This is a genomic window from Streptomyces sp. NPDC015127 (assembly GCF_043080095.1).
Taxonomy (GTDB): domain Bacteria; phylum Actinomycetota; class Actinomycetes; order Streptomycetales; family Streptomycetaceae; genus Streptomyces.
This window is the reverse complement of the sequence record NZ_JBIBVE010000003.1, coordinates 282,381-394,116: the sequence shown is the minus strand read 5'-3', so window position 1 is coordinate 394,116 and position 111,736 is coordinate 282,381. Positions and strand designations below refer to the sequence as shown.

The following is a 111,736-nucleotide window of genomic DNA, read 5'->3' as shown; positions in this document are numbered from 1 at the left end:
GCTACACCTACAGTGACACGGCCGCCGGAATGACCCAGGACGACCGCGACGCCTTCGCCGCCGTCGGCCGGAAGATGGCGGCGAGCAACGGCTACACGGCTGAGCAGTCGAGCGACCTCTACATCACCGACGGCTCGATCGACGACTGGCTGTGGGGCAACCAGAAGATCTTCGGCTACACCTTCGAGATGTACCCGCGCTCCTCGTCCGGCGGCGGGTTCTACCCGCCCGACGAGGTGATCGAGCGCGAAACCGGCCGCAACCGCGACGCCGTGCTCCAGCTGCTGGAGAACTCCGACTGCATGTACCGGTCGATCGGCAAGGAGTCCCAGTACTGCACCGGGTGACCGGCCCCGCGCAGGGGCGCCCGGGACCGCGGGTCCCGGGCGCCCGTCACGCGAAGGGGACCCTCGACCACGGCCGGTCCGGGTCCCACTCCGGTGCGACGCGCGCCATCGCCCGGCGGAACTCCTCCTCCGTGCGGGCCTCGTACAGTGGCGCGAACATCGGTTGGGAGCCGAAATCCCAGATCGCGCCGTCGCGCTTGACGACGAGCACCGGCCCGCCGCCGTAGGTCATCGCGGAGGCGTCGCCGTCGAGGTACGCCTCCGGCTGCGTGTCGACGAGGTACGCGAAGCCCACGTCCCTGATCCGCCGCTCGGGCCGTGGCGTGGCGTACGTCGTACGGACCCACGCGCACAGCTGCGGATACGGCAGCCCCGCCGGCCGGACCGGGTGGGCGGCGGGGGGCATGCGGCCGCCGGTGTAGTGGCCGAGCACCGGATCGAGTCGGGCGCACCACTCACGCAGGCGGGACTTGCGCCGGACGCCGACCCGGCACTCGAGGCGCATGCCGTTGCTGTGCACGACGGTGACGACGAGGCACAGGCCGACCACCGCGTGGTGGACGCCGGCGACCTCGTGCCAGGCGAACTCCGCGTGGTGAGGGCCCTGGTCGAAGGAGATCCCGTGCGCGTCCACGAGCACGGCGTTGTGCGCGTCGGTCGCGATGAACTCGGGGCCGGCGGGCAGGGTTTCGAACGGTGTCACCACAGGGCGACCTTAGCCGAGGAGAGGGGCGGGGCATGCGCCCCGCCCCTGACCACCGACGCCCGCCCGCTAGGGCCTCTCGTTTGGATCATGCCGGGCTCGCGGGCCCTGGCACGCACGCTCGCCGCGTTGTCGTCGGTCGCCATGGCTCCGCCATTGTCTCCCTCCTCCGCCTTGCGATCGCACGCACCAGACCCTCCCCCTACGCCCTGCGGGCGTGGGGGGACCCCCACTCACTGATCCGGCCTGATCCAAACGAAAGACCCTAGACGACGAGGCTGAGCGCCGCCGCGACCGCGAAGCCCGCGACCGACAGGACCGACTCGAGGACCGTCCAGGACTTGAGGGTGTCCCGCTCCGAGATGCCGAAGTACTTGGCGACGATCCAGAATCCGCCGTCGTTGACGTGCGAGGCGAAGATCGAGCCCGCCGAGATCGCCATGATGACCAGCGCCAGGAACGGCTGCGAGTGGTCGCCGTTCTCGACGAGCGGCACGACGATGCCGGCGGTGGTGACGATGGCGACGGTCGCCGACCCCTGCGCCACGCGCAGCACCAGCGATATCAGGTACGCGAGGACGATGACCGGCAGGCCGACGTCGTTGAAGGTGTCGGACAGCGCCTGCGCGACACCACTGGCCTTGAGCACGGCGCCGAAGACGCCGCCCGCACCGACGACGAGCAGGATGTTGCCGACCGGCTTGAGGGACTGGGTGGACACCGACTCGAGGGACTTGCGGGTCCAGCCGCGCCGGATGCCCAGCAGCCAGTACGCCATGACCAGCGCGATCGTCAGGGCGACGAAGGGGCTGCCGAAGAACTCGATGACCGAGCGCAGGGTGGACGGTTCGAGCGTGATGGACGAGAACGTCGCGGCGAGGATGAGGATCAGCGGCGTGCCGATGATGGTGAGCACGGTCCCCAGCGACACCGGTGCCTCCCGCGGCGCCCGGCCCGCGGCGGCCTGCTCGGCGAGGACGGCGGCCTTCGCGTCCTCTGCGGCCTCCACCATGTCCTGCGGGACCTCGACGAACAGCCGCTTGCCGATCCAGGCGGCGTACCCCCAGGCCGCGATCACGGCGGGGATGCCGACCACGATGCCCATGACGATGACCCAGCCGAGGGAGACGTGGAACAGGCCCGCGGCGGCGACGGGGCCGGGGTGGGGCGGCAGGAAGGCGTGCGTCATCGACAGGCCGGCGAGCAGCGGCATCGCGTAGAGGATGATCGACCTGCCGGACCGCTTGGCGGCCGCGTAGACGATCGGCGCGAGCACGAAGATGCCGACGTCGAAGAAGACCGGGATGCCGAAGATGAGGCCGGTCAGTCCCATGGCGAGCGGGGCGCGCTTCTCGCCGAACAGGCCGAGCAGGCGCGAGCTGAGCACCTCGGCGCCGCCGGACACCTCGAGTATCGCGCCGAGCATGGTGCCGAGGCCGATGATGATGGCGACATGGCCGAGGATGCCGCCCATGCCAGTCTCGATCACGGAGACGGCGGCGGACCGCTGGACGGTGCCGAAGAGTTCGGTGACGGACAGGCCCGCGGCGAGCCCGACCGCGATGGACACCGCGAGCAGCGCGACGAACGGCTGCAGCCGCACCTTGATGATCAGCAGGAGCAGCAGGGCGATACCGAGGGCGGCGACGGTGAGAAGACCGGCGGTGCCCTCGATGAGGGTGAGCAGACCACCCGTGTGCGGGGTGGGTGGTGGCGGGGGTGCGGCAGCGGCGATGAACATGGGGGAGCGTCCGTTCCGGGCGGTTTTCGGCAAGGGGGGATCGCGGCACGGCGCTCGCGGAAGGCGCGCCGTGCCGTACTGCTGCGGGTTCAGAAGGATCAGTCCAGGACTGCCAGTGCGTCGATCTCGATGAGCAGGCCGGCGGGGAGACCGACGTAGACCGTCGTACGGGCGGCGGGGGCCGCCGTCAGGTCCTTGAAGTACTCGTTGTAGATCTCGTTCATCTCGGCGAAGTGGGCCGTGTCCGTGAGGTAGACGCGGATCATCATCACGTCGTCCCAGGAGGCGCCGCCCTCTTCGAGGATCGCCTGCACGTTGGCGAACGTCTGGAGCGTCTGCTCGCGCAGGGTGGGCCCGGCGGGGGTGGGGGCCTTGCCCTCCTCGGCCGGCAGGAAGCCGACCTGTCCGGCGACCTGGAGGATGTTGCCCTTCCTGACGCCGTGCGAGAACTTCGCGGGCGGGGCCGTGTGGGTGCTCGGGGTGATCGCGGTCTTCTCGCTCATGCGCGTGCTTCCTTCTGCGGGGTGTGGCCTGAGTACTCCCGCGTGATGGCGTCGGCGGTGCGCCGCACCAGCGGGAGGAGGGTGAGGAGTTCGTCGGCGGTGACGACGACGTTCGGCGCGGACACCGACATGGCAGCGACTGCCCGGCCGTCCGCACCGCGGATGGGGGCCGCGATGCAGTTGATGGACTCCTCGTGGCCGCCGAGGTCGGTGGCCCAGCCCTGTTCGCGTACGGTGGCCAGCTCCTTGAGGAAGGCGCCGGCGTTCGGGATCGAACGGGACGTGTACATGGGGTAGTCGAGCTTCTCGGCGACGGCACGCCGCTCGGGCTCGGGGAGGTCGGCCAGCAGCAGCTTGGCCACGGCCGCGACGGTGATGGCGACGGGCTTGCCGATCCGGGAGTACATCCGGACCGGGTACCGGCTCTCGACCTTGTCGATGTAGATGACTTCGCTCTCCTCGTGCACCGCGAGGTGGACGGTGTGCCCGATCTGCTCGTTGAGCGCGACGAGATGGGGGTGCGCGATCTCGCGCACGTCGAGGTTCTCGACGGCCTCCTGCGCGAGCGCGATCAGCCGGGCGCCGAGGCGGTAGCGCTGGTCCTGCTGGCGGTAGACGAGGCCGTGCTCGTGCAGCGTGCGCAGCAGGCGCAGCGCGGTGGACTTGTGGACGCCGAGCCGGTCGGCGACCTGTCCGAGGTCGGCGGGCCCCTGCGCGAGCAGCGGCAGGATGCTCAGCGCGCGGTCGACTGTCTGGCTCATGGTGTGCGTACCTCCTGGTCTGCCCCTGTCCACCCGGGGCCGAGGTGCAGTCTCCCCCAGCCCTCGTCGTCGAGGGCGACGAGCCGGTCGGCGTGCGCGGCGGCGGGAGGGGCACCCAGGTCACCGGCGACGGTGAGCGTGGCGGCGGCGTACAGGTGCCCGTGCCGGAGCCGGTCCTTCACGGACAGCCCGCGGAGGCTGCCGCCGAGGAACCCGGCGGCGAAGGCGTCCCCGGCGCCGGTGGCGGCGACGACGCGCACGGCCGGGGCGGGCACGTGCGTGACGGTGTCGGGGGCTCCGCCCCCGCGCACCCGCGCCTCAATCGCCGGCGGGGCTGGATTTCGCGGAGCGAAATCAGCCCCGCCGGCGATTGAGGACACCGCGCGAAGCGCGGTACGGGGTCCGGGGCTTGCCCCGGTTACGGGAAGGGGCGGGGTGGGGAAAGCCTCCCGCGCGAACGCCACCGCTCCCGCCGCCCCCCGCTTCACCACCAGCACCGACGGCTCCGGCAGCGCCTCGCGGATCGCGTCGGCGCCCCGCAGGCCCCACGCCTCCTCCGCCTCGTCCTCGCCCACGAACACGATGTCCGCGCCCCGGGCGAGCTCCAGCAGCATCCGTGCGCCGGACGACGGGTCGCGCCACAGGCCCGGCCGGTGGTTCACGTCGAAGGAGACCGGCGGCCGGCCGTCCCGTCGTGCGGTCAGCTCCCGCATCAGCGCGCGGCAGTTGGGGGACAGGGCGGCGGTGATGCCCGAGAGGTGGAGCACACGCCCGGACCACACGTCCTCGCCCCGCACGTTCGCCGGCGACATCGCCGACGCCGCCGAGCCCGTCCGGTAGTACACGACCTCGTGCTCGTCCGTCGCCCGGTCGCCCGCCGTACGGAAGTACACGCCCGTGGGGCGCTCGGCGTCGCGCATGACGGCCGAGGTGTCCACCCCGTACGCCGCGATCGCCGCCACCAGGTGGTCGCCGAAACCGTCCGCGCCCACGCGCCCGACCCAGCGCGTGCGGTGGCCCGCCGCCGCGAGCGCGCACGCCACGTTGGACTCTGCGCCGCCGATGCCGCGCACGAACGACGGCACATCGGCGAGGCGGCCCTCGCGGGTGGGCAGGAACGTGACCATGGACTCGCCGAGGCAGACGACGTCCACGGGGGCCTGCACGCTCGCGGTCATGATCGCGGGGGCTCCTTGCTGGTCGGTCGCCGGACACCATTGACCCGGCGTTGGCTCGGATGTTAGACAGCGATAAGCGAAATACGCAATGGTCGTTGCAAATCATGCAACGCCACAGAGGAGGGCCCCATGGCTGCCGACAACGCCGTCGCACGACTCGCCGACGAACCGGTCGACCACCGATTCAAGGCGCTGCCGCCCGACGCCGAGGGCCGGACCGTCGGCGAACTGGCGGCCGCCCGGCTCAACCTCTTCACCGGCGGCTTCACCACCCCGGTCCTGGCCCTGTCCGCCGAGTCGGTGGAGCACAACCTCGCGCTTCTCGAGACATACGCCGAGCGCCACGGCCTCGCCTTCGCCCCGCACGGCAAGACCTCCATGTCGCCGCAGCTCTTCGCGCGCCAGCTGGAGTACGGCGCCTGGGGCATCACGGCCGCCGTGCCGCACCAGGTCCGCGTCTACCGGGCGTACGGCATCGAGCGGATCTTCCTGGCCAACGAGGTGGTCGACGCGGCCGCGCTGCGCTGGATCGGGCAGGAGCTCGACGCCGACCCCGGCTTCCGGCTCATCTGCTACGTCGACTCCGTGCGCGGCGTCGAACTCATGGACCAGGCGCTGCGCGGCACCTCGCGCCCGCTGGACGTCGTCGTCGAGCTGGGCGCGGGCGAGGACGCGCGCACCGGTGCCCGTACGGAGGCCGACTGCGCGGCCGTCGCCGACGCGGTGGCCGCCGCCGGGACGCTGCGCCTGGTCGGCGTCGCCGGCTACGAGGGCGAGGTCCCACGCGCCGATGCCGATCGGGTGCGCGCCTGGCTGCGCAGGCTGGTGGCGCTGGCGGCGGACTTCGACAAGGCGGGCCGGTTCGAGGGCACCGACGAGATCGTCGTCAGCGCGGGCGGCAGCGCGTGGTTCGACGCGGTGGCCGAGGTGTTCGCCGAGATCCCCGACCTGTCCGCGCCGGTCCTCAAGCTGCTGCGCTCCGGCGCGTACGTCTCGCACGACGACGGCCACTACCGGCACCTGACCCCCTTCAACCGGGTCCCCGAGGAGGGTGCGCTCCAGCCGGCGTTCCGCCTCTGGGCCCAGGTCGTCTCGCGCCCCACCCCGGAACAGGCGTTCGTGAACGCGGGCAAGCGGGACGCGGCGTACGACCTCGACCTGCCCGAGGCCCAGGTCGTCCGCGACGCCCGCACCGGCGAGATCCGCCCGGCCACCGGCCTGACGGTCACGGCCCTGTCCGACCAGCACGGCTGGCTGCGGACGGCCCCTGAGGCGCGGCTGGAGGTCGGCGACTGGGTGGGGCTGGGGCTGTCGCACCCGTGCACGAGCTTCGACAAGTGGCAGCTGATTCCGCTGGTGGAGGCGGACGGCACGGTCACGGACTACATCCGCACGTTCTTCTGACCGGGAGCGCGTTTCCCCACCCCGCCCCTTCCCGTAACTGGGCCTTCGCCCCATTTGGAGCCCCGCCGGCGATTGAGGCGCTGGGGCCCGGGGGCAGCGCCCCCGGTCCGGAAAGGGGCGGGGCGGGGGAACGCCCCGCGCAGCGGACTCCCCACCGCAGCGGCCCCCACCCCCCTCCCGAAAGGCACCGCACCCCATGGACCTCGTCATCCGCGACGCGCGCGTCATCGACGGCACCGGCGGTGCCTCCTACCGCGCCGACGTCGGCCTCACCCGCGGCCGCATCGCCGCGATACGCCGCGAGGGCGACCCCGCCCTCTCCGGCACCCGCACGCTCGACGCCCACGGCCTCGCGCTCTCCCCCGGCTTCATCGACATGCACGCCCACAGCGACCTCGCCCTGCTGCGCGATCCCGACCACAGCGCCAAGGCGGCCCAGGGCGTGACCCTCGAAGTGCTCGGGCAGGACGGCCTGTCGTACGCGCCGGTCGACGACGCCACCCTCGCCGAGGTCCGCACGGCCATCACCGGCTGGAACGGCGGTGCGCCCGGCGACACGACCGTCGACTTCGACTGGCGCACGGTCGGCGAGTACCTCGACCGGCTCGACCGCGGCATCGCCGTCAACGCCGCGTACCTCGTCCCGCAGGGCACCGTCCGGATGTACGCCGTGGGCTGGGAGGACCGTCCCGCCACGGACGCCGAGCTGACCCGCATGAAGCAGCTCGTCGCCGAGGGCCTGGAGCAGGGCGCCGTCGGCCTGTCGTCGGGGCTGACGTACACGCCGGGGATGTACGCGAGCGACTCCGAACTCGCCGAGCTGTGCCGCGTCGTGGCCGCGTACGGCGGCTACTACTGCCCCCACCACCGCTCCTACGGCGCGGGCGCGCTCGAGGCGTACGAGGAGATGGTGGCGCTCACGCGCGAGGCGGGCTGCGCGCTCCATCTCGCGCACGCCACCATGAACTTCGGCGTGAACAAGGGCAGGGCCCCGGAGCTGCTGGCCCTGCTCGACAAGGCGCTGGACGAAGGCGCCGACATCACCCTCGACACCTACCCGTACACCCCCGGCTGCACGACCCTCGTCGCCGTGCTGCCGAGCTGGGCGGGCGAGGGCGGCCCCGACGCGGTGCTCGCCCGGCTCCGGGACGACGCGACGGCGGAGCGCATCCGCCACCATCTGGAGGAGGTCGGCTCGGACGGCTGCCACGGTGTGCCGGTCGAGTGGGACACGATCGAGATCTCCGGCGTGAGCGACCCCGCCCTGACGGACCACGTCGGCCGGACGGTCCTGCAGTCCGCGCAGGCTCGCGGCGAGGCACCGTGGGTCACCGCCCGGCGCCTGCTGATCGAGGACCGCCTCGGCTCGACGATCCTCCAGCACGTCGGCCACGAGGAGAACGTCCGCGCGATCATGCGCCACCGCGTCCACACCGGCGGCAGCGACGGCATCCTCCAGGGCCTCAAGCCGCATCCGCGGGCGTACGGCACCTTCCCGCACTACCTCGGCCGGTACGCCCGCGACCTGGGCATCCTCACCCTGGAGGAGATGGTCGCCCATCTGACGTCCCGCCCGGCGGCCCGCCTGCGGCTGCCCGACCGCGGCCTGGTGCGCGAGGGCTACCGCGCCGACCTGGTCCTCTTCGACCCGGACACGGTGGCCGCGGGCTCCACGTTCGAGGCGCCGCGCACGCTGCCGGTGGGCATCCCGTACGTGCTGATCGACGGCCGGTTCGTCATCGAGGACGGCGCCCGCACGAATGTGCTGGCCGGCCGCTCGGTACGCCGCACCGGATCGCCGGACCCCGCGGCCGGCCGGTCCTAGGGCCTCCCGTTTGGATCATGCCGGGCTCGCGGGCCCTGGCACGCACGCTCGCCGCGTTGTCGTCGGTCGCCATGGCTCCGCCATTGTCTCCCTCCTCCGCCTTGCGATCGCACGCACCAGACCCCGCTCACTGATCCGGCCTGATCCAAACGAAAGACCCTAGTTCACGCCGCTCGGGCGGAACTGGATGCTGATGCGCGGCCCCACCGGGCGTGCCGTCTTCGGCACGGCGTGTTCCCAGGTCCGCTGGCAGGACCCGCCCATCACGATCAGGTCGCCGTGGCCGAGCGCCCGGCGCACCTGTGTCCCGCCGCCGCCCGCGGGGCGCAGCACGAGATCGCGCGGGGCGCCCACGGAGAGGATCGCGACCATGGTGTCCTCCCGCGCACCCCGGCCGATACGGTCCCCGTGCCAGGCCACGCTGTCGTGTCCGTCCCGGTAGTAGCAGAGCCCGGCGGTGACGAACGGCTCGCCCAGCTCGTCCTCGTAGTGCCGGGACAGCGCGTCGCGTGCATGGTCCAGCACGGGATGGGGCAGCGGCTCGCCCTCCTTGTAGTAGGCGAGCAGCCGGGGCACGTCCACCTCCCGCTCGTACATCTGGCGGCGCTCCGCCCGCCAGGGCACATCGCGGACGAGTACGTCGAAGAGCTCGTCCGCGCCGGTCAGCCAGCCGGGCAGCACGTCGAGCCACGCCCCGTTCCCGAGGATGGTGCGCCCCATACCGTCCAGCGAGCCGAGGCGGATCTCGTCGGCCTGGTCGAAGAGCGAGCCCTGGAGATGTACGGCCATGTCTCTCACCGTACCCCCAGAACCGAACACACGAGCGAGCGAACGTTTTGTCGTCTCCCGGACGTTCCCGGAAGGGTCCGTTGGAGTCCGAGTTTGCCGTGATCCGTTACCGGTGCCCCATTGCGGCGTTGAAGGGGGAGTGAAGGCCGCAACACCTGCGGTCGCCTCTCGACACTGCAAGGAGAAGTTGATGTCGCGTATCGCGAAGGCCGCCGCCGTTGTCGCCGGCACGGGTGCCATCCTCGCCGGCGGCGCCGGCATTGCTGCCGCCAACGCTGACGGGTACGGTGCGGCCGTCGGTTCCCCGGGTGTCATCTCGGGCAACCTGGTCCAGGTCCCGGTCCACGTGCCCGTCAACGTCTGCGGCAACACGGTGAACGTCATCGCGCTGCTCAACCCGGCGTTCGGCAACGCCTGCGAGAACGTCGACGAGGAGAACAACAACGGCGGCGGCGGCTCCTGACCACCGGCTCGCCTCTGCGGCCTCCCCCGCCTCACGCGGGGGAGGCCGCAGTCGTATGCGGCGGCGCACGGCGCACGGCATGCAGGGGCCCTGGGGCCGGCCGGGAGATCCCGGCCGGCCCCAGGGCCCCTGCGTCGGGCGTGGCCTCTCGCCACCACGCCGACCGCGAGAAGGGCACGCAGCACGAGGCGGCGGGCAAGGGGCCCGCCGCGGTCGCCGTAGCGCTCAGTCCAGCCCCAGCGCGGCGGTGGGGGAGCCCTGGACCACAGGAGCGATCAGCCCGACCGCCGGGAGCGTGGGCTCGGGCAGGCCGGACTCGGCGCGCGGCTGCGTGAGCGGCGCTCCGAGCGTGGCACCCGGGCTCGCCAGCTTGAGGTCCGAGGCCGTGGACGTCGCCTTGCCGACACCGAGATTGCCCTCGCCGAGCGGGTTCTCGACGGGGAGTTCCAACAGGGTGGGCGCCAGTTCGCCGGTCAGCGGCACGGAGGGCACGGTGTTCTCCGGCAGCAGGTTCCCGGTGACGAAGCGCGGCCCCTCGGGCGCGCCGGGCGTCAGCAGCGGCACTCCGGTGCTCAACTGCGGGGCCTGGAGGGGCAACGCCTTCAGGCCCTGCAGAGGTACGTTCACCGGGACCGATCCGTCCGCGACGGCGGGAGCGGCGGCCACGCCCGACGCCATGCAGGCCACGACTGCCGCCAAGGACCCTCGAATGATCGACTTCATGTGTGTGTTCGTCCCCTCTGGACACGTGAGCCGGCTCACGTGAGTGACGTGATCGCTGCCGGGTCGCTTCCGAATCGCCCGGCCTTCGTTGCACTGCAACAACGAGCAGGAAGGCCGGACCCGTGCAAATTTCGCCTGTCCGCAGCAATACGCGGACGCAAGGTGACGCATGGGCCGGCGACGACCGCCCGGGGGGTGGTGGACTCCGGGTTCGACGACCGGGTCCGCACGCCGCCGTTCCCGGTCGACGGCGTGAACGGCGTCGACCGGGACGCGGGCGCGCCGTCAGCCCCGCGGCTGCGAAACGGGCAGCAGCACGTGGGCGGTGGCCATGAGCATGGCCTCGTCGCCCAGGAACGCCTGGAGGACCTCCTCGGTGACGGGCTCGCCGGGCTTCGCCTCCGGCCACGCCCGGCCCGCGATCATGAAGTACACCTGGCCGCGCTTCTCGGCGGCGGCCAGCCACTCGGCCGGGGCGGGGTACTGCGCGTTCATGTAGGGCATGGTGACGGCCGCCTGACCGGCCTGGACCAGCAACTGGATCGGGGAGACACTCTCGCCGGTGAAGTCGTTCAGGATGTCGCCGGTGGTGAGTCCGAGCTCCTCGATCATCGCCTGGGCTGCCCGGCCCGCGGCCTCGGCGCCGCCCGGGCCGTCGCCGAGGGAGTAGGCGACGAGGTACGGGGTGTCCTGGCCCCGGTCCGGGGCGCCGGTCCAGGCGAGCAGGGCGAGGGTGCCCAAATCGCCGCGGCCGACAGTGGTTTTGGGGGTGTTTGCAGTGGTCATGGCTCGGCACCCTAGTGCCCGGCCGCCCCTCGTCAGCTCCCCCGTTCACCTGCGTGGGTGAACCGCCCGCGCGACCGTTCCCGTACGGCGACGGCAGTGTGGCGCGCTCCGCGTCATGCGGGTGGTGGGTCTCACCGCGTTGGGCGACGGCTTCGAAAGGCCGTTCCTCATGTACCCCACGGTCCGGGCGCGGCAGTGACCTCGGCAGCCGGGCGCGCGTTGGCCGCGGTATGGCAAGGACTACCGCGCCGGCTCGTTGGCAGCGCGTGCAGACGAGAACCGATTCGGCACCGGCGGCGCCGCCCGGCAGCAGCCCGATCTACGAACAGCTGGCGCGCGAGTGGGCGGCCGCCGGCCGGACCCTGCCGGGCCGGCCGGACGGTGAATGGACGCGGCTCACCCTCTTCCCCGCACCGCCGCCGGAGGACCAGCCGCTGCGCCCGTCTCCCCCGCCGCCCCGCCGCGGCTGGCTCCACGACCGCACGGCCTGACTCTGCCCCGGCCGGCCACGGACCTGGTCGCCCCACACCCGCCCCACGAAAACCACCCACCGCCAGCAACCACCAACGACCCCTGCCCCGGCCCGCCACGGACCTGGTCGCCCCACACCCGCCCCACGACAACCACCCACCGCCAGCAACCACCTACGGCCCCTGCCCCGGCCCGCCACGGACCTGGTCGCACGGGGTCAACGATCAAGAGCGGGGCGCGTCACTCCCGTCGTCGAGGCGGGCGCGCCGGGTGGGGGAGCCAGGGGTGCGCAGGCGTCGGCGCACGCCCGCGACGAGCCGCCGCGCGGCGCGTCGTCGAGCAGTCTCAGCCGCCCCAGGTCGGGGGCGTATCCGGTCGCAGCGACGACATGGCCCGTGTCGAGCGAGCGCCTGGTGCCGTCGGGGGCGCGCAGTTCGAGCCTCACCCGGCCGTCCGGGCGGACCCGGGCGCCCCGCGGGTCGTGGCCGAGGAGTTCGGGGACCCGCCCCTCGTAGCGTTCGCGCAGCCACCACGCGCCCGCCGGACGGAGCGCGGGACCCGCTGCCCGTCGACGAGGCGCCGATCGACGTGCCGATCGACGAGGTGCCGATGCCGGACGAGTGGTGTCTGTCCGATGATCTCGCCGCCCTGGTCAGACAGTGGGTGCCCGACGAGGAGGTCTGCTTCAGCCTCTCCCCGACGTCGGACTGGCGGATCTGACGAAGTCCCCTCCGCACGCCGGCCGTTGAGCCGGCCACGCCACTCCCGCGCGGTCGGCACACGGCGGCGTACTTTGCGCGCACCGGCACACCCCCTTCACCTGGGGAAGCAATCCAACGTGTGATACGGCAGAACCTTTCTCCTGTTTGCTCGTTGACCCATATCCGCCTGGCCGATCAGGCGCAGGTGCGCGACATAAACGTGAGTGCGGAACGGTTTCCCGTACGGGCACGGCTCGTTACGCCTGTCGACGGCGGAGAACACCGCCGGGAAAGGGATTGAAGACATGAAGCACTCGAGGGCTGCTGCCATCCTTGCCGGTTCCTTCGCGGCGATGGGCGCGGCCACGCCGGCGTTCGCCGCCGAACAGGCGGCCATGCCTCCCATGAGCCTGAACAACGGTGTGGCCGAAGTGGTCTCCGCCGGCGTCTCGCAGTTGGAGGAGACCGCCAAGCCGGGAGCCGCACTCGGCAAGGTCACCGATACCGTCACCGATCTGAACAGCGTCAAGGGCAACGCCCCCGAGCAGGTGCTGAAGACGGCGGCGGCGACCACCCCGATGCTCGGCGGCATCTCGCTCGGCGGCTGATCTCGCGGCGTCGGCGGCACCCGGCGTCCGCCCGGAACAGCCCTTGCGGCACAGCACCGGCAACAACTGACGTACCACGTGCGAGAGCCCCGGCGCCATGAAGCGGCCGGGGCTCTCGCACGGGTGCGGCTGGGCGGCACCGGGCGTCAGCCGGTCCAGAAGTCCCACCAGCGGGTCAGGATCAGCATTCCGATGATCCCGATGTGCAGCACCGGCAGCACCCACGTGAACTCGCCGAGGAAACCGCGCACCGCGGCCGGCGCGGGCAGCAGACCGTGCCGCACATTGTGCGAGGTCACGTACCAGAACATGACGATCGTGGCGACCCACGCCAGCGAACACCACAGGCACAGCGCGTTGATCTCGTACAGCGACTGCTGCATCAGCCACATGCAGAACCCGACACCGAACAGCGTCCCCGCGTTCAGCCCCAGCCAGTACCACCGCCGAAAACGCGCCCCCGCCAGCAGCGCCAGCCCGATCCCGATCACCACGCCGTAGGCGACCAGACCCAGCATCGGGTTCGGGAACCCGAACACCGCCGCCTGCTCGCTCTTCATGATGTTCCCGCAGGACACCACGGGATTCAGGCTGCAGCCCGGCGTGAAACCCGGATCCTCCAGCAGCCTGAACTTGTCGATCGTGATCACCCACGCCGCCAGCAAACCGGCCGCGCCCGTGACCACCAGCATCCTGGCGAAGGCCCGGCTCGCGCCGACCACGGACCGGGCATCGTCCTTGACGGCCCGCCGCCTCCCCTTCTGTTCGACGGACAAAGACCCGGTCGTCGTTATTGTCATAGAGAATTCACCGCTCGCTCGGCCCGATGGATTCGCCTATTGTGCCGTACCCGCATGGGGGTGCGCGGGCGAAGAATCCAGCGGGCCGGCGTGCGTCGGAATCAAACAACCGAAAAGACATGTGAATTCAGCCGCGCATTTCGCTCGCCGGTTCGGACATGAACGCGTGAGGCATATGAGTGACTTTTCGCACCGGCCGTCGCGCATCGGTTCGCGAGCGGGAACCGATGCGTTACTAGTTCTGCGGAGGCATGCCCGCATGGATGAATGCGGCTGCGCGGCACGAAGGCCGTACCGCGCACGGCGCCCTCGCTGAAAGGATCGAAATGAAGCACATGAAGGCTGCAGCGGTCGTCGCCGGTCTCGTCATGGCCCTGGGCAGCGCGGCGCCGGCCATGGCCGACGTACACGCCGAGGGCTGGGCGGTCGGCAGCCCGGGCGTGCTGTCGGGCAACCTCGTCCAGATCCCGATCCACGCCCAGGTCAACGCCTGCGGCAACACCGTCAGCGTCATCGGCTTGCTGAACCCGGCCGCGGGCAACGCCTGCGTCAACGACTGACGTTCCGGACGGCGCCCGCGGGTGCCCTGACGGAAACGGCCCCGAGGAGCGACCTCCTCGGGGCCGCTCCGTGCCCGGGCCCGTGGCCGTCTTCCGGCGATCCGCGCCGCTAGGCGGTCCTGGTGCCGATCACCACCGTCGCGTCCAGCTCCTCGCACACCTCGACGCGCGGGGCGAGGCCGTGCTCGGCGAAGGCGGCGGCGGTCCTCGGGGCCTGGCGCTCACTCGTCTCGATGAGCAGCACCCCGCCCGGCGTCAGCCATCGCGCCGCTTCCGCGGTCACCCGCCGCTGGATGGCGAGCCCGTCGTCGCCGCCGTCGAGCGCGACGAGCGGCTCGTGGTCCCGCGCCTCGGGAGGCAGGAAGCCGATCTCGCCGGTCGGCACATAGGGGGCGTTGGCGACGAGGACGTCGATGCGGCCGACGAGCTCCGGGGGCAGGGCCTGGTAGAGGTCGCCCTCGTGCACGCGCCCGCCCACGGCGGCGACATTGCGCCGTGCGCAGCGGACGGCGGCCGGCTCGATGTCCGCCGCGTGCAGTTCGCCCCCGCCGAGCGCGTGCACCACGGCCGCGCCGAGGGCGCCCGAGCCGCAGCACAGGTCGACGACGACTGCGTCCGGCGGGGCGAGGCCGACCGCGCACTCGACGAGGAATTCGCTGCGCCGCCGGGGCACGAACACCCCGGAGTCGACGGCGACACGCAGGCCGTGGAACTCGGCCCAGCCGAGAACGTGTTCGAGGGGCAGACCCGTGACGCGGCGTTCGATCATCGCGTCGAGCTCGGCGGCGTCGCGGGCGGTGGAGATCAGCAGGTGCGCCTCGTCCTCGGCGAAGACACATCCGGCGGCGCGGAGGGTCGTGACGACCGGGGCGAGGGAGCGGGGAGGAACCGGCATGGAAAGCCTTTCGGGAACCGAAGGGCACTCCCGCGGTCACCCGAGCGTGTTCACGCCCGGCCGACCGTACGGCCTCGGAAGGGGAGCACCCTGACTGCGCTGGCGGAAATGGGGCTCACCTCCCGGGTCGGTCCGTGCACTGCAGGAGGGCTCACCCTACCGGTTCCGCGCCCGGGCCCCGGTCCCCGGCGTGACGAGCGCAACATCCCTGTGTGCGGCTCCCCGAATCAGAGGCGGTCCGGCCGTTCACGGAGGGCAATCGAAGGGGTCCGGCCGCCACCACCCCCGGAAGCAACAAACCAGGACATTCACGCCATGCTTCCGTGGCCCGAAACACGGAGCGATCACTCGCGGGCGCCCGTAAGCTCTCGGCATGCAGGTGATCCAGTCCACGAAGCTCGCAAACGTCTGTTACGAAATCCGGGGCCCGGTCCTCGAGGAGGCGATGCGGCTCGAGGCGGCAGGTCACCGCATCCTCAAGCTCAACACGGGAAACCCCGCGGCCTTCGGATTCGACTGCCCGCCGGAGATCCTCGAGGACGTCCTGCGCAACGTCGGCAGCGCGCACGGATACGGCGACGCCAAGGGGCTGCTGTCCGCCCGCCGCGCCGTGATGCAGCACTACCAGACCAAGGGCATCGACCTCGACGTCGAGGACGTCTACCTCGGCAACGGCGTCTCCGAGCTGATCCAGATGTCGATGCAGGCGCTGCTGGACGACGGTGACGAGGTGCTCGTACCGGCACCCGACTACCCGCTGTGGACGGCGTCCGTGTCGCTGTCCGGCGGCACCGCCGTGCATTACCGCTGCGACGAGCAGTCCGGCTGGATGCCCGATCTCGCGGACATCGAGCGCAAGATCACCGACCGCACCAAGGCGATCGTGATCATCAACCCGAACAATCCGACGGGCGCCGTCTACGACGACGCGATGCTGCGGAGCCTCACCGAGATCGCCCGGCGTCACAACCTTGTCGTCTGCTCCGACGAGATCTACGACAAGATCCTCTACGACGGCGCGACGCACACGCCGACCGCGGCGATCGCCCCCGACCTGCTGGTGCTCACCTTCAACGGGCTCTCGAAGAACTACCGCGTCGCCGGCTACCGCTCCGGATGGCTGGCGGTGTGCGGCCCGAAGGCGCACGCGGCCTCGTACATCGAGGGCCTGACGATCCTCGCCAACATGCGGCTGTGCGCCAACATGCCCGCGCAGCACGCGGTGGCCACCGCGCTCGGCGGCCGGCAGTCGATCGAACAGCTGGTCCTGCCGGGCGGGCGCCTGCTGGAGCAGCGCGACACCGCGTACGAGCAGCTGACGCGGATCCCGGGGATCACCTGCGTGAAGCCCAAGGGCGCCCTGTACCTCTTCCCGCGGCTCGACCCCTCGGTCTACAAGATCAAGGACGACCGGCAGATGGTGCTCGACCTGCTGCGGGCCGAGAAGATCATGGTCGTGCACGGCACGGGCTTCAACTGGCCGGAGCCGGACCACTTCCGCATCGTGACCCTGCCGTCGGCGAAGGATCTGGCGGACGCGGTGACCCGGATCGGCACCTTCCTGGACGGCTACAGCCAGCACTGAGCCGCACACCACATGACAAAGTCCCGAACCGTATCAACTTTAGACTGAATCCAATGTAGGATGGTCTCCTGACCGTGAGCAGGAGGCCATCCCCATGTACGAGCCGATCCGCACCAAGTCGGTCCACTCGATGGCCGACCAGGCGCAGTACCCGCACCGAAGCCGCGAGGAGGAGCTGGACATCCAGCTCGCCGGGCACCTCGCCGCCCTCCTCGCCGTCACCGACGAGCTCGGGCTCGAAGCGCCCGCCGAGGCCATCGCGGCCCAGGTGTCACGGCTCCGCGGCGCACCGCCCGCCCGCCATGCCGCACTGACCCACGCCGACACCACCGCCCTCCACCAGCGCGCCCTGGCCCTCGCGGGCCGCGCCCTGGTCGTCGCCGCGTCCCGCGCCGACACGGCCGCCGCGATCCTGTCCGCCGAGCGGATGGACGCCCACACGGCCGCCCTGAAGAGCCGCGATCTCGTCGGCGCCCCCTGAACGGCCCCGGTCCACGGCCGGGGAGGCGCGTGGACCGGGTGCCACCCACATCGGCTCAGCGCGTGACGTACACCGTCGCCGACGCGCTGCTGCCCGTGTGCAGATCGTCGCCCTCGTACGACACGGTGTAGGTCACATCGCGCCGTGAGCGGGGCATGTCGTCGATCGTGAACGTGCCGTCGGCCGCGACCGGGACCGAGGAGAGCGACCCCGTGCCCAGCCGGTCGGTGCGCTGGACGGCGAGCGTGACGCCGGCGGGGAGGGCGCGCCCCTGGGCGGTCAGCTTGCCGGTGATCCGCACGCCGCCGCTCATGGTGGCCTCCTGGGGAGCCGTGAGCGCGATCGACGTCGGCGCCTTGGCCACGTCGACGGTGATCGAGACGTCCTCGGCCGGGCGGTGCGTGATGTCGCCGAGGAAGGAGAGGGTGTACGTGGCGCTGCCGACGGCGTCGGGTACGTCCAGGACCGTGAAGGTCCCGTCGGCGGCCACCTCGGCGGCGGCGAGCCTGCGGGTGCCGTCGGCCGTGGTGCGTACGGCGGTGACCTCGACCGGCTCGGCCGGTGCGGGGCCGTCCAGTTCGAGGCGGCCGCGGATGCCGACCGGTTCGCCGACGACGGCCTGGGCCGGGGTGTGCGTCAGTGCGCCGCTGAAGCGGGTGTCGTACTGGGCGGCCGGCGGCTGGATGACGTGCAGCCAGAAGGCGTTGCCGAACGCGTTGGTGGTGACGGCGAACAGCCGGGAGCCGTCCCTGGACCACTCGAGGCCGCGGTTCACGACGCGGGAGCCGTCGAGGTCGCCCTCGAACGCGAACTCCATCGCCGTGGAGCCGTTCGCCGGGTCCGCGGGCTGGATCAGCAGATCGGGCGTGCTGCCGGCGGCCGACGCGCCGCGCGCCACGTACGTCCCGTCACCGCTGAACGCGACGGCCGACGAGGTGGCGCCCTCGGGCAGCGGCTGGTAGACGCCCGCGTCCGAGAGGTCACCCGAGTCGAGCAGGCGGGTGCCGTAGGCGGCGTCGGCGACCGCGAGGCGCTTGCCGTCCGCGCTGACGGCGATGTCCTTCAGGTCCAGCGCGCCCTTGCCCTCGGCGTCCGCGAAGCGGCGGGCGTCGCCGCGCACGGGGTTGTCGCCGGTCGTGTCGAAGGACGTGAGGAACGGGTTGGTGGCGCCCGCGTTCTTCGCCTCTCCCATGAACAGCCGGTCCGGGGCGCCGGCGCCGGTGGCCAGCAGCTGCTTGCCGGCCGTGTTCCAGTTGGTGCGGGAGTTGGCGCCGTTCACGACGGAGTCCAGATCGGTCCGGGCGGCGCCACAGTCGCTCTCGTACCACGTGTACGTGGTGGTGTGCCAGCGCTTGGTGCCGGTCACGGCCAGTTCGCGGCCGCAGCTGTCGCTGTACACGGAGGTGCGGGCGGTCTCCGCCAGGGTCAGGGTGTTGTACGCGCCGATCGAGGTGCCTTGCCCCACGTAGAGCGTGGAGCCGTCCTCGCTCAGGGCGAGTCCGGAGGCGCGGGTCGTCGTGGTGAACGAACCCACCTTCTGGCCCTGGAAGTTGTACGCGATGACGGTGCCGCCGTACTGCGCGGAGTACGACCGGTCGGAGACGAAGACGCGCTGGTGGACCGAGTCGACCACGATGTCGGAGAACGACGAGAACGGCAGCTTGGCGACCACGTCGGACGCCTCTGCCGCATGCGCGGCGGGAGCCGCGAGGACGAGGCCGCTGCCGCTGATCGCGACGGCGGCCACCATCGCGGCCAGTCGCCGCCGGGTGTACTGAAACGTGCTCAACTATGCCCCCCACAGGCTCAGTTCGCTTCATTGTCGAACATGAAGATCCCATGGAACCTGTGAGCACACTGTGGACACAAGACGCCGCGCCAGGATTTCGCGAAGAGTGCGGCCCCCGGAGTCTGAGGGGACTCCGGGGGCCGTCTTCACGTGGCGGATCGTTCGTGACCCCACAGGTCAGGGCGGATGTCGGGCGTACCCGCCACGCGGCTCAGGGGGGCCGGCGCGTCAGCCCAGGCGGGCGACCAGCGCGCGGTACTCGTCCCACAGCTCCTTGGGCGTGTGGTCGCCGAAGGTGTTGAGGTGCTCGGGGACCAGGGCGGCCTCCTCGCGCCACACGTCGGCGTCGACCTTGAGCAGGAAGTCGAGGTCCTCCTCGGGCAGGTCCAGGCCCTCGGTGTCGAGCGCGTCCCGCGTCGGCAGGATGCCGATGGGGGTCTCGACGCCCTCGGCCTTGCCCTCCAGGCGCTCCACGATCCACTTCAGGACGCGGCTGTTCTCGCCGAAGCCGGGCCACACGAACTTGCCCGCGTCGTTCTTGCGGAACCAGTTCACGTAGTAGATCTTCGGCAACTTGGACTGATCGGCGCTCTTGCCGACCTTGATCCAGTGGGCCATGTAGTCACCCATGTTGTAGCCGCAGAACGGCAGCATCGCGAACGGGTCGCGGCGCAGCTCGCCGACCTTGCCCTCGGCGGCGGCGGTCTTCTCGGAGGCGACGTTCGCGCCGAGGAAGACGCCGTGCTGCCAGTCGAAGGACTCGGTCACCAGCGGGACGGCGGAGGCGCGGCGGCCGCCGAAGAGGATCGCCGAGATCGGCACGCCCTTGGGGTCCTCCCACTCGGGCGCGATGATCGGGCACTGCGAAGCGGGGACGGTGAAGCGGGCGTTGGGGTGGGCGGCCGGGGTGTCGGAGTCCGGCGTCCAGTCGTTGCCCTTCCAGTCCGTGAGGTGCTTGGGCGACTCCTCGGTCATGCCCTCCCACCAGATGTCGTTGTCGTCGGTGAGCGCGACGTTGGTGAAGACCGCGTTGCCCCACAGGGTCTTCATGGCGTTGGCGTTGGTGTGCTCGCCGGTGCCGGGCGCGACGCCGAAGAAGCCGGCCTCGGGGTTGATCGCGTAGAGGCGGCCGTCCTCGCCGAACCGCATCCAGGCGATGTCGTCACCGATGGTCTCCACCGTCCAGCCGGAGATCGTGGGCTCCAGCATGGCGAGGTTGGTCTTGCCGCAGGCGGACGGGAACGCGGCGGCGACGTACTTGGCCTCGCCCTGCGGCGGGGTCAGCTTCAGGATGAGCATGTGCTCGGCGAGCCAGCCCTCGTCGCGCGCCATGACGGAGGCGATGCGCAGGGCGTAGCACTTCTTGCCGAGCAGGGCGTTGCCGCCGTAGCCCGAGCCGAAGGACCAGATCTCACGGGTCTCGGGGAAGTGCGAGATGTACTTGGTGGAGTTGCACGGCCACGGAACGTCCTCCTGCCCCTCCTCGAGCGGCGCGCCCAGCGTGTGGACGGCCTTGACGAAGAAGCCGTCGGTGCCGAGCTCGTCGAGGACCGGCTGTCCCATGCGGGTCATGGTGCGCATGGAGACGGCAACGTAGGCGGAGTCGGTGATCTCGACGCCGATCGCGGACAGCGGCGAGCCGAGCGGACCCATGCAGAACGGGACGACGTACATCGTCCGGCCCTTCATCGAGCCGCGGAAGATGCCCTTCTCACCCGCGAAGAGCTCTTTCATCTCCGCCGGGGCCTTCCAGTGGTTCGTGGGGCCGGCGTCCTCCTCCTTCTCGGAGCAGATGAAGGTGCGGTCCTCGACGCGGGCGACGTCGGTGGGGTCGGAGGCGGCGTAGTACGAGTTGGGGCGCTTGATCGGGTCCAGTTTCCTGAAGGTCCCCTTGGCCACCAGCTCCTCGCACAGCCGCTCGTACTCGGCTTCGGAGCCGTCGCACCAGACGATCTCGTCCGGCTGCGTGATCGCCGCGATCTCGTCGACCCAGGCGATCAGCTTCTGGTGGTGGGTGGGCAGGGGAGCCGCGATGTCGCGCGCCACGATCGCTCCTAAATGAGGGGTTATGGGTTGTTGCCCCGTGGGGGCTGCGACCCGGATGCTTCGGCCGTTTTGTGGCTGGCGCTCATCCGGTGCCGACCGCACTCATCTGATCATCGATGCCGAATGCGCATATGTCCAGAGGACCTCTCACGTGAGCATCACCACTCGCGCGTGAGCATGGCCACTCCGGCCCGTGACCTACGGGCACGTAGGTAACATGCCGGGCATGACTGCAGCCGTGCCCGACGTGACGGAGATGGACCCTCCCCCTGGGCCCGGCGGGCCCGGGAGGTGCCCCCAACCGGTGAAGCCGAGGCTGCGGGGCTGGCTGCATGCCGGAATGTTCCCCGCCGTCCTGATAGCCGGAGTGGTCCTCACCGCGCTCGCGGACTCGCCCCGCGGGCGGATCGCCTGTGCCGTCTATGTCCTGACCGCCTGCCTGCTGTTCGGCGTCAGCGCGCTCTACCACCGGGGCACATGGGGCCCGCGGGCCACCGCCGTGCTGCGCCGGCTCGACCACGCGAACATCTTCCTGATCATCGCGGGCACCTACACCCCGCTGACCCTGCTCCTGCTCCCGATCTCCACGGGCCGGATCCTGCTCTGGGCGGTGTGGGCGGCGGCGCTGGCGGGCATCGCCTTCCGGGTGTTCTGGGTCGGCGCCCCGCGCTGGCTGTACACGCCCTGCTACATCGCGATGGGCTGGGCCGCCGTGTTCTTCCTGCCCGACTTCCTGCGCGAGGGCGGCATCGCCGTCCTCGTACTGGTCGTCGTCGGCGGCCTGCTCTACAGCGCGGGCGGCGTGATCTACGGGATCAAGCGGCCGAACCCGTCACCGCGCTGGTTCGGGTTCCACGAGGTCTTCCACTCCCTCACCCTCGCGGCGTTCATCGTCCACTACGTCGGGATCTCGCTGGTCGCGTACCAGCACTCCTGACCGCGCCCGCACGCCGCGGTCAGTACACCGTGTCCTGCTGGTCGGGAACGACCGAGGCGTCGTCGCGGCGCACCGGGCCGCTCGTGCCGTCCTCGTTCACATAGCCCGTGGTGGCGCAGGGATACGGGTCGGCCTTGCGCTGCTTCGGCTCGATGAACATCGGATTGATCAGCCAGCGGCCGTCGGCGTTGTCGTAGGCCTGGCACATCACCTCGTTCTTGTTGCGGTTGAGCACCAGCCGCAGGCCGGTCGCGTCGCGCAGGAAGGTGACGTCGGTGTCGGAGTCGCCGGCGGCGAACACCTGGCGCCGGGCGACGGGCAGCGGCTGCTCGGCGGCGGCGCCCTCGACGCCGTGGACCACCTTGTTGATCCAGCAGCGCTTGCCGTCGATGTACGTGATCACGGAGTCGTCGCCGTCCTCGGCCGTGCCGCAGCCCTGCAGGTGCGCGGTGATACGGCCGCGTTCGACGACGCTGCGGATGCCGATCGCGTGCGAGGGGTCGACTCCGGCACCGCGCGCCCAGACGTCGACGACGGGCTCGGGCGATGCGGAGGTGATCCACACGTCGAAGCCGGACCGCTGGAGGGTACGGATCAGATCGCGCTGCTGGTCGTAGTAGCGGATCCAGCCGGTGACCCGGGAGCTGCCGACCTGCTGCAGGGCGCCGACCGGGGCCTTCAGGTTCTCGCTGCGGGCGGCGGCGGCGAACTCGCGCACCTGGCCGGGCGTCCAGCCGTTCATGAGCTGGGCGAGCCAGGCGTACTGGGGCTCCATCCGGCGGTGGTCGAAGCCCGCGAAGGCCGCCTCGCCGCCGGTGGTCTCGCCCTCGCCGTAGACGGAGCCCAGCTCGTCGGCGCAGCGGGTGCCCGCGGGAGTGGAGGTGGGCAGGGGACGGCCCGCCGGGGTGGCGGCGCCGCAGGCGGCGGAGAGTGCGTCGGCGGCGGGACGGGTGAGGTAGCGGCTGGTGGTGCGCCAGTCCTTGCCCGCGGGCTGGCGGACCTTGTCATGGCGCAGCAGCCAGAAGAAGGTGGCGTCGCCGACGTCGTTCTTGATGACGGTGTTGTCCCAGTCGAAGACGGCAACCGGCGCGCCGGCCGTACGGTCGCGCGGGCCGTCCTGCTCGCCGCCGCACCGCCCGTAACGGTCGATGAGCTGCTGGAGCCTCGCGCGGTTGTCGTCGTACCAGCCCTCGGAGTCGGCCAGTACGGGGCACGCGCGGGCGGCCGTGTCCGGCGAGGCCCCCGCGACGGCAGGACCGCCGGACGCGAGGCCTCCGCCCACCACGGCGAGGGCCGCTGCGGCCACCAGCACACGACGACGCCTGGTACGCCTGGTCAACATGAAAACGCACTCCTGTCGAATGGTCGATCGCGGCGGACGGTACGGACGGCAGCCGGGCTTTGTGCGAAGCCCGGCTGCCGTCGGGGGTGCGGAGGCGGTGCGGGGGGACTCCCTACAGCGGGGTGACGTAGGCGCCCGCGATGCCGCCGTCGACCAGGAAGTCGGCGGCGTTGACGAAGGACGAGTCGTCACTGGCGAGGAAGGCGACAGCGGCGGCCATCTCCTCCGGCTCGGCGAAACGGCCGACCGGCACGTGCACGAGACGGCGGGCGGCCCGCTCCGGGTCCTTGGCGAACAGCTCCTTCAGGAGGGGCGTGTTGACCGGTCCCGGGCACAGGGCGTTCACGCGGATGCCCTCGCGGGCGAACTGCACGCCGAGCTCGCGCGACATCGCGAGCACGCCGCCCTTGGACGTGGTGTACGAGATCTGCGAGGTCGCGGCCCCCATCCGGGCCACGAAGGACGCGGTGTTGATGATCGAGCCCCGGCCCTGGCGCTGCATGTAGGGGATGGCGGCCTTGCAGCACAGGTAGACCGAGGTCAGGTTGACCTCCTGGACGCGCTTCCATGCCTCCAGGCCGGTCACGAGGATCGAGTCGTCGTCGGGCGGCGAGATGCCCGCGTTGTTGAACGCGATGTCGACGCTGCCGTAGGTGTCGTACGCCGTCTTGAACAGCGCCTCGACCTGCTCCGCGTCGGTGACGTCCACCTGGACGAACGTCCCGCCGACCTCGTCGGCCGCCGCCTTGCCCGCGGCCACGTCGATGTCGGCGCAGACGACGTTCGCGCCCTCGGAGGCGAGGCGGCGGGCGGTGGCGAGGCCGATGCCGCTGCCGGCTCCGGTGACGACGGCGGTACGGCCGACCAGGCGGCGGCAGACTGGGGTCTCGGTCATGCTCAGTTCTCCTCGGTGCTGATGAAGACGTTCTTGGTCTCGGTGAAAGCGGCGAGGGCGTCGGGGCCCAGTTCCCGGCCGAGACCGGACTGCTTGTAGCCCCCGAACGGGGTCCAGTACCGGACGCTGCTGTGCGAGTTGACGGACAGGTTGCCCGCCGCGACCCCGGCGGAGACGCGCAGCGCGCGGCCCACGTCGCGGGTCCAGATGGAGCCGGACAGGCCGTACTCGGTGGCGTTGGCGAGCCGTACGGCGTCGGCCTCGTCCTCGAAGGGGAGGACGACGGCGACCGGGCCGAAGATCTCCTCCACCGCCGCGCGGTCGTCGGGGCGGCCTTCGAGGACCGTCGCCGGGTACCAGAAGCCCTTGCCGGCCGGCGCCTCGCCGCGGATGGCGACGGGCGCGTCGTCGGGGACGTAGGACCGTACGGTCTCCAGCTGGGCGGCGGAGATCAGCGGGCCCATCCGGGTCGCGGGGTCCGCCGGGTCGCCGGCCGTCCACGCCGTCACCGCGGGCTCCAGCAGCTCCATGAAGCGGTCGTAGACACCGCGCTGGACGAGGATGCGGCTGCGGGCGCAGCAGTCCTGGCCGGTGTTGTCGAGGAACGAGCCGGGCGCGGCGGCCGCGGCCTGCTCGATGTCGGCGTCGGCGAAGACGATGTTGGGGCTCTTGCCGCCGAGTTCGAGGGTCACGCGCTTCACGCTGTCGGCGCACTTGGCCATGATCTGCTTGCCCACCGAGGTGGAGCCCGTGAAGACGACCTTGGCGATGTCCGGGTGCTCGACGAGCGCGTTGCCGGCGACCCGGCCGGTGCCCGGCAGGACCTGGAACAGGCCTTCGGGCAGCCCTGCTTCGAGGCCCAGTTCGGCGAGGCGGATCGCCGTCAGGGGCGTCAGCTCGGCGGGCTTGAGGAGGACGGCGTTGCCCGCGGCGAGTGCCGGGGCGACGCCCCAGGAGGCGATCGGCATCGGGAAGTTCCACGGCGCGATCACGGCGACGACGCCGAGCGGCTCGTGGAGGGTGATGTTCAGGCCGCCCGCCACCGGGATCTGGCGGCCGTTCAGCCGCTCGATGCCGCCCGCCGCGTACGCGAAGAGGTCGCGGGCGTTGCCCGCCTCCCAGCGGGCGTTGCCGATCGGGTGGCCCGCCTCGGCGACCTCCAGTCGGGCCAGCTCGTCGACATGGTCGTCGATGACGGCGGCGAAGCGGTGCAGCATCCGGGCCCGGTCGCCGGGGGCGACGGCCGCCCAGCCCTGCTGGGCCTTCACCGCGCGGGCGACGGCGGCGTCGACGTCCGCCGGGGTCGACGCGGTGACGGTGGCGACGACTTCCTCGGTCGCCGGGTTCAGTACGTGGTGCTCAGACACAGCGGGTGAGTCCTTTACATGCGCTCGAAGGACCGGAACCGCTCCCAGTCCGTGACGGCGGAGTCGTAGGCGTCCAGCTCGACGCGGGCCATGTGGAGGTAGTGCTCGACCACGTCGTCGCCGAAGGCGGCGCGGGCGATCGGCGACTGCTCCCACAGGTCGGCGGCGTCGCGCAGGGTGGTGGGGACGTGCTGCGCGTCGCCCGTGTAGGCGTTGCCGGTGCACGCCTCGGGCAGTTCCAGCTCGTGCTCCACGCCGTGGAGCCCGGCGGCGACCATGCCGGCGACCGCGAGATACGGGTTCACATCACCTCCGGGGAGGCGGTTCTCGAAGCGGTGGGAGGGGCCGTGGCCGATGACACGCAGCGCACAGGTGCGGTTGTCGGGACCCCAGGCGACGGCGGTGGGGGCGAAGGACCCGGTCCTGAAGCGCTTGTAGGAGTTGATGTTCGGCGCGTACAGCAGCGTGAAGTCGCGCATGGCGGCGATCTGTCCGGCGAGGAAGTGCCGCATGAGCTTGGACATGCCGAACGGGCCGTCGGCGTCGGCGAGCACGGGGTACCCGGCCTCGTCGCGCAGCGACAGGTGGATGTGGCAGGAGTTGCCCTCGCGCTCGTCGTACTTCGCCATGAAGGTGAGCGACATGCCCTGCTGCGCGGCGATCTCCTTGGCACCGGTCTTGTAGACGGAGTGCTGGTCGCAGGTGGTGAGCGCCTCGTCGTAGCGGAAGGCGATCTCGTGCTGGCCGAGGTTGCACTCCCCCTTCGCCGACTCGACGGTCATGCCCGCCGCGCCCATCTCGTTGCGGATGCGGCGCAGCAGCGGCTCGACACGCCCCGTGCCGAGGACCGAGTAGTCCACGTTGTACTTGTTCGCGGGGTTCATGTCGCGGTAGCCGCGGGTCCAGGCGTCCTCGTAGGTGTCCTTGAAGACCATGAACTCCAGCTCGGTGCCGGCGTACGCCGTCCAGCCGTGCTCGCCGAGCCGGTCGAGCTGGCGGCGCAGGATCTGGCGCGGGGAGGCGACGACCGGCGATCCGTCGTGCCAGGCCAGGTCGGCGATCACCAGCGCGGTGCCGGCGTCCCACGGGGTGCGGCGCAGGGTCGCGTTGTCGCCGTGCATCGCGAAGTCGCCGTATCCGCGCTCCCACGACGACATCGCGTAGCCGTCGACGGTGTTGAGGTCGACGTCCACCGCGAGGAGGTAGTTGCAGCCCTCGGTGCCGCGCTCCAGGACGTCGTCGAGGAAGAAGTGGGCGGCGAAGCGCTTGCCCTGGAGCCGGCCCTGCATATCGGTGAAGGCGAGGACGACTGTGTCGATTTCCCCGGTGTCGACGAGCCTTCTCAGCTCGTCCACGGAGAGCGGGGGTGTGCGGTCGGACACGGGTTTGCCTCCTGGCGTCGGTCGGGAGATCTGGGAGTTCCGCTGGGGCGGGCCGTCTCCCAGGGGGCGCTGCACCGGCTGCCATAAGGTATGCACAGGAACCATTGAATGGGAAGAGGATCCGGCGAACGACCTCCGGGAAGCTGTCGCGACGGAACGACCGAGACTGGTTCCGCCCCCACGAGCCGTGACCAATCGTTGACCGAACAGGTCTTGCGCTCCCGCCCTGCCGCAGCAAAGGTGTGGCGTCAAACCTTTGACTCGAGGCAGGGAGCGGCTCATGGCCGATGGAACCGACTCGCGTATCGCAGCACCGTCCCCGGCGCCGCCCGGTGGCACGACGTCCCCGCCGCCCGGTGGCACGGCCTCCCCGGCATCCCCGGCGTCTTCGGCGTCTTCGGCGTCTTCGGCGTCTTCGGCGGATGCTTATCTCGAGCGGCGGACGCTGCGCCGCGGCAGCGCGGGCTGGCTGCTGCTGACCGGCCTCGGCGTCGCCTATGTCGTCTCCGGCGACTTCGCGGGCTGGAACTTCGGACTGGCGGAGGCCGGCTTCGGCGGTCTCGCCATCGCCGCCGTCCTGATGGGCCTGATGTACACCTGTCTCGTCTTCGCACAGGCCGAGATGGCCTCGGTGCTCCCGACGGCGGGCGGCGGCTACGGCTTCGCCCGGCGCGCGCTGGGCACCTGGGGCGGATTCCTCACCGGCACCGCCATCCTCATCGAATACGTCCTGGCCCCCGCCGCCATCGCCATCTTCATCGGTGACTACGTCGAGTCGCTGCACCTCTTCGGCCTGGAGTCGGGCTGGCCGGTCTACCTCGCCTGTTTCGTCCTCTTCATCGGCATCCACCTGTGGGGCGTGGGCGAGGCCCTGCGGTTCAGCTTCGTCGTCACCGGCATCGCGGTCGCCGCGCTGATCGTCTTCGCTCTCGGCGCCGTCACCGAGTTCGACGCTGGCCGGCTCAACGACATCCCGGTGGACCACAGCGCCTTCGGCGCGAACACGTGGCTGCCGTTCGGCCTGTTGGGCATCTGGGCGGCGTTCCCGTTCGGCATGTGGTTCTTCCTCGGCGTCGAGGGCGTGCCGCTGGCCGCCGAGGAGACCCGGGACCCGGCGCGTTCCCTGCCCAAGGCGATGGCCCTGTCCATCGGCATCCTGCTCGTGCTCGCGGTGGTGACCTTCCTCGTCACCACCGGCGCACGCGGCTCCGCCGCGGTGCAGGACGCCGGGAACCCGCTGGTGGCCGCACTCGAGGGCGACGGCGGCCCGACCGCTCTGAGCCGGTTCGTGAACTACGCGGGCCTGGCCGGTCTCGTCGCCTCCTTCTTCTCCCTCATCTACGCCGGCTCGCGCCAGCTGTTCGCGCTCTCCCGCGCCGGATACCTGCCGCGCTTCCTGTCTCTGACCAGCCGCCGCAAGGCCCCCTACCTCGGCCTGCTGGTGCCGGGCGCGCTCGGCTTCGCGCTGGCCGCGGGCACCGGCGACGGCGCGCGGATGCTCAACGTCGCCGTCTTCGGCGCGACGATCTCGTACGCGCTGATGGCCCTCTCCCACATCGTGTTGCGGCGCCGCGAGCCCGATCTGCCCCGGCCCTACCGCACGCCGGGCGGCATCGTGACGTCCTCGGTGGCGCTGCTGCTCGCGTGCGCGGCCCTGGTGGCGACCTTCCTGGTGGACAAGGAGGCGGCGTTCATCGCGTTGGGCGTCTACGTCGTCGCCGTCGCCTACTTCGCCCTCTACAGCCGGCACCGCCTGGTCGCGTCCGCTCCCGAGGAGGAGTTCGCCGCGCTGGCGGCGGCCGAGGCCGAGCTCGAACGGACGTGAACGACGTGCACGTGTCCAAGCCGCTCATCGGCGTCAGCACCTACCTGGAGACGTCCGTGCGGTGGGGCGTGTGGGACCAGCCCGCCGCCGTCCTGCCGGCGGCCTACCACCGCCTCGTACAGAACTCGGGCGGGCTCGCGGCACTCCTGCCGCCCGACGACCCGGCCGCCGCCGAGGCGGCGGTGGCCCGGCTCGATGCCGTGGTCGTCGCGGGCGGGCCGGACGTCGAGCCCGTACGGTACGCCGCCGAGCCGCACCCGATGACCGGGCCGCCGGCGGTGGCGAGGGACGCCTGGGAGCTGGCCCTGATCGAAGCGGCGCTGGCCGCCGGGAAGCCGCTGCTGGGCATCTGCCGGGGCATGCAGCTGCTGAATGTCGCGCTGGGCGGCACACTCGTCCAGCACCTGCCGGACCGGGTGGGCAACGACGGGCACTGCGGTGTGCCCGGGGTGTTCGCCGAGCACCTGGTGAAGCCCGTGGCCGGCACCCGGCTGGCCGCGGCCCTGCCGGAGGCGGTGGCCGTGCCCACGTACCACCACCAGGCCGTGGACCGGCTCGGCCACGGGCTCGTGCCGTGCGCCCACGCCGAGGACGGCACGGTCGAGGCGATCGAGCGGGGCGTGCCGGGGACGGCGGCGGGCGGATTCGCGCTGGGCGTCCAGTGGCACCCGGAGACCGGTGACGACCTCCGGGTGATGCGGGCGCTGATCGCCGCGGCCCGGTCCCGGTAGCCCGTACCGGCGGCGCGGCCGATGGCCGAGAATCGTTCCCATGGCCGCCACCGCACGCACCCCGCTCGCGCAGCAGCCCCCGATGGGCCTGCGGGAGCGCAAGAAGCTCAAGACCCGCATCGCGATCCGCAAGGCCACGTACCGGCTGATCGCCGAGCAGGGCTACGAGGCGACCACCGTCGAGCAGATCGCCGCGGCCGCGGAGGTCTCCCCGTCCACCGTCTTCCGCTACTTCCCGGCCAAGGAGGACATCGTCCTCACCGACGAGTACGACCCGGCGATGGTGGCCGCGCTGCGCGCCAGGCCCGCGGGCGAGGCGCCGATCGCCTCCCTGCGGGCCGTCCTCACCGAGGCGGTCTCCTCGGTCGCCGAGCACGAGCCGGAGGAACTGCGCCTGCGGACTCGGCTCATGACGGAGGTCCCGGCGCTGCGGGCCCGGATGACCGAGACGCTGGCCGAGACCTCGCAGATGCTCGCGGCACCGATCGCCGACCGGGCCGGGCGTGAGTCCGACGACCTGGAGGTCCGGGTCTTCACGGCGGCGGTGATGGGGGCGCTGCGCGAGACGATGCTGTACTGGGCGGAGGGGGGCCAGCGGGAGGACCTGGTGGGGCTGGTGGACCGCACGCTGGATGCGCTGGAGCGCGGACTGAGGTTGTGAGGCGGGGGCGGGCTCGCTGCGTTTTCCCCACCCCGCCCCTTTCCCGAAACTGGGGCTTCGCCCCAGACCCCGTACCGCGCTCCGCGCGGTGTTCGGGGGCTCCGCCCCCGCGCCCCCGCGCCTCAAACGCCGGCGGGGCTGGATTTCGCGGAGCGCGGTACGGGTCCGGGCGGAGCCCGCCACGCGGCGGAGCCGCAAATCGATACTGCGGGAAAGGGCGGGGTGGGGAGAGCCGCCCGTATGCCTTACCGCACGTCACCCCTGCCGCACGCCACGCCGTCGCGGTTCGGGTCCAGGCGCAGCGGGTCGTCGCCGCCGTTCACCTTCAGCCGGCCGTAGTCGTGCGCCTTCAGCCACGCGCACCGCGCCGCCGTCGTCCGGTTCACCGTCTTCGGGAAGACGGTCGGCACGCACACCCCCGCGTTCCCGTAGTGCCGGTCGCAGCCGGCGATCTGCGGGCTCACCGGCGCCGAACTCCGCTTCTTCAGCGGCTTCCTCGGCTCCTTCACCGGCGCGTCGGCGAAGGAGTGAACATGCGCCGACGGCGCGTCCGCGGCCATCGCCGCCGGGCCCCCGAGGCGCACCCACTTCGCCACCGACGGCACCCCGTTCGCGTCGACCGCGAACAGCATGTACCAGCCCGGCGGCGCCAGGTTCGGGTTGCTGGTGACGTTCAGGTCGACGTTGTTGCCGTCGACCGTCATCGGCAGGTCCACGAAGCGCTGGTTCGGGTCCGACGAGTGCGTCACCGCCGCCGGCCGGATCAGCTCCGCCTTCGCGATCGGGCGGTCCACCGTGATCCGCTGCGTGTCGCCGTACGTCCACTCCCCGTCGATCACCGACGTGATCTGGGGACGCGCGCCCTTGAGCAGGTACGGCGGCGTGTAGATCGACACGTTGTGGTTGTACGTGCCGTTGCCCGGGTTGTCGCCGACCGACATGACCCGGCCGTCCGGCAGCAGGAACGACGACGAGTGGTAGCCGCGCGGGATCGGGTCCGTCGCGAGCCCCGCCTGGTAGGTGTTCGTCACCGGGTCGAAGAACGACGCCTCGTACACCGGGTCGGCCCGGTCGTGCAGTGCGCCGCCCGTCTCGAAGACCTTGCCGTCCGGCAGCAGTACCGCGGAGAGGTACATCTTGCCCTCCGCGCCGGTCTGCGGACGCCGTCCCTGGCCCTGGTCGACCTCGCCCTGCGGCAGCAACGGGCCGTGCACATAGGCGGGGTTGGGCTGCTTGAGGTCGATGATGTCGGTGTAGCGGTTGGCGGCCGGGTTCGTGTTGATGTTGCCGCCGCCCATGGTCAGCACCCGCTGGTCCTGTGCGGGCGGCAGCAGCACGCTGACGGACTGGTCGCGCTCGTCCTTGGCCTGCAGGCCGGGGACGTCGGTGATGGTGTTGGCCGTGTAGTCGTAGATGGAGGCCCCGGTGCCGGGCGTGCCGTTGCCGAAGGTGTGGCTGCCGGAGTAGAAGAGCCGGCCGTCCTGCATCAGGATCATCGACGGGTACAGGCCCCAGTACGACCAGGTCTGCTTGACCTCGTTGATCGGCAGCCACTTGTTCTGCGCGGCGGAGAACTTCTCGGCGGTCACGTTGCCGGTGGAGTCCTGCTTCAGACCGCCGAAGGAGATGACGTCACCGTTGCCGAGGATCGTCGCCGACGGGTACCAGTGGCCGTCGTGCATGTCGTTGGTCCGGGTGTAGGTCTCGGTCGCGGGGTCGAAGACGTACGAGTCCTTCAGGCCCTGGTAGCCGATCGTGCCGTCGGCGGACGGATAGCCCTTGTTGCCGGACATGATCAGGATCTTGCCGTCCTGGAGCTGCACATGGCCCGCGCAGAACATGTCGACGGGTGTGGGGATCGTACGGAACGTGCCCTTCGCCGGGTCGTACACCGCCGACGTGAAGCTGCCCGCCGCGAACAGTGCCGGGTCGTTGCCCGAGCCCGCGATGACCAGGACCTTGCCGTTGTGCATGACCACCGAGTGCATCGAGCGCACCGGGTTCTTCACGGGCAGGACGTCCCAGCGGCCCTTGGCGCACTCCTCGGGGGTGCCGGTGCACTGCGGTTCGGGCGCGGGGACGGACACCTCCTCCATCACGTAGTCGTCGGTCGTGACGGAGCCGGTCCCGTACACCGACACACCCCAGGCGATCTTGTCGGTGCCGGGCGGGACGGCCGGGGTGCGGACCTCGGCGCGCGTGTAACCGGGGCTCGTCTCCAGGGTCTTGAGGTCGGTCCAGTACTGCCAGCCCGCCGTGGTGTCGTGCCGGAAGAGCGTGACGGAGGTGTCGGGCGTCGTGGACTTGTACCAGAGGGACAGGTCGTACTGCCGCTCCGGCGTCACCGCCGGGGCGCAGGTCGTGTTCTCGGTGATCAGCGCCTTGCGGTCGCCGTCGACGCGGCGGGTGAGCGAGACCTTCATCGCCTTCGTGCCGGAGTGGGCGTCGGCCACGGTCTCGAAGGTGAAGTCGTTGTCGCCCCAGCCGGACTTGGACCAGCAGGCGGGCATGTCGCCGCCGCCGGCCGTCTCGAAGCCGGGGTTGGAGATCAGGTTGGGCGGCCCCGCCTGCGCCGCCTGCGGCGCGGAGACGAGCAGGGCGGTGGTCATGGCGCCGACCGCCAGCAGCGCGGTGCGGCGCCTGCGGAGGGGTGCGATCCGAAATGGTGGTGGCATGAGGTCCGTTCCCTTCGTGCGGCTCTCTGTCAGGGGCTTACGCGCGCGCCCGCCCGGGCGGCCTGCGGTGCGTTCCTCCGGCGCGGCAGGTAGACCAGCGCCTCGGTCGCCGCGAACCGCAGCACGAACGTGGTCAGCAGCGCGAGCGCGGTCGCGGGGAGCACCGCCAGCTCCAGCCGGCCGACGAACAGGGCGATGAGCGGGATGCGCAGCAGCAGATCGGCGTTGGCGAGCAGCGCGAACCGGCCGACCCGGTCCGCCCAGTGCCGGTGGCGGCGCCGGTCGCGGAAGAGCAGTACCTCGATGAGGAGAAAGTTCCAGACGACACCGAACTGGTTGGCCACGATCTCGGCCGGCAGGTAGTGCATGCCGGCGCCGGTCAGCAGGTGCAGCCCCAGCAGGTTCGGTACGAAGCCGGTGAGCCCGATCAGCCCGAACGCGATCATCCGCGCGACGGGCGAGGCGGTGCGCAGCCCCACGAGGTGCCCGAGGAACCGCATCCCTTCCCGGGCCGTCGACTTGGACTCGCCCGCGAACCGGTCCTGGAAGACGAACGGCACCTCCGCGACCGTCTCCGGACGGCAGCGGACGGCCAGCTCCAGCAGGATCTTGTAGCCGAGCGGCCGCAGGACGTCGGCGGTCACCACACTGCGGCGGATGGCGAAGAAGCCGCTCATCGGGTCGCTGATGCCGCGCAGCCGCCGCGGGAACAGCGCCTTGGTCAGCCAGGTCGCCCCGCGGGAGACGGCGATGCGGTAGCCGCCGGCGAGACCTGCCCGGCTCCCGCCCGCGATGTACCGGCTGGCGACGACGAGATCGGCCGAGACCCGCTCCCCCGCCGCCACCAGCTCCGGTACGAGCGCGGGAGGGTGCTGGAGGTCGGCGTCCATGACGACGATCCAGTCCGAGCCGGCCTGCTTCATGCCCTCCACGACGGCGCCGCCGAGCCCGCCGGCCGGCTCGTCACGGTGCAGTACGGAGACGGGGAAGGGGCAGTCCTGGGCGGCGGCGCGGATCACGTCGGGGGTGTCGTCGGTCGAGTCGTCGACGAAGACGACCTCGCAGGGCAGCCGGGAGGGTACGGAGTCGGTGAGCCGGCGCAGCAACTCGCGGATGTTTCCTGACTCGTTGAAGGTCGGGACCACGATCGTGACGGCGCCGGGCTCGGCGACCTGGGTAGCGCTCAGCTCCGGATCGCCGAGTTCTCCGGCGCCCGTTCGGGGGGTGGTCACAGGTCGCCTCCAGCGGTCCGGCCGACACGGCGGATCTCGATACGGTCCTCGCCCTCGCCGAACACGGCGACCGGCGTCGAATGCTCCAGAGCGGACTTCACGTTGGGCAGGTCGGCCGCGTCACGCCGCACGGTCGGGGACGAGACGACGTAGTCGATGTCGCGCCAGCCGTCGGGCAGGGTCCTGGTGACGGCCGGGTCGAGGTCGGCCTTGTAGAACCAGATGGCACCGGTGCCGGGCGTGAAGCCGTCGTGCACCAGGTCCAGCCACAGGGCGTCGTCGACGAGCACCCGCGTGCGGGCGGGGTCGTCCACCTCGTCCTGGAGCCAGGCGGCCGCGGCGCGGTAGGGGGCGTTGGCGTCGACGGTCAGGGCGGTGCGGTTGCCGTCGTACCAGCGGGGTGCGATGTACGCGGCTGCCGCCGCGGCGAGCAGGGCGGCCAGGCCGATGCGCGCTGCGCGCGCGACGCGGCTGCGCCCTGGCGCGTGCGCGCCCGCCGCGTGGGCGTCACCCGCCGCGTGGGCGTCACCCGCCGCGTGGGCGTCACCCGCCGCGTGGGCGTCACCCGCCCGGGGCTCTGCCCCCGAACCCCCGCGCCTCAAACGCCGGCGAGGCTGGATGTCGCCGGTGCTCCGGCGGGGCTTGGTGGTGCCGTCATGCCGGCGGCGCAGCAACGCGTGCGCCACGCTCGCCGCCCCGCCCGCCAGGACCAGGGCCAGGAACGGCAGCGCCTGGATGACGTACATCGCCGGGAGGTAGCCCGACGGGCGCATCGCGACCGCCGCGAGGATCGCGACGGCCAGCGCGGGGCCCGCGAGCGCCCGTGCCGTCACCGACCAGCGCAGCGTGAGCAGCAGCAGGGCGGCTCCGGCCAGTCCGCCCAGCGGCAGGACCGTGTCGTAGTAGAGCCAGGACGTGAGGACCCCGTGCGAGCCCGACCCCTCGTCGAGGATGAAACCGGAGCCGGGCCGGCTCATCTGGTAGGTGATCCCGCCGAGCAGCGACACGTGCCCCGGGCCCGGGAACAGCTCGCTGTTGAGGAGCGCGTACAGCGGGTACGACAGGCCGATCAGCGCGCACGCGGTGATCGCGCCGGTCACCGCGAACTTGCGGGTGTCGCGGTGGCTGTGCCGCCACATGGTCACCAGCAGCGCGGGCAGCACCAGCAGCATCGTCTCCTTGGTGAGCACCGAGGTCGCCGCCGCGAGCCCCGCGGCGAAGTGGTGCCACAGGTGGCGGCTCGGGGACGCGGCCAGGCAGAAGGCCAGCAGCATCCACATCACCGCGATGTTGTCGAGGAAGATCTCGCGCTGGAGGACCACCGACAGCGGCGAGAGCCCGAACAGCAGCATCGCGAGCCCGGCCGCCCAGCGCGGCAGGAAGAGCCTGCGCGCCAGGACGTACAGCAGCACCGCGCACACCGCGCTGACGACGAGCATCGCGCAGCGCATGGTGGCGACGGTCATGGACTCGGGTGCGACGAGCGAGGGGATCCAGGTCAGGAACGCGATCTGGATCCAGCCGAGCGGCGGATGGTCGTACCAGTACGTGTAGTGGGCGAGCCCGTCGCCCTGCTGGACCGCCCACGCCTGGGCGAGGTAGGTGCCCTCGTCGTCGCTGAGTGTGGGGAAGTGGGTGATGTTCCAGCCCTGGACGACCATGATCACGCACAGCAGTGCGGCGCAGAGCAGCAGATCGGGCCGTGAGCTGCGGAACCGGACGACCGGCCGGACGAATCCGGGGACGGCCGCTGCGGTGCGCGGGCCGGGGAGGGTGACGGCGGCGGCGCGGTGCGCCTCGGGCACGGGAGGCAGTGTGGTGGTCACCGGCGGGCCTCCGCACGGGTGTCGGTCAGGCCGGTGAGGTGCGCGCCGACGTGGCTGGTCAGTTCCCACTCGTTGCGGCCGCGCTGCTCCCGCCAGACCGCGCGCACCGCGGCGCCGGCCAGGAGCATCTGGTAGAAGGGGCCGCCGACGACGAGCTTGACGTAGTGGACGAGGCGGACGCGCAGTCCGTACTGCACCCCGAAGTCGTGCAGCCCGACGACTTCGAAGACGAACGTCACCATGGCCGTGATCAGCGGCAGGAAGGTGACGATGGCGATCCCGACGGGGACGTCGAGGAAGAGCGCGATGGCGACGTTCAGCGGAATGATCACGCCGGAGAACGCCTGGAAGAACGGCGTCATCAGCGTGTAGCGGGCGAGCATCCGCTGCCCCCGGCCGGGGAGCTGTTTCCAGTCCTTCTTTCGGTAGACCTGGAGGAAGCCCTGGTTCCAGCGGGTGCGCTGCTTGAGCAGGCTCATCAGCGTGCCGGGGGTCTCCTCTCGGGTGACCATGTCGCTGTCGTAGGCGACGACGACCTTCTTGCCGACGGACGACAGCCGCACGCCCAGGTCGCAGTCCTCGGCCAGGCACTCCGGGTCCCAGCCGCCGGCCTCGCGCAGCACGGTGGTGCGGACGAAGACGGTGTTGCCGCCGAGCGGGATGAAGCCCTTCTGGGCGTGCAGGTGGAGCCGGCTGCGGAACCAGAAGAAGTACTCCAGGCAGTTGCGCAGGCTGTACCAGCTGGAGTGGAAGTTGATCAGCTGCACCCCGCCCTGGACGACGTCCGCGCCCGTGGTGGTGAAGGCGTGGTCGACGTGCGCGAGGAGCTCCGGGTGCACCTGGTCCTCGGCGTCGAAGACGCCGACGATGTCGCCGCGGCAGTGCGGCAGCGCGGTGTTGAGCGCCTTTGGCTTGTTCTTCTTCTCGTGGGTGTCGGTGACGACCCGTACCCGGACCGGGTCGCGGGCCGCGGCCCGCTCGGCGACCGCGGCGGTCTCCGGGTCGTCGTGTCCGACGATGACGATGATCTCGAAGTTCGCGTGGCCGGACTCGAGCAGCCGCTCGATGGTGTGCTCCAGCACCGCCTGTTCGTGACGGGCGGGCAGGAGCAGCGAGAACGACAACGCGAGGCGGCCGTCGGGCCGGTTGAACCGGGTCGACGCCAGCGTCTCCGGCGTACGCCAGGCGTGCATCTGCCACCACAGCGTGAACGCCGCCATCCAGAAGAGCGCAACGGAAATGGCAACAACGAGCACCGATATGAGCACGAGCCCCCCTTGGCCCCGGCGTCGCGGGCGGCAAGGACCCCCTGGCCGACGACGCACGCAAAAAAAATTTCCCCCGCGCGCGTCACTCCCCAGTGCGCACGCCTTCAATGGTCTGACTGGTCGTATGGACCATAGAGGCGGTACGTTTCATTCCGCTGGCCGTCCGATAAATTTGGCCACCGATGTTCAGTTGGTGAGCTTTCGGACCAGTTCTGATACGTCTGTGGTGGGTGCTTCGCACACGAAAGCGCGACAGACGTACGCGGTCGAACTGCCGTTCACCAGGGGGCGGTCCCGCAGGAGCGGGAACTCCGCGCCGTCCGCCTCGCCCGCCGCCACGACCGCGCCGGGGGCCGTCGAGAGCAGCGCGGCCCGGTGCAGCTCGCGGCGCTGCGGGTCGCCCTGCGCGCCGACGACCGCCACCTCGCGCGGCCCGTCCAGCAGCGCCTCCGCCACCGCGAGCCCCCACCCGATGAAGCGCGGCGCCCGCGGCCCCAGCGCCTTGACCACGCCCAACGCGCCCTCGGCGGCGGTGCGGTGGGCGGCGGAGCCGGTGTGGGCGGCGTACGACAGCAGGGCGCCGGCCGCAGCCGACCAGCCCGAGGGGGCCGCGTTGTCGGTGGGGTCCTGGGGCCGGCGGATCAGCTGCTCGGCGTCGTGGGCGGTGTCGTAGAACGCCCCGCCCTCACCCCTGAACCGGTCGATGACCATGTCCAGCAGGAACCCGGCGAACTCCAGCCAGGTCCCCTCACCGCTGACCGCGGCGAGCGCGAGGAAGCCCTCGGCGACGTCGGCGTAGTCCTCCAGCACCCCCGCGTTCGCGCCGGCGCGGCCGTCCTTGGATGTGCGGTGCATGCGTACGCCGCCGGCCGAGAAGTCCATGTGCAGCCGTACGAGCAAGTCGGCGGCCTCCATGGCCCGCTCCACCAGGTCGGGGCGGTCGAAGTACGCGCCCGTCTCGGCGAGCGCGGCGATCGCGAGCCCGTTCCAGGCGGCCACCACCTTGTCGTCCCGGCCCGGCCGGGGCCGCTCCTCCCGCGCCGCGAGCAGCCGGCCCTTGAGGTCGGGGTCCGCCTCGCTGCCGGGCAGCTGCAGCACGGAGGCGCCCTCCTCGAAGGTGCCCTCCTCGGTCACCCCGAACAGCTCCGCCGCCCGCGCCCCGTCCTCTTCCCCCAGCACCTCGCGCAGCTGCGCGGGCGTCCAGACGTAGAAGGCGCCCTCGGCGTGCCCGCCGTCGGGCGTGTCGCTGTCCGCGTCGAGCGCGGAGGCGAAACCTCCCTCGGCGGTGCGCAGTTCGCGGACCATGAAGTCGGCGGTCTCCAGCGCGATCCTCTTGGCGAGGTCGCTCCCGGTGGCCCGCCACAGATGGGCGTAGACCCGGCAGAGCAGCGCATTGTCGTAGAGCATCTTCTCGAAGTGGGGCACCACCCACTCACGGTCCACCGAGTACCGCGCGAATCCGCCGCCGAGCTGGTCGTACATCCCGCCGCGCGCCATCGCCTCGCACGTGTGGACGGCCATCTCCAGGGCACCCTCGGCCCCCGCGCGGGCGTGGTGGCGCAGCAGGAACTCGATCACCATCGACGGCGGGAACTTCGGCGCGCCACCGAACCCGCCGTGCCGCTCGTCGTAGTCCCTGGTCAGCCCGAGCAGCGCCTGCGCGAGCTCCTCCTCGCCGGGCACGCCCTGGCCGCCGTGGGCGAGCGAACGTCCGGCGAGATCGCGGGTGATCTTCTCCGCGACCTCGTCCACCTCGGCCCTCCGGTCCCGCCAGGCCGCACTGACGCCCTGAAGCACCTGCTGGAAGGAGGGCATGCCCTGCCGGGGCTCGGGCGGGTAGTACGTACCGAAGTAGAACGGCTCCCCGTCCGGCGTCATGAACACGGTCATGGGCCAGCCGCCCTGCCCGGTCGCGGCCTGCACGGCCTCCATGTACACGGCGTCGACGTCGGGCCGCTCCTCGCGGTCGACCTTCACGGACACGAAGTGCTCGTTCATCACGGCCGCGATCGCCTCGTCCTCGAACGACTCGTGCGCCATGACGTGGCACCAGTGGCAGCTCGAATACCCGACACTCAGCACCACCGGCACCCCGCGCCTGCGCGCCTCCTCGAATGCCTCGTCCGACCAGGGCCACCAGTCGACGGGATTCTCGGCGTGCTGGAGTAGGTAGGGCGACGTCTCATGGGACAGGCGATTCGGCATACCTCAATCCTCGCGCACGCGGCGAAGCCCTGCCCATACGCCACGGGAAAAGCGGCCCCCTTCCTCGCATTCGACCTGCGAGGAAGGGGGCCGCTCTCACGGGTTCCGTCCGGTCCCGGCTGGTGGCCGGGCGGCAAGAGGAGCAGCCGGCGTCAGCCGTTGAGGGACAGGACGTTCTCCAGGACGTTCGCCAGTGCGTCGTCGCCCTTCTGCTGCGTGGAGGCCTGGGTGCAGGTCTGGTTCGACATGGGGTTGCCGAGGACGTCCTGAACAGCCACCGAAGCTCCGATCACGTTGACCGGGACCTGCCCCTGAATCTTCTGGATGTCGACGCAGTTGAGGACGCCACCGTTGATGACGGCCATGTTCGGGCTCCAGTTGCCAGTGGTGCTGCTGGTGCCGACCTGCTGGTGGGACGCATTGCCGGCGACCGTAGCGGTGGAGCCGGTGTCGCCGGCCATCGCCGGGGCCGCCGTCGTCGCCGAAATGCCGACGACGGAGGCCGCCACTGCCGCAGTAGCAAGAACCTTCTTGATCACGAGTCTTCCTTCTTGAGCTGGAGGGCCCTGGATTGCTCCGTAGTCGAAGCAAGCTGACCAACTGCCGGAGGGCGGTTGAGTTCCGAGGCTTCACTCCGATGCCGCAATCAGAAGATCAACGCCATCGAACGTTCGTCTCGCTCCGTGGCGCCGACGCGCGTCTCGCAGCACACGTCCCCGCACCCGAAGCGAATCGAATCGGCGGCCTCGGTGGCCCGCTCCCCCAGGTCGCCGGCGGTCGCATACGCGCCCGTCTCGGCGAGCGCGGCGATCGCGGGCCCGTTCCAGGCGGCCACCACCTTGTCGTCCCGGCCGGGCCCTGGGGCCGGGGTCCGCCTCGGCGCCGGGTAGCCGCGGCACGGAGGTGCCCTCCTCGGCCACCCGGAACAGCTCGGCGGCCCGCCACAGGGCGTGCACGCGGCAGAGCAGCGCGTTGTCGTAGAGCATCTTCTCGAAGTGGGGCACCACCCACTCACGGTCCACCGAGTACCGCGCGAATCCGCCGCCGAGCCGGTCGTACATCCCGCCCCGCGCCGTCGCCCACGGCCGCCATCTGCGGCGCCCCCTCGGCACCCGCGCGAGCGTGTGGCGCAACAGGAACTCGACCGCCGTCGACGGGACAAGTCGACGCGGCAGACCTGATCCTTGCGCACAGCGCGGGGCCGCGCCCATACGCCACGGGCAGGTATGCGAGCACGGGCCGTGGCGGGGTGCTCACGCCGAGGAAGGGGTGCGTCGCGGGAAGTGGACCTCACGCGGTCCACTCCCACCGGTCTCATGCGCGCGGCACACTTTCCGCATGACGACTCGGCGCGCGGACGACAGCCGCCCCCTCCCGTTACCCCCCTCACCCGACGCGGTCTCATGAACATCGAGACCGGCCTGGCCGTCGCCGCCATCGTCATCTCCCTCGTGGCGACGCGCGTGGCGATGATGCAGACCCGGATCGGCCACACGACCGCCGCCATCGCGGCGAACGAGGCCGCGCTCGCGGGACTGCGCGAGCTGGAGCTGCACCTGCTGGACCGCAAGCTGCTGCCGTACTTCTACAAGGGCGCCGAGTGCCCGCCCGGACACAAGGACCGGGACGCGGTGATCACCTTCGCCGGGTTGCTCGCGGATGTCATGTGCACCGGCTTGCGCATGCACAACCGGCACGCCGCGAGCGGCAGCTACGCACCGTGGCGGAGCTACTGCCTCCAGACGCTGAACACCAGCCCCGTCCTGCGGGAGCGGGTCGCGGCGCACGGCGCCACGTGGTGGCCGGACCTGTGGCGCCTGCTCCCGCCGGACGACTCGCTCAGAATTGCTCCAACCCGCCCCGGCTGAGCCGGTCCTCTGAACCTCCGGCACCCCGCATCCCGCTCGCCCCTCCCCATGTACCGTCCCGGGCAGCACACTTGACGCCGCGACGACTGGGTAGACGAACGGAATTGGCGCAGTTCTAGGGGGACGTGCATGCGGGAGACTCACCGGGCGGAAGCCGAGCGGCTGTTGGGCCGCGCCGTCGAGGAGGAGGTGCGCCGGACCGGCGGGCGGACGGACGGGCAGGTGTTGCTGGCCCGCGGGCGGGCCTCGCTCGACACCATGGCCGCGAGCGCCGCCGAGGAGTACGCCGCGTACGAGCAGGCGCTCGCGGAGGCCGAGGCGGGGCATCCGCCGCTGTCCGAGCGGCTCAGCAGGCGCAATCTGTCGACGCCCGCGCTGGTCACGGCGGTCGCCGCCGTCGCGGCGATCGGCGCGGACGTCGCGCTGGGCACCGCGGCCGGCACCGCGCTCGGCGCCGGTGCCGTCGTCGCGGTCGCGGGAGCCGCGACCACGGTCGCCAAGGTCACCGCGTCGCACTGGCCGGCGGCGCACCGCAGGGCGGGCGCGGCGGGGCAGCCGGGCGGTGTGGAGCAGCTGCGGCTGCAGTGGCTGACGGCGCTGGAGGTACGGGGCATCCGCCCGTTCCTGGACCAGCAGCGGATGCTGGCGTCGGCCGCGCGGCCCGCGAAGAAGGCCGCTGCCGCGCAGCCGCAGCTGCGCGGCGCCGACCGCAGTGCGGCGGCGCGCCGCAGGTCGGTGCTGGAGCAGTCGTTCGCCCATCTTCCGGCCTCCGAGGGCCCGTTCGCGGGGCGGCGCGACGAGCTGACGCAGATCGCCCAGTGGGTGCACGCGTCGCGCGCGTCGACGCAGACGCGGCCCACGGTCGTCGTGCTGTACGGCGAGGCCGGCTCGGGGCGTACGACGCTGGCGGTGCGGGCAGCGCACCATCTCAAGGACCAGTTCCGGGGGGCCTGCGTGGTGGATCTGCGCGGCGAGAGCGGGCATCCGCTGTCCACCCGGGACGCGCTGCTGCATCTGCTGAACCGCCTGGGGGCGCCGCGCGAGCAGCTGCTGTTCCGGGAGCGGTCGTCGCCGGAGCAGCAGGTGCGGCGGCTCGGCGAGCTCTACCACCAGCACCTGACGGGCCTGCCGGTGACGGTCGTGCTGGACGACGCGAGCGACGCCGAACAGGTGCGGACGCTGCTGCCGGAGCGCTCGGACAGCCTGGTGCTGGTGACGGCGCGCCGACCACTGGAGCTGCCGGACGACATCCCCGCCTGGGTCCATCAGCTGCCGGTGAGCGCCCTGGACGCGGCGGGCGCCGACGAGCTGCTGCGGGCGGCTGCCGGGGAGCCCGCCCAGGGCCCGTACGACGCCCAGGCCGCCGACGCGGTGCGGGAGCTGTGCGGCGGGCTGCCGCTGGCGCTGCGGATCGCGGGTTCGTCGCTCGGGGAGCGCAGCGCGGACCGGCTGGCGGCGGACCTCGGGGCCTACGGGCCGGTGGACCCGGTGGAGCGCGCGCTGTGGCTGCGCTACACCGACCAGTCCGAGCAGGCGCGGCGGCTGCTGCGCCGCCTGGCGCTGGCCGGGCGCGCCTCGCTCGGGGCGGCGGCCGCCGCGGCGCTGCTGGGCGCGGACGAGCAGGAGGCGCAGCGGCTGCTCGCGACGCTGGCGCGGGCGGGTCTCATCGACCACGTGCGGGCGAGCCGTTACCGCCTGCACGACGTCGTACGGGCCTTCGCCCGCGCCCGGCTCCTGGACGAGGAGGACGCGAAGGACCGCACGGCCGCGCAGGAGCGGCTGATCGGGAACTACGCGGACCTGGCCGGGGCCGTGATCCGCATGGTCGACGGGAAGATGTCGACCCGGGCCGGCCAGTTCGGCGCCCACGGCTTCCCGTCGCTGGACGCGGCGCTGCGCTGGCTGGACGACGAGTCCAGCTTCATCACCTCCGCGCTGCGGCACGCCGAGGGCGTCGATCAGCAGGCCGTGCTCGGGCTGCTCGGCGCGCTGTGCGACTACTGCCTGCTGCGCGGCGACCTGTACCGCCTGGGCGAGCTCACCGAGCTGTCGCAGGCGGTGGACCAGGGGCTGCTGGAGCGGTCGGTGCGCTGGCGTACCGGTATCGCGGCCCGCCAGCTCGGCGAGCTGGACAAGGCGCGGACGACCCTGTCGTCCGTCGTGGGCCTGTACCGGGAGGCCCAGCACGACGCGGGCGCGGCACTCGCCCTGTGCTCGCTCGGGATCACGCTGCACCACCAGGGCAACCTGACGGAGGCGGCGGCGAAACTGCACGAGGCGATCGAGCTCCAGTCCTCGCCCGAGCAGGCCGAGGACCGAGCGTGGTCGTTGCACGCGCTGGCCGCGGTGGAACGGGACCGGGGCGACCTGGCGGAGGCGCTGCGGCTGCTGGAGACCGCGCTGCGGCTGCACCGCGAGGGCGAGTCGCTGCACGGCGAGGCGTGGACGCAGTTCCAGCTGGGGCAGGTGTGCCTGCGGATGGGGGACGTGGCGGACGCCGAGTCGGCGCTGCGCACGGCCCTCGACCTGTACGGCCGCACCCGTGACGACCGCGGCGAGGCGTGGGCGCTGACCCAGCTGGCCCGGGCCCGCCTCGTGGACGGCGACCCGGCCACGGCGGCCGACGAACTGCGCCGGGCCCTTGCCCGCCACCGGGAGAACGAGGACGCCCGCGGCGAGGCGTGGACCCTGTACTACCTGGGCCAGGCCCTGGAGGAACGCGGCGACCGGGACGAGGCGGTCCGCGAGCTGGAGCGCTCGCGCACGATGTTCTCGCGGATGCGGGACGTGTACGGGCTGGCCTGCGCACGCCACCACTCGGGCCGCGTGACCCGCGACCAGCGCGCGGCCCAGACAGGCAATCTACGCAACTCGGGCTTCGCCCGGCAGCTGCTGATGGACGCCCGCGCGGACTTCGCCCGCATCAAGGTCGCGCACGGCGAGGCGTGGACGTGCCTGGAGCTTGCCCTGGTCGACGCGGGCAACAACCGGGCCCCGCAGGCGCTGGCGCTGTGCGACGAGGCGGCGGAGCTGTTCGCGTCGTACGAGGACCGCCGGGGGGCGGACTGGGCCGCGTTCCTGCGCTGCACGCTGCTGCCGTACGCGTCCCCGGGCGGGACGGAGGTCGGCACGGTGGTGGCCCAGGAGGAACTGGCCCAACTGATGGCCTCCTCGCACGCGTTCCGGGACCCGAAGCTGGAGGACTGCGCGGAGGCGCTGGCGGTGATGCTGGAGCGCGGCATCCGCCTGGAGGACGGCTGGCAGGCCTGGCACCTGGGCCTCGTCCCGAACAGGCACGCGCGAGAGGTGATGGGTGTGCCGGTGGATTCACGCAAGTGACACGGCCCGCCCCCGGTCCGGCGCTTGAGGACACGCCCGCAGGGCGTGCCGCACCCGGCTACCGGGACCCGTCGGCGGACGCGCCCCGGCTCCCGGGCCCGCCGCGAACCGGCAGCGGCACGGCGCACACACGCCCGGCCCACCCCGAGGCGGGCCGGGCGCGGGCGTCAGGCCGAGCCGCCCGCCGGCTTGCTCGTCGCGGACTTCGCCGCCGCAGACGGCTCCGGCTCCGGCTCTTCCTCGAAGTTCACACGGCCCATGTGCCGGTTCATCGACTTCATCAGGGCCCACACCCCCACCGCCAGCGCCGCGAACACGAGAAAGCCCAGGACACCCGGGGTGACCTTGTTCTCGTCGAGCTCTTTGGCGAGGGTGGCGACGTGCGTCATGGCGAGGTTTGCGCTAGCGCTCATGTCAGGCATTGTCCCGGATGCCCGCGAAGAGGTCGTCCTCGGGGAGGGACGTATCGACGAGCGACTTCGCCAGCTCGTACTCCTCCGTGGGCCAGACCTCCTTCTGGATCTCCATCGGCACGCGGAACCAGCCGCCGTCCGGGTCGATCTGCGTCGCGTGCGCGATCAGCGCCTTGTCGCGGGTCTCGAAGAAGTCGGCGCACGGCACGTGCGTGGTCAGCGTGCGCTCGGCGCGCTGGAACTCCTTCCAGCGCTCCAGCCACTCCCCGTACGGGGACTCCAGACCGCGCGCGAGCAGCGCCTCGTGCAGGGCGACCGTGCGCGGGCGGTTGAAGCCCTGGTTGTAGTAGAGCTTCTGCGGCTGGTACGCCGGTCCGTACTCGGACTCGGGGAACTTCTCGGTGTCCGCCGCGCCCTCGAAGGCCACCATCGAGATCTTGTGGGTCATGATGTGGTCGGGGTGCGGGTAACCGCCGTTCTCGTCGTACGTCGTGATGACCTGCGGACGGAAGGCGCGGATCTTGCGCACCAGCTCGCCCGCGGCCTTGTCGATGTCCTCCAGCGCGAAGCAGCCCTCGGGCAGCGGAGGCAGCGGGTCGCCCTCCGGCAGGCCGGAGTCGACGAAGCCGAGCCACTCCTGCTTGACGCCGAGGATCTCCCGGGCCTCGTCCATCTCTTTCTTGCGGACCTCGTGGATGTGCTCCTGGATGTAGGCGTCGCCCTGGAGCTTGGGGTTGAGGATGGAGCCGCGCTCGCCTCCCGTGCAGGTCACGACCAGCACGTCCACCCCCTCGGACACATACTTGGCCATCGTGGCCGCGCCCTTGCTCGACTCGTCGTCGGGGTGGGCGTGCACGGCCATCAGTCGAAGCTGCTCAGTCAAGACTCGATCCTCAATGATTTCGTCGCGTCGTGCGGCTTCTATAGTGACCGAATCGGCGGACGGAAAATTCCTGCCCTCCGGCACTCGAGAGGAAAGATCATGGCGGCTGTACGCGAGGAGCTACCGCAGGGGCGCTACGGCCGCTCCGCGGACGAGCGCGCGGACCGCAGGCTCAGGATCCTGGGTGCCGTGCTCGGCGCCGGGCTGCTCGCGATGGTCGGCTGGTTCGGTTACGACTACATCACCGGCCAGAGGATCAGCGCCGAGGTGATCAAGTTCGATGTCGTCGAGGGCGCGAACGAGGTCCAGGTGCACCTGGAGGTGCGCAAGGACGCGGACGCCACCGGCACCTGCACCCTGCGCTCCCTGTCGGAGGCGGGCGGCGAGGTGGGCCGTCTGGAGGTGCGGATCGACCGTACGGGCGAGAGCCGGATCGACCAGGTCGTGAAGATCCGTACGACCGAGCAGGCGACCAGCGCGCAGCTGGTGGGCTGCAGCGCCGCCTGACCGGGCGGTTTAGGCGGCGGTTCACCCCTGTGACCAGGGGCTTTTGCGCTCTGAACGTTTTTGTCCTCCCCCTTTCGCCCCGGAATTGTTAGGCTCGTGGTTTCGCCCGCTCAGGAAGGACAATCCTTCTGAGTAGGGCGATGCTTTGTCTTCCCAGTACCTACGAGGAGCACCTGTGACCCAGACCAGCGACAACGTCACCTGGCTCACCCAGGAGGCGTACAACCAGCTCAAGGCCGAGCTGGAGTACCTGTCTGGTCCCGCGCGCACGGAGATCGCCAAGAAGATCGAGGCGGCCCGTGAGGAGGGCGACCTGCGGGAGAACGGCGGGTACCACGCGGCCAAGGAGGAGCAGGGCAAGCAGGAGCTCCGTGTGCGCCAGCTGACCCAGCTCCTGGACAACGCGAAGGTCGGCGAGGCCCCCGCGGACGACGGCATCGTCGAGCCCGGCATGGTCGTGACGATCGCCTTCGACGGCGACGAGGACGACACCCTGACCTTCCTGATGGCGTCGCGGGAGTACGCGAGCTCGGACATCGAGACGTACTCGCCGCAGTCCCCGCTGGGGGTCGGTGTCAACGGCAAGAAGGTCGGCGAGGACGCCGAGTACGAACTGCCGAACGGCAAGAAGGCCATGGTGAAGATCCTCGACGCCAAGCCGTACACCGGCTGAGCCGTACGCCGAACGAAGAGCCGTACGCAGAGCCCCCGGCACGCGGTGCGTGCCGGGGGCTCTGCGCTTCGCTCAGGCGGTCGCCGAGCGGTACTTGCGCACCGCGAGGGTCCGGAAGACCGCGATGATGGCGAGCGACCAGAGGGCCGAGGCCAGCACCGGGTGCTCCATCGGCCAGGCGTCCGACAACGAGGCGCCCGGGTTGCCGAAGAGCTCGCGGCACGCCTGGACGGTGGCGCTGAAGGGGTTCCATTCGGCGATGGGCCGCAGCCACGACGTGAGCTTGCTGGAGTCCACGAAGGCGGTCGAGATGAACGTGACCGGGAAGAGCCAGATCAGGCCGCCGGAGGTGGCCGCCTCGGGCGTGCGCACCGACAGCCCGATCAGGGCGCCGATCCACGAGAACGCGTAGCCCAGCAGAAGCAGCAGGGCGAAGGCGCCCAGCGCCTTGGCGATGCCCTCGTGGGCACGCCAGCCGACGAGCAGCGCGACGACGACGAGGACGACCACGGTCAGCGCGGTCTGCACGAGGTCGGCGAGCGTACGGCCGGTGAGGACCGCGCCGCGGGCCATCGGCAGCGAGCGGAACCGGTCGATGAGGCCCTTGTGCATATCGTCGGCGATGCCCGCGCCGGCGCCCGCGGTGGCGAAGGTGACGGTCTGGGCGAAGATGCCGGCCATCAGGAACTCGCGGTAGACCTCCGGCGAGGTCGACTGGCCGATCTGCATGGAGCCGCCGAAGACGTAGCTGAACAGCACCACGAACATGACCGGCTGGATCATGCCGAAGATGATCATCTCGGGGATCCGGGTCATGCGGATCAGGTTCCGCTTGGCGACGACGAGCGAGTCGCTGACCGACTGCCCGATGCCGCCGCGCGGCCGGGGGGCCACGACCGTGGCCGCGTCCACTGAGGTGCTCACTTCGCGCTCTCCTTCCGGTTCTTGCGGCCCTGAGCCTGACGGGGCCGGGCGTCCTGTTCCTCGTCGCCGTTCTCGTCGGCGACCTCGGCCGCGTGGCCGGTCAGCGAGATGAACACGTCGTCGAGCGTGGGCCGGCGCAGGCCGATGTCGTCGATCTCCACGCCGCGGGCGTCGAGGTCGCGGATGACCTCGGCGAGCAGCTTCGCGCCTCCGGTGACCGGGACGGTGAGCTTGCGGGTGTGCTCGGCGACCGTGACGTCGCCCTTGCCGTAGGCGGCGAGGACCTCGCGTGCCGGGGTGATCTCGTCGCGCTCGTGGACGACGACCTCCACGCGTTCCCCGCCGGTGCGCGCCTTGAGCTGGTCGGCGGTGCCGCGGGCGATGACCTTGCCGTGGTCGACGACGCAGATGGTGTCGGCGAGGTGGTCGGCCTCCTCCAGGTACTGCGTCGTGAGCAGCAGGGTCGTACCGCCCCGGACGAGCTCCTGGATGACCTCCCACAACTGCTGGCGGTTGCGCGGGTCGAGGCCGGTGGTCGGCTCGTCCATGAACATCACGGGCGGGGAGACGACCAGTGCCGCGGCCAGGTCGAGCCGGCGGCGCATGCCGCCGGAGTAGGTCTTGGCGGGGCGGTCGGCGGCCTCGGCGAGGTTGAAGCGGTCGAGCAGCTCGCCCGCGCGGACCTTCGCGTCGCGTGCGTTCATCTGGTAGAGCCGGCCGACCATCTGGAGGTTCTCCCGGCCGGTCAGGTACTCGTCGACGGCGGCGAACTGGCCGGACAGCCCGATGGACCTGCGCACCTCGTTGGGGTGCTTGAGCACGTCGATCCCGGCGACGACGGCGGATCCGCTGTCGGGCCGCAGGAGGGTGGTCAGCACGCGCACGGTGGTGGTCTTGCCGGCGCCGTTCGGGCCGAGAAGTCCGAGGACCGTGCCTTCCGGGACGTCGAGATCGACGCCGTCGAGTGCCCTGACGTCGCCGAAGGTCTTCACCAGACCTTCGGCGTGAATGGCGCCTGGCATGGGGGTCTCCCAGGGAACAGGTGGATGGGTCACTTCTGGACGAAAGCATGCAAATGCCCGCGAACCCGCGCAGGGGGATGCGGTCACAGCCGAAACAGTATCGCGATACATCGCGTCTCTACAAGTGCATCGCGACATCCGTCTGCGTACGGATGCCGCGTGAACGCTCCCGGACGGGGCCGTCCCCCCGAGGCGGCAGGGCCTCAGTCGAGGATCGTGTAACCGTTGGCGCGCAGCGTCGCCGCGACCTCCTCGCAGTGTTCCGGCCCCTTCGTCTCCAGGTGCAGTTCGACCTCGACCTCCGTGAGCCCGAGGCGCGGATCGGTCCGCACATGACTCACGTCGAGGACGTTGGCGTCCGCCACCGACAGCGCCCCCAGCAGCCCGGCCAGCGCGCCCGGACGGTCCGTCAGACGCAGCCGCAGCGACAGGTACCGGCCCGCCGCCGCCATGCCGTGGCGCAGGATGCGCTGCATCAGCAGCGGATCCACGTTGCCGCCCGACAGGAGCGCGACCACCGGCCCCTCGAACGACGTGGGATCGCTCAGCAGCGCCGCCACCGTGCTGGCCCCGGCCGGTTCGACGACCATCTTGGCCCGCTCCAGACAGAGCAGCAGCGCGCTGGAGAGCTCCCCCTCGGAGACCGTACGGACGTCGTCCACCAGATCGCCAATGATTTTGAAGGGAACGTCACCGGGCCGCCCGACCTTGATCCCGTCCGCCATCGTCGTCGGCGCGTCGATCGACACCGGCCGCCCCGCCGCCAGCGAAGGCGGATACGCCGCCGCCCCCTCCGCCTGGACGCCGATCACCTTGACATCGGGCCGCAGCGCCTTCACCGCCACCGCGATACCCGCCACGAGACCGCCGCCGCCGACGCCGACGAGGATCGTCCGCACCTCCGGGCACTGCTCCAGGATCTCCAGCCCCACCGTCCCCTGCCCCGCCACGATGTCGGGGTGGTCGAAGGGGTGGATGAACACCGCACCCGTCTCCCGGGCGTACTCCTCGGCCGCCGCCAGCGTCTCGTCGACCACATGCCCCACGAGCCGCACGTCGGCGCCGTACTCCCGCGTCGCGGCCACCTTGGGCAGCGGGGCGCCGACCGGCATGAAGACGGTGGAGCGCACCCCGAGCAGCGACGAGGCCAGCGCGACACCCTGCGCGTGGTTGCCCGCGGACGCGGCGACCACCCCGGCCGCGCGCTCCTCCGGCCGCAGCCCGGCGATGCGCACATAGGCGCCGCGGAGCTTGAACGACCCGGTGCGCTGCAGGTTCTCGCACTTCAGGTGCACCGGCGCTCCCACGAGCCGCGTCAGGTGCCGGCTGCCCTCCATGGGGGTCATCCGCGCGACCCCGGACAGCATCTTCTGGGCCCCCCGGACATCGTCGAGGATGACGGAACGCAGGATCTCGGGCGTGCGGAAGCTCATGTCACAAGTCTCCCAGTTCGCCCGGTGCACGGGGCCGCCGTCCGAATCCCGGGCAGTCCCGCACGGGATTGTGCAGCGCCCGTACGCACCACGGCGGGGCCGCGTACTCTGTCCCCCACCAACCGACCACCGCACGAGAGAGCCCCCCACTGCCATGCCCACTTCCCAGGACATGACGACAGATCTCGCTCCCGGCCTCCTCGATGCCCTCCAGCACCAGGTGGCCGTCTTCGCCCGGCGCGCGGAACAGACCCGGCTCGGCGGCGTGGGCCAGGTCCGCAACTCCATGGACCGCGCCGCCTACCTGCTGCTCAACCGCCTCGACCAGGAAGGCCCCATGGGCGTCAAGGCGCTCGCCGCGGGCATGGGTATCGACTCGTCGACCGTGACCCGGCAGGTCGCGCCGCTCGTCGACACCGGTCTGGTCAAGCGCACCTCGCACCCCGAGGACGGCCGCGCGGTCGTCCTCCAGCTCTCCCCCCGCGGCCAGGCCCGTCTCGACGAGGTGCGCGCCTCGCGGCGCGAGCTGATGCGGCAGGTGACGGAAGGCTGGACGGAGAGCGAGCGCGAGTCGTTCTGCACCCTGCTCACCCGCTTCAACACCGCCCTGTCCGCCCGCCAGGCCGGCCTGCCGACGGCGGAAGCTGAGACTCCGCCGGCCTCCTGACCAGGGCGGGGCCGACCGCCCCGGCCGACCCCTTGACCAGGGATGCGGCTTGGGCCCTATATGAGGACGTGAGCGAGCGGAATCCGGCCAGGCACCGCCGCCGCGCCAAGGAGTTCGACGCCTTCGTGGCGGGCGCGGCCGGCCGGCTGCTGCACGCCGCCACCCTGCTCACCGCCGAGCCCACGGGCGCCAACCCGCAGGCCCAGCAGCTGCTGACCGCCGCGCTCGCCCGCACCTACGCCGACTGGGACCGGCTGCGCGGCGAGGACCCGTACGACCGCACCCGCCAGGAGCTCGCCACCCGCTTCGCCCGCGGGGCCTGGCGCCACCACCGCTCACACGGCGGGGTGCTCGGCCGGCTGACCCCGCAGGAGCGCCTGATCCTGGTGCTGCGGCTGTACGAAGGGGTCGCCGAGGAGCAGACAGCCGCGCTGCTCGGCATCCCGGCGGACCGGGTGCGCGCGATCTGCACCCGGGCCGTCGCCGTCATGCGCAGCACACCGCCGAAGCCTCCGACGGCCCGGCTGCGGGCGGCGTCATGAGCGGCAGCGACCGCAAGGAGAGCGAGGTCCGCCGGATGATGGAGGGCCCCCAGCCCGCCGTGCCGGCCGATCTCGGGGTCCGCGCCGCGGCCCGCGGCGGCCGGCTGCTGCGCCGCCGGCGCGTGCTGCGGCGGGTGGCCTGGCTGGTGCTCGTCGCGGCGGCCCTCGCCTTCGCGGTGTGGGCGACGGTGTACCAGCCGTGGGTGGTGCCGCCGTCGGAGACGACACCGCCGCTCGAAGGCTTCTGACCGGCCCGTCGTCCGGTCCGGCGGTCGTCCGTACCGTCACCGACAGGTCACATTCACCCGGTCCGTCCGGATCTATCCTGAAAACGAGCGGCGCCCAGAGCATGCCGAGGAGGCCCTCATGACCAGGAAAGTCGCCGACTGCCGCAAGAGCCCGAGCGTCTCGGGCTGCACCCTCACCATCGCCGGCGAGGAGGAAGAAGTCGTGCGGGCGGCCGCCGAGCACGCCGTGTCCGTCCACGGGCACACCGACAGCCCCGAGCTTCGTCAGATGGTCCGTGACTCGCTGGAGGACGAGAAGGTGAACGTCTGAAACAAGACACGCGTCGGGCCCCGGCCGGGGCCCGACGCGTGTGTCAGGGTCAACTCCCTCAGCCGAGCGCCTGCTTGAGGTCCGCCAGCAGGTCGTCGACCGCCTCGATGCCCACCGAAAGACGCACCAGGTCGCCCGGCACCTCCAGCGCCGAACCGACCACCGACGCGTGGGTCATCCGCCCCGGGTGCTCGATCAGCGACTCGACGCCGCCGAGCGACTCGCCCAGCGTGAACAGCTTCGCGCGGTTGCAGACCTCGACCGCCGCCGCCTCGCCGCCCTGCACCCGGAACGACACCATGCCGCCGAACGCCTTCATCTGCTTCGCCGCGACCTCGTGCCCCGGGTGCTCCGGCAGACCCGGGTAGAGCACCTGGGTCACCTTCGGGTGCGTGGTCAGCATCTCCGCGACACGCGTCGCGTTCTCGCTGTGGCGGTCCATGCGCACCGGCAGCGTCTTGATGCCCCGCAGCACCAGCCACGCGTCGAACGGGCCGGCCACCGCGCCCATCGCGTTCTGGTGGTAGGCCAGTTCCTCGCCCAGCTCCGCGTCGGCCGCGACCAGCGCACCGCCCACGACGTCCGAGTGACCGCCCATGTACTTGGTCAGCGAGTGCACGACGACGTCCGCGCCGAGGGAGATCGGCTGCTGGAGGTAGGGGCTCGCGAAGGTGTTGTCGACGACGAGCTTCGCGCCCGCCGTCCGCGCCACGTCCGCGACCGCCGCGATGTCCGTGATGCCGAGCAGCGGGTTCGACGGGGTCTCGACCCAGATCACCTTCGTCCGGTCGTTGACCGCGGCCCGCACCGCCGCCGGGTCCGAGGTGTCCGCCACGGAGAAGTCCACGCCCCACCGCTCGACCACCTTGGCGAACAGCCGGAACGTGCCGCCGTAGGCGTCGTTCGGGATCACCACGTGCGCACCGGGCTTCAGCAGCGTACGGAGCAGGCAGTCCTCCGCCGCGAGCCCGGACGCGAAGGCCAGACCGCGCCGGCCGCCCTCGATCGCCGCGAGGTTCTCCTCCAGCGCGGTACGGGTCGGGTTGGCGCTGCGGCTGTACTCGTAACCGCCCCGCAGCCCGCCCACGCCGTCCTGCTTGTAGGTGGAGACCTGGTAGATCGGCGGCACGACGGCGCCGGTCAGCGGGTCCGCGGTGTTGCCCGCATGGATGGCGCGGGTCTCGAAGCTGTGCATGGTGTGGTCGTCGCTCATGAGGCCCGAGCGTAGTCCCGCCACGGGCGGTTCGCGGCCCGGGGCATGCGGGTGCCCGCGCCGCGGAGCGGACGCGTCCCCGGCCGGTCCCCACGGCCGCACGTCCGGGACAATGGAGCCATGGAGATTCTCTGGTTCCTGATCGCGCTGTGCATGCTCGCCGCGGTCATCGGCCCCGTCCTCAGGCGCCGTCACGCGGGCATCCGGCTCGCCCACCCCGGCTCGCCCGATGCCGCGGACCCCGACACCTACGGCTTCCTGCGTCAGGAGGAGCTGGACGTGCGCCTGCCCGGACCGGACCAGGACCTCCTCGACGTACTCGACGTCGTCCAGCGCACCCAGGACTGGCGTGCCGCCGCCCAGCTGCTCGCCGGCACGCCCAAGGAGGGCGAGGTGCGCTGGCAGCGCGTCCAGGCGTTCGCCGGCGCCGCGTCGCTGGAGCTCCAGCAGCAGCCCGGCACCGGCGGGGCATGGCTGCGCGCCTGGCGCGCGGAGGCGCCGAAGGACGCGGGCGGCGCTCAGGTGCACGCGGAGTTCCTCGTCCAGCAGGCGTGGCGGTCGTCGGCCGCCGGCACGGACGACTTCCGGATCATCCTGGAGGAGGCCAGGTCCGTGTGCGCCCAGGCCGCGCTGCTGGCCCCCGGCGACCCGGTCCCGTACATCGTCGAACTGGCCGTCGCCCGCGGGCTCGGCGACTCTCAGGAGCAGTTCGACCAGCTGTGGGCGAAGGTCATCGACCGCGCGCCCAACCACATGGGCGCCCACCTCGCCGCCCTGCACTACCTGTGCGACAAGTGGCACGGCTCCCGCGAGGACGCCGACCACTTCGCGACCACCGCGGCCGCCCGCGCCCCGCAGGGCTCGCTGCTCGCCGCTCTGCCGCTGTTCGCGGTGTACGAGCACCTGCCGGAGATCAACCTGGTCACCGGGTTCTACCAGAGCGCGGTCGTCACCAAGGCGCTGGAAGGCGCCCTGTACGCGGTCCACTCGGCCCGCGCCGACGACCCGATGCTCGCGCACGTACGCCACCTGCTCGTGATGTTCCTGGTCCGCTCCGAGCGCTGGGCCGAGGCGATGAACCAGCTGGTCCACGTGGACGGCCACGTCGGTGCCCTTCCGTGGACGCACAGCAGCGACCCGGCGGCCGAGTACGCGGTCTACCGCGCGCTCGCGGTGGCCGGCTACGAGGCGAACGGCGGCAGCCCGGCGACGCTCCCGCACTGACCCGGCCCCGGCCGCTCCGGCCGGAATTCCCGGTGGTGCCGGGACGTTGTTCCGGTGCCGTCACCGTGAAGGAGATTCCGCCATGCTCTTCGGCCGTACGCCCGTGCTGCCCACCCCGGAGCAGGCCCTCAAGGGCCGCCCCGACCCGGCCTTCGAGGTCCCCGACCGCCACACGGTCCTCGGCAACCCGCTGCTGGGCCCCTACCCCGAGGGCCTGGAGGTCGCGGACTTCGCCCTGGGCTGTTTCTGGGGCGCGGAGCGGAAGTTCTGGCAGACCAAGGGCGTGTGGACGACCCTCGTCGGATACCAGGGCGGCCACACCCCGAACCCGACGTACGAAGAGGCCTGCTCGGGCCTGACCGGCCACACCGAGGCGGTCCGCGTCGTCTTCGACCCCTCGGTCGTCTCGTACGAGGAGCTCCTGAAGCTCTTCTGGGAGTCCCACAACCCGACCCAGGGCTTCCGCCAGGGCAACGACGTGGGCACGCAGTACCGCTCGGCGATCTACACCCACTCCCCGGCCCAGGAGTCTGCGGCGAAGGCGTCGCGCGAGGCGTACCAGCAGGTCCTGACGCGCTCGGGCCACGGCACGATCACCACGGAACTGCTCCCGGCGGAGGGCCGCCCCTTCTATCCGGCCGAGGCGTACCACCAGCAGTACCTCGACAAGAATCCCGGCGGCTACTGCGGCATCGGCGGGACGGGCGTGAGCTGCCCGATCGGCGTGGCGCGGGCGGACGGCGGGGCCTGAGCCGGCTCCTCCGACCCGACGGCCGCGGGCCTGCGTTCGGCCTCCCGCCCATAGGGTCGGCAAGAGACGTGTGATCCCCGTCGAGCGGCTCCGCGGCGCGCTCGTTCCTGCACATTAGGGTGTGCGCCGTGGGGATCACCGGGGAGCGCGTCGTCACGGCAGGGGCGGAAGCCGAGCAGCGGGACGCGGCCGCGTGGTGGCGGATTCCGCTCGTCGTGACGGGTGCCGTCGTGCCCCTGTACGTGCTGTGGGCGCTCGTACTCGCGACCGGCGGCGGCGACCTGGCCGCCCAGTACGCCTGGGCAGGGTTCTTCGAGCGGCACCCCGGCGCCGCGTACAACCTGTCCTGGTACGGCGGCATGCACACCGCGAACTACAGCCTGCTGACCCCGCCGCTGATGGCCCTCCTCGGTGTCCGCGCGGTGTCGGTCGCCGCCGGCCTCGCGGGGACGTGGCTGCTTTCCCTGCTGTGCGTGCGGCGCGGCGTGCGGTACCCGCTGTGGCCGGCGCTCGCCGGTGCGCTCGCGCTGTGGTGCAACGTCGCTTCGGGCCGTACGACGTTCGCCGTGGGGGTCGCCGTCGGGCTTGCGGCCGTGCTGTACGCGCAGAGGGCCTCGCTTGCGGCGGTGTGCGCGGCGCTGGCGACGGCGGCGAGCCCGGTGGCCGGGCTGTTCCTGCTGGTGGTGGGCGCGGCGTACGGGCCGGCCCGGCAGTGGCGCAGGGCGGCGGTGCTGGTGCTGCCGCCGGTGGCGGTGGTGGGCGCGGTGACGCTGCTGTTCCCGTTCGAGGGCGAACAGCCCATGGCGGCGGGCAAGGTGTGGCTGCCCGTCGTGGTGTCGGCGGCGGTGGCCGTCGCGGCGCCGCGCGGGTGGCGGGTGGTGCGGTACGGCGCGGGGATCTACGGCGTGGGTGTCGTGCTGACGTATCTGATCGCCTCGCCGATCGGAACGAACGTCGAGCGGCTGCTCGGGCTCGCCGGTCCTCCCGTGCTGCTGGCCGCGGTGCTCGCGCGCGGCGGGGCCCGGACGCTGCGCGCGCTGCTCGCCGCCGCGCTGGTGGTCAACGCGTACTGGCTGACGGACAAGACGGAGGACGACCTCGTCGTCTCCACCGACGTGCCGGCGTGGGCGGCGCACACGGACGGTGTCGTCGCCGAGCTGGAGCGGCTGGGCGCCGACCGCATGCGGGTCGAGGTGGTGCCCGCCCGCAACCACCGCGAGGCGACCGCGCTCGCGCCGCACGTGAACATGGCGCGCGGCTGGAACCGTCAGCTGGACGTGGAGCGGGGGCGGTTGTTCTACGACGGGTCGCTGTCCCCCGCGACCTACCGCGCGTGGCTGGACCGCTGGGCGGTGGGCCTGGTGGTGCTGCACCACGGGCGGCCCGACGGGCCCGCGGAGGGCGAGGCGGCGATCGTGCGCGGCGAACCGGAGTGGCTGGATCGGGTGTGGCGCGACGCCCACTGGACGGTCTACCAGGTACGGGACGCGGTGCCGCTGGCCGGTGCCCCGGCGAGCGTGGTACGCGGCGACGACGCGGAGCTGGTCGTCCGGATGCCCCGGGCGGGGTCGGTGACGGTGCGGGTGGCCTACTCGCCGTGGCTGCGGGCGAAGGGGGCGTGCGTGCGGCCGGACGGCGCGTGGACGCGCCTGACGGTGCCTCATGCGGGCGTGTACCGGCTGGACTCGGCGTACCGGCTGGACCGTTCGGCGGGCGCTCATTGCGACTGAGGCCGGTGGCCCGGGGATTGCCGGTGGCGTGCTGTGACCCTCGGGTCGTGATCGACCACGTCTGGGTCCAGGTGACGGACCCGGCGGCCAGGACCTCGTTCCCGTCCTTCTGGATCGGCCCGGTGAGGACCGGCGGGCAGCCGCGCGAGGCGCATCTCGCGTTCTCGGCACCCGCGCGACCCGGACGGCAACGATGTGGAGGCGGTCTGCCACGTGCCGGAGCAGCCGCAGTAGGTGCGCGGCTCGTCCTCTGACGAACTCATGCCAGGGACTGGGCGTCACGGAGACGGGCGGCGGTCGCCGCGGCGTCGTAGCCGGGGGCGACCCCGTCCACGAGGACGATGTCGCCGGCCATGTGGCGGGTGCGCAGCGGTATCAGCTCCTGGTAGGCGGCGGACTCGTACCAGGCGCGCGCCTCGTCGATGCCCGGGAAGCCGACCATGACCAGCCCGCCCGGCCAGGTGCCCTCGCGGATCTCGACGGTCGCGCCGTGGACGAGGAAGCGGCCGCCGAACGGGTCGAGGGTCGACTGGATGCGCTCCATGTAGGCGAACACCTCGTCGTCGAGGCGGGCTGCGGGGTACAGGTGGCCGACGGCGTACGCGGTCATGGTGTCCTCCGGGGATCGGGGCGGTTGCCGTGCCTCGATCCTCCCGGGAACGGCGACGCCGGGCGATTACCCGTGAGGTAACCGCCCGGCGTCGACGTCGGATCGTCGCGTCGGATCGTCGGCGTCAGATCGTCGACGTGTCGATCACGAACCGGTAGCGCACGTCGCTCGCGAGCACCCGCTCGTACGCTTCGTTGATCTGGTCGGCCCGGATCAGCTCGATCTCGGCGCCGAAGCCGTGCTCGGCGCAGAAGTCGAGCATCTCCTGGGTCTCGCGGATGCCGCCGATCATGGAGCCCGCGAGGGTCTTGCGGCCGCCGATGACGGAGAACAGGTTGAGGGCGACCGGCTCCTCCGGGGCACCGACGTTGACGAGCGCGCCGTCGGTCTTCAGCAGACCCAGGTACTTGTCGAACGGCAGCGGCGCGGACACGGTCGACACGATGAGGTCGAAGGTGCCGGCCAGCGCCTCGAACGTGGCGTCGTCGCTGGTGGCGTAGTAGTGGTCGGCGCCCAGCGCGAGACCGTCGGCCTTCTTGCGCAGCGTCTGGGACAGCACGGTCACCTCGGCGCCGAGCGCGTGCGCGATCTTGACGCCCATGTGGCCGAGGCCGCCGAGGCCGACGACGGCGACCTTCTTGCCGGGGCCCGCGTTCCAGTGGCGCAGCGGCGAGTAGAGGGTGATGCCGGCGCACAGCAGCGGCGCGGCCTCGTCGAGGGAGAGTCCGTCGGGGATGCGGACGGTGTAGTTCTCGTCGACGACGATCTGGGCGGAGTAGCCGCCGTAGGTGGGCTCCCCGTTCCTGTCGAGCGCGTTGTACGTGCCGGTCATGCCCTGGGTGCAGTACTGCTCCAGACCCTGCCGGCAGTACTCGCACTCGCGGCAGGAGTCGACGAAGCAGCCGACGCCGACCCGGTCGCCGACCGCGAACCTGGTGACGCCGGCTCCGACCTCGGTGACGACGCCGGCGATCTCGTGGCCGGGGACCATCGGGTAGATGCCCTCGCCCCAGCCGTCACGGGCCTGGTGGATGTCGGAGTGGCAGATGCCCGCGTACTTGATGTCGATCAGGACGTCGTGCTCCCCGACGGCGCGACGGGGGACGGTCGTGCGCTCCAGCGGGGCGCCCGCTGCGGGAGCGGCGTAGGCGGGGACGGAGGAAACGTTCGTGGTCATGGCGTCGAGCCTGCCCGACCGGCCGCCGTCCACCCAGCCCTCTGTTGTGCCTACGTCCGCTGTGCCTACCACTGGCAGGGTCAGGATCGTACGTCCGTGCCGCCGCACGACCCGGAATACTTGCTGTATGGACCAGCGCTCCGAACTCAGCGAATTTCTCCGGTCCCGGCGGGCCCGCCTGAAGCCGGAGGACGTCGGGCTGCCCGATTTCGGGCGTCACCGGCGTGTCCCGGGGCTGCGCCGCGAGGAGCTCGCGCAGCTGGCCGGGGTGTCCGTCGCGTACTACACGCGCCTGGAGCAGGGCAACGGGCAGAACGTGTCCACGGAGGTGCTGGACTCGATCGCCCGTGCGCTGCGCCTGACGGACGCGGAGCAGGCGCATCTGACCCATCTGGCGAAGCCGAAGGCGAAGAAGAAGCGGGCGGCCGCGGGCCGGCCGCAGAAGGTACGGCCGCAGCTGCAGCAGCTGGTCGACGCGATGGAGACGGTGCCCGCGCTGTTCCTCGGGCGGCGCCTCGACATCCTGGCGTGGAACCGCATGGCCCGCGCGCTGCTCGGCGATTTCGCGGCGATGGCGCCGGAGGAGCGCAACATGGCCCGGCTCGTCTTCCTCGACCCGAACGCCCGCGCGCTGTACGTCGACTGGGAGTGCAAGGCGACCGAGGTGGTGAGCGTGCTGCGGCTGTGCGCGGGCTGCTATCCGGACGATCCGCAGCTGTCGGCGCTGGTGGGCGAGCTGTCCGTCAAGAGCGAGGACTTCCGCTCGCTGTGGGCGGCCCACACGGTGCAGGAGAAGGGCCACGGCAGCAAGCGCCTGCACCACCCACTGGTGGGCGAGCTGACGCTGGCGTACGAGACGCTGCGGCTCCCCGACGACCACGACCTGTCGCTGATCACGTACCACGCCGAGCCGGGCAGCCGCTCCGAGGAGTCGTTGCGGCTGCTGTCCGGCTGGGGCGTGGACGAGGTGGTGGACGCGGACGTGCGGTGAGCCGCGGCAGGGCGGCTAGAGCGTGGCCTGGAAGTAGGCGACGGTCCGTTCGCGGCGGTAGCCGAGGCGTTCGTTGACGGCCAGCATGGGGCCGTTCTCGTCGGCGACGGTCGTGCCGATCTCCCGTACGCCGGGACACACCAGGGTGACGACGTCCATCATGTGGCGCTTGACGGCGGCGCCGAGGCCCTGGCCGCGCCGGGCGGGGACGACGACGGTGTCGTACTGGAGCGCCCGGGTGTCCGCCGGGTCGCGCAGGACGAGCTCGGTGTAGGCGGCGACGGTCTGCGCACCGGGCGGACCGTGGAGGACCGCCACGGACAGGATGACGCCGCCTCGGTCCTCGACCACCTGCTCCGCGGCGCGCACGCGTGCGGCGTCCCAGGCCGGAGGGGCCTGGTCGATGTCGCCGGTCGGCGCGTCCTGCATGGCGTTGTGGGCCTCGGCGAAGGCGTCGGCCAGCGCGTCGGGCACCACACCGGTCCAGTGCGCGAAGCCGTACCCGTCGGGCAGGAGGGGCGGCTCGGGACGGGCGGCGAGCGCGTCGGCGACGTTCTGTACGTACCAGCCGAGCGGGAGCACGTTCTCGAAGCCCGCGCGGCGGGCGAACGCCTCGCCCCCGCCGCCGACTTCGACGACGGTGGACACGGAGGTCCGGCCGTCCGCGGCGAGTTGTGCGCGTACGGCCTCCCACAGCCCGGCACCCGTGCCGCGGTGCCTGGCGCGCGGGTGCACGGCGAGGACGTCGAGGAAGGCGGCGTGCCGGTTGGCCTCGTCGTCGAACAGGACGAGCGTGGCCACGCCGTCGTACGAGCCGTCGGCGGCCACGGCGGCGAGGTGGACGGCGCGGGTACGGGGGCCGGGGAAGCGGAGCTTGCCCGCGCTCTCGGCCCGGCCCGGCGGGGGCACCGTGGCGGGCAGGTCCTGCGTGTGGGCGGCACGGACGACCTCGTACCAGGCGTCGACGGCGCTGTCGTCGGGTGCGGAGGGCAGGCGTATGACGGTCATCCGGTGGACGCTACGGGCCGGGGCGGGCCGCCGCAGGTGAATTTCCCGGCGCTGTCGGGCCCTTGGCGGAGCCCCGCACGCGAAAGCGGCGGCCCCCGTGTCCGGGTGCCGCCGCTTCGCGGTCGTACGAGGCGTGGGTCAGACGGCGGAGCCGGCCTTCCACTGCGCCCAGTCCATGTTCCAGCCGTTCAGGCCGTTGTCCGGCTTGATGGTGGTGTCCTTGGAGTTCTTCACGATCACGACGTCGCCGATGATCGAGTTGTTGTAGAACCAGGCGCCGGGCTGCTTCGGGTCCTTCGCGCCCTTGACGTCGTTCAGACCCACGCAGCCGTGGCTGGTGTTGGCGTTGCCGAAGACGGAGTCGGCACCCCAGTAGTTGCCGTGGATGAACGTGCCCGACGTGGACAGCCGCATGGCGTGCGGGACGTCCTTGATGTCGTACTCGCCCTTGCCGTCGTCGTCGGTGAAGCCGACCGTGGCACCGTTCATCCGGGTCTCCTTGAACTTCTCGGAGATCACCATCTGACCGTTGTACGTCGGGTTCTCCGGCGAGCCGGCGGAGATCGGGATGGTCTTGACCGTCTTGCCGTCCTGCGTGACCGTCATGGTCTTGGTGGCCGCGTCGACCGTGGAGACCTGGTTGCGGCCGATCGTGAACGAGACGGTCTTCTGCTGGACGCCGAAGACGCCGTCGGCACCCTCGACGCCGTCCAGCGCGAGCTTCATGGTGACGGTCGAGCCCTCGGCCCAGTACTGCTCGGGGCGGAAGTCCAGACGCTGGCCGTTGAACCAGTGCCCGACGACCTCCTGGCCGCTGCTGGTGGTGACGGTGATGCCGGACTGGACGGCCTTGCGGTCCGTGATCGGCTTGTTGAAGTTGATCGAGACCGGCATGCCGACGCCGACGGTGGAGCCGTCCTCGGGCGTGAAGTTGCCGATGAAGCTGTTCGCCGGCGAGACGGTGGTGAAGGAGGCGTTCTCATGGGCCTCCAGGCCCGCCGAGTCCTTCGCCGTCGCGGCGATCTTGTACGTGGTGGAGCGCTGGAGCTGGCCGTCCGGCTGCCAGCTCGTGCCGTCGGAGGAGAGGGTGCCCTTGACGGGCGTGCCGTCCGCCGTGGTCATGGTGACCTCGGTCAGGGTGCCGTCGCTGACGGTGACCTTGGCGGCGTTGTTGATGCTGGCGTTCGTCGAGCCGTTCTTCGGCGAGATCGCTATTCGGGCCTTGGAGACCTCCTTGGCGGCCGCCTCGTCGACCTCGGCCTGCGACGCCTTCGAGCTCTCGGCGCTGCTCGCCCCCTTGTCCCCGCCCCCGTCATTGCATGCGGAAAGCACCAGCACGCCGCCGAGCACCGCGGATGCGGCCATCAGGCCCTTGCGCCGCTTGCTGTCCGTGATCACACGCTTCTCCATCGTTGCCGATTCCCCTGACCCTCTCCCATGGACAACCCCCATTTCGGGGCATCCGGTTCCCCATCCGCAAGGGATGTGGGAAACACCACTGCCTGGTGGCGTGCCCCCCGACACCCACCTCACCGATGTGATCGACGCTGCTCCCGTCCCGACGGTTGCATCCGTTCCCCTGATTCGGCACGAAAATTTCAGGGTCCCGGTTCGCCTGCCCGGTGAACCGGGACCCGAAGCGTGTCGTCTTGCGGAGCCGGCCACCGAGCCTGCCGGTGGTCGGCGCCCGTTCCCTTCCATCATCCCTCCCGCCGGGTCCGGCCCCGTACACACCCTCCCCGTCCCGGCCCGACGCCCTACCTGCCCTCGTCGGCGTCCTCGTCGTCCTCGTCGCCTTCGTCGCGCATGTCGTCGAGATCGTCGTCGAGGTCCCACTCCTGCGCCTCGGGGTCGTAGTCGACCGGCTCGCTGCTCCAGGACGCCTGCGCCAGCTCCACGCCGGGCACCTCGGCGACCAGGTCGAAGGGGTCGATCAGGTACGCGAGGGCCTCCGCCTCGTCCTCGCGCACCGCGGACTCCGCATGCGTGCGCTCCTCGTCGGGCATGAACTCGTCGGCGGCGATGCGCTCCAGGGCCGCGCCGGTGAGGGCCTCGGATTCCTCGATCTCCAGCACCAGTTCCACGCGCAGTCGCACAAACCGTGATGTCTCAGAAGTCGTCATGGTGCGGAGCGTATGGTGCCCGCACCCTCGGCTTTCCCGCGACCCGCTGCTTTCACTAGCATCGGCTCACCCGGCCAAATCGAAGATGCCTCAAGGGGGATCGAGTCCGTGTCCGTCGCACGTCGACCGCTGCTGACCGCCACTGCCGCAGGGACTCTGCTGTGTGCACTGTGGTTCGTCCCCTCGGCGAACGCCACTGCCGAGAGACAGGCCGCGCAGCAGCCCGGCGCCGGCTCGGCCACCGAGACGCAGACCTCGGGCGGGCACGAGTTGCGACTCGCGGAGACCGGCAGCGTGGACACCACGCCGTATGTGATCGGCGGGACGGCCTTCCTGGCGGTCGGAGCCGGTTTCGTGGCGTACTCCGTGCGCAGGCGCGGCGAGTACGCCGTCTGACGCCCGCACGGCACGCTGAAAGGCCGCTCCGCCGTCGTCGGCGGGGCGGCCCTTCCGCTCGGGCGTCAGGCCAGCGGACCGGTCACGGGCTCCACGGCCGCGACGAGCTTCCCGTCGCGTACGAACGCCTCCGCGGCCTCCAGGTCCGGCGCGAGGAAGCGGTCCGGGCCCGGGCCCTGGACACCCGCCTCGCGCAGGGCGGCGATGGCGGCCTGGGAGGCGGGCGCCGGGGTCAGATGGCGGCGCAGCTCGATGGCGCGGGTCGCCGCGTACAGCTCGACGGCGATGATGCGCGTCAGGTTGCCGACGGCGGTGCGCAGCTTGCGGGCGGCCGACCAGCCCATGGAGACGTGGTCCTCCTGCATGGCGGACGACGGGATGGAGTCGACGGACGCCGGGACGGCCAGCCGCTTCATCTCGCTGACCAGGGCGGCCTGCGTGTACTGGGCGATCATCAGGCCCGAGTCCACGCCCGCGTCGTCGGCGAGGAACGGCGGCAGGCCGTGGGAGCGGTTCTTGTCGAGGAGCCGGTCGGTGCGGCGCTCGGCGATGGACCCGAGGTCGGCGGCGGCGACGGCGAGGAAGTCCAGGACGTAGGCGACGGGCGCGCCGTGGAAGTTGCCGTTGGACTCCACACGGCCTCCCCCAGAGCCTCCTGCCTGGGAGGTACCCCCAGGCAGCACGACCGGATTGTCGACGGCCGAGGCCAGCTCGCGGTCGGCGACCAGGCGGGCGTGCGCCATGGTGTCGCGGCCCGCGCCCGCGACCTGCGGCGCGCAGCGCACGGAGTACGCGTCCTGGACGCGGGGCGCCTCCTCCTCCTGGAAGTGGCCGGTGAGGCCCGAGCCCTTGAGGACGGCGAGCATGTTGGCCGCGGCGGCGCCCTGGCCGGGGTGCGGGCGGATGGCGTGCAGCTCGGGCGCGAGGACCTTCTCGGTGCCGAGCAGGGCCTCCAGTGTCAGAGCCGCGGTGACGTCGGCGGACTTGTAGAGGCGGTCGAGGTCGGCCAGGGCCATGACCAGCATGCCGAGCATGCCGTCGGTGCCGTTGAGGAGGGCGAGGCCCTCCTTCTCGCGCAGCTCGACGGGCTCGATGCCGTGCTCGGCGAGCAGCTCACCGGCGGGCCGCACCGTGCCGTCGGGGCCCTCGGCGTCGCCTTCGCCCATGAGGGCGAGCGCGCAGTGCGACAGCGGCGCGAGGTCGCCGGAGCAGCCGAGGGAGCCGTACTCGTGGACGACGGGCGTGATGCCCGCGTTCAGCACGTCGGCCATGGTCTGCGCGACCTCGGGGCGTACGCCGGTGCGGCCGGAGCAGACGGTCTTCAGACGCAGGAACATCAGGGCCCGCACGACCTCGCGCTCCACGCGCGGGCCCATGCCGGCCGCGTGCGAGCGGACGATGTTGCGCTGCAGCTGGGCGCGCAGCTCGGGGCTGATGTGCCGGGTGGCGAGGGCGCCGAAGCCGGTGGAGACCCCGTAGACGGGCTCGGGCTTCGCGGCCAGGGCGTCCACGATGGAGCGGGCCTCGGCGAGGGCGACGCGGGCTTCGGCGGAGAGCTCGACGCGGGCACCTTCGCGGGCCACGGCGATGACGTCATCGGCGGTGGTACCGGACGTCCCCACCACGACTGTTTGCATATCCATATTCAGCAGCGTACGGACTGAATCCCAACCTGTCACCAGTCGGCCTCGGACGCGCCCCTTACCGCCTCACGGCTCGCTCCAGGGCTCCTGCGCCTCCGCGTCCTCCTCGGGGCGGGCGTCGCGGAAGCGGCGGCGGTCCTGCGGGGAGCGCGGCGGGCTGTCGGCGAGCCGCATGACCGTGCCGTCGCGGCCGGCCACCACGGGCCGCGGCGACCGGGCCGCCTTCGCCCGGTACTGGGCCGCGTCCGCCAGCCGGAACAGCCGCCGGCCCGAGCGCACCTGGCCGATCGGGTCGCCGGTGGACGCGACCCCGCAGGCGACCCCCGCCCCGAGCTCCAACTCGTCCGCCCTGATACACAGTTCGTCCGCGGCCTTGATCACCTCGTCGGCCGAGGGGCCCACGCTGACCAGGCAGAACTCGTCACCGCCCAGGCGGGCTGCGAGGGCGCCGGGCAGCATCGCCCCGCACCGCGACAGCACCGAGCCGAAGCGCTCCAGCAGCCGGTCGCCCGCCGCGTGCCCGAGAGTGTCGTTGACCTGCTTGAGGCCGTTGAGGTCGCACACCACGAGGCTGACCACCGAGTCGTCCCTGCGGTGCTGCTCCAGCGCCTCGTCCAGGCGGGTGTCCACGGCGCGGCGGTTGGCGAGACCGGTCAGCGGGTCCGTGAACGCGAGCCTGCGCACCTCCTCCAGCCGCTCGGTCTGCGCGATGCCCGCGGCCACGACCGAGGCGAGCACGGTCGCGAAATCGGCGTCCTCGCGGCCGAAGACGGGTGCGCCGAGCAGCCGGGCCACGTACAACTCGCCCCAGGCCCGGCCGTGCAGCACGATCGGGGCCACGACGCAGCAGCCGCGCCGGCGCCGGCGCAGGGCGGCGACCCGCTGGTGGCAGTAGCCGTGCCCGTCGGTGGCCGGCCCGTCGGCCGTCTCCACCCAGGCGTCGGGCTCACCCCCGCCCGCCCACTGCTCGTGCAGGAACTCGGTGATCTCGGGAAAACGGTTCACCGGGTACGTCTCCGACTCCGGGAACTCCTCCTCGCCCTCGGCCCGTTGCCCGGCGTTGACCAGCACCTTGAGCCGGCCCCGCTCGCGCTCCCACACGGACAGCGCGGCGAAGGCGCCGTCCAGCGCGACACAGGCGCCCAGCGCCGCCGCCCGCCAGGACTCGCGCGGTGTGTGGGCGGCCGCCATCGCCTGAGCCAGTGCCACCACGGCCCGCAACCGCTGATCCTCAGCCATCACCCCAGCTTAGGGAGGTTTCGGCCGATTTGATCCCTTGACGCGAGTCACTCTCCGGGCCAGGCGGGCTTCCGCTTCTCGTTGAACGCGGCGACGCCCTCGGCGCGGTCGCCGGAGAAGGCCGTGGCCCGCCAGGCCGCGTCCTCGACCTCGAGACCGGCGCGCAGGTCGAGCCCCTGCCCGAGCCGCATCGCCTTCTTGGCGTTGCGCAGGCCCACCGGCGAGTTGACGGCGATCCGGGCGGCGAGGGCGAGGGCTTCGGTGCGGGCGTCCTCCGCGAGCACGTCGACGAGCCCCAACTCCCGTGCCTCAGCGGCCTCCACGCGCCGCGCGGTGAACACCAGCTCGGCGGCCCGCGCGGCCCCGACGCGGCGGGGCAGCAGCTGGGTTCCACCGCCGCCGGGAATGACGCCGACGGAGACCTCGGGCAGGCCCACCACGGCGGTGGCGTCGGCGACGATCACGTCACAGGAGAGCGCGAGCTCGAAACCGCCGCCGAGGGCGAAGCCGTGCACGGCGGCGACGGTGGGCATGGGCAGCTCCAGCACACCGGTGTACGCACCCCGGGCGGTGGGGCGCTGGCGCACGAGGTCGGCGTCGGAGAAGGAGTTGCGCTCCTTGAGGTCGGCGCCCACGCAGAAGGCGCGGTCGCTGCTGGAGGTCAGCACGGTGACGCGCACGTCCCGGTCGGCGGCGAGCGCGGCGCAGGCGGCGCCGATGGAGACGGCCATGTCGGTGGACACGGCGTTCATGGCCTTGGGACGGTCGAGCACGAGCTCGGCGACGTGCCCGTGCTCGTGCCTGCGGACGACGACGTACTCCCCGAAGCGCTGCTCGGACTCCGACATGACAGCCACCCTCCCGGTTAACGCTGGTTCACTGCGCGCACTCTAGCGGCCCCGCGGCGAGGAGCCCCCACCCCGCCCCGGACAGGGCGGCCGGGGCAACGAAGCCTCGCGGCGACAAGGCGCACAAAGAAGCCGGACGGGCGCTCGGGCGACCAGGAGCCTGGCGGCAGGCGCGTCAGGGCACGGGGCCACGGGCGGGCGCCGCGCGTCCTCAGGGCGTGGGGCGCCTCGACAGCAGCCAGGGCTCGACCACGCCCAGACCGCGGACCGGGCGCTGCCACATCGGCTGGAGGCCGTAGCGGTACGGCAGCGGCTCGTCGCTCTCCTTCTCCGCCGCGGCCGCCTCCGCCTCCGACCGCGGCGCGTCGCCCGTCCTGATCAGTTCCTCGGCGAAGGCGCCGTCCACCAGCACCGCGTCCTTGGGTGCTATCGATGTCAGCCGGCTCGCCAGGTTCACCGTCGTACCGAACACGTCGCCCATCCGCGTCGTGACCGTCCCGAACGCGATGCCCACGCGCAGCGCCGGCATCGTCTCGTCCTGGGTCATCGCGTCGATGAGCCGCAGGGCGATCTCCGCCGCCGTGCGGGCCTCGTCCGCCGCGTACAGGACCTCGTCGCCGAGGGTCTTGATCAGCCGGCCGCCGTGCGCCGCGACCAGGTCCGCGCAGGTGGTCTCGAAGGACTCGACGAGCTCGCCCAGCTCCTCCTCCTCCAGGCGGCGCGTCAGCCGGGTGAAGCCGACGAGGTCCGCGAAGCCGACGGCGAGGCGGCGGTCGACCATCTCCTCGTCGTCGGCGGCCTGCACGACCCGGCCGGTCGCCGCGGCGAGCTGGCGCCGCCAGACGTAGACGAGGAACTCCTCCAGCTCGGGAAGGAGCAGTTCGACGAGCGGATAGGTGACCTCGGTGCGGGTCATGCCGGGCTCGGGCGGCTCCGTCAGGCCCTCCAGGAAGGAGTCGATCTGCCATTCGGCCAGACGGGCGGTGGTCTGCCCGGTGGACCGGGCCACCTGGACCGCCATCGGCTCGCTGAGCAGGCCCGCCTCGACCAGACCGGCGAGCCGCCGCAGGGCCAGTACGTCGGCCTCGGTGAGCGCCTTCGCCTGGCCGATGTCGGCGAAGCCCATCGCCCGCCAGAAGCGGGACGCCAGGTCCATGGAGACGCCCGCGGTCCGGGCGGCCTGGAAGGCGGTGTAGCGCCGCTCCGCGCCGAGGATGAGCTGCTCCAGGCGGATGGCCAGCGGGTCGTGGGTCGGCTCCGCCGTGTGGTCGACCTCGTGGTGCGGTGTCGGATACACCGACCCCGAGCCGGAGCCCGTACCGGAGCCGGTGCCCCGATCGCCCGCGCCGGAAGTGGTGTCGTCGACGGTCACCACCCGCCTCCTGCCCGTTCCCTGCGCACTGCCCTGCCGATCTGTCGCTCGATCGCCTCAACGATACGGCAGGTGTGCCCCAGCTCACGTCCCGGCGACGGACCCGATTCGCGGACGCGGACGCTCCGCCGGGCCTCCGCGTCCACCGACCGGGAGGCTCCGCCGGGCCGCCGCCGCACCCTTCCCCGTTGCGGCGGGCCCGCTCAGTCCGCCGCCCGCAGATGCACGATGTCGCCCGCGCTCACCGCGATGCGCTCGCCGTCCCCGGCGGCCACCAGCACCACCCGTCCCTGACCGTCCACGGCCACGGCCTCCCCGGTGACGGAGCGCCCGCCGGGCAGGTCGGCGCGCACCGTGCGCCCGAGGGTCGCGCAGCCCGCCGCGTACGCCTCCTGGACACCGGACGCGGCGGGGTCGCCCCCCGCCGCGCGCCAGTCGCCGTACCACTGCTCAAGCGAGCGCAGCACGGCCCGCAGCAGGGGGTCACGGTCGGTGGACACGGCGTTCGCGAGCGCGAGGGAGCCGGCCGTGGGGACGGGCAGTTCGTCAGCGTGCAGGGTCACGTTGATGCCCATGCCGAGGACGACCGCGTCGTCCCCGGCACGCTCGGCGAGGATGCCGCCGGCCTTGCGCTCCTCGCCGTCGACGGTGACCAGCAGGTCGTTGGGCCACTTGAGGGACATGTCGGTGCCCGCGGACCGGGCGAGCCCGGTCGCGGCGGCGACACCGGCGAGCAGCGGGAGCCATCCCCAGCGCTCGACGGGCACGTCCTCGCCGGGCCGCAGCAGTACGGAGAAGAACAGGCCGGAGCGCGCCGGAGCGCTCCAGGTGCGGTCCAGGCGGCCGCGGCCGGCCGTCTGCTCCTCGGCGACGAGCACCGCCCCCTCCGGCAGGGAGGCGGCCCGTGCCGCGAGGTCGGAGTTGGTCGAGCCGGTGGCGGCGACCACGTCGAGGGAGGTCCACAGGGAGCCGGGGACGAGCAGGCCGCGGCGCAGCGCGGGGACGTTCAGAGGGGGTCGTTCGAGGTCGGACCAGCGGCTTGCGGGCGCACCGTCAGGCGCATTGTCTGGCGTCATGCAAGCCAGGTTAGGTGTGGTAAACGCCGCACTGCCGAACGGTATCGGCGCCGATACGCTACGAGTCAGTAGCAACGGAACCCGCTCATCGACTTCCGTTACCGTCCCCGTGATCAGCCAGGGAGCCGCATCCCGATGTCCGAGCCGGAACAGATCGCCCTCTCGCACAGTCCGAGCAGCCACACCACCGCGGGAAAGATCGCGGATCTTCAGCGCCGTATCGACGAGGCGACGCACGCCGGCTCCGCTCGTGCCGTGGAAAAGCAGCATGCCAAGGGCAAGTTGACCGCCCGCGAGCGGATCGATCTGCTGCTGGACGAGGACTCGTTCGTGGAGCTGGACGAGTTCGCCCGTCACCGTTCGACCAACTTCGGCCTGGAGAAGACCCGCCCCTACGGCGACGGCGTCGTCACGGGTTACGGCACCGTCGACGGCCGGCCCGTCGCGGTCTTCTCGCAGGACTTCACCGTCTTCGGCGGCGCCCTCGGCGAGGTGTTCGGACAGAAGATCATCAAGGTGATGGACTTCGCGCTGAAGACGGGCTGCCCGGTCATCGGCATCAACGACTCGGGCGGCGCGCGCATCCAGGAGGGCGTCAGCGCGCTCGGCATGTACGGCGAGATCTTCCGCCGCAACACGCACGCGTCGGGCGTCATCCCGCAGATCTCGCTGGTCGTGGGCCCCTGCGCGGGCGGCGCCGTCTACTCCCCCGCGATCACCGACTTCACGGTGATGGTGGACCAGACGTCGCACATGTTCATCACCGGCCCCGACGTCATCAAGACGGTCACCGGCGAGGACGTCGGCTTCGAGGAGCTCGGCGGCGCGCGCACCCACAACACCACCTCCGGTGTCGCGCACCACATGTCGGGCGACGAGAAGGACGCGATCGAGTACGTCAAGCAGCTGCTGTCGTACCTGCCGTCGAACAACCTCTCCGAGCCGCCCGCCTTCCCCGAGACCGCCGACACGGCCGTCACGGACGAGGACCGGGAGCTGGACACGCTCATCCCGGACTCGGCGAACCAGCCGTACGACATCCGCACGGTGATCGAGCACGTGCTGGACGAGGGCGAGTTCCTGGAGACGCAGTCGATGTTCGCGCCGAACATCGTCACCGGCTTCGGCCGCGTGGAGGGCTTCCCGGTCGGCATCGTGGCCAACCAGCCGATGCAGTTCGCCGGCTGCCTGGACATCAACGCCTCGGAGAAGGCTGCCCGTTTCGTGCGCACCTGCGACGCGTTCAACGTGCCGGTGCTGACCTTCGTGGACGTGCCCGGCTTCCTGCCCGGCGTGGACCAGGAGTACGGCGGCATCATCCGGCGCGGCGCGAAGCTGATCTACGCGTACGCCGAGGCGACCGTCCCGCTGATCACGGTCATCACGCGCAAGGCGTTCGGCGGCGCGTACGACGTCATGGGCTCCAAGCACCTGGGTGCCGACCTGAACCTGGCCTGGCCGACCGCGCAGATCGCGGTCATGGGCGCGCAGGGCGCGGTGAACATCCTGCACCGGCGCACCATCGCGGCCGTCGAGGGCGCCGAGGAGCAGGAGGCGGAGCGGGCCCGGCTCATCCAGGAGTACGAGGACACCCTGCTCAACCCGTACACGGCGGCCGAACGCGGCTACGTCGACGCGGTGATCATGCCGTCCGAGACGCGGGCACAGATCGTCAAGGGACTGCGTCAGCTGCGCACCAAGCGGGAGAGCCTGCCGCCGAAGAAGCACGGCAACATCCCCCTCTAGGCCGGACAGGAGTCGTCATGATCAAGGTCGTACGCGGGAACCCGACCCCGGAGGAGCTGGCCGCCGCACTGGCGGTGGTTCAGGCCCGGGCCGCGGCCACTGCGCAGGCCGCGGCCGGGACGTCCGTGCCGGTGCCCGAGGGCTGGTCGGACCCGGCGCGCATCGCGCGCGCCAACAGGCCGCAGCCGGGCCCGCGGGCGTGGGCACGCAGCTACTGGCCTGTCTGAGGCCGCCGTACGGGAAAGGGCCGGCCCCGCGACGCGGGGCCGGCCCTTTCCCGTGGCCGCTCACAGCACGTCGGCCAGCGCCGCGGCCATGACCTCGTAGCCCTTGTCATTGGGGTGCAGACGGTCGCCGTGGTCGTAGGCGGGGTGCAGCCGGTCGGGGTCGGCGGGGTCGGCGAGCGCCCGGTCGAGGTCGACGACGGCGTCGAACGCGCCGGAGGAGCGGATCCAGTCGTTGACCTCGTCGCTGACGCGGGCCGCGTGCGGTCCCCAGTGGTCGGAGCCGCCGAGCGGGAGCAGGGTGGCGCCGACGACCCGCAGCCCGCGCTCGTGCGCTGCGCGGATCAACGTCTCGTACCCGGCGGTGAGTTCGGCCGTGGTGACGAGCGGGGACGGCTTGTAGGTGGGCTCGTGCGGGGCCTCGCTGAAGCCGATGTCGTTGAGGCCGTGGAGGACGACGACGGTGGAGACGCCGGGCTGGTCGAGGGCGTCGCGGCCGAAGCGGGCGGTGGCCCGTTCGCCGTACCAGTGCGAGTCGTTGAGGACGAGGTTGCCGCCGATGCCCGCGTTGAGGACGGGCCGCCCGGTGAGTTCGGTGAGCGCGTCGGACCAGCGGCGGTCGGCGCCGGGGGTGGAGCCGAAACCGTCGGTGACGGAGTCGCCGAACAGGACGATGCCGTCGTCGCGGGAGGCCGTGACCTCGACGCCGGTCAGGTAGTACCAGGACTGGGTGACCTCGGTGAAGGCGTCCCCCGGCCCGTCGGCCAGGTGGTCCCCGTCCGCGAGGTGGCTGTCGGTCCACGCCTGCGCGTGGAAGGTCGCGGGGCCGGTCGTGCCGGCGAAGTGGAGCGTGACGGTCAGCGGCGCCAGGGCGTCGGTGGCGAGGCCGACCGGGTCGCTGCGGAGCTCGGCCCGCGCGGGGACGGTGGCGTCCGGCCGCCCGTCGAAGGTGACGTGCCGGATCGACGCCTCGTCGACGGCCGCGCCGCGGGTGGTGCGGGCGACGGTGGCGCCCGTGAGACGCAGCGGCGAGGTGCCGTAGGCGTTCGAGAGACGGATCCGGAGACGTTCGCCGGCCGCGGTGGGGCGGACGACCTGGCGGACGGTCTGGCCGGAGAAGCCCTGCTGGGACCAGTTGGGGGTGAAGCCGGTGCTGGGCGTCTGCGGCGAGGCGGTCCAGGCCGCGGTCCATGTGGACATGGAGACCCCTTAATGGGCGTCGAGTTCCATTAGACTGACGCCACGAACCGTAGCACCGTCGAACGCCCTAATGGAACTGGAGCCCCGTTTGAACGCCACGCCTGGCACGGTCCGCCCCGGCGGACGCACCGCGAAGGTCCGCGCGGCCGTCCTGGAGGCCACCCGCGACGCCCTCGTCGACGACGGCTTCCACGCGCTGAACCTCGACCGGATCGCCGCGGCCGCCGGCGTCGGCAAGACCACGGTCTACCGGCGCTGGGGCTCCTCGGTCGGGCTCGTCGCCGACCTGCTCCGCGACATGGCCGAGCAGTCGCTCCCCGCCGCCGACACCGGCTCGCTCGAGGGCGACCTGCGGGCCAACGCGCACCTCGTCCTCGACACCCTCCGCGATGCCCGCATGGGCCCGGTCTTCGCCGCCGTGATCGCCGCGGCGGCGTGCGACGAGGAGTGCGCACAGGCCCTGCACGGCTTCTACGCGACGAGGCTGCGGACCTGGGCGGCGGTGGTCGAACGGGCCGCCGCACGCGGGGAGATCCCAGCGGACACGGATCCGCTGGAGGTGCTGCGGGCGGTCTCGGCCCCGCTGTACTACCGCTTCGCGGTGAGCCGCGAGCCGCTGTCCGCCCCGGACGCGGACCGCGCGGCGCGGGCGGCGCTGGAGTGCGCACGGGCGGGGATCTTCGTGGGTTGAGTACGCGTACTCAGGCGCGAGGCGGCTCGCGCGCGCAGGATCGACGGCATGCTCTGGTCCGACCCGAAGAACGAGCCCCCGAAGGAACTGCGCGACATGCAGGCGATGCTCCGCCGAGCGGGGGTCCTGCTGGCGCTGGCGATGGTGGTGGCGATGATCGTGGCGGGCGTCAGGTGAGCCCCAGAACCGGACCCGGCCCCGCCGGCGATCGAGGCGCGGGGTCAGGGTCAGAGCCCCGCAAGCACGCCCCGGCGCCGCCACCGTGAAAGCGGGCGCACCCCCAGGGAGGCGCGGCGCGGCGCCTACCATGGGCGCATGACCTCCGCCGACCGCCCGCGTCTCGTGCTCGCGTCCGCCTCCCCCGCGCGCCTCAATCTGCTCAAGCAGGCCGGGCTCGCGCCCGAAGTGATCGTCAGCGGCGTCGACGAGGACGCCGTCAGCGCGCCGACGCCCGCCGAGCTCGCTCTCGCGCTCGCCGAGGCGAAGGCCGCCCACGTCGCAGCCCGCCCCGAGGTGTTCGGTGCCCTTGTGATCGGCTGCGATTCCGTCCTGGATCTCGACAAGCAGGCGCTCGGCAAGCCCGCCGACGCCGAGGAGGCCACCGCCCGCTGGAAGGCGATGCGCGGCCGGGTCGGCACCCTCCAGACGGGCCATTGTGTGTACGACACGGCCGCCAAGCGGTACGCCTCCGCGACCGCCTCCACGCTGGTCCGCTTCGGTGACCCCACCGACGACGAGATCGCCGCATACGTCGCCAGCGGCGAACCGCTGCACGTCGCGGGCGCGTTCACGCTCGACGGGCTCTCCGCCCCCTTCGTCGAGTCCATCGAGGGCGACCCCGGCAACGTCATCGGCCTCTCCCTGCCGCTGCTGCGCAAGCTCCTCGCCGAGCTGGGCTTCTCGATCACCGACCTCTGGGTCTGACCGTCACGCGGGCGGCCGCACGGGCCGTCACGCGGGCGCGACCTCGGACGGGGCCGCCTCGGGTTCGGGCCCGTCCTCCTTGCCATAGGAGATCAGGGCCAGCACCAGCAGGCCGAGCACGACCATCATGTACGCGAACGCCGGCCACCCGACCAGACCCACCGTCAGGGCGCCCAGCACCCCGTGCACGACCGCGCAGGTGATCAGCACGATGCGGGCGAGGCGGCCCGGCGCCCGGTCGCGTATGCCCGCCACCAGCAACAGGACGCCGCACAGCGCGAGGAACAGGCCCGAGCCGATCCCCATCCCCCACGTGCCGGCCACCATCGCGTCCGGGTCAAGGCCGTCCAGCGACATGCTCTGCGCGTCGACGAACCGGGCCATGATGCCGTTGAGCACGACGATGCCGACGGCCTCCACCAGTAGGACGATCGCAGCCACGACGGCCACCGGTCTGCGCACCACGGCGCCCCCCACCCCTCGTTACCGGACGTACGTACGACAGCGCGAACGCTACTGACCGGTAAACGCAGGGACAAGAGGTGTGACACGCTCCGTCACACGGCAAAGAATCGTTGGGCCATTCGTAGGGACTCCACAAAGAAACCCATTCGGCCGCTGGGTCCCTGAACAGAGACCTTGGCCACACCAGAGGGCTACTGTGCGAGGGAGGAACCCGTCGTACCGTGGTGCGACAAGGGATTTCGCGGGTCAGCGAGCCTCGAATCACGCTCCGTGTGGGCAAGCTCACCATTGGGGACGGGTCGAAAGGCCGTGTCGGCAGTCCCTAAACTCAGCTTGTTTCAAGGAGGGAGCCATCGTGCGCAAGGTGCTCATCGCCAACCGTGGCGAAATCGCTGTCCGCGTTGCCCGTGCCTGCCGGGACGCCGGGATCGCGAGCGTAGCCGTCTACGCCGATCCGGACCGGGACGCTCTGCATGTCCGCGCAGCCGACGAAGCGTTCGCCCTGGGCGGTGACACCCCGGCCGCCAGCTATCTGGACATGGCCAAGGTGCTTCAGGCCGCAGCCGATTCGGGAGCGGACGCCGTCCACCCCGGCTACGGCTTCCTGTCCGAGAACGCGGAGTTCGCGCAGGCCGTCATCGACGCGGGCCTGACCTGGATCGGTCCGCCGCCGCAGGCGATCCGCGACCTCGGTGACAAGGTCGCCGCCCGTCACATCGCCCAGCGCGCCGGTGCCCCGCTGGTCGCGGGCACGCCCGACCCGGTCTCCGGGGCGGACGAGGTCGTCGCGTTCGCGCAGGAGCACGGGCTGCCGATCGCGATCAAGGCCGCCTTCGGCGGCGGCGGCCGCGGCCTGAAGGTCGCCCGCACGCTGGAAGAGGTCCCGGAGCTCTACGACTCCGCCGTCCGCGAGGCCGTCGCGGCCTTCGGCCGCGGCGAGTGCTTCGTCGAGCGCTACCTGGACAAGCCGCGTCACGTCGAGACCCAGTGCCTGGCCGACCAGCACGGCAACGTCGTGGTCGTCTCCACCCGTGACTGCTCGCTCCAGCGCCGCCACCAGAAGCTGGTGGAGGAGGCCCCGGCCCCGTTCCTGACGGACGCGCAGAACGCCGAGCTGTACCGCGCCTCGAAGGCCATCCTCAAGGAGGCCGGCTACGTCGGCGCCGGCACGGTCGAGTTCCTGGTCGGCCTCGACGGCACGATCTCCTTCCTGGAGGTCAACACCCGTCTCCAGGTCGAGCACCCGGTCACCGAAGAGGTCACCGGCATCGACCTGGTGCGCGAGATGTTCCGCATCGCCGACGGCGAGGAGCTGGGGTACGACGACCCGGCCGTGCGCGGCCACTCCTTCGAGTTCCGCATCAACGGCGAGGACCCGGGCCGCAACTTCCTCCCGGCCCCCGGCACGGTGACGAAGTTCGCCCCGCCGACCGGTCCGGGTGTCCGGCTGGACGCGGGTGTCGAGTCCGGCTCGGTCATCGGCCCGGCGTGGGACTCCCTGCTCGCCAAGCTGATCGTCACCGGCGCCACCCGTGAGCAGGCCCTGCAGCGCGCGGCGCGTGCGCTCGCGGAGTTCGAGGTCGAGGGCATGGCGACCGCCATTCCGTTCCACCGCGCGGTCGTGGCCGACCCGGCGTTCACCGCGGACCCGTTCCGGATCCACACCCGCTGGATCGAGACCGAGTTCGTCAACGAGATCAAGCCGTTCGCCGTCCCCGCGGAGGCCGAGGAGGACGAGACCGGCCGCGAGACGATCGTGGTCGAGGTCGGCGGCAAGCGCCTGGAGGTCTCGCTTCCGTCCTCGCTGGGCATGACGCTGGCGCGCACGGGTCTGGCCGCGGGCGCGAAGCCCAAGCGTCGGGCGGCGAAGAAGTCCGCGTCGGCGGCCTCGGGCGACACGCTCACGTCGCCCATGCAGGGCACGATCGTCAAGGTCGCCGTCGAGGAGGGCCAGGAGGTCACGGAGGGCGACCTGATCGTCGTCCTCGAGGCGATGAAGATGGAGCAGCCGCTGAACGCGCACCGCTCCGGCACCGTCAAGGGTCTCGCGGCGGAGGTCGGCGCCTCGCTGACCTCGGGCGCGACGATCTGCGAGATCAAGGACTGACGCAGCACGTCAGCATGTGGGGCCTGCCCGTCCGCCGCCGCGGACCGGGCAGGCCCCACTCGTGTGTCCACGTCACGGCGGGACGGCCGATCGGTCAATGGCATCCTGGAACCGGGGGCGGACTCCGGAAGGACGAGGCGATGGCAACGAGTACGGCCGGCACGGCGGCGGGTACGGCAGCGGGCACGTCCGCGCCGCGGCCCATGCGGGCCGACGCCCGCCGCAACTACGAACGGCTGCTCACCGAGGCGAGAGCCGTCTTCGCCGAGCACGGCACCGACGCGTCGCTGGAGGAGATCGCCCGCCGCTCGGGCGTGGGCATCGGCACCCTGTACCGGCACTTCCCCAACCGCCACGCGATGATGAGCGCGGTCTTCCAGGAGGCGCTGGCGGACCTGCTGGAGCGCTCCCGCGCGCTGGCCGGCGCGGAGCAGCCCTGCGGGGCGCTCGTGGAGTGGCTGCGCGCCCTCATCGCTCATGCGGGTGAGTACCGGGGGCTGGCCCGCGCGCTGATGTCGGCGTCCGCCGAGAAGGGCTCGGCGCTGGCGGCGTGCAGCGTCCCGCTGCGCGCGGCCGGCGAACGGCTGCTGGCGCGGGCGCAGGAGAGCGGCGCGGTGCGGACCGATGTCTCGATCGGCGACCTGATGCAGTTGACGAACGCGATCGCGCTGGCGGCCGAGGAGAGCCCGGAGGACGGGCAGTTGGCGGACCGCCTGCTGACGCTGACGCTCCGGGGCCTGAAGACGGACCCGACGGCTGTCCCGAGCGCGTGAACTGACGGGCGACACGCCAGGGCCCGTCCGGCGGGGGCTGCCGGGGCCTGAGGGGCCCCTACGACTCGCCTCCAGCTCGCGAACGAACGGGTGCCCATTGCGCGGGCTTCGGGCCTGAGGCGGACCCGGCCGGGACCGGACCCGGCGACTTTTCGGGCGGGCGACACGCCAGGGCCCGTCCGCAGCGCTGCTGCCGGCGCGGCCGCGATCACGACGACGCCGGAGGCGGTCCGGACAGGAAACGAACGCCACAGTTGTGCGACCGGTGCCGAACCCCCGGCGTCTGGACGATGGCCGCGCCTCGTGGCGACGGCCGGGGCCTCGTGTGCGAGAGCAGGGGCCTCGTGGGTTGTGGCCGGTCCAGTGCGCGGAGGGCAGGGGCCTCGTGGCCGACGGCCGGTCCAGTGCGCGAGGGCAGAGGCCTCGTGGGCTGCGGCCCGGCATCGTGACCGATGGCCCGGCATCGTGGCTGCGACCGTGCTCCGTGGGCTGCGGCCCGGCCTCGTGGGCTGCGGGCCCGGCCCCCTTGCCAATGTGACCAGGCATCATGACCGACGGCCCGGCGTCGTGGGCCGTCTCGTGGGCCGTGGCCGTCTCGTGGGCCGTGATCGGGCACGTAACCCGTGCCCTCGCCCTGAACCGGCGGCCCTGAACCGAAGGGCCCTGGCGCCAGAGGCAGCTGGCGCGTGGTCAGGACGCGCACGTATCGATGCGTCGGCCGCGCAAGCGGCCTCAGCGGCGGCGGAGGTCCGCGACCCGCGGCGCCCGGTCCTGGAGCTCCGGCGTCAACGACCCGTTTGCGCTGCGCAGTTGGGCCCGGGTGCGGCGCTGGCCGGGGAGGGGGACGTCGTGGCGGGCGGGGCCCGCCGGCGTCGCGCCCGCGACGGCGATCTGCACGCCCTGGTCCGCCAGCGCCTGGAGCTCCGTCGCGGCCCGGTCGTCGTGCGGCGGGGGCTCGTCCGTCACGAGGCGGGTGATCACGTCCGTCGGCACGGTCTGGAACATCGTGTCGGTGCCGAGCTTGGTGTGGTCCGCCAGCACGACGACCTCCGCCGCGGCCTGCACCAGCGCCCGGTCGACGCTCGCCGAGAGCATGTTGGACGTGGACAGCCCCCGCTCGGCCGTGAGGCCGCTTCCGGACAGGAAGGCCCGCGAGACCCGCAGTCCCTGGAGGGACTGCTCGGCCCCGCTGCCCACGAGGGCGTAGTTGGAGCCGCGCAGCGTGCCGCCGGTCATGACGACCTCGACCCGGTTGGCGTGGGCCAGCGCCTGCGCCACCAGCAGGGAGTTGGTGACCACGGTCAGCCCGGGAACGCGGGCGAGCCGGCGGGCCAGCTCCTGCGTCGTCGTCCCGGCGCCGACCACGATGGCCTCGCCCTCTTCGACGAGTCCGGCGGCGAGGTCGGCGATGGCCGTCTTCTCGGCCGTCGCGGACAGGGATTTCTGCGGGAAGCCGGACTCACGGGTGAAGCCGCCCGGCAGTACCGCACCGCCGTGCCGGCGGTCGAGGAGTCCTTCTGCCTCCAGTGCCCGCACGTCCCGCCGTACGGTCACTTCGGAGGTCTGGACGACGCGGGCGAGCTCCCGGAGCGACACGGCTCCGTTGGCGCGCACCATTTCGAGGATCAACTGACGACGTTCTGCAGCGAACACGAAACTGACAGTAACCCCACCGCCCGTCAGTTTTCAGCTCTATGCGCCGGATAGCGGAAATTGCGCATTTGAGAGGCCGCCAAGTGGTATAGGCGGCCTCTCAGTTGACCGCTCGCTGCGCGGAGTGCCCGGGGTTCGCCGGGTTTCGTCCCCTCGCCGGGCGCGCCGTCAGCTCTCGGCGGTGGCCTTGCGCGTGTGCAACTGGCGTGCCACCTCGGCGATCGAGCCCGACAGAGACGGGTACACAGTGAAGGCGTTCGCGATCTGTTCCACCGTCAGGTTGTTGTCGACGGCGATCGAGATGGGGTGGATCAGTTCCGAGGCGCGGGGTGAGACGACGACGCCGCCGACCACGATGCCGGTGCCGGGACGGCAGAAGATCTTGACGAAGCCGTCCCGGATGCCCTGCATCTTGGCGCGGGGGTTGCGCAGCAGGGGCAGTTTGACGACCCGGGCGTCGATCTTGCCGGCGTCGATGTCGGCCTGGGTGTAGCCGACGGTGGCGATCTCGGGGTCGGTGAAGACGTTGGAGGAGACGGTCTTCAGGTTCAGCGGGGCCACCGCGTCGCCCAGGAAGTGGTACATCGCGATCCGGCCCTGCATCGCGGCGACCGAGGCCAGCGCGAAGATGCCGGTGACGTCACCGGCCGCGTAGACACCGGGGGCGGAGGTGCGCGAGACCTTGTCGGTCCAGATGTGGCCCGACTCCTTGAGCCGGACCCCGGCCTCCTCCAGGCCCATGCCCGCCGTGTTCGGGATTGCGCCGACCGCCATCAGGCAGTGCGTGCCGGAGATGACCCGGCCGTCGGAGAGCGTGACCTCGACCCGGTCGCCGACCCGCTTGGCGGACTCGGCACGGGAGCGGGCCATGACGTTCATGCCCCGGCGGCGGAAGACGTCCTCCAGGACCGCGGCGGCGTCCGGGTCCTCGCCCGGCAGTACGCGGTCGCGGGAGGAGACGAGGGTGACGCGGGAGCCGAGCGCCTGGTAGGCGCCGGCGAACTCGGCGCCGGTGACGCCGGAACCGACCACGATGAGCTCCTCGGGGAGCTCGTTCAGGTCGTAGACCTGTGTCCAGTTCAGGATGCGTTCGCCGTCGGGCAGGGCGTCGGGGATCTCGCGGGGGTGACCGCCCGTCGCGATCAGAACGGCGTCCGCGGTGAGCGTCTCCTCGCTGCCGTCGGCGGCGCGCACGATCACCTTGCGGGAGCCGTCCATCGCCTGCTGCCCGTCGAGGCGGCCGCGGCCGCGCATGACCCGGGCGCCGGCGCGGGTGACGGAGGCGGTGATGTCGTGCGACTGGGCCAGGGCGAGACGCTTGACACGCCGGTTGACCTTGCCGAGGTCGACGCCGACGACGCGGGCGGCCTGCTCGATGTGCGGGGTGTCGTCGGCCACGATGATGCCGAGCTCCTCGTAGGAGGAGTCGAAGGTCGTCATGACCTCGGCCGTGGCGATCAGGGTCTTCGAGGGCACGCAGTCGGTCAGCACCGACGCCCCGCCCAGACCGTCGCAGTCGACGACGGTCACCTCCGCCCCGAGCTGGGCGGCCACGAGCGCCGCCTCATAGCCGCCGGGTCCGCCACCGATGATCACGATCCGGGTCACGAAAAAGTCCGCCTCGCATTGTCGATCCCGGCCCGCCTGCCCGCTCTGCCGGGGGTCCGGGGGTGCCCCCGGGGGAATGCAGTACGTACTTCATTGTCCCGCACCGCGTCCCGGTTCTCGCTCCGGGGGCGGCATACGGCCGCGACCACGGCACTTGCGCTCCCGGCGGGGTCCCGCGGCCGTCCCGGTCACCCGGACGTGTCGGCCGTCTCTCGCCGCGCTCCCGTACCCTCGACCCCATGTCGCTCTACGCCGCGTACGCCGGCAACCTCGACGCGCGGCTGATGACCCGCCGCGCACCGCACTCGCCGCTGCGCGGCACCGGCTGGCTCAACGGCTGGCGGCTGACCTTCGGCGGCGAGCAGATGGGCTGGGAGGGAGCGCTGGCCACGATCGTGGAGGCCCCGCGCTCCCAGGTCTTCGTCGCGCTGTACGACATCGCGCCGATGGACGAGGACTCGATGGACCGCTGGGAGGGTGTCGGCCTCGACATATACCGGCGCATGCGGGTGCGGGTGCACACGCTGGACGGCGAGGAGGCGGCCTGGGTGTACGTGCTGAACGCGTACGAGGGCGGCCTGCCGTCCGCCCGCTACCTCGGCGAGATCGCGGACGCCGCGGAGTCGGCGGGCGCCCCCCACGACTACGTGATGGAGCTGCGCAAGCGCCCTTGCTGAGCGCGGGCCCGACACATCTCCGTGTCCGTACGGTGACGGCGCGCATTTTCGTCGGAAACGACAAGGCAACGATCCGAAGACCGTGCGCTGCGTCATCTACGCGCGTAGGGATTGTCGGGTTACCCTCATCGGCGTGAACGCATCTGTGAATCCGGACCTCGTCGGCGCTCTCGCCGACCCCCACGCCGCGGCCGACGCCGCCGCCGCGCGGCTGCGCGAGCTGACCGGCACCGAGACCCATGACGTCGCTCTCGTGATGGGCTCCGGCTGGGCCCCCGCCGTCGACGCGCTCGGCACGCCCGAGGCCGAGTTCCCCGTCACCGAGCTGCCCGGCTTCCCGCCGCCGGCGGTCGAGGGCCACGGCGGCAAGATCCGCTCGTACCGCATCGGCGACAAGCGCGCTCTGGTCTTCCTGGGCCGTACGCACTTCTACGAGGGCCGCGGCGTCGCCGCCGTCTCGCACGGCGTGCGCACCGCCGTCGCCGCCGGCTGCAAGACCGTCGTCCTGACCAACGGCTGCGGCGGTCTTCGCGAGGGCATGCGCCCGGGGCAGCCGGTGCTGATCAGCGACCACATCAACCTGACGGCCACGTCGCCGATCATCGGCGCGAACTTCGTGGACCTGACCGACCTGTACTCGCCGCGGCTGCGGGCGCTGTGCAAGGAGGTGGACGAGTCGCTGGAGGAGGGCGTGTACGTCCAGTTCCCCGGCCCGCACTACGAGACCCCGGCCGAGATCAACATGGTCCGCGTGATGGGCGGCGACCTGGTCGGCATGTCCACGGTCCTGGAGGCGATCGCGGCTCGCGAGGCGGGCGCGGAGGTACTCGGCATCTCGCTGGTGACGAACCTGGCGGCGGGCCTGACGGGGGAGCCGCTGAACCACGAGGAGGTCCTCCAGGCGGGCCGCGACTCGGCGGCCCGCATGGGCGAGCTGCTGACGCGGGTCCTGGCACGCATCTGATCCGACGCGGTGGGGTGGCGCGCCGCGGGGCGTGCATTTCAGCCCCGCTGGGGGCACTCCCCCTGCGCCTGGCGGCGTGGGAGGTACTCCCACCCACGGCCGCCAGGCCGTAGGGGGAGTTTGAAGCGCGGGGTCCGGCGCGGGGTCGGGGACAGCGCCCCGGCGACCCGGCCGAGGCTTCGGACCCGGCCACCGCCCGGTGACACGGCACGGCCTGTCGGCCGTGCCCTCAAACGCCGGACGGGCTGAAACCGCACGCCCCCGTGAGCCGCACGGCCTGTCGGCCGTGTCCTCAAATGCCGGACGGGCTGAAAGCGCACGCCCCCGTAAGCGGCACGGCCTGCGTCGCCCTGCGCTTCGTGCGCCGGCGAGGCCCGCCCCCGCTGCGGCGCGCGCAGGGGCGGAAAAGCATCGTGCGCCGGTGCCCGGCGCGCACACTCGACGTACTCACACACGAGAGGCGGACCAACCGTGCAGCAGGACCTCATCGCGCGGGCCCAGGCGTGGCTCGCGGAGGACCCCGACAGCGAGACCCGGGACGAGCTCGCCAAGCTCATCGAGGCGGGCGACCTCGCCGAGCTGGGCGACCGGTTCGGCGGGACGCTGCAGTTCGGGACCGCCGGGCTGCGCGGCGAGCTGGGCGCCGGGCCCATGCGGATGAACCGGGTCGTCGTCATCCGCGCCGCCGCCGGCCTCGCCGCGTACCTCAAGGCGAAGGGGCAGGGCGACGGCCTCGTCGTGATCGGCTACGACGCCCGCTACAAGTCGGCCGACTTCGCGCGCGACACCGCCGCCGTCATGGTCGCCGCCGGCCTGCGCGCCGCCGTGCTTCCGCGTCCGCTGCCCACCCCCGTCCTGGCCTTCGCCATAAGGAAGCTGGGTGCCGTCGCGGGCGTCGAGGTCACCGCCAGCCACAACCCCCCGCGCGACAACGGCTACAAGGTCTACCTCGGCGACGGCTCCCAGATCGTGCCGCCCGCGGACGCCGAGATCGCCGCCGAGATCGGCGCGATCGCGAGCATCGACGACGTGCCGCGTGCCGAGGAGGGGTGGGAGACCCTCGGCGACGAGGTCGTGGAGGCGTATCTGGAGCGTACGGACGCCGTCCTGACCCCCGCCTCGCCGCGTACCGCCCGCATCGTCTACACGGCCATGCACGGCGTCGGCAAGGATGTCGTGCTCAAGGCGTTCGCGCGGGCCGGCTTCCCTGCGCCCGCGCTCGTGGAGGCGCAGGCCGAGCCCGATCCCGCGTTCCCGACCGTCGCGTTCCCCAATCCGGAGGAACCCGGCGCGATGGACCTGGCCTTCGAAACCGCGCGCCGGGTCCGGCCGGACGTCGTCGTCGCCAACGACCCGGACGCGGACCGCTGCGCGGTCGCCGTCCCCGACGACTCCGCCGATGCCGGCTGGCGCATGCTGCGCGGCGACGAGGTCGGCGCGCTGCTCGCCGCGCACCTCGTCCACAAGGGCGCGACGGGCGTCTTCGCCGAATCGATCGTGTCCTCGTCCCTGCTGGGCCGCATCGCCCGGGCGGCGGGCGTCGGCCACGAGGAGACCCTGACGGGCTTCAAGTGGATCGCGCGGGTCGACGGGCTGCGCTACGGCTACGAGGAGGCGCTGGGCTACTGCGTCGACCCCGGCGGCGTGCGCGACAAGGACGGCATCACGGCCGCGCTGCTCGTCGCCGAGCTGGTCTCGGAGCTCAAGGAGCATGGCCGTACGCTCTCCGACCTGCTCGACGACCTCGCCGTCGCGCACGGCCTGCACGCCACCGACCAGCTCTCGGTGCGGGTCGAGGACCTGGGCGTGATCGCCGACGCGATGCGCACGCTGCGCGAGCGGCCGCCGGTGATGCTCGCGGGACTGCGGGTCGCGAGCGCCGAGGACCTGACGCGGGGTACGGAGACGCTGCCGCCGACGGACGGGCTGCGCTACTACCTCGACGGCGAGTTCGCCGCCCGCGTGATCGTCCGGCCGAGCGGCACCGAGCCCAAGCTCAAGTGCTACCTGGAGGTCGTGGTTCCGGTCGCCGACGCGAGCGAGCTGGCAACGGCGCGGGAGCGCGCGGCCGGCGTGCTCGCGGACATCAAGCGGGACCTGTCGGCCGCGGCGGGCATCTGAACGACGACGGCCCGGTCGCGGCTCGCACCGGCACCGGCACCGGCCGATGCGAGTGCGAGCCGCGACCGGGCGCGGTCAGCCAGACCGAGTCACGACCGGGCCGCCAGGCCAGGCACGCCGGGATCGGCCCGTCAGGCCGGGCGAGCCGGAACCAGGGTCCGTCGGGCCAGGCGAGCCGCGACCGGGCTCCGTCGGGCCAGGCCGAGCCGCGACCGGGCCGTCAGGCCAGGCCGAGCACCAGGACCAGCAGCACCGCGCCCGCGGCCACCGGCGCGAGTACCTCGTACGCCCAGCGCACCTGGGGCCCGCCCTGGGCCGAGGAGCGCGGGCCGAGGTGTTCGGCCATCTCGCGCAGGTCCGCGATCGTCTGGTCCGCGGGTGCCATCCGCGCCTGCGCGTCGGTGACGTCCGCCGTCACCGAGGTGGCGCCGTGCGGGTCGTCGGTCGCCTTCTGCATCTGGCGCCGGGCCGCCCGCTTGCGCCGGCGCAGCGAGACCGGGATGGCCCACAGCTGGTACTTCACGCCCTCCGTGGTGAAGAGCTCGCTGGAGTACCCGGCCCGCACGTCGGCGATCGCGCCCCACGGCAGGGTGATCGTCCGGAACGGGTTCCTGATCCGCACGCGCTCCTCGTTCACGAAGACCGCGGGACGGACGCTGAAGGCGACGATCAGCGGCACCACGAGCAGCGCGGCCGCCAGCGCGAGCCACGGGGTGCGGCCCTCGCCGCGCACCAGGGCGTCCACGACCATCCAGGCGATGAGCGCGAGCAGCAGTCCGCCGCCCGCCATCCCGGCGGGTGACCGGAAGACCCGGTCGGCGTGGGAGGGTTCGGCAGGCTGCTGGGGGCTCGTCATGGGTCCGATTCTGCCGTACGGCCACAACCGGCGAACGGGACCGGGCCCGTCTCCGCGACCAACCCGCGACCGACCCGTGACCTCTCCGAGCGCCGCGCCCCCTGTACATGTCGCTACGCGCGTAGATATGCTCATCTGGTGACCATGCCCACCATTGCACCAGCATTCGCTGACGTGACCGCGTCCGACAGCACGCTGCGCCGCTTCCTGCACGGGCTGCCCGGCGTCGACGCCGTCGGCCTCGAAGCGCGCGCCGCGTCCCTCGGCACCCGTTCGATCAAGACCACGGCGAAGGCGTACGCCATCGACCTGGCCATCTCGATGATCGACCTGACGACGCTGGAAGGCGCGGACACCCCGGGCAAGGTCCGGGCGCTCGCCGCCAAGGCCGTCAATCCCGACCCGACCGACCGCACGACCCCGCGCACCGCGGCCGTCTGCGTCTACCCCGACATGGTGGCGACCGCCAAGGCCGCCCTGGCGGGCTCCGGCGTCAAGGTCGCGTCCGTCGCGACCGCCTTCCCGGCCGGCCGCGCCGCGCTCGACGTGAAGATCGCGGACGTGCGGGACGCCGTGGCGGCCGGGGCCGACGAGATCGACATGGTGATCGACCGCGGCGCCTTCCTCGCGGGCAGGTACATGAAGGTCTTCGAGGAGATCCGGGCCGTCAAGGAGGCCTCCGGCGACGCCCGGCTCAAGGTCATCTTCGAGACCGGCGAGCTCTCCACGTACGACAACATCCGTCGCGCCTCCTGGCTCGGCATGATCGCCGGCGCGGACTTCATCAAGACCTCGACCGGAAAGGTCGCGGTCAACGCCACCCCGGCGAACACCCTGCTCATGCTGGAGGCCGTCCGCGACTTCCGGGAGCAGACTGGGGTACAGGTGGGCGTGAAGCCCGCCGGCGGTATCCGGACGTCCAAGGACGCGATCAAGTTCCTGGTGCTGGTGAACGAGACCGCGGGCGAGGACTGGCTGGACAACCACTGGTTCCGCTTCGGCGCATCCAGCCTGCTCAACGACCTGCTGATGCAGCGCCAGAAGCTGGCGACCGGCCGGTACTCCGGCCCCGACTACGTGACGGTGGACTGAATCACGATGACAGCCTTTGAATACGCACCCGCACCCGAGTCGCGGTCGATCGTCGACATCGCGCCGTCGTACGGCCTGTTCATCGACGGCGAGTTCACCGACGCCGCGGACGGCAAGGTCTTCAAGACCGTCTCGCCCGCCAGCGAGGAGGTCCTCGCCGAGGTCGCCCAGGCCGGTGCCGAGGACGTCGACCGCGCGGTGAAGGCCGCCCGCAAGGCGTTCGAGAAGTGGTCGGCGCTGCCCGGCTCGGAGCGCGCCAAGTACCTGTTCCGTATCGCGCGGATCGTCCAGGAGCGCAGCCGCGAGCTGGCGGTCCTGGAGACGCTGGACAACGGCAAGCCGATCAAGGAGACCCGCGACGCGGACCTCCCGCTGGTCGCGGCGCACTTCTTCTACTACGCGGGCTGGGCCGACAAGCTCGACCACGCCGGCTACGGGGCGGACCCCAGGCCACTGGGCGTCGCCGGCCAGGTCATCCCGTGGAACTTCCCACTGCTGATGCTGGCGTGGAAGATCGCCCCGGCGCTCGCGACCGGCAACACGGTCGTCCTGAAGCCCGCCGAGACGACCCCGCTGTCGGCCCTGTTCTTCGCGGACATCTGCCGCCAGGCGGGCCTGCCCAAGGGTGTCGTCAACATCCTCCCCGGCTACGGGGACACCGGTGCGGCGCTCGTGGAGCACCCGGGCGTCGACAAGGTCGCCTTCACCGGCTCGACCGCCGTCGGCAAGGCCATCGCCCGCCAGGTCGCCGGCACGCGCAAGAAGGTCACGCTGGAGCTGGGCGGCAAGGGTGCCAACATCGTCTTCGACGACGCCCCGATCGACCAGGCCGTCGAGGGCATCGTCAACGGCATCTTCTTCAACCAGGGCCAGGTCTGCTGCGCGGGCTCGCGCCTGCTGGTCCAGGAGTCGGTCCAGGACGAGCTGCTGGACTCGCTCAAGCGCCGCCTGTCGACGCTGCGCCTCGGCGACCCGCTCGACAAGAACACCGACATCGGCGCGATCAACTCCGAGGAGCAGCTGTCCCGGATCACCACGCTCGTGGAGCGTGGCGAGGCGGAGGGCGCCGAGCGCTGGTCGCCGGCCTGCGAGCTGCCGACGTCCGGCTACTGGTTCGCGCCGACGCTGTTCACGAACGTCACGCAGGCGCACACCATCGCCCGCGACGAGATCTTCGGCCCGGTGCTGTCGGTGCTGACGTTCCGTACGCCGGACGAGGCCGTCGCCAAGGCGAACAACAGCCAGTACGGCCTGTCCGCCGGCATCTGGACGGAGAAGGGCTCCCGCATCCTCGCGGTGGCGAACAAGCTCCGTGCGGGTGTGGTGTGGGCCAACACGTTCAACAAGTTCGACCCGAGCTCGCCGTTCGGCGGCTACAAGGAATCGGGCTTCGGCCGCGAGGGCGGCCGCCACGGTCTGGAGGCCTACCTCGATGTCTGAGCACGAATCGATCAGCGGCTCCGCCGCGCGGCGTCTGAGCGTCTTCAAGACCTACAAGCTGTACGTCGGGGGCAAGTTCCCCCGCTCCGAGAGCGGCCGGGTGTACGAGGTGACGGACTCGAAGGGCAAGTGGCTGGCCAACGCGCCGCTCTCCTCCCGCAAGGACGCGCGGGACGCGGTCGTCGCCGCCCGTAAGGCGTTCGGCGGCTGGTCGGGCGCCACCGCGTACAACCGGGGCCAGATCCTCTACCGCATCGCCGAGATGCTGGAGGGCCGCAAGGGCCAGTTCGTGCACGAGGTCGCGGACGCGGAGGGCCTGTCGAAGTCCAAGGCCGCCGCCGTGGTCGAGGCGGCGATCGACCGCTGGGTCTGGTACGCGGGCTGGACGGACAAGATCGCCCAGGTCGTGGGCGGGGCGAACCCCGTCGCCGGTCCGTACTTCAACCTCTCCACCCCCGAGCCGACCGGTGTCGTCACGGTCCTCGCACCGCAGGAGTCCTCTTTCCTCGGCCTGGTCTCGGTGCTCGCCCCGGTGATCGCCACCGGCAACACGGCGGTCGTCGTCGCGTCCGAGAAGGCCCCGCTCCCGGCCCTGTCCCTGGGCGAGGTGCTGGCCACCTCCGACCTGCCGGGCGGCGTGGTGAACGTGCTGTCGGGGCGTACGGCGGAGATCGCGGCCCCGCTCGCCGCGCACCAGGACGTCAATGGCATCGACCTGACCGGCGCCGACGAGATCCTGGCGAAGGAGCTGGAGGTCGCGGCGGCGGACAACCTCAAGCGGGTTCTGCGTCCACAGGCTGTGGACAACGACTGGTGGGCCACTCCGGGCACCCACCGTCTGACGGCCTTCCTGGAGACCAAGACGGTCTGGCACCCCACCGGTTCGCTCGGCGCCTCGGGTTCGGCATACTGAGCCGCACGCGACGAAGCCCCCACGGCCGCGGCCCGTGGGGGCTTCGTCGCGCGTACGGCGGGCCCGTTACGGCAGCAGGCCCTTCGCCAGCGGTCCGGCCACCGGCAGGTCCTCCAGGGCCTGGCCCTTGGTGATGTTGTCCGTCGCGAGCGCGGTGCTCACCGGCTTGAAGTCGGCGACCTGGGTGCCCACCGCGTTGTCGAGCGGGTCGACACCGGTGTTCGCGAGCGGGTGCAGCTGCAGGCTCTTGAGCTGGCCGACGCCGTCCACGGACCGGGTCACGGCGCCGGTCACGGTGCCCAGCGGCGTGGCGCCGAGCGGGGCGCCCGGGCCGGCCACGGACTGCGCGCTCACCGGCGCGGGGGCCGGCGCCGCCTGCGCGGCCGCCGAACCCGCGCCCAGTGCCGCACCCGCCGCGGCAACGGTCAGTCCGGCGCGCGCCAGCGTGTGGCGGCGGTGGGGGGAAGCTGCATGACGAGCCATGATTTCCTGCCTGTTCGAGTAATCGCGTACGCACGGACAGTAGTTGAGGGTGTGAGACGGGCAACCACCCCGCCTCCGGGGGGTCCCCCGGGCGGATCGATGCGTCACACTTGTCTCCCGTGAGTTCCCAACCCATCCCGACCCGCGTCGTGCTGATCGCGGGCCCCTCAGGTTCCGGAAAGTCGTCCCTCGCGGCCCGCACCGGGCTGCCGGTCCTGCATCTGGACGACTTCTACAAAGAGGGCAACGACCCGACGCTGCCCCGGGTGACGGGCAGTGCCGACATCGACTGGGACTCACCGGCGTCGTGGGACGCCGAGGCGGCCGTCGCCGCCATAGCGGAACTGTGCGCCGGCGGACGCACGGACGTCCCCGTGTACGACATCGCGACGAGCGCGCGCGTGGGCCGCGAGACGTTCGACATCGCCCGCACCCCGCTGTTCGTCGCCGAGGGCATCTTCGCCGCCGACATCGTCCGCCGCTGTCAGGAACTCGGCGTCCTGGCCGACGCCCTGTGCCTGCGCGGCCGCCCCTCCACGACGTTCCGCCGCCGCCTCGCGCGCGATCTGCGGGAGGGCCGCAAGTCGGTCCCGTTCCTGCTGCGCCGCGGCTGGCGCCTGATGCGGGCCGAGCGCGGCATCGTGGCCCGCCAGACCGGCCTGGGCGCGCACCCGTGCGGCAAGGCCGAGGCACTGGGCCGTCTCGCGGACGCGGCGGCCGGCCGCTGCCGTACGCCCGCGGCACAGCCCGCCTGACGGCCCGCAGAGAGCTTCCCGCCCCCTGCCATGGGAGCCCCCGGACATGGGAGTGGGGCCCGACAGACCCCCCCGGTCTGTCCGGCCCCGCTCCGTCTTCCCCTTGGATCCGCGAGTCCCCGTGCCCCCCGTGTCCCCGTGAATCCTTCTTCCGCCGTCTCCCCCGAAACAGCGGCCCCGTTTCCCCCGTGATCCCCCGTTTTCCCCCTGCCCTCAGGCCACCAGCTCGCCGAAGGACTCCTCCTCGTCACGGCCGAAGCTGAGGACCTCGTCCTCGCGCAGCCGGCGGAGCGACCGCCAGATGCTCGACTTCACCGTGCCGACACTGATGTCCAGGATCTCCGCGATCTCCGGGTCGGTGCGGCCCTCGTAGTAGCGCAGGACCAGCATCGTGCGCTGGAGTTCGGGAAGCCTGGCGAGCGCCTGCCACAGGACCGCGCGCAGCTCCGTGCCCCGCATCGCGTCGGTGTCGCCCGCCGTCTCCGGCAGCTCCTCCGTCGGGTACTCGTTGAGCTTGCGCCGGCGCCAGGCGCTGATGTGCAGATTCGTCATGGTGCGGCGCAGATAGCCGCCGACCGCCGCCTTGTCGCTGATCCGGTCCCAGGCCCGGTACGTCGAGAACAGCGCGCTCTGCAGCAGGTCCTCGGCCTCGTACCGGTCGCCGGTCAGATGGTAGGCGGTCGCGTACAGAGAGGCGCGGCGCTCCTGGACGTAGGCGGTGAACGCCGCTTCGGCGTCCGCTGCCGCGGCCGGGCTCGTCCGCTCCCCCGTGACCTCTCCGTACGCCGTTCCCCCGTCAGGCACGGCCACCATGTAGGTCGCCTTGTGCTGACGCCCGGCGCCGCGAACGCACCCCCGCCCTCCCCCATGCTCCGCGCTTCGCCCGAGCAGGGAGGTGCCCCCAGCCACGCCGGACTTCTCTGCGCTCCGCGTGACGTCGTGGAGACGCGTGACAACTGCGCTTGAGGTGGTGCTGTGCAGTGCGTTCATCTCGCGCCCCCCGTCGAGTGGAGTCTGCTTCGTTCCGTGTGACAAGAAGCTTGCCCGGGCTCTTTCATGGCGGTGTCCGCCGACTGTCACAGACGCGTCACAGAGGCCGGGGCGGCGGTGATGTTCCCGTGCAGTCGAACGAGGACGACCGCATGGGCCAGAATGGGCCCGTGCCTTTCCTGTTGCTGATCGAGGACGACGACGCCATCCGCACGGCCCTCGAACTCTCCCTGTCACGCCAGGGCCACCGTGTGGCCACCGCGGCGACGGGAGAGGACGGCCTGAAACTGCTGCGCGAGCAGCGGCCCGACCTGATCGTGCTGGATGTGATGCTGCCCGGGATCGACGGCTTCGAGGTGTGCCGCCGCATCAGGCGCACCGATCAGCTGCCGATCATCCTGCTGACCGCCCGCAGCGACGACATCGACGTGGTCGTGGGGCTGGAGTCCGGCGCCGACGACTACGTGGTCAAGCCGGTGCAGGGGCGGGTGCTGGATGCCCGTATCCGTGCCGTGCTGCGCCGCGGCGAGCGCGAGTCCACCGACTCCGCGACCTTCGGCTCGCTGGTGATCGACCGCTCCGCGATGACGGTCACCAAGAACGGCGACGATCTGCAGCTCACGCCGACCGAGCTGCGGCTGCTGCTGGAGCTCAGCCGCCGGCCCGGCCAGGCCCTCTCCCGCCAGCAGTTGCTGCGCCTGGTGTGGGAGCACGACTACCTCGGCGACTCGCGCCTCGTGGACGCATGTGTGCAGCGGCTGCGCGCGAAGGTCGAGGACGTGCCGTCCTCACCGACCCTGATCCGTACGGTGCGGGGCGTCGGCTACCGGCTGGACGCTCCGCAGTGATCCACAGGCGTGGCGCGTGCGCGCCGGACGGGACCGTTCGGTGAGCGGCGGTTCGAACAACGGCGCCGGCGGGGCGGGCCCGCGGCGCGGGCCGCTCGCCGGGCTGCGGCTGACGAGTCTGCGGCTGCGCCTCGTGGTCGTCTTCGCGCTGGTCGCGCTGACCGCGGCCGTGTCCGCGTCCGGCATCGCGTACTGGCTGAACCGCGAGGCGGTGCTCACCCGCACGCAGGACGCGGCGCTGGGCGACTTCCGGCAGGAGATGCAGAACAGGGCGGCGGCGCTGCCGCTGCGGCCCACGCCTGCCGAACTGCAGAAGACCGCCGAGCAGATGGCGGGCAGCGGCGACTACAGCGTGGTGCTGATCAGCGAGCGCGCCGAGGGCAAGCCGATCACCGGGGTGTCCGACCGCGACGAGTTCACGATGAAGGACGTGCCGCAGTCGCTCCAGGACGCGGTGAACGACCGGCAGGACGTCGGCGCCGGCAACTCCGAGCCGTACCACCTGTACTGGCAGCGGACCGAGCGCGGCGGCGAGCCGTATCTCGTCGGCGGTACGCGGATCATGGGCGGCGGGCCGACCGGCTACCTGTTCAAGTCGCTCGACCAGGAGCGCCAGGACCTCAACTCGCTGGCCTGGTCGCTGGGCATCGCCACCCTGCTGGCCCTCATCGGCTCGGCGCTGCTCGCCCAGGCCGCCGCCACGACCGTGCTCAGGCCGGTGCACCGGCTCGGCGAGGCGGCCAGGCGGCTCGGCGAGGGGAAACTCGACACCCGGCTGCGGGTCTCGGGCACCGACGAACTGGCCGAGCTGGCACGGACGTTCAACAAGACGGCCGCGTCGCTGGAGAAGAAGGTCGCCGACATGAGCGCTCGGGAGGAGTCGAGCCGGCGCTTCGTCGCCGACATGTCTCACGAGCTGCGCACCCCGCTGACCGCGCTGACCGCCGTCACCGAGGTGCTGGAGGACGAGGCCGACAGCCTCGACCCGATGATCGCCCCGGCCGTGAACCTCGTGGTGAGCGAGACGCGGCGGCTGTACGACCTCGTGGAGAACCTGATGGAGGTCACCCGTTTCGACGCGGGCACGGCCCGGCTCGTGCTGGACACCGTGGACGTGGCCGACCAGGTCACCGCGTGCATCGACGCCCGCGCCTGGCTGGACGCGGTCGAACTGGACGCCGAACGCGGGATCATGGCGCGCCTCGACCCGCGCCGCCTCGACGTGATCCTCGCCAACCTGATCGGCAACGCCCTCAAGCACGGCGGCTCCCCGGTGCGGGTGTCGGTGCGGCCGGGCGACAACGAGCTGCTCATCGAGGTACGCGACCACGGGCCCGGTATCCCCGAGGACGTCCTGCCGCACGTCTTCGACCGGTTCTACAAGGCCAGCGCGTCGCGGCCGCGCTCCGACGGCAGCGGCCTCGGCCTGTCGATCGCCATGGAGAACGCCCACATCCACGGCGGCGACATCACCGCGGCCAACTCCCCCGACGGCGACGGCGCGGTGTTCGTGCTGCGCCTGCCGCGCGACGCGTCCGCGCTCATGGACCGCGAGGCGGCCGGGGCGGACGACGCGGACAGCGGGAACGGCGGCCCGGCGGGCCCCGGACGGACCGAGGGAGACGCACGGTGATACTCCCCAGGAGACAGGCGGGCCGCCGGCCGGCGGCCGCGCTCGCCGTGCTCGCGGGCGCTCTCGTGCTCGCGGGCTGCGGGATCAGACCCACGCAGGTGCCCGTGGACGCCGGGCCCGCGCCCTCGCGGGCGCCGTGCGAGGTCTCCGGCGTGGACATCGCCCCGCAGTCGGGGCGTACGGGCATCCCCGTCCGGGTGTACCTGGTGTGCGCCTCGCAGCTGGTGCCGGTCGACCGCACCGCCGGGACGACGGAGGAGAAGGCCCCGGCCGACCGCGTCGCGATCGCGCGGGCACTGCTCGACGAGCTCCAGAACGAGCCGTCGTCGCCGGAGCACGAGGCGGGCTTCTCGACCTACGTACGCGGTCCCCTGCTGGTGAACGCCGGTCGGCGCGACGATCCGCCGGGCACGCTGCGCCTGAGCCGCCAGCCCGAGGACCTGCCGCCGGCCGCACTGGCGCAGATCGTGTGCACCCTGCTGGAGAACGGGGCGGCCACGGGCGGCTCGGTGCGGCTGGGCGGGCCCGGCGAGTACGCCCCGCGCGCCTACACCTGCCCCGACGCGACCAAGGAGCGCCCGGACGCGGCGGTCCCCACGACGGACACGCCGCGGCCGTCCGGCTGAGCACGCCCCTGACGGACATGTCCGGGCGGGTGCGTCGGTGCCTCCCGGATCGTTCGGAACCGTTTCCGGGGGAGGCTGCGTCTTGGGGAGCGTGCAGCGTCAAGGTTCGGGCGGCAGTGCCGCCATCCGCTTCCGCGCGGCGGGGCTCGTGCTCCTCCTCGTCCATCTGCTGCTCGTCGCCTGGCTGACACTGCGCCCACGCGACGTGCTGTGGGTGACCGCGGCGAACCTGGAACCGTTCGCCGGGATCGAGGCCGCCCTGGCGCTGGGGCCGCTGGAGGCCGCCCGGCACATCGGCGAGGGACTGCTCCTCCTGGCGCCGCTCGGCGTGCTCCTGCCCATGGCCAGCGGCCGGCTGGCCGTCTCCCCATGGGCGTCGCTGGCCCGTACGGTCGCCGCCGGTGTGCTCCTGTCGCTCGGCATCGAACTGCTCCAGACCGGCGTACCGGGTCAGGTCGTCGACATCGACTCGATCCTGCTCAACACCTGCGGTGTCGCACTCGCCCACCTCGCCGTCGTCCCCGCGGGCCGTGCGCGGCTGCGCCGCAGGCTGCGGCACCCGGGCGACGGCACGGCCCTGCGCGAGGGCGGCCGGGGGCAGGAGCCCCGGGCCATGCTCAGGGACGAGGGCTCTCAGGGGGCGACCCCGACGATTCCCAGGGTCGGGATCGCCCCGTAGAGCGACGCTTCGCCCCACTTCGCGGCGCGACCATGGATGCAGCGGGAGCACATCGAGAGGCTCCCCGGACGTTCTCGCGAAGGAGCCCACCATGGCCGCACTTGCCCGCCCCAGGGACGGACGAATGATCGGCGGAGTGTGCGCAGCGCTGGCCCGGCGCTTCGGCATGTCCGCGACGACGATGCGTGTGATCTTCGTGGTCTCGTGCCTGCTGCCCGGGCCGCAGTTCCTGCTCTATCTGGCGCTGTGGCTGCTGCTGCCGTCGGAGAAGGCGGCCACCGCCACCTGGTGAGGCAGCGGTCGTGGCTCGCATGGCGGCGATCCTGGGACAAGCACGGTGGGGCGCACACCCTGTTCGGGTGTGCGCCCCACACGTGCACGGCCGTCGTGGCTCGTCGGCCGGTTCGTCAGCCGGTGAGTCCGCCGGGCAGCAGGCCGCCGCCCAGCTCGCCCGTCTTCAGGCCGCCCAGCAGGCCGGTGACAGGAGCGACCGCGTCGTGGGTCTTCAGCACCTGGCCGGCCGTCTGCTGGACGGCGCCCGGCAGCACGGCGGCGGACTTCGTCAGCGCGGAGTGGCCGCCGGCGAGGGACTGCGGGGCGCCCGCCGGGAGCTTGGTGGCGACTTCCTGGACCGGCGCGAGCTGGGAGACGGGGCCCAGCGCACCGGTGGCATCGGGCAGCGCGGGCGCGGCGGAGGCGGTGCCGGCCGCGGCAGCGGCGAAGGCGGCGCCGAGAGCGGCGACACCGAGGGTCTTTGCGGACTGCTTCATCAGCCAATTCCTTGGGGACGGGGATAAGAGCGGCTCCGCAAGCTAGTCAGCCTCGCACACGCGCCGCAAACACCGCGAAGCGGCCGGAAATTGACGCTTCCGGCCGCTTGGGTGTACGCGTGTCGGCAGGGTCGGCAGGCGCTCAGTTCCCGCTTGTGGCGGTCTGCCTGAACAGCCATTCGGACTTCAGCTCGGCATAGCCGGGCTTGATCACATCGTTGATCATCGCCAGTCGTTCATCGAAAGGGATGAACGCCGACTTCATCGCATTGACGGTGAACCACTGCATGTCGTCGAGCGTGTATCCGAACGCCTCGGTCAGCAGCTCGAATTCGCGGCTCATGCTCGTGCCGCTCATCAGCCGGTTGTCGGTGTTGACCGTGGTCCTGAAGTGCAGTCGGCGCAGCAGGCCGATGGGGTGGTCGGCGTACGAGTCGGCCGCGCCGGTCTGGAGGTTGGACGTCGGGCACATCTCCAGCGGGATGCGCTTGTCCCGCACATAGGCGGCGAGCCGTCCCAGCTTCACGGAGCCGTCCTCGGCGACCTCGATGTCGTCGATGATGCGCACCCCGTGGCCGAGGCGGTCGGCGCCGCACCACTGGAGCGCCTGCCAGATCGACGGCAGCCCGAAGGCCTCGCCCGCGTGGATCGTGAAGTGGTTGTTCTCGCGCTTGAGGTACTCGAACGCGTCCAGGTGCCGGGTGGGCGGGAAGCCGGCCTCGGCACCCGCGATGTCGAAGCCGACGACGCCCGTGTCGCGGTAACGGTTCGCCAGTTCGGCGATCTCCAGGGCGCGGGCGGCGTGCCGCATCGCGGTCAGCAGCGCCCCGACGCGGATGCGGTGGCCGCTCTCCCTGGCCCGGCGCTCGCCTTCCCGGAAGCCCGCGTTGACCGCCTCGACGACCTCTTCGAGAGTGAGTCCGCCCTCCAGGTGCTGCTCGGGGGCGTAACGGACCTCGGCGTAGACGACACCGTCCTCGGCCAGGTCCACGGCACACTCGGCGGCCACGCGGAAGAGGGCGTCGCGGGTCTGCATGACGGCGCAGGTGTGCGCGAACGTCTCCAGATACCGTTCCAGCGAACCGGAGTCGGCGGCCTCGCGGAACCAGATGCCGAGCTTGTCGGGTTCGGTCTCGGGCAGGGCCTCGTAACCACTGTCCCGGGCGAGGTCGATGATCGTGCCGGGACGCAGACCGCCGTCGAGATGGTCGTGGAGCAGGACCTTCGGGGCGCGGCGGATCTGGTCCCCGGTGGGCGAATTGAGGGTCTGGCTCGTCATCTGCGCACTCTAGCCCCTACGCGCGTAGAGCGCGCCCCCCGGCGAGGCCCGTCGATACGTAACAGTGACCGTGCGTACGAGTGGAGTACACCTGGCCTTCTGAGACTGTTGGGCCATGGCACACCATGCACTGCCCCGGTGGCGGGGGCGCCCGGCCGGACCGGGCGCCGGGTCGGTACCCCTCGGTGACGCGGCGGTCGGGCGAGCGGAGCGCACCGGGCGGACACCGGCACAGGCCCGGCTGGGCCGGCTGCCCGGACGCTTCGGCGCACGCGCCGGCACGGACACGGCGGTCGCGGGCGTGGTCCTGCTGCTCCCGGACGGCGAGCCCGAATCGGAACGCCGGGCATCGGCGCTGTCGTACGCGGCGGTGCTGCCTCTGGGCCGCACGCTGGAGCGGGCCGGACGCGCGGAGGGCCTGGTCGTGCACTGGGTGCGGTACCGCTCACGCGGCTGGAACGGCCCGGACGCGCGCCTCGCCGCGGACGCGAGCTGGGCGGTGGAGGAGGTCGTACGCCGCTACGGCGACGTCTCCGTGTGCCTGGCCGGTCACGGCATGGGCGGCCGGGCGGCCCTGCACGCGGCGGGTCACCCGGCGGTCCACTCGGTGCTGGCGCTGGCGCCGTGGCTGCCGGAGGACGACGTGGCGGCACGGCCGGAGCCGGTGGAACAGCTGGCGGGCCGGCAGGTGCTGATCGTGCACGGCACGAACGACCGGACGACGGATCCGGAGCTCTCGTACCGCCTGGCGGAGCGCGCGAAGAAGTCGAACCGGGACACGTGCCGCTTCGAGGTCCACTCGGACGGGCATGCGCTGCGGCAGTACCAGGACGAAGTCCTGGCGCTGGCCGCGGACTTCGTGCTGGGCTCGCTCTTCACGGGGAGGTACGCCCGACCGGTGGCGGACGCGCTGGCGGCTCCGCCGCCGCTGGGTCTGCGCATGCCGCTCTCCGCGGGCTTCACGCGCGCCCTGCGCCGGTAGGGCCTCGGGCCGGGCCGGGCACGAGGGCATCGCGCGGTCCGGGCTGGGGGTGTCTCGCCGATCAGGCCGGATCAGTGAGCGGCGTCATGCGCCCCCGGATCCAAGGCGGAGGTGGGGGTACCTCCCACGCCGGAGGCGTAGGGGGACGAGACATGGCGGAGCCATGGCGACCGACGACAACGCGGGAGACGGGGTCGCAGGGCGTCGCGAGCCCGGCATGATCGGCGAGACACCCCCTACGCCAGGAGGTTGCCGCGGCGGGACAGCAGGAAGCGTTTGAACGCCGCCACCGGAGGCGTGTCCGGGTGGCCGTCCAGCCAGGCCAGACCGATCTCGCGGACCGCCCTCGGCGCCGTGACCGTCAGTTCGACGACGCCCGGGCGGGCCACCGCGGGGGGCGGGAGGAGCGCGACGCCCAGGCCCGCCGCCACCAGCCCGCGCAGCGTCTCCGCCTCCTCGCCCTCGAACGCGATCCGCGGCGTGAAGCCCGCCTCCGTGCACAGGTCGTCGGTGATGCGGCGCAGCCCGTAGCCCGGTTCGAGCGTGACGAAGGCTTCGTCCGCGGCCTCGGCGAGGCGCACGCGTTTGCGCGAGGCCAGGCGGTGGTCGTCGGGGACGACCAGCCGCAGGCGCTGTTCGTCGAGGCGGCGCGCCACGAGGTCCGGCGCGTGCGGGACCGGCGAGGTCAGGCACAGGTCGAGTTCGCCGGCCCGGAGCCGTTCGATCATGGCCTCGCCGTAGTTCTGGACCAGGGTGAAGCGGATCCCGGGGTGGTCGGCGCGGAAGGCGCGGATCAGGCCCGGCACCGTCTCGGAGCCCATGGTGTGGAGGAAGCCGAAGGCGACCTTGCCCGCCCGCGGGTCGGCGTCCGCCCGGACCGCCTCCGCCGCCCGCTCGATCTCGGACAGCGCCCGTTCCGCCGAGGTGAGGAAGGCGCGGCCGGCCGGGGTGAGCGCCACCGTGCGGCCCTTGCGGGCGAACAGCGTGACGCCCAGGTCCTGTTCGAGCCGCACCATGGCGCGCGAGAGCGTCGACTGCGGTACGCCCATCTCCTGTGCGGCCCGCGTCACATGCTCCTGCCGCGCGACCCCGGCGAAGTACGCGAGCCGCGGCGCGAGCAGCAGCGTGATGTCTTCTTCGTAACTGGCCTGTGACAGGCGAGCCCCTGAGCTGTGTTCATGCGCCATGGGAACGATTATCTCTCTTTCATGCATTGGACGCATGAAAAACGGCGGCCTACCGTCGACGTATGCCTCCTGCCAGTACCAAGGCGCCCACCACCGTGGGCGCCGCCTCGCAGTCCCTTGATCTCCGACTCGCCCCCGGCGCTCCCGGCTACCGCCGCATGAGCTTCGCGCTCTTCGCCGCCGGCATGGCGACCTTCGCTCTCCTCTATTCCACGCAGGCGCTGCTGCCCGCCGTCTCCGCCGACTTCGGCGTGACCGCGAGCGCCGCCAGCTGGACGGTGTCCGCGGCGACGGGCGCGCTGGCCCTGTGTGTCCTGCCGCTCAGCACTCTGTCCGAGCGTTTCGGGCGGCGGGCGGTCATGACCGTGTCACTGGCGGTGGCGGTCGTCCTCGGTCTGCTGGTGCCGTTCGCACCGAACCTGGAGTGGCTGGTGGCGCTGCGCGCCCTGCAGGGCGCGGCGCTGGCGGGACTGCCGGCCTCGGCGATGGCCTACCTCGCGGAGGAGGTCAGGCCCAAGGCACTGGTGGCGGCGATCGGCCTGTTCGTCGCGGGCAACAGCATCGGCGGCATGAGCGGCCGCATCGTCACCGGCTGGGTCGCCCAGGTCGCGGGCTGGCGCGTCGCGCTCGCCGCGGTCGGCGTGATGGCGCTGGCGTGCGCGCTCGTCTTCCGCGTGCTGATTCCCCGGGCACGGCACTTCGCGCCCGGTTCGCTCAGCCCCCTCGCCCTGGCGAAGACGGTCCGCGGGCACCTGTCCGACCCGCTGCTGATGCGGCTGTACGCGATCGGCGCGCTGTTCATGACCGTCTTCGGCGCGGTCTACACGGTGATCGGCTACCGCCTGGTGGCGGCTCCGTTCCACCTCCCGCAGGGCGTGATCGGCTCGATCTTCCTGGTCTACCTCGTCGGCACGGTCTCGTCCGCCGCCGCGGGGAAGCTGGTCGCGCGGCTGGGCAGGCGCGGCGCGCTGTACCTCGCGGTCACCACGACGGCCGCGGGCCTGCTGCTCTCGCTCGCGGACTCGCTGGCCGCCGTGCTGCTCGGCCTGGTCCTGATCACCGCCGGCTTCTTCGCCGGCCACGCCGTCGCGTCGTCCTCGGTGAGCCGGACGGCGAAGACGGGCCGCGCCCAGGCGTCGGCGCTGTACCAGTCGGCGTACTACCTGGGCAGCAGCGCGGGCGGCACGCTCGGCGCGATCGCCTTCCACGCCGGCGGCTGGTCCGGCACGGCGGTCCTCGGTCTGCTGGCGGTGCTCGGCGTCGTGTCGATCACGCTGTACGGGACGCACGCGGCGCGGGCCCAGGAGCGGGTTCTGGTGGCGGCCGCCTAAGTCCTGTCGGGTCGATCAGGCCGGATCAGTGAGTCGGGGTCCCCCCACGCCCGCACGGCGCAGGGGGAGGGTCCGGTGCGTGCAGATGCAAGGCGGAGGTGGGCGTACCTCCCGCGCCGGAGGCTGCGGGGCAGCCTGCCAGGGCACGCGAGCCCGGCAAGATCACCCGGACAGGGCCTGGGCGCACCGCACGGTTACGCCGCGAATACGTCCCCCGTCAGTGCAACTGACACCCCCCTTCGAGTGTCTCAACCGACAGACCGTCCCAACGGGAAGGCACTCGAAGGGGAGTTGGGGGACATGAGGGGCAGAATAGGACGTACGGGAGTGGCGCTCGGGTTGACCGGCATGCTGCTCCCGCTCGGTGTGGCACTCGGCAGCGGTACCGCGCACGCCGCTTCGTGCACCACCTCGACGGGCCCGTACCAGAAGCAGGTCGAGAAGTTCCTCGGCCGCCCGGTCGACGGGCGCCAGTCGGCGGCCGACTGCAAGGCCACCCGCGCCTTCCAGGCCAAGCACGGCATCACGCCCACGATCGGCTACGCGGGCCCGATCACCTGGCGCACGATGAACACGATGCTCGCGCAGCGTGCGGCGGGGAAGAACCCGAACAAGGCGGGCAAGTGCCCGGTGAACAAGGGCCGGATCGCCTGCGTCGACCTGACGAGGCAGCTCAGCTGGATCCAGGACGGCAAGACCCTGAAGTACGGCCCCGTCCCGGTGCGCACGGGCAAGAACGGCACGGAGACCCGCACCGGCGCGAAGAAGATCTACTGGCGCAACATCAACCACTGGTCGACGCTGTACCACGTACGGATGCCGTACGCGCAGTTCTTCGACGGCGGGCAGGCCTTCCACTCCACGACGAAGTCCATGTGGAACCCGCCGGGGTCCGGTGGCTGCGTGAACATGCGCTCCGCGGACGCGAAGGCATACTGGAACCTGTTGAAGAACGGCGACGACGTCTACGTGTACGGGCGCAAGCCCGGCACCTGAGCCCGTCGGCCACACGCCCTTCCACAGTCCCACGGGAGCGGCCCGGCCGCTCCCGGATTCACCGGCTCGGACCTGACTGTCAGTGGGCTGCGGTAGCTTTCGAACCGCTGGTGCCGATGGGTGACAGGGGTGGACCCGATGAGTGACCTCGCTACACAGGATCTCGACGCACGGCTGGAGCAGCACCGCAGGGAGCTGACCGGCTTCTGCTACCGGATGCTGGGCTCGTCCTTCGAGGCGGAGGACGCGGTCCAGGACACGATGGTCCGCGCCTGGCGGAACATCGAGAAGTTCGAGGGGCGTTCGTCGCTGCGCTCCTGGCTGTACCGCATCGCGACGAACGTCTGCCTGGACATGCTCAACGCGGGCAACCGCCGCGCACGGCCGATGGACCTGACGGGTCCGACCCCGGTCGCCCAGGCCCAGCTCAACGCCCGTCCGGAGATCACCTGGCTGGAGCCGGTGCCGGACGGGCGGGTGCTGCCGTCGGTCGTGGACCCGGCGGAGACCGCTGTGGAGCGGGAGACGATCCGGCTGGCGTTCGTCGCCGCGCTGCAGCATCTGCCGCCCAAGCAGCGTGCGGTGCTGATCCTGCGCGAGGTGCTCGCCTGGAAGGCGAGCGAGGTGGCCGAGCTGCTGGGCACGACGGTGGCGTCGGTCAACAGCGCCCTTCAGCGCGCCCGCGCGACGCTCGCCGAGCAGGAGCCGACGGCCTCCGACGCGGCCGACCCGCTCGACGAGGAGCAGCAGCACCTGCTGAACCGCTATGTCGCGGCCTTCGAGGGATACGACATGAAGGCCCTGACGGCGCTGCTGCACGAGGACGCGACGATGTCCATGCCGCCGTACGACCTGTGGCTGCGCGGGCACGACGACATCGTGGGCTGGATGCTGGGCGTCGGCGAGGTCTGCCGCGGCTCGCGGCTGGTCCCGACCGTGGCGAACGGCGTCCCGGCCTTCGCGCACTACCACCCGAGCCAGGACGGCGAGGGCTACGAGCCGTGGGCCCTGATCGTGCTGGACCTGCGGGACGGCAAGGTCGGGGGGATGGACTTCTTCCTGGACACCAAGCGCTGGTTCCCGCTGTTCGACCTGCCGGCGCGGCTGGACAAGTCCGGGGCACCGGCACAGGAGGCGCCCTAGGCTGCTTCGCCCAGCTCCACCAGCTCCACCAGCCCGACGAGGTCGAGCAGGGCGACGAGCTCGGGCGGGGCGTTCCGCAGGCGTATCCGGGTGCCGTGGCGGCGGGCGGTGAGCTGGAGGCGGGCGAGAGCGTCGACGACGGCCAGCGACGTCTGGGCGAGGCCGCCGACGTCGCAGACCACCACCTCCGGCCGGCACCCCCGCGCGTCACCGCCCGCCGTCGTGCCGTCGTCCCTGAGCAGGGCGCTCAACTCTTCGCACAGGCGGGGCGCATCGCCGGGGGCGACCCTCCCGGCGATGCGCATGACGATCGGCTGCATGGCGTCCACATGAGGATGACCGGCACCGCGGCCCGAACTCATCGCTGCGCGCGCGGCTCGCGGGTGCCGGACGCTCCCCGGGCTCAGGCGATCCGGTCGAGCACGATCGGGTTCGCCGTGAACGCCGTGCCAGCGGGCGCGATGTCGTACGCGCCCTCCAGCGCCCCCAGCGCGTAGTCGAACTTCTCCGGCGTGTCCGTGTGCAGCGTCAGCAGCGGCTCGCCCGCCGTCACCGTGTCGCCCGGCTTGGCGTGCATCTCGACGCCCGCGCCCGCCTGGACCGGGTCCTCCTTGCGGGCGCGGCCCGCGCCCAGGCGCCAGGCGGCGATGCCGATGTCGTACGCGTCGAGGCGGGTCAGGACGCCCGAGGACGGGGCCGTGACGACGTGCTGCTCGCGGGCGACCGGCAGGGTGGCGTCCGGGTCGCCGCCCTGGGCCGCGATCATCCGGCGCCACACGTCCATCGCGGAGCCGTCGGCCAGCGCCTTCGCCGGGTCGGCGTCCTTGATGCCGGCCGCGTCGAGCATCTCGCGGGCGAGGGCCAGGGTGAGCTCGACGACGTCCGCGGGGCCGCCGCCGGCGAGGACCTCGACGGACTCGCGGACCTCGAGCGCGTTGCCCGCCGTGAGGCCCAGCGGCGTGGACATGTCGGTGAGCAGGGCGACGGTCCGCACTCCGCTGTCGGTGCCCAACGCGACCATGGTGGAGGCGAGTTCGCGGGCATCCTCGATGGTCTTCATGAACGCGCCGGTGCCGACCTTCACGTCCAGGACGAGCGAGCCGGTGCCCTCGGCGATCTTCTTCGACATGATCGAGGACGCGATCAGCGGGATCGCCTCGACGGTGCCGGTGACGTCCCGCAGCGCGTACAGCTTCTTGTCGGCGGGGGCGAGGCCGTCGCCGGCCGCGCAGATGACGGCGCCGGTGGTGTCGAGGACGTTCAGCATCTCCTCGTTGGACAGCAGCGCGCGCCAGCCGGGGATGGACTCCAGCTTGTCGAGCGTGCCGCCGGTGTGGCCGAGGCCGCGGCCGGACAGCTGCGGAACGGCCGCGCCGCACGCGGCGACCAGCGGCGCGAGCGGCAGCGTGATCTTGTCGCCGACGCCGCCGGTGGAGTGCTTGTCGGCGGTCGGACGGGAGAGGGAGGAGAAGTCCATGCGCTCACCGCTGGCGATCATCGCGGCGGTCCAGCGGGCGATCTCCGTGCGGTTCATGCCGTTCAGCAGGATGGCCATGGCCAGGGCCGACATCTGCTCGTCGGCGACCTCGCCGCGCGTATAGGCGTCGATCACCCAGTCGATCTGCTCGTCGCTCAGCTCGCCCCGGTCCCGCTTGGTGCGGATGACGGAGATGACGTCCATGGCATTCCTCCAGAGTCGCTCCACGCGGCAGAGTTGGCTCTACGCGCATAGAGCAAGGTTATGGGAGCGGCCCTTCCACCGGAGCGGAAGGGCCGCGGGAAACAAGGGGTTACGACAGATGGCCCGGCCCGAACGCCTGCGGAAGCATCTCCGACAGCGGCAGGACTCCCGCCGGGGTGTCCAGCAGCAGGTCCGGCCCGCCGAACTCGTACAGCAGCTGCCGGCAGCGGCCGCACGGCACGAGCAGCTCGCCCCGGCCGTCCACGCACGTGAAGTGCGTGAGCCGGCCTCCGCCCGTCGCCTGGAGCTGCGAGACGAGCCCGCACTCGGCGCACAGACCGAGCCCGTAGGAGGCATTCTCGACGTTGCAGCCCATGACGGTGCGGCCGTCGTCGACGAGGGCCGCCACCCCGACCGGGAAGCCCGAGTAGGGGGCGTACGCGCGCGACATCGCCTCACGCGCCAGCACCCGCAGGGCCTCCCAGTCGAAGGCAGCCGCGGTCACTTGCCCTGGCCCCTGCGGTAGGGCAGGCCGTCCGCCTTGGGCATCCTCAGCCGCTGCGCGGACAGCGCGAGGACGAGGAGCGTGGCGACGTACGGAGCGGCGTCGACGAACTGGCTGGGCAGCTCGTCGGTCAGCGCGTACCAGGTGAACAGCAGCGCCGAGACCGCGGCCGAGATCACGGCCTGGAGGTACTTCTTCTTGTACAGCTGCCAGACCACGACGAGCAGCAGCAGGATCGCCAGCAGCAGCAGCATCGCGTGGACGTTCACCGCGCCGCCGCGCAGCTTGAGGCTGTCGGTGAAGCCGAACAGGCCGGCGCCGAGCGCCATTCCGCCGGGCATCCAGTTGCCGAAGATCATGGCGGCGAGACCGATGTAGCCGCGGCCGCCGGTCTGGCCCTCCTGGTAGATGCCGGTGGAGACGATCGCGAGGAACGCACCGCCGAGCCCGGCGAGCCCGCCGGAGACGACGACGGCGATGTACTTGTACTTGTAGACGTTGACGCCGAGCGACTCGGCGGCGACCGGGTTCTCACCGCAAGAGCGCAGGCGCAGGCCGAACGCGGTGCGCCACAGCACCCACCAGGTGCCGGGGACGAGCAGGATCGCCACGACGGTCAGCCACGACAGGTTGGTGATCAGACCGCCCAGCACGCCGGCGAGGTCGGAGACGAAGAACCAGTGCTTGCCCTGGATGTCGGCCAGCCAGTCGGAGAGCCCCGGGATGGTGATCCGGTCGATCGCCTCGATCCGCGGGGACTGCTTGGAGGAGCCGCCCTCGGCCTTGTCGAAGGTGAAGTTCGACAGGTAGCGGGTGAGGCCGGTGGCCAGGATGGTGATGGCGACACCGGAGACGATGTGGTTGACGTTGAACGTCACCGTCATCACCGCGTGCAGCAGGCCGCCGAGCGCGCCGCCCGCGATGCCGAGCAGCACGCCGGTCCACGGACCCCACTGGTAGCCGGCCCAGGCGCCGAACCAGGTGCCGAGGATCATCATGCCTTCGAGACCGATGTTGACCACGCCGGCCCGCTCCGCCCACAGGCCGCCGAGGCCGGCGAGACCGATGGGCACGGCGAGCTGGAGGGCGCCGGAGATCTGTCCGACGGAGGTGAGGTCGTCGGCGCCGCTGACCGTGCGGACCAGCGAGAACAGCAGCAGGCCGCCCGCGATGATCAGCAGGATGACGGGCAGGGACAGCTTGCGGCGGCCGCCGCCCTTCTTGGGCGCGGTGCTCGCCATCGAGACCGTGCTGGTGCTCTCCGTCATGCTGTCCTGCCTTCGTTCGCTTCTCCGCCCACTCGGCGCGCCGGTGCGGGCATCGTCGTCATCTGCGGGCCGGTGGCCTCGTGTGTGTCGCTCACACCGCCACCTCCTTGTTCTCACGGGCCTGGGCGGCGAGTTCCTCGCCGACCTTCTGCTGCTGCCGGCGCAGCCCGTACTGGCGGACGAGTTCGTAGGACACGACGACCGCGATCACGATCAGGCCCTGCATGATCGTGGCGATCTCCTTCTCGTAGCCCTCGAGGCCGAGGCCCTCGGCCGTCTTGTCCAGGAAGGCGACGAGCAGGGCGGCGAAGAAGATGCCGATCGGGTTGTTGCGGCCGAGCAGCGCGATGGTGATGCCGGTGAAGCCGACGCCGACCGGGAAGCTGAGGCTGTACGTGTGGGTCTGGCCCAGCAGCATCGGCATGCCCGCGAGGCCCGCGACCGCGCCGGAGATCAGCATCGCGGTGAGGATCATCCGCTTGGAGTCGACACCGCTCGCCTGGGCGGCGGACTGGCTGGCACCGGTGGCGCGCAGGTCGAAGCCGAAGCGGGTGCGGTTGAGGACGAACCAGTAGACGATGCCGAGCGCGAAGGCGACGAAGGTGAAGCCGTAGATGAATCCGCCCTGGCCCATGTCCAGGCCGGGGAACCAGCCGGACTCGGCGATCTCACCGGTCGTCAGGTCGTTGGATCCCGGCGGCTGCACGCCGAGGTTCCTCGGCAGGATCATCCAGGCGATCAGGCTGGTGGCGATGGCGTTCAGCATGATCGTGGAGACGACCTCGCTGACGCCCCGGGTCGTCTTCAGGACGCCCGCGATACCGGCCCAGAACGCGCCGACCGCCATGGCGACGAGCACGATCAGCAGGATGTGCAGCGGCCCGGGCAGCTCGACAGCGGCACCGACGACCGCCGACAGCATCACGGCGAGGCGGTACTGGCCGTCGACACCGATGTTGAACAGGTTCATCCGGAAGCCGATGGCGACGGCGAGGGCGGCCAGGTAGTAGATGCCGGTCTGATTGATGATCAGCACCTGGACGTCGGTGAACTCGAGCTGCTCCACCATGAGCGCGTACGGCTCGAAGGGGCTGCGGTCCGAGAGGATCAGCACCACGGAGGTGAGCAGGAAGGCCACGACCAGCGCGAGCACCGGGCCGGCCAGGCCCAGGATCAGCCGGTCCTTGTCGAACTTCTTCATCGGCCCTCACCGTTCTCAGGCTGCTGGGGTGCTTCGAGGTGGCCGGTGGCGGCGCCGGTCATGGCCGAGCCCAGCTCCTCGGGGGTGATCGTGGCGGGGTCGGCGTCCGCGACCAGGCGGCCGCGATACATCACCCGCAGGGTGTCGGAGAGCCCGATCAGCTCGTCCAGGTCGGCGGAGATCAGCAGGACAGCCAGGCCCTCGCGGCGCGCCTCGCGGATCTGGTCCCAGATCTGCGCCTGCGCGCCGACGTCCACACCGCGGGTGGGGTGGGCGGCGATGAGCAGCTTGGGCGCGTGGCTCATCTCGCGGCCGACGATCAGCTTCTGCTGGTTGCCGCCGGACAGGGAGGCGGCGGTGACCTCGATGCCGGGCGTGCGCACGTCGTACTCGCGGACGATGCGCTCGGTGTCCTTGCGGGCCGCCTTGAGGTCGAGCAGGCCCTTCCTGCTGTTGGGCGCCTCGGTGACATGGCCGAGGATGCGGTTCTCCCACAGCGGGGACTCCAGCAGCAGTCCGTGCCGGTGGCGGTCCTCGGGGATGTAGCCGATGCCGCCCTCGCGCCGCTTGCGGGTGGGCGCATGGGAGATGTCGGTGGAGTCGAGGGTGATGACGCCGCCGTCGGGGATGCGCAGACCGATCAGGGCTTCGATGAGCTCGGTCTGGCCGTTGCCCTCGACGCCGGCGATGCCCATGACCTCACCCTTGTGGATGGTGAAGCCGATGCCGTCGAGAACCTCGCGGACGACGCCGTCGGGGTCCGTCTCGGTGAGCCGCAGTCCGTCGACCGTGAGCATCGGGACGTCGGTGACCGTCGACTCGCGGGTCTCCGGCGAGGGCAGCTCGGTGCCGACCATCAGCTCGGCGAGCTGCTTGGTCGTGGTGGTCTTCGGGTCGGCGGTGCCGACGGTGGTGCCGCGGCGGATCACGGTGATCTCGTCAGCGACCGACAGCACCTCGCCCAGCTTGTGCGAGATGAAGATGACGGTCAGGCCCTCGGCCTTGAGCTCGCGCAGGTTGGCGAAGAGCGCGTCGACCTCCTGGGGCACGAGCACGGCCGTCGGCTCGTCGAGGATCAGGGTGCGGGCGCCGCGGTAGAGGACCTTGAGGATCTCCACGCGCTGGCGGTCGGCGACGCCGAGCTGTTCGACGAGGACGTCGGGGCGCACGCCGAGGCCGTAGGCGTCGGAGATCTCCTGGATCTTCTTGCGGGCGCGGGAGCCGATGCCGTACAGCTTCTCGCCGCCGAGGACGACGTTCTCCAGCACGGTGAGGTTGTCGGCCAGCATGAAGTGCTGGTGGACCATGCCGATGCCGCGCGCGATGGCGTCGGCGGGGCTGGAGAAGGTGACCTGGTCGCCGTCGACGGTGATGGAGCCCTCGTCGGGCTTCTGCATGCCGTAGAGGATCTTCATCAGCGTCGACTTGCCGGCACCGTTCTCACCGACGAGGGCGTGCACGGTGCCCTTGCGGACGGTGATGTCGATGTCGTGGTTGGCTACGACGCCGGGGAAGCGCTTGGTGATGCCGCGCAGTTCTACGGCAGCAGCCATCGGCAATGACTGACTGGACGCGTTGATGACGCACTCTCCTTGGGCGGGAAAGGGAGCCGGCAGGTCGGGGCGGGCGGCTGCTGGCGGGCAGGCGGGAAGGGCGGAGATCGGCGGGCAGGGGTGGGTGCGAAGTTATCGCGCCGAGGAGGGTTCTACGCGCGTAGCGATCCCGAATGGAGAAAACCGGTGGCCATAACTCGGTCCGGGGCCCGCGAGGGTGCGGGTCCCGGACCGAGTCCGTACGGGGGACCGGGTGGGCCCGGGCGCGTTACGGAGCCGTCTTGACCTTGATCGTGCCGGCGGTGATGTCGGCCTTGGCCTTGTCGACCGCGGCGATGACGTCGGTCATCTTCGTGAACGCCGGGTTGGACCGGGCCAGCGCGACGCCGTCGTCCTGGAGGCCGTAGCGGATCTCACCGGTCTGCGGCTTGCCGTCCTTGACCGACTTGATCAGGTTGAACACGGCACCGGAGACGTTCTTGGTCACCGAGGTCAGGATCTGGTCCTTGTAGGCGGCCAGGCCCTTCTGGTTGAACTGGTCCGAGTCGACGCCGATGGCCCACTTCTTCGCCTTGGCGGTCGCCTCGATGGAACCCGCACCGGCGAGACCGGCGGCCGCGTAGATCACGTCGGCGCCCGCGTCGAGCTGGCCCTCCGCGGCGGCCTTGCCGAGGTCCGGCTTCGAGAAGCCACCGAAGTCCGGCGGCTGCGTCAGGTACTGGACCTTGACGTTGACGTTCTTGTCGGTGTCCTTGACGCCCTGGACGAAGCCCGCCTCGAACTTCTTGATCAGCGGGGTCTCGACACCGCCGACGAAGCCGACCGTCTTGGACTTGGTCACCTTGGCGGCGGCGACGCCGGCCAGATAGGAGCCCTGCTCCTCGTTGAAGACGAGGTTGGCGATGTTCGGGCCGGTCTTCGAGGTGTCGTCGATGAGGCCGAAGGTCGTCTTCGGGAACTTCGGAGCCACCTCGGCGATGGCCGGGGCGTAGGCGAAGCCGACGCCGATCACCGGGTTGTTGCCGGCGCGGGCCAGGGCGGTGAGGCGCTGGACCTTGTCGGGGTCGCCCTCGCCCTCGCTGGGCTCCTGCTCGGTGCCCTGGATGTCGAGTTCCTTCTCGGCCTTCTCCAGACCGGCGAACGCGGCGTCGTTGAAGGACTGGTCGCCGCGGCCACCGATGTCGTAGGCGATGGCGGCCTTGCCGCCCTTGTCGTCCGAGCCTGCCTCGGACGACGTCTCGCTGCCACACGCGGTGGCAGACAGTGCGAGAGCCGCGGACGCGATGCCCACGGTGGCGATCCTGGTGATCCGGCGCACTGGGGGGCTCCTTAAAACCTGACCGAAAGCGCCACTTCCGGCGCTGGGTTCGCGGCGATCGTAACGCGCGTAGATGTCAGTTAAAGACCCGTTCATCAGTCGTTATCGGATCGTCGCGAACAAGCCACGCACCCAGTACGGCGTGCCGGGACGGGCGCCTGCGCCTCCGCGCCCCGGCGTGTCGCCGCCGGACGCCCGGCCGGACACCCGTGCGATGCCTGGTCCGGGCAGGTGGCTCAGGGGGTCCGCAGGCCCTCCAGCAGGGCCGCGGCGGTGAACAGCTCGACGCCGGCGGTGATGGCCTCCTCGTCGACGTCGAAGTCCCCGCGGTGCAGGTCACGACGGGTGGTGTCGCCCGGGGTCCGCACACCGAGACGGACCATCGCGCCCGGCACGTGCTCCAGGTACCAGGAGAAGTCCTCGCCGCCGAGGCTCTGCTCGGTGTCCTCGATCGCATACGATCCGCGCCGCGCGGCGTGCGCGGCGTGCAGCAGCTCGGTGACGGCCGGGTCGTTGACGACGGGCGGCACTCCGCGGATGTAGTCGATCTGCGACTTGGCCCGGTGCAGGGTGGCGACCTCGTCGATCGCGGCGTGCACCAGGTCGGGGGCGGCGCGCCAGCCGGCCAGGTCCAGGCAGCGGACGGTGCCGGAGAGCTCGGCGTGCTGCGGGATGACGTTGGGCGCGTGACCTGCCGTGATACGGCCCCAGGTGACGGCGAGGCCGGAGCGGGAGTCGACGCGCCGGGAGAGCAGGGCCGGGACCTCGATGGCGAGCTTCGCCGCGGCGGTGACCATGTCCGTCGTCAGATGCGGCCGGGCGGTGTGCCCGCCGGGGCCGTCGAGCGCGACCTCGATCCGGTCGCAGGCCGAGGTGATCGGGCCGGGCCGCAGACCGATGGAGCCGGCGTCGACCCGGGGGTCGCAGTGAACCGCGATGATCTTGCCGACGCCGTCGAGCACACCGCATTCGATCGCGTCGGCCGCGCCGCCGGGGAGCACCTCCTCGGCGGGCTGGAAGAGCAGCCGCACCGGCTGCGTCAGCAGGCCCTGCCGGTCGAGCTCGGCGAGCACCAGTCCGGCGCCGAGGACCGTGGTGGTGTGCACGTCGTGACCGCAGGCGTGGGCGCGGTCGGGCACGGTGGAGCGGTACGGGACCCCGCTCTTGGTGTCGGGGATCGGGAGGGCGTCGATGTCGGCGCGGATCGCGAACAGCGGCCGCCCGGGGGCGGAGGCCGTGCCGATGTCGCAGACGAGCCCGGTGCCCATGGAGAGGACCCGCGGCTTCAGGCCGGCCCGCTCCAGGCGGTCCTTGATCGC

General features: G+C 71.8%; 107 protein-coding genes and 1 pseudogene (2 of these 108 only partly in view). 50 read left to right on the top strand and 58 right to left on the bottom strand.

The window, feature by feature from the left end; translation table 11 throughout:
• Window positions 1–347, top strand: the 3' end of a protein-coding gene (locus tag ACF08N_RS08065; protein WP_392323733.1) for a M14 family metallopeptidase. It extends 988 nt beyond the left edge of the window; 347 of the gene's 1,335 nt are visible here — the last part of the coding sequence; its start codon lies beyond the left edge, outside the window; its stop codon occupies window positions 345–347.
• Between the two features lie 46 nt (window positions 348–393).
• Here ACF08N_RS08065 and ACF08N_RS08060 read toward each other — a convergent pair whose 3' ends face one another.
• From ACF08N_RS08060 to ACF08N_RS08040, 5 genes are all read right to left on the bottom strand, one after another.
• Window positions 394–1,050, bottom strand: coding sequence for a hypothetical protein (locus tag ACF08N_RS08060; RefSeq protein ID WP_392323732.1), 657 nt, complete (start codon window positions 1,048–1,050; stop codon window positions 394–396).
• A 265-nt stretch (window positions 1,051–1,315) separates the two neighbouring features.
• Entirely contained in the window at window positions 1,316–2,791 is a 1,476-nt protein-coding gene (locus tag ACF08N_RS08055) for a GntP family permease (protein WP_392323731.1), read from the bottom strand.
• 98 nt (window positions 2,792–2,889) lie between these two features.
• Complete coding sequence (locus tag ACF08N_RS08050; RefSeq protein ID WP_392323730.1) at window positions 2,890–3,294, bottom strand: RidA family protein; 405 nt, start codon at window positions 3,292–3,294, stop codon at window positions 2,890–2,892.
• The gene (locus tag ACF08N_RS08045; protein WP_392323729.1) at window positions 3,291–4,055 is read right to left on the bottom strand and encodes an IclR family transcriptional regulator; all 765 of its coding nucleotides are present in this window, start codon (window positions 4,053–4,055) and stop codon (window positions 3,291–3,293) included. Before ACF08N_RS08045 ends, ACF08N_RS08050 begins: the two co-directional genes overlap by 4 nt.
• Window positions 4,052–5,233, bottom strand: coding sequence for a sugar kinase (locus ACF08N_RS08040; protein ID WP_392323728.1), 1,182 nt, complete (start codon window positions 5,231–5,233; stop codon window positions 4,052–4,054). The genes ACF08N_RS08045 and ACF08N_RS08040 overlap by 4 nt, the downstream gene beginning before the upstream one ends.
• Before the next feature lie 129 nt (window positions 5,234–5,362).
• Here ACF08N_RS08040 and ACF08N_RS08035 point away from each other — a divergent pair, with 129 nt between their 5' ends.
• Complete coding sequence (locus ACF08N_RS08035; protein WP_392323727.1) at window positions 5,363–6,637, top strand: amino acid deaminase; 1,275 nt, start codon at window positions 5,363–5,365, stop codon at window positions 6,635–6,637.
• Between the two features lie 196 nt (window positions 6,638–6,833).
• Window positions 6,834–8,462, top strand: coding sequence for an amidohydrolase family protein (locus ACF08N_RS08030; RefSeq protein WP_392323726.1), 1,629 nt, complete (start codon window positions 6,834–6,836; stop codon window positions 8,460–8,462).
• 159 nt (window positions 8,463–8,621) lie between these two features.
• Here ACF08N_RS08030 and ACF08N_RS08025 read toward each other — a convergent pair whose 3' ends face one another.
• Complete coding sequence (locus tag ACF08N_RS08025) at window positions 8,622–9,251, bottom strand: alpha-ketoglutarate-dependent dioxygenase AlkB (RefSeq protein WP_392323725.1); 630 nt, start codon at window positions 9,249–9,251, stop codon at window positions 8,622–8,624.
• A 190-nt stretch (window positions 9,252–9,441) separates the two neighbouring features.
• On the opposite strand from ACF08N_RS08025, the gene ACF08N_RS08020 reads away from it, so the two are divergent.
• The gene (locus ACF08N_RS08020; RefSeq protein WP_392323724.1) at window positions 9,442–9,714 is read left to right on the top strand and encodes a chaplin; all 273 of its coding nucleotides are present in this window, start codon (window positions 9,442–9,444) and stop codon (window positions 9,712–9,714) included.
• Window positions 9,715–9,939: 225 nt separating this feature from the next.
• Here the strand turns inward: ACF08N_RS08020 and ACF08N_RS08015 are convergent, their stop codons facing one another.
• The gene (locus ACF08N_RS08015; RefSeq protein ID WP_392323723.1) at window positions 9,940–10,341 is read right to left on the bottom strand and encodes a hypothetical protein; all 402 of its coding nucleotides are present in this window, start codon (window positions 10,339–10,341) and stop codon (window positions 9,940–9,942) included.
• 381 nt (window positions 10,342–10,722) lie between these two features.
• Entirely contained in the window at window positions 10,723–11,223 is a 501-nt protein-coding gene (locus ACF08N_RS08010) for a DUF5949 family protein (protein WP_392323722.1), read from the bottom strand.
• Between the two features lie 266 nt (window positions 11,224–11,489).
• On the opposite strand from ACF08N_RS08010, the gene ACF08N_RS08005 reads away from it, so the two are divergent.
• Window positions 11,490–11,714 (top strand): hypothetical protein, encoded by a 225-nt coding sequence (locus tag ACF08N_RS08005; protein WP_392323721.1) that lies wholly within the window; start codon window positions 11,490–11,492, stop codon window positions 11,712–11,714.
• A gap of 197 nt (window positions 11,715–11,911) precedes the next feature.
• On the opposite strand, the gene ACF08N_RS08000 is transcribed toward ACF08N_RS08005, so the two are convergent.
• Complete coding sequence (locus tag ACF08N_RS08000) at window positions 11,912–12,139, bottom strand: hypothetical protein (RefSeq protein ID WP_392323720.1); 228 nt, start codon at window positions 12,137–12,139, stop codon at window positions 11,912–11,914.
• A 143-nt stretch (window positions 12,140–12,282) separates the two neighbouring features.
• Here ACF08N_RS08000 and ACF08N_RS07995 point away from each other — a divergent pair, with 143 nt between their 5' ends.
• Both ACF08N_RS07995 and ACF08N_RS07990 read left to right on the top strand, forming a co-directional pair.
• A complete protein-coding gene (locus ACF08N_RS07995) occupies window positions 12,283–12,414 on the top strand; it encodes a hypothetical protein (protein WP_392323719.1) in 132 nt (43 codons plus the stop codon).
• 286 nt (window positions 12,415–12,700) lie between these two features.
• Complete coding sequence (locus ACF08N_RS07990) at window positions 12,701–13,003, top strand: hypothetical protein (protein WP_392323718.1); 303 nt, start codon at window positions 12,701–12,703, stop codon at window positions 13,001–13,003.
• Window positions 13,004–13,149: 146 nt separating this feature from the next.
• Here the strand turns inward: ACF08N_RS07990 and ACF08N_RS07985 are convergent, their stop codons facing one another.
• Entirely contained in the window at window positions 13,150–13,803 is a 654-nt protein-coding gene (locus ACF08N_RS07985; protein WP_392323717.1) for a vitamin K epoxide reductase family protein, read from the bottom strand.
• A gap of 326 nt (window positions 13,804–14,129) precedes the next feature.
• On the opposite strand from ACF08N_RS07985, the gene ACF08N_RS07980 reads away from it, so the two are divergent.
• A complete protein-coding gene (locus tag ACF08N_RS07980; RefSeq protein ID WP_392323716.1) occupies window positions 14,130–14,363 on the top strand; it encodes a chaplin in 234 nt (77 codons plus the stop codon).
• 109 nt (window positions 14,364–14,472) lie between these two features.
• Here ACF08N_RS07980 and ACF08N_RS07975 read toward each other — a convergent pair whose 3' ends face one another.
• Complete coding sequence (locus ACF08N_RS07975) at window positions 14,473–15,258, bottom strand: putative protein N(5)-glutamine methyltransferase (protein ID WP_392323715.1); 786 nt, start codon at window positions 15,256–15,258, stop codon at window positions 14,473–14,475.
• Between the two features lie 373 nt (window positions 15,259–15,631).
• Here ACF08N_RS07975 and ACF08N_RS07970 point away from each other — a divergent pair, with 373 nt between their 5' ends.
• Both ACF08N_RS07970 and ACF08N_RS07965 read left to right on the top strand, forming a co-directional pair.
• On the top strand, window positions 15,632–16,843 hold the full coding sequence (locus tag ACF08N_RS07970; protein WP_392323714.1) for a pyridoxal phosphate-dependent aminotransferase: 1,212 nt from the start codon (window positions 15,632–15,634) through the stop codon (window positions 16,841–16,843).
• A gap of 94 nt (window positions 16,844–16,937) precedes the next feature.
• Window positions 16,938–17,324: a hypothetical protein gene (locus tag ACF08N_RS07965; protein ID WP_392323713.1), complete on the top strand. Its 387-nt coding sequence runs from the start codon at window positions 16,938–16,940 to the stop codon at window positions 17,322–17,324.
• A 55-nt stretch (window positions 17,325–17,379) separates the two neighbouring features.
• Here ACF08N_RS07965 and ACF08N_RS07960 read toward each other — a convergent pair whose 3' ends face one another.
• Both ACF08N_RS07960 and ACF08N_RS07955 read right to left on the bottom strand, forming a co-directional pair.
• Entirely contained in the window at window positions 17,380–19,113 is a 1,734-nt protein-coding gene (locus ACF08N_RS07960) for an Ig-like domain repeat protein (RefSeq protein WP_392323712.1), read from the bottom strand.
• A 228-nt stretch (window positions 19,114–19,341) separates the two neighbouring features.
• A complete protein-coding gene (locus ACF08N_RS07955; protein ID WP_392323711.1) occupies window positions 19,342–21,159 on the bottom strand; it encodes a phosphoenolpyruvate carboxykinase (GTP) in 1,818 nt (605 codons plus the stop codon).
• A gap of 226 nt (window positions 21,160–21,385) precedes the next feature.
• Here ACF08N_RS07955 and ACF08N_RS07950 point away from each other — a divergent pair, with 226 nt between their 5' ends.
• Window positions 21,386–22,096, top strand: coding sequence for a hemolysin III family protein (locus ACF08N_RS07950; RefSeq protein ID WP_392323710.1), 711 nt, complete (start codon window positions 21,386–21,388; stop codon window positions 22,094–22,096).
• A 19-nt stretch (window positions 22,097–22,115) separates the two neighbouring features.
• On the opposite strand, the gene ACF08N_RS07945 is transcribed toward ACF08N_RS07950, so the two are convergent.
• From ACF08N_RS07945 to ACF08N_RS07930, 4 genes are all read right to left on the bottom strand, one after another.
• A complete protein-coding gene (locus ACF08N_RS07945) occupies window positions 22,116–23,438 on the bottom strand; it encodes an HAD family hydrolase (RefSeq protein WP_392323709.1) in 1,323 nt (440 codons plus the stop codon).
• Between the two features lie 112 nt (window positions 23,439–23,550).
• Complete coding sequence (locus ACF08N_RS07940; RefSeq protein ID WP_392323708.1) at window positions 23,551–24,333, bottom strand: 3-oxoacyl-ACP reductase; 783 nt, start codon at window positions 24,331–24,333, stop codon at window positions 23,551–23,553.
• Window positions 24,334–24,335: 2 nt separating this feature from the next.
• Window positions 24,336–25,700 (bottom strand): aldehyde dehydrogenase family protein, encoded by a 1,365-nt coding sequence (locus ACF08N_RS07935; RefSeq protein ID WP_392323707.1) that lies wholly within the window; start codon window positions 25,698–25,700, stop codon window positions 24,336–24,338.
• Window positions 25,701–25,714: 14 nt separating this feature from the next.
• The gene (locus ACF08N_RS07930) at window positions 25,715–27,082 is read right to left on the bottom strand and encodes a glutamine synthetase family protein (protein ID WP_392323706.1); all 1,368 of its coding nucleotides are present in this window, start codon (window positions 27,080–27,082) and stop codon (window positions 25,715–25,717) included.
• A 280-nt stretch (window positions 27,083–27,362) separates the two neighbouring features.
• Between ACF08N_RS07930 and eat the strand changes: the two genes are divergently transcribed.
• The 3 genes from eat to ACF08N_RS07915 are packed head-to-tail and all read left to right on the top strand — an operon-like array spanning window position 27,363 to window position 30,299.
• Window positions 27,363–28,907, top strand: coding sequence for an ethanolamine permease (gene eat, locus ACF08N_RS07925; RefSeq protein WP_392323705.1), 1,545 nt, complete (start codon window positions 27,363–27,365; stop codon window positions 28,905–28,907).
• Window positions 28,904–29,638 carry a gamma-glutamyl-gamma-aminobutyrate hydrolase family protein gene (locus ACF08N_RS07920; protein WP_392323704.1) on the top strand — a complete coding sequence of 245 codons (735 nt, stop codon included), beginning with the start codon at window positions 28,904–28,906 and terminating at the stop codon, window positions 29,636–29,638. The genes eat and ACF08N_RS07920 overlap by 4 nt, the downstream gene beginning before the upstream one ends.
• Before the next feature lie 40 nt (window positions 29,639–29,678).
• On the top strand, window positions 29,679–30,299 hold the full coding sequence (locus ACF08N_RS07915; RefSeq protein WP_392323703.1) for a TetR/AcrR family transcriptional regulator: 621 nt from the start codon (window positions 29,679–29,681) through the stop codon (window positions 30,297–30,299).
• Window positions 30,300–30,544: 245 nt separating this feature from the next.
• On the opposite strand, the gene ACF08N_RS07910 is transcribed toward ACF08N_RS07915, so the two are convergent.
• The 7 genes and pseudogenes from ACF08N_RS07910 to ACF08N_RS07880 all read right to left on the bottom strand — a co-directional run.
• The gene (locus tag ACF08N_RS07910) at window positions 30,545–32,908 is read right to left on the bottom strand and encodes a galactose oxidase-like domain-containing protein (RefSeq protein WP_392323918.1); all 2,364 of its coding nucleotides are present in this window, start codon (window positions 32,906–32,908) and stop codon (window positions 30,545–30,547) included.
• A gap of 95 nt (window positions 32,909–33,003) precedes the next feature.
• Window positions 33,004–34,206, bottom strand: coding sequence for a glycosyltransferase (locus tag ACF08N_RS07905; RefSeq protein ID WP_392323702.1), 1,203 nt, complete (start codon window positions 34,204–34,206; stop codon window positions 33,004–33,006).
• Window positions 34,203–36,032: an ArnT family glycosyltransferase gene (locus ACF08N_RS07900; RefSeq protein WP_392323701.1), complete on the bottom strand. Its 1,830-nt coding sequence runs from the start codon at window positions 36,030–36,032 to the stop codon at window positions 34,203–34,205. Before ACF08N_RS07900 ends, ACF08N_RS07905 begins: the two co-directional genes overlap by 4 nt.
• Window positions 36,029–37,300 (bottom strand): glycosyltransferase, encoded by a 1,272-nt coding sequence (locus tag ACF08N_RS07895; RefSeq protein ID WP_392323700.1) that lies wholly within the window; start codon window positions 37,298–37,300, stop codon window positions 36,029–36,031. The genes ACF08N_RS07900 and ACF08N_RS07895 overlap by 4 nt, the downstream gene beginning before the upstream one ends.
• Before the next feature lie 186 nt (window positions 37,301–37,486).
• On the bottom strand, window positions 37,487–39,505 hold the full coding sequence (locus tag ACF08N_RS07890; protein ID WP_392323699.1) for a thioredoxin domain-containing protein: 2,019 nt from the start codon (window positions 39,503–39,505) through the stop codon (window positions 37,487–37,489).
• 152 nt (window positions 39,506–39,657) lie between these two features.
• Window positions 39,658–40,044 (bottom strand): rodlin, encoded by a 387-nt coding sequence (locus ACF08N_RS07885; protein ID WP_392323698.1) that lies wholly within the window; start codon window positions 40,042–40,044, stop codon window positions 39,658–39,660.
• Window positions 40,045–40,169: 125 nt separating this feature from the next.
• A pseudogene (locus ACF08N_RS07880) lies at window positions 40,170–40,689 on the bottom strand (hypothetical protein); the annotation flags it as partial.
• 219 nt (window positions 40,690–40,908) lie between these two features.
• Between ACF08N_RS07880 and ACF08N_RS07875 the strand changes: the two are divergent.
• Together ACF08N_RS07875 and ACF08N_RS07870 are read left to right on the top strand one after the other, a co-directional pair.
• Complete coding sequence (locus ACF08N_RS07875; protein WP_392323697.1) at window positions 40,909–41,373, top strand: hypothetical protein; 465 nt, start codon at window positions 40,909–40,911, stop codon at window positions 41,371–41,373.
• A gap of 129 nt (window positions 41,374–41,502) precedes the next feature.
• Complete coding sequence (locus ACF08N_RS07870; protein ID WP_392323696.1) at window positions 41,503–44,712, top strand: tetratricopeptide repeat protein; 3,210 nt, start codon at window positions 41,503–41,505, stop codon at window positions 44,710–44,712.
• A 167-nt stretch (window positions 44,713–44,879) separates the two neighbouring features.
• On the opposite strand, the gene ACF08N_RS07865 is transcribed toward ACF08N_RS07870, so the two are convergent.
• Both ACF08N_RS07865 and mca read right to left on the bottom strand, forming a co-directional pair.
• Window positions 44,880–45,134, bottom strand: coding sequence for a hypothetical protein (locus ACF08N_RS07865; protein WP_392323695.1), 255 nt, complete (start codon window positions 45,132–45,134; stop codon window positions 44,880–44,882).
• Window positions 45,127–46,008, bottom strand: a complete 882-nt coding sequence (gene mca, locus ACF08N_RS07860; protein WP_392323694.1) for a mycothiol conjugate amidase Mca — start codon at window positions 46,006–46,008, stop codon at window positions 45,127–45,129. The genes ACF08N_RS07865 and mca overlap by 8 nt, the downstream gene beginning before the upstream one ends.
• A gap of 99 nt (window positions 46,009–46,107) precedes the next feature.
• Between mca and ACF08N_RS07855 the strand changes: the two genes are divergently transcribed.
• Together ACF08N_RS07855 and greA are read left to right on the top strand one after the other, a co-directional pair.
• A complete protein-coding gene (locus ACF08N_RS07855; protein WP_392323693.1) occupies window positions 46,108–46,515 on the top strand; it encodes a DUF4307 domain-containing protein in 408 nt (135 codons plus the stop codon).
• Window positions 46,516–46,690: 175 nt separating this feature from the next.
• Window positions 46,691–47,188: a transcription elongation factor GreA gene (gene greA / locus ACF08N_RS07850; RefSeq protein ID WP_392323692.1), complete on the top strand. Its 498-nt coding sequence runs from the start codon at window positions 46,691–46,693 to the stop codon at window positions 47,186–47,188.
• A gap of 72 nt (window positions 47,189–47,260) precedes the next feature.
• Here greA and ACF08N_RS07845 read toward each other — a convergent pair whose 3' ends face one another.
• The 3 genes from ACF08N_RS07845 to ilvA all read right to left on the bottom strand — a co-directional run bounded on the left by ACF08N_RS07845 (window position 47,261) and on the right by ilvA (window position 50,567).
• On the bottom strand, window positions 47,261–48,112 hold the full coding sequence (locus ACF08N_RS07845; protein ID WP_392323691.1) for an ABC transporter permease: 852 nt from the start codon (window positions 48,110–48,112) through the stop codon (window positions 47,261–47,263).
• Window positions 48,109–49,134, bottom strand: a complete 1,026-nt coding sequence (locus ACF08N_RS07840) for an ATP-binding cassette domain-containing protein (RefSeq protein ID WP_392323690.1) — start codon at window positions 49,132–49,134, stop codon at window positions 48,109–48,111. The genes ACF08N_RS07845 and ACF08N_RS07840 overlap by 4 nt, the downstream gene beginning before the upstream one ends.
• 203 nt (window positions 49,135–49,337) lie before the next feature.
• Window positions 49,338–50,567 (bottom strand): threonine ammonia-lyase, encoded by a 1,230-nt coding sequence (ilvA, locus tag ACF08N_RS07835; protein WP_392323689.1) that lies wholly within the window; start codon window positions 50,565–50,567, stop codon window positions 49,338–49,340.
• A gap of 154 nt (window positions 50,568–50,721) precedes the next feature.
• Here ilvA and ACF08N_RS07830 point away from each other — a divergent pair, with 154 nt between their 5' ends.
• The 4 genes from ACF08N_RS07830 to ACF08N_RS07815 all read left to right on the top strand — a co-directional run bounded on the left by ACF08N_RS07830 (window position 50,722) and on the right by ACF08N_RS07815 (window position 52,334).
• Window positions 50,722–51,234, top strand: coding sequence for a MarR family transcriptional regulator (locus tag ACF08N_RS07830; protein ID WP_365993894.1), 513 nt, complete (start codon window positions 50,722–50,724; stop codon window positions 51,232–51,234).
• A gap of 68 nt (window positions 51,235–51,302) precedes the next feature.
• Window positions 51,303–51,776, top strand: coding sequence for a sigma factor-like helix-turn-helix DNA-binding protein (locus ACF08N_RS07825; protein ID WP_392323688.1), 474 nt, complete (start codon window positions 51,303–51,305; stop codon window positions 51,774–51,776).
• Complete coding sequence (locus tag ACF08N_RS07820) at window positions 51,773–52,024, top strand: hypothetical protein (RefSeq protein ID WP_392323687.1); 252 nt, start codon at window positions 51,773–51,775, stop codon at window positions 52,022–52,024. The genes ACF08N_RS07825 and ACF08N_RS07820 overlap by 4 nt, the downstream gene beginning before the upstream one ends.
• A 118-nt stretch (window positions 52,025–52,142) precedes the next feature.
• A complete protein-coding gene (locus ACF08N_RS07815; protein WP_392323686.1) occupies window positions 52,143–52,334 on the top strand; it encodes a DUF1059 domain-containing protein in 192 nt (63 codons plus the stop codon).
• A gap of 58 nt (window positions 52,335–52,392) precedes the next feature.
• Here the strand turns inward: ACF08N_RS07815 and ACF08N_RS07810 are convergent, their stop codons facing one another.
• Complete coding sequence (locus ACF08N_RS07810; RefSeq protein ID WP_392323685.1) at window positions 52,393–53,547, bottom strand: cystathionine gamma-synthase; 1,155 nt, start codon at window positions 53,545–53,547, stop codon at window positions 52,393–52,395.
• A 120-nt stretch (window positions 53,548–53,667) separates the two neighbouring features.
• Between ACF08N_RS07810 and ACF08N_RS07805 the strand changes: the two genes are divergently transcribed.
• The 3 genes from ACF08N_RS07805 (at window position 53,668) to ACF08N_RS07795 (ending at window position 57,252) form a co-directional block, all read left to right on the top strand.
• Window positions 53,668–54,771, top strand: a complete 1,104-nt coding sequence (locus ACF08N_RS07805; RefSeq protein ID WP_392323684.1) for a hypothetical protein — start codon at window positions 53,668–53,670, stop codon at window positions 54,769–54,771.
• An 82-nt stretch (window positions 54,772–54,853) separates the two neighbouring features.
• Window positions 54,854–55,522: a peptide-methionine (S)-S-oxide reductase MsrA gene (msrA, locus tag ACF08N_RS07800; RefSeq protein ID WP_392323683.1), complete on the top strand. Its 669-nt coding sequence runs from the start codon at window positions 54,854–54,856 to the stop codon at window positions 55,520–55,522.
• A 203-nt stretch (window positions 55,523–55,725) separates the two neighbouring features.
• Complete coding sequence (locus ACF08N_RS07795; protein WP_392323917.1) at window positions 55,726–57,252, top strand: hypothetical protein; 1,527 nt, start codon at window positions 55,726–55,728, stop codon at window positions 57,250–57,252.
• Window positions 57,253–57,511: 259 nt separating this feature from the next.
• Here ACF08N_RS07795 and ACF08N_RS07790 read toward each other — a convergent pair whose 3' ends face one another.
• Together ACF08N_RS07790 and ACF08N_RS07785 are read right to left on the bottom strand one after the other, a co-directional pair.
• On the bottom strand, window positions 57,512–57,862 hold the full coding sequence (locus ACF08N_RS07790; RefSeq protein ID WP_392323682.1) for a DUF1330 domain-containing protein: 351 nt from the start codon (window positions 57,860–57,862) through the stop codon (window positions 57,512–57,514).
• A gap of 124 nt (window positions 57,863–57,986) precedes the next feature.
• Window positions 57,987–59,039 carry an NAD(P)-dependent alcohol dehydrogenase gene (locus tag ACF08N_RS07785; protein ID WP_392323681.1) on the bottom strand — a complete coding sequence of 351 codons (1,053 nt, stop codon included), beginning with the start codon at window positions 59,037–59,039 and terminating at the stop codon, window positions 57,987–57,989.
• 127 nt (window positions 59,040–59,166) lie between these two features.
• Between ACF08N_RS07785 and ACF08N_RS07780 the strand changes: the two genes are divergently transcribed.
• The gene (locus tag ACF08N_RS07780) at window positions 59,167–60,030 is read left to right on the top strand and encodes a helix-turn-helix transcriptional regulator (protein ID WP_392323680.1); all 864 of its coding nucleotides are present in this window, start codon (window positions 59,167–59,169) and stop codon (window positions 60,028–60,030) included.
• A gap of 15 nt (window positions 60,031–60,045) precedes the next feature.
• On the opposite strand, the gene ACF08N_RS07775 is transcribed toward ACF08N_RS07780, so the two are convergent.
• The 3 genes from ACF08N_RS07775 to ACF08N_RS07765 all read right to left on the bottom strand — a co-directional run bounded on the left by ACF08N_RS07775 (window position 60,046) and on the right by ACF08N_RS07765 (window position 63,161).
• Window positions 60,046–61,038, bottom strand: a complete 993-nt coding sequence (locus ACF08N_RS07775) for a GNAT family N-acetyltransferase (protein WP_392323679.1) — start codon at window positions 61,036–61,038, stop codon at window positions 60,046–60,048.
• Between the two features lie 138 nt (window positions 61,039–61,176).
• The gene (locus tag ACF08N_RS07770) at window positions 61,177–62,448 is read right to left on the bottom strand and encodes an Ig-like domain-containing protein (RefSeq protein WP_392323678.1); all 1,272 of its coding nucleotides are present in this window, start codon (window positions 62,446–62,448) and stop codon (window positions 61,177–61,179) included.
• 347 nt (window positions 62,449–62,795) lie between these two features.
• A complete protein-coding gene (locus ACF08N_RS07765; RefSeq protein ID WP_392323677.1) occupies window positions 62,796–63,161 on the bottom strand; it encodes a hypothetical protein in 366 nt (121 codons plus the stop codon).
• A 108-nt stretch (window positions 63,162–63,269) separates the two neighbouring features.
• On the opposite strand from ACF08N_RS07765, the gene ACF08N_RS07760 reads away from it, so the two are divergent.
• Window positions 63,270–63,557, top strand: a complete 288-nt coding sequence (locus ACF08N_RS07760) for an LAETG motif-containing sortase-dependent surface protein (protein WP_392323676.1) — start codon at window positions 63,270–63,272, stop codon at window positions 63,555–63,557.
• A gap of 65 nt (window positions 63,558–63,622) precedes the next feature.
• On the opposite strand, the gene hutH is transcribed toward ACF08N_RS07760, so the two are convergent.
• From hutH to ACF08N_RS07735, 5 genes are all read right to left on the bottom strand, one after another.
• Window positions 63,623–65,194, bottom strand: a complete 1,572-nt coding sequence (hutH, locus tag ACF08N_RS07755) for a histidine ammonia-lyase (protein ID WP_392323916.1) — start codon at window positions 65,192–65,194, stop codon at window positions 63,623–63,625.
• Between the two features lie 72 nt (window positions 65,195–65,266).
• Window positions 65,267–66,439 carry a diguanylate cyclase domain-containing protein gene (locus ACF08N_RS07750; protein WP_392323675.1) on the bottom strand — a complete coding sequence of 391 codons (1,173 nt, stop codon included), beginning with the start codon at window positions 66,437–66,439 and terminating at the stop codon, window positions 65,267–65,269.
• 47 nt (window positions 66,440–66,486) lie between these two features.
• Window positions 66,487–67,287: an enoyl-CoA hydratase/isomerase family protein gene (locus ACF08N_RS07745; protein ID WP_392323674.1), complete on the bottom strand. Its 801-nt coding sequence runs from the start codon at window positions 67,285–67,287 to the stop codon at window positions 66,487–66,489.
• 211 nt (window positions 67,288–67,498) lie between these two features.
• Window positions 67,499–68,659, bottom strand: a complete 1,161-nt coding sequence (locus tag ACF08N_RS07740; protein WP_392323673.1) for an adenylate/guanylate cyclase domain-containing protein — start codon at window positions 68,657–68,659, stop codon at window positions 67,499–67,501.
• 203 nt (window positions 68,660–68,862) lie between these two features.
• Window positions 68,863–69,735, bottom strand: a complete 873-nt coding sequence (locus tag ACF08N_RS07735; protein WP_392323672.1) for a biotin--[acetyl-CoA-carboxylase] ligase — start codon at window positions 69,733–69,735, stop codon at window positions 68,863–68,865.
• 135 nt (window positions 69,736–69,870) lie between these two features.
• Between ACF08N_RS07735 and ACF08N_RS07730 the strand changes: the two genes are divergently transcribed.
• On the top strand, window positions 69,871–71,481 hold the full coding sequence (locus tag ACF08N_RS07730; protein ID WP_392323671.1) for an acyl-CoA carboxylase subunit beta: 1,611 nt from the start codon (window positions 69,871–69,873) through the stop codon (window positions 71,479–71,481).
• A gap of 17 nt (window positions 71,482–71,498) precedes the next feature.
• A complete protein-coding gene (locus ACF08N_RS07725) occupies window positions 71,499–71,708 on the top strand; it encodes an acyl-CoA carboxylase epsilon subunit (RefSeq protein ID WP_392323670.1) in 210 nt (69 codons plus the stop codon).
• Window positions 71,709–71,768: 60 nt separating this feature from the next.
• Here ACF08N_RS07725 and ACF08N_RS07720 read toward each other — a convergent pair whose 3' ends face one another.
• Entirely contained in the window at window positions 71,769–72,905 is a 1,137-nt protein-coding gene (locus ACF08N_RS07720) for an SGNH/GDSL hydrolase family protein (RefSeq protein WP_392323669.1), read from the bottom strand.
• 70 nt (window positions 72,906–72,975) lie between these two features.
• On the opposite strand from ACF08N_RS07720, the gene ACF08N_RS07715 reads away from it, so the two are divergent.
• From ACF08N_RS07715 to ACF08N_RS07705, 3 genes are all read left to right on the top strand, one after another.
• Complete coding sequence (locus tag ACF08N_RS07715; protein WP_392323668.1) at window positions 72,976–73,596, top strand: TetR/AcrR family transcriptional regulator; 621 nt, start codon at window positions 72,976–72,978, stop codon at window positions 73,594–73,596.
• A gap of 48 nt (window positions 73,597–73,644) precedes the next feature.
• Window positions 73,645–73,773 (top strand): morphogenic membrane protein MmpB, encoded by a 129-nt coding sequence (gene mmpB, locus ACF08N_RS07710; RefSeq protein ID WP_392323667.1) that lies wholly within the window; start codon window positions 73,645–73,647, stop codon window positions 73,771–73,773.
• A gap of 138 nt (window positions 73,774–73,911) precedes the next feature.
• Window positions 73,912–74,520 carry a Maf family protein gene (locus ACF08N_RS07705; RefSeq protein WP_392323666.1) on the top strand — a complete coding sequence of 203 codons (609 nt, stop codon included), beginning with the start codon at window positions 73,912–73,914 and terminating at the stop codon, window positions 74,518–74,520.
• A 27-nt stretch (window positions 74,521–74,547) separates the two neighbouring features.
• Here ACF08N_RS07705 and ACF08N_RS07700 read toward each other — a convergent pair whose 3' ends face one another.
• Complete coding sequence (locus ACF08N_RS07700; protein WP_392323665.1) at window positions 74,548–74,961, bottom strand: hypothetical protein; 414 nt, start codon at window positions 74,959–74,961, stop codon at window positions 74,548–74,550.
• A gap of 379 nt (window positions 74,962–75,340) precedes the next feature.
• Between ACF08N_RS07700 and ACF08N_RS07695 the strand changes: the two genes are divergently transcribed.
• Window positions 75,341–77,092, top strand: a complete 1,752-nt coding sequence (locus tag ACF08N_RS07695) for an acetyl/propionyl/methylcrotonyl-CoA carboxylase subunit alpha (protein ID WP_392323664.1) — start codon at window positions 75,341–75,343, stop codon at window positions 77,090–77,092.
• Window positions 77,093–77,232: 140 nt separating this feature from the next.
• A complete protein-coding gene (locus ACF08N_RS07690) occupies window positions 77,233–77,865 on the top strand; it encodes a TetR/AcrR family transcriptional regulator (RefSeq protein WP_392323663.1) in 633 nt (210 codons plus the stop codon).
• A 732-nt stretch (window positions 77,866–78,597) separates the two neighbouring features.
• On the opposite strand, the gene ACF08N_RS07685 is transcribed toward ACF08N_RS07690, so the two are convergent.
• Window positions 78,598–79,482 carry a DeoR/GlpR family DNA-binding transcription regulator gene (locus ACF08N_RS07685; protein WP_392323915.1) on the bottom strand — a complete coding sequence of 295 codons (885 nt, stop codon included), beginning with the start codon at window positions 79,480–79,482 and terminating at the stop codon, window positions 78,598–78,600.
• 204 nt (window positions 79,483–79,686) lie between these two features.
• Window positions 79,687–81,126: an NAD(P)H-quinone dehydrogenase gene (locus tag ACF08N_RS07680; protein ID WP_392323662.1), complete on the bottom strand. Its 1,440-nt coding sequence runs from the start codon at window positions 81,124–81,126 to the stop codon at window positions 79,687–79,689.
• A gap of 239 nt (window positions 81,127–81,365) precedes the next feature.
• Between ACF08N_RS07680 and ACF08N_RS07675 the strand changes: the two genes are divergently transcribed.
• The 3 genes from ACF08N_RS07675 to ACF08N_RS07665 all read left to right on the top strand — a co-directional run bounded on the left by ACF08N_RS07675 (window position 81,366) and on the right by ACF08N_RS07665 (window position 84,888).
• Window positions 81,366–81,803 carry a gamma-glutamylcyclotransferase gene (locus tag ACF08N_RS07675; RefSeq protein ID WP_215183342.1) on the top strand — a complete coding sequence of 146 codons (438 nt, stop codon included), beginning with the start codon at window positions 81,366–81,368 and terminating at the stop codon, window positions 81,801–81,803.
• 133 nt (window positions 81,804–81,936) lie between these two features.
• Window positions 81,937–82,767 carry a purine-nucleoside phosphorylase gene (locus ACF08N_RS07670; protein WP_392323661.1) on the top strand — a complete coding sequence of 277 codons (831 nt, stop codon included), beginning with the start codon at window positions 81,937–81,939 and terminating at the stop codon, window positions 82,765–82,767.
• A 471-nt stretch (window positions 82,768–83,238) separates the two neighbouring features.
• Complete coding sequence (locus tag ACF08N_RS07665) at window positions 83,239–84,888, top strand: phospho-sugar mutase (RefSeq protein ID WP_392323660.1); 1,650 nt, start codon at window positions 83,239–83,241, stop codon at window positions 84,886–84,888.
• Between the two features lie 220 nt (window positions 84,889–85,108).
• Here ACF08N_RS07665 and ACF08N_RS07660 read toward each other — a convergent pair whose 3' ends face one another.
• The gene (locus ACF08N_RS07660) at window positions 85,109–85,744 is read right to left on the bottom strand and encodes a PH domain-containing protein (RefSeq protein WP_392323659.1); all 636 of its coding nucleotides are present in this window, start codon (window positions 85,742–85,744) and stop codon (window positions 85,109–85,111) included.
• Window positions 85,745–85,888: 144 nt separating this feature from the next.
• Here ACF08N_RS07660 and deoC point away from each other — a divergent pair, with 144 nt between their 5' ends.
• The 3 genes from deoC to ACF08N_RS07645 are packed head-to-tail and all read left to right on the top strand — an operon-like array spanning window position 85,889 to window position 89,189.
• Entirely contained in the window at window positions 85,889–86,836 is a 948-nt protein-coding gene (deoC, locus tag ACF08N_RS07655) for a deoxyribose-phosphate aldolase (RefSeq protein WP_392323914.1), read from the top strand.
• Between the two features lie 6 nt (window positions 86,837–86,842).
• Window positions 86,843–88,276, top strand: a complete 1,434-nt coding sequence (locus tag ACF08N_RS07650; protein WP_392323658.1) for an aldehyde dehydrogenase family protein — start codon at window positions 86,843–86,845, stop codon at window positions 88,274–88,276.
• Window positions 88,269–89,189: an aldehyde dehydrogenase family protein gene (locus tag ACF08N_RS07645; RefSeq protein ID WP_392323657.1), complete on the top strand. Its 921-nt coding sequence runs from the start codon at window positions 88,269–88,271 to the stop codon at window positions 89,187–89,189. Before ACF08N_RS07650 ends, ACF08N_RS07645 begins: the two co-directional genes overlap by 8 nt.
• A gap of 66 nt (window positions 89,190–89,255) precedes the next feature.
• Here ACF08N_RS07645 and ACF08N_RS07640 read toward each other — a convergent pair whose 3' ends face one another.
• On the bottom strand, window positions 89,256–89,672 hold the full coding sequence (locus tag ACF08N_RS07640; RefSeq protein ID WP_392323656.1) for a hypothetical protein: 417 nt from the start codon (window positions 89,670–89,672) through the stop codon (window positions 89,256–89,258).
• A gap of 119 nt (window positions 89,673–89,791) precedes the next feature.
• On the opposite strand from ACF08N_RS07640, the gene ACF08N_RS07635 reads away from it, so the two are divergent.
• Window positions 89,792–90,427, top strand: coding sequence for a uridine kinase (locus ACF08N_RS07635; protein WP_392323655.1), 636 nt, complete (start codon window positions 89,792–89,794; stop codon window positions 90,425–90,427).
• A 213-nt stretch (window positions 90,428–90,640) separates the two neighbouring features.
• On the opposite strand, the gene ACF08N_RS07630 is transcribed toward ACF08N_RS07635, so the two are convergent.
• Complete coding sequence (locus ACF08N_RS07630) at window positions 90,641–91,417, bottom strand: SigE family RNA polymerase sigma factor (protein WP_392323654.1); 777 nt, start codon at window positions 91,415–91,417, stop codon at window positions 90,641–90,643.
• A 170-nt stretch (window positions 91,418–91,587) separates the two neighbouring features.
• Between ACF08N_RS07630 and afsQ1 the strand changes: the two genes are divergently transcribed.
• From afsQ1 to ACF08N_RS07605, 5 genes are all read left to right on the top strand, one after another.
• On the top strand, window positions 91,588–92,265 hold the full coding sequence (afsQ1, locus tag ACF08N_RS07625) for a two-component system response regulator AfsQ1 (protein WP_177152074.1): 678 nt from the start codon (window positions 91,588–91,590) through the stop codon (window positions 92,263–92,265).
• 40 nt (window positions 92,266–92,305) lie between these two features.
• Window positions 92,306–93,898 carry an ATP-binding protein gene (locus tag ACF08N_RS07620; RefSeq protein WP_392323913.1) on the top strand — a complete coding sequence of 531 codons (1,593 nt, stop codon included), beginning with the start codon at window positions 92,306–92,308 and terminating at the stop codon, window positions 93,896–93,898.
• The gene (locus ACF08N_RS07615; protein ID WP_392323653.1) at window positions 93,895–94,524 is read left to right on the top strand and encodes a hypothetical protein; all 630 of its coding nucleotides are present in this window, start codon (window positions 93,895–93,897) and stop codon (window positions 94,522–94,524) included. The genes ACF08N_RS07620 and ACF08N_RS07615 overlap by 4 nt, the downstream gene beginning before the upstream one ends.
• A 91-nt stretch (window positions 94,525–94,615) precedes the next feature.
• Complete coding sequence (locus ACF08N_RS07610; RefSeq protein WP_392323652.1) at window positions 94,616–95,203, top strand: VanZ family protein; 588 nt, start codon at window positions 94,616–94,618, stop codon at window positions 95,201–95,203.
• A gap of 91 nt (window positions 95,204–95,294) precedes the next feature.
• The gene (locus ACF08N_RS07605) at window positions 95,295–95,495 is read left to right on the top strand and encodes a PspC domain-containing protein (protein WP_392323651.1); all 201 of its coding nucleotides are present in this window, start codon (window positions 95,295–95,297) and stop codon (window positions 95,493–95,495) included.
• Between the two features lie 115 nt (window positions 95,496–95,610).
• On the opposite strand, the gene ACF08N_RS07600 is transcribed toward ACF08N_RS07605, so the two are convergent.
• Both ACF08N_RS07600 and ACF08N_RS07595 read right to left on the bottom strand, forming a co-directional pair.
• Window positions 95,611–95,973, bottom strand: a complete 363-nt coding sequence (locus ACF08N_RS07600; protein WP_392323650.1) for an ATP-binding protein — start codon at window positions 95,971–95,973, stop codon at window positions 95,611–95,613.
• 142 nt (window positions 95,974–96,115) lie between these two features.
• The gene (locus tag ACF08N_RS07595) at window positions 96,116–97,252 is read right to left on the bottom strand and encodes an adenosine deaminase (protein ID WP_392323649.1); all 1,137 of its coding nucleotides are present in this window, start codon (window positions 97,250–97,252) and stop codon (window positions 96,116–96,118) included.
• A gap of 115 nt (window positions 97,253–97,367) precedes the next feature.
• Between ACF08N_RS07595 and ACF08N_RS07590 the strand changes: the two genes are divergently transcribed.
• Entirely contained in the window at window positions 97,368–98,234 is an 867-nt protein-coding gene (locus ACF08N_RS07590) for an alpha/beta hydrolase (protein ID WP_392323648.1), read from the top strand.
• A 236-nt stretch (window positions 98,235–98,470) separates the two neighbouring features.
• On the opposite strand, the gene ACF08N_RS07585 is transcribed toward ACF08N_RS07590, so the two are convergent.
• Entirely contained in the window at window positions 98,471–99,421 is a 951-nt protein-coding gene (locus ACF08N_RS07585) for a LysR family transcriptional regulator (RefSeq protein WP_392323647.1), read from the bottom strand.
• Window positions 99,422–99,483: 62 nt separating this feature from the next.
• Here ACF08N_RS07585 and ACF08N_RS07580 point away from each other — a divergent pair, with 62 nt between their 5' ends.
• The 3 genes from ACF08N_RS07580 (at window position 99,484) to ACF08N_RS07570 (ending at window position 102,891) form a co-directional block, all read left to right on the top strand.
• Window positions 99,484–100,752: an MFS transporter gene (locus ACF08N_RS07580; protein WP_392323646.1), complete on the top strand. Its 1,269-nt coding sequence runs from the start codon at window positions 99,484–99,486 to the stop codon at window positions 100,750–100,752.
• A 348-nt stretch (window positions 100,753–101,100) separates the two neighbouring features.
• On the top strand, window positions 101,101–101,748 hold the full coding sequence (locus ACF08N_RS07575; RefSeq protein ID WP_392323912.1) for a L,D-transpeptidase family protein: 648 nt from the start codon (window positions 101,101–101,103) through the stop codon (window positions 101,746–101,748).
• 138 nt (window positions 101,749–101,886) lie between these two features.
• Entirely contained in the window at window positions 101,887–102,891 is a 1,005-nt protein-coding gene (locus tag ACF08N_RS07570; RefSeq protein ID WP_392323645.1) for a sigma-70 family RNA polymerase sigma factor, read from the top strand.
• On the opposite strand, the gene ACF08N_RS07565 is transcribed toward ACF08N_RS07570, so the two are convergent.
• The 8 genes from ACF08N_RS07565 to ACF08N_RS07530 form a co-directional block, all read right to left on the bottom strand.
• On the bottom strand, window positions 102,888–103,211 hold the full coding sequence (locus ACF08N_RS07565) for an STAS domain-containing protein (protein WP_392323644.1): 324 nt from the start codon (window positions 103,209–103,211) through the stop codon (window positions 102,888–102,890). The genes ACF08N_RS07570 and ACF08N_RS07565 overlap by 4 nt on opposite strands.
• Window positions 103,212–103,294: 83 nt before the next feature.
• Window positions 103,295–104,572, bottom strand: a complete 1,278-nt coding sequence (locus ACF08N_RS07560; protein ID WP_392323643.1) for a thymidine phosphorylase — start codon at window positions 104,570–104,572, stop codon at window positions 103,295–103,297.
• Window positions 104,573–104,681: 109 nt separating this feature from the next.
• Entirely contained in the window at window positions 104,682–105,077 is a 396-nt protein-coding gene (locus ACF08N_RS07555; protein ID WP_392323642.1) for a cytidine deaminase, read from the bottom strand.
• Window positions 105,074–106,345, bottom strand: coding sequence for an ABC transporter permease (locus ACF08N_RS07550; RefSeq protein WP_392323641.1), 1,272 nt, complete (start codon window positions 106,343–106,345; stop codon window positions 105,074–105,076). Before ACF08N_RS07550 ends, ACF08N_RS07555 begins: the two co-directional genes overlap by 4 nt.
• A gap of 91 nt (window positions 106,346–106,436) precedes the next feature.
• Window positions 106,437–107,546, bottom strand: a complete 1,110-nt coding sequence (locus ACF08N_RS07545; RefSeq protein ID WP_392323640.1) for an ABC transporter permease — start codon at window positions 107,544–107,546, stop codon at window positions 106,437–106,439.
• Window positions 107,543–109,099 (bottom strand): ABC transporter ATP-binding protein, encoded by a 1,557-nt coding sequence (locus tag ACF08N_RS07540; protein WP_392323639.1) that lies wholly within the window; start codon window positions 109,097–109,099, stop codon window positions 107,543–107,545. Before ACF08N_RS07540 ends, ACF08N_RS07545 begins: the two co-directional genes overlap by 4 nt.
• Window positions 109,100–109,367: 268 nt before the next feature.
• Window positions 109,368–110,417, bottom strand: coding sequence for a BMP family protein (locus ACF08N_RS07535; protein WP_392323638.1), 1,050 nt, complete (start codon window positions 110,415–110,417; stop codon window positions 109,368–109,370).
• A gap of 236 nt (window positions 110,418–110,653) precedes the next feature.
• Window positions 110,654–111,736 carry the 3' portion of an amidohydrolase gene (locus ACF08N_RS07530; protein WP_392323911.1) on the bottom strand. 186 nt of this gene lie beyond the right edge of the window, so the window shows 1,083 of its 1,269 coding nt (coding positions 187–1,269); its start codon lies off the right edge, out of view; it ends in the stop codon at window positions 110,654–110,656.

Excerpts from the sequence above, each read along its gene's own strand:
- mmpB (WP_392323667.1), top strand. The coding sequence starts at position 73,645 with ATGCTCTGGTCCGACCCGAAGAACGAGCCCCCGAAGGAACTGCGCGAC.
- ACF08N_RS07865 (WP_392323695.1), bottom strand. The coding sequence starts at position 45,134 with ATGCCTGACATGAGCGCTAGCGCAAACCTCGCCATGACGCACGTCGCC.
- ACF08N_RS07780 (WP_392323680.1), top strand. The coding sequence starts at position 59,167 with ATGGACCAGCGCTCCGAACTCAGCGAATTTCTCCGGTCCCGGCGGGCC.
- ACF08N_RS07675 (WP_215183342.1), top strand. The coding sequence starts at position 81,366 with ATGTCGCTCTACGCCGCGTACGCCGGCAACCTCGACGCGCGGCTGATG.
- ACF08N_RS07720 (WP_392323669.1), bottom strand. The coding sequence starts at position 72,905 with ATGTCCACATGGACCGCGGCCTGGACCGCCTCGCCGCAGACGCCCAGC.
- ilvA (WP_392323689.1), bottom strand. The coding sequence starts at position 50,567 with ATGAGCTTCCGCACGCCCGAGATCCTGCGTTCCGTCATCCTCGACGAT.
- ACF08N_RS07585 (WP_392323647.1), bottom strand. The coding sequence starts at position 99,421 with ATGGCGCATGAACACAGCTCAGGGGCTCGCCTGTCACAGGCCAGTTAC.
- ACF08N_RS08030 (WP_392323726.1), top strand. The coding sequence starts at position 6,834 with ATGGACCTCGTCATCCGCGACGCGCGCGTCATCGACGGCACCGGCGGT.
- ACF08N_RS07820 (WP_392323687.1), top strand. The coding sequence starts at position 51,773 with ATGAGCGGCAGCGACCGCAAGGAGAGCGAGGTCCGCCGGATGATGGAG.
- ACF08N_RS07785 (WP_392323681.1), bottom strand. The coding sequence starts at position 59,039 with ATGACCACGAACGTTTCCTCCGTCCCCGCCTACGCCGCTCCCGCAGCG.
- ACF08N_RS08035 (WP_392323727.1), top strand. The coding sequence starts at position 5,363 with ATGGCTGCCGACAACGCCGTCGCACGACTCGCCGACGAACCGGTCGAC.
- ACF08N_RS07775 (WP_392323679.1), bottom strand. The coding sequence starts at position 61,038 with ATGACCGTCATACGCCTGCCCTCCGCACCCGACGACAGCGCCGTCGAC.
- ACF08N_RS07580 (WP_392323646.1), top strand. The coding sequence starts at position 99,484 with ATGCCTCCTGCCAGTACCAAGGCGCCCACCACCGTGGGCGCCGCCTCG.
- ACF08N_RS07750 (WP_392323675.1), bottom strand. The coding sequence starts at position 66,439 with ATGGCTGAGGATCAGCGGTTGCGGGCCGTGGTGGCACTGGCTCAGGCG.
- ACF08N_RS07765 (WP_392323677.1), bottom strand. The coding sequence starts at position 63,161 with ATGACGACTTCTGAGACATCACGGTTTGTGCGACTGCGCGTGGAACTG.
- ACF08N_RS07840 (WP_392323690.1), bottom strand. The coding sequence starts at position 49,134 with ATGCCAGGCGCCATTCACGCCGAAGGTCTGGTGAAGACCTTCGGCGAC.
- ACF08N_RS07640 (WP_392323656.1), bottom strand. The coding sequence starts at position 89,672 with ATGGCTCGTCATGCAGCTTCCCCCCACCGCCGCCACACGCTGGCGCGC.
- ACF08N_RS08045 (WP_392323729.1), bottom strand. The coding sequence starts at position 4,055 with ATGAGCCAGACAGTCGACCGCGCGCTGAGCATCCTGCCGCTGCTCGCG.
- ACF08N_RS07690 (WP_392323663.1), top strand. The coding sequence starts at position 77,233 with ATGGCAACGAGTACGGCCGGCACGGCGGCGGGTACGGCAGCGGGCACG.
- ACF08N_RS08055 (WP_392323731.1), bottom strand. The coding sequence starts at position 2,791 with ATGTTCATCGCCGCTGCCGCACCCCCGCCACCACCCACCCCGCACACG.
- ACF08N_RS07990 (WP_392323718.1), top strand. The coding sequence starts at position 12,701 with ATGAAGCACTCGAGGGCTGCTGCCATCCTTGCCGGTTCCTTCGCGGCG.
- ACF08N_RS07805 (WP_392323684.1), top strand. The coding sequence starts at position 53,668 with ATGGAGATTCTCTGGTTCCTGATCGCGCTGTGCATGCTCGCCGCGGTC.
- ACF08N_RS07575 (WP_392323912.1), top strand. The coding sequence starts at position 101,101 with ATGCTGCTCCCGCTCGGTGTGGCACTCGGCAGCGGTACCGCGCACGCC.
- ACF08N_RS08010 (WP_392323722.1), bottom strand. The coding sequence starts at position 11,223 with ATGACCACTGCAAACACCCCCAAAACCACTGTCGGCCGCGGCGATTTG.
- ACF08N_RS08020 (WP_392323724.1), top strand. The coding sequence starts at position 9,442 with ATGTCGCGTATCGCGAAGGCCGCCGCCGTTGTCGCCGGCACGGGTGCC.
- ACF08N_RS08025 (WP_392323725.1), bottom strand. The coding sequence starts at position 9,251 with ATGGCCGTACATCTCCAGGGCTCGCTCTTCGACCAGGCCGACGAGATC.
- ACF08N_RS07730 (WP_392323671.1), top strand. The coding sequence starts at position 69,871 with ATGTCCGAGCCGGAACAGATCGCCCTCTCGCACAGTCCGAGCAGCCAC.
- ACF08N_RS07970 (WP_392323714.1), top strand. The coding sequence starts at position 15,632 with ATGCAGGTGATCCAGTCCACGAAGCTCGCAAACGTCTGTTACGAAATC.
- ACF08N_RS07645 (WP_392323657.1), top strand. The coding sequence starts at position 88,269 with ATGTCTGAGCACGAATCGATCAGCGGCTCCGCCGCGCGGCGTCTGAGC.
- ACF08N_RS07915 (WP_392323703.1), top strand. The coding sequence starts at position 29,679 with ATGGCCGCCACCGCACGCACCCCGCTCGCGCAGCAGCCCCCGATGGGC.
- ACF08N_RS07875 (WP_392323697.1), top strand. The coding sequence starts at position 40,909 with ATGAACATCGAGACCGGCCTGGCCGTCGCCGCCATCGTCATCTCCCTC.
- ACF08N_RS07830 (WP_365993894.1), top strand. The coding sequence starts at position 50,722 with ATGCCCACTTCCCAGGACATGACGACAGATCTCGCTCCCGGCCTCCTC.
- ACF08N_RS07630 (WP_392323654.1), bottom strand. The coding sequence starts at position 91,417 with ATGAACGCACTGCACAGCACCACCTCAAGCGCAGTTGTCACGCGTCTC.
- hutH (WP_392323916.1), bottom strand. The coding sequence starts at position 65,194 with ATGCAAACAGTCGTGGTGGGGACGTCCGGTACCACCGCCGATGACGTC.
- ACF08N_RS07870 (WP_392323696.1), top strand. The coding sequence starts at position 41,503 with ATGCGGGAGACTCACCGGGCGGAAGCCGAGCGGCTGTTGGGCCGCGCC.
- ACF08N_RS07965 (WP_392323713.1), top strand. The coding sequence starts at position 16,938 with ATGTACGAGCCGATCCGCACCAAGTCGGTCCACTCGATGGCCGACCAG.
- ACF08N_RS07945 (WP_392323709.1), bottom strand. The coding sequence starts at position 23,438 with ATGTTGACCAGGCGTACCAGGCGTCGTCGTGTGCTGGTGGCCGCAGCG.
- ACF08N_RS07550 (WP_392323641.1), bottom strand. The coding sequence starts at position 106,345 with ATGACGGAGAGCACCAGCACGGTCTCGATGGCGAGCACCGCGCCCAAG.
- ACF08N_RS07565 (WP_392323644.1), bottom strand. The coding sequence starts at position 103,211 with ATGCAGCCGATCGTCATGCGCATCGCCGGGAGGGTCGCCCCCGGCGAT.
- ACF08N_RS07715 (WP_392323668.1), top strand. The coding sequence starts at position 72,976 with ATGGAACTGGAGCCCCGTTTGAACGCCACGCCTGGCACGGTCCGCCCC.
- ACF08N_RS07745 (WP_392323674.1), bottom strand. The coding sequence starts at position 67,287 with ATGTCGGAGTCCGAGCAGCGCTTCGGGGAGTACGTCGTCGTCCGCAGG.
- ACF08N_RS08040 (WP_392323728.1), bottom strand. The coding sequence starts at position 5,233 with ATGACCGCGAGCGTGCAGGCCCCCGTGGACGTCGTCTGCCTCGGCGAG.
- ACF08N_RS07890 (WP_392323699.1), bottom strand. The coding sequence starts at position 39,505 with ATGCCGAATCGCCTGTCCCATGAGACGTCGCCCTACCTACTCCAGCAC.
- ACF08N_RS07985 (WP_392323717.1), bottom strand. The coding sequence starts at position 13,803 with ATGACAATAACGACGACCGGGTCTTTGTCCGTCGAACAGAAGGGGAGG.
- ACF08N_RS07605 (WP_392323651.1), top strand. The coding sequence starts at position 95,295 with ATGGCCGCACTTGCCCGCCCCAGGGACGGACGAATGATCGGCGGAGTG.
- ACF08N_RS07725 (WP_392323670.1), top strand. The coding sequence starts at position 71,499 with ATGATCAAGGTCGTACGCGGGAACCCGACCCCGGAGGAGCTGGCCGCC.
- ACF08N_RS07810 (WP_392323685.1), bottom strand. The coding sequence starts at position 53,547 with ATGAGCGACGACCACACCATGCACAGCTTCGAGACCCGCGCCATCCAT.
- ACF08N_RS07735 (WP_392323672.1), bottom strand. The coding sequence starts at position 69,735 with ATGACGCCAGACAATGCGCCTGACGGTGCGCCCGCAAGCCGCTGGTCC.
- ACF08N_RS07685 (WP_392323915.1), bottom strand. The coding sequence starts at position 79,482 with ATGGTGCGCGCCAACGGAGCCGTGTCGCTCCGGGAGCTCGCCCGCGTC.
- ACF08N_RS08050 (WP_392323730.1), bottom strand. The coding sequence starts at position 3,294 with ATGAGCGAGAAGACCGCGATCACCCCGAGCACCCACACGGCCCCGCCC.
- msrA (WP_392323683.1), top strand. The coding sequence starts at position 54,854 with ATGCTCTTCGGCCGTACGCCCGTGCTGCCCACCCCGGAGCAGGCCCTC.
- ACF08N_RS07855 (WP_392323693.1), top strand. The coding sequence starts at position 46,108 with ATGGCGGCTGTACGCGAGGAGCTACCGCAGGGGCGCTACGGCCGCTCC.
- ACF08N_RS07560 (WP_392323643.1), bottom strand. The coding sequence starts at position 104,572 with ATGGACGTCATCTCCGTCATCCGCACCAAGCGGGACCGGGGCGAGCTG.
- ACF08N_RS07590 (WP_392323648.1), top strand. The coding sequence starts at position 97,368 with ATGGCACACCATGCACTGCCCCGGTGGCGGGGGCGCCCGGCCGGACCG.
- ACF08N_RS07660 (WP_392323659.1), bottom strand. The coding sequence starts at position 85,744 with ATGACGAGCCCCCAGCAGCCTGCCGAACCCTCCCACGCCGACCGGGTC.
- ACF08N_RS07950 (WP_392323710.1), top strand. The coding sequence starts at position 21,386 with ATGACTGCAGCCGTGCCCGACGTGACGGAGATGGACCCTCCCCCTGGG.
- ACF08N_RS07595 (WP_392323649.1), bottom strand. The coding sequence starts at position 97,252 with ATGACGAGCCAGACCCTCAATTCGCCCACCGGGGACCAGATCCGCCGC.
- ACF08N_RS07600 (WP_392323650.1), bottom strand. The coding sequence starts at position 95,973 with ATGAAGCAGTCCGCAAAGACCCTCGGTGTCGCCGCTCTCGGCGCCGCC.
- ACF08N_RS07650 (WP_392323658.1), top strand. The coding sequence starts at position 86,843 with ATGACAGCCTTTGAATACGCACCCGCACCCGAGTCGCGGTCGATCGTC.
- ACF08N_RS07545 (WP_392323640.1), bottom strand. The coding sequence starts at position 107,546 with ATGAAGAAGTTCGACAAGGACCGGCTGATCCTGGGCCTGGCCGGCCCG.
- ACF08N_RS07975 (WP_392323715.1), bottom strand. The coding sequence starts at position 15,258 with ATGCCGGTTCCTCCCCGCTCCCTCGCCCCGGTCGTCACGACCCTCCGC.
- ACF08N_RS07940 (WP_392323708.1), bottom strand. The coding sequence starts at position 24,333 with ATGACCGAGACCCCAGTCTGCCGCCGCCTGGTCGGCCGTACCGCCGTC.
- deoC (WP_392323914.1), top strand. The coding sequence starts at position 85,889 with ATGCCCACCATTGCACCAGCATTCGCTGACGTGACCGCGTCCGACAGC.
- ACF08N_RS07540 (WP_392323639.1), bottom strand. The coding sequence starts at position 109,099 with ATGGCTGCTGCCGTAGAACTGCGCGGCATCACCAAGCGCTTCCCCGGC.
- ACF08N_RS07910 (WP_392323918.1), bottom strand. The coding sequence starts at position 32,908 with ATGACCACCGCCCTGCTCGTCTCCGCGCCGCAGGCGGCGCAGGCGGGG.
- ACF08N_RS07570 (WP_392323645.1), top strand. The coding sequence starts at position 101,887 with ATGAGTGACCTCGCTACACAGGATCTCGACGCACGGCTGGAGCAGCAC.
- ACF08N_RS07980 (WP_392323716.1), top strand. The coding sequence starts at position 14,130 with ATGAAGCACATGAAGGCTGCAGCGGTCGTCGCCGGTCTCGTCATGGCC.
- eat (WP_392323705.1), top strand. The coding sequence starts at position 27,363 with ATGGCCGATGGAACCGACTCGCGTATCGCAGCACCGTCCCCGGCGCCG.
- ACF08N_RS07815 (WP_392323686.1), top strand. The coding sequence starts at position 52,143 with ATGACCAGGAAAGTCGCCGACTGCCGCAAGAGCCCGAGCGTCTCGGGC.
- ACF08N_RS07770 (WP_392323678.1), bottom strand. The coding sequence starts at position 62,448 with ATGGAGAAGCGTGTGATCACGGACAGCAAGCGGCGCAAGGGCCTGATG.
- ACF08N_RS07705 (WP_392323666.1), top strand. The coding sequence starts at position 73,912 with ATGACCTCCGCCGACCGCCCGCGTCTCGTGCTCGCGTCCGCCTCCCCC.
- ACF08N_RS07790 (WP_392323682.1), bottom strand. The coding sequence starts at position 57,862 with ATGACCGCGTACGCCGTCGGCCACCTGTACCCCGCAGCCCGCCTCGAC.